The organism is Exiguobacterium sp. s16, assembly GCF_018618115.1.
In the GTDB taxonomy this organism is placed as follows: domain Bacteria; phylum Bacillota; class Bacilli; order Exiguobacteriales; family Exiguobacteriaceae; genus Exiguobacterium; species Exiguobacterium mexicanum_A.
Window position 1 is genome coordinate 56,983 of the sequence record NZ_JACSLM010000001.1, and the last position, 115,343, is coordinate 172,325.

The following is a 115,343-nucleotide window of genomic DNA, read 5'->3' on the forward strand; positions in this document are numbered from 1 at the left end:
CGACCCGATGCGGCTCGTGGGCGCACCGTGCGTGGCGTCAAACGTGTCCGTCGCCCGTACACCGATGAACACGGTGTTCGTCGTTATACGACGGGACGTGTCGTCATTACCGATGCGGCTCGTCAGGCGCGTGCGCACGGTCACGGCGAGTCGGCGGTTCAACTCGAGCTGTCGGTGCCGACACCGTATGAACGGGTGAAAGAGATGATTCCGACGAAAAAAGTGCTCGTGCCGGTCATGGCCGGGATTGCTGTCGCCGGAGGACTTGCGGGTGCGATTTACGCGCTTCGTAAGAAAAAACAAAACAAAAACAAGCACAAATAAAAAAATCGCCCGCGGGCGATTTTTTTATTTGAGGCGATCCGCGAGAATCCGTTCGAGCTGTTGCTCACCGAGTTCACGCATCTCTGCTTCGTTCTCTTGGTCATACGACTCGTCTGTGAAACGGCCGACGAATTCGACTTTCCCGTTCCCGAGTTCACGGAACACGAGGTTTTTGCGATCGTTATAGAAGACGACGCGGTACTCTCGTCCATTCTCATGTGGATAGTTGAACACGCCTTTAATATGGTCCATGTTCTTTTCTTCGGGTTGGTCTTCTTCCTCTTCATCCTCTGCGAGGGCGTCGGCGAGGACTGCCGTCGGTTCTACTTCTTCCGTTTCTTCTTCAGAGGAAACGGCCTCTTTTTTTTCTTCTTCTGTCATGAAAAACGACCTCCTTTACTTACTTTCTTATCATACCCGCTTTTCGAAAGGCTGACTACTCAAAATGGTGGGAGCAGACGCGGACGACGTTCGAGGATGACATGATCAAACGATGGAACAGTTGTTGCTTGACCGATTCGGGGGCATCGACTGTTTTGAGCGCTTGCTCCATGCAGCCGAGCCAGTGGCCGGCGTGCGTTTCCGAGATCGGGTGGTCGCGATGGATCATCGCCAAGTTGCCGCCACCGCGACGTTCCGTATACAGTTTCGGTCCCCCGAGCAGTTGTGTTAAAAACTCAAACTGATGCGCTTTGACCCGGTCTTTGTCGTCCGGGAACAACGGCAATAAGATCGGATCGGCGTAGACGAGGTCGTAAAAAGCGTCCACGAGTTGCTGAACGCCACGTTCGCCTCCAAATTGTTCATATGCACTCATCTTCTTTCCCCCTCATACGTTCAGTCTAATCGATTTTTGCGGAAAAGGGGACTGAAGCGGGCTGGTCAATTTTCTTCCTGGGCTATTAAAGGATTTCCCTCTACAAACGAGGTCGAATGGGTCATAATAAAGAAAAAAGGGAAGGGGTGTTCGCCTAAATGACGGTCACTTTTCATGTCGGGCGTTCCGGGAGCGGAAAAAGCGAATGGATGACGAAACATGTCATCGAAGAGCTGAAGCGTGACCCGAGCGGACCGACCATCTATATGCTCGTCCCAGACCAAATGTCGTTCGAGATGGAACGGAAGATGGCGATGACGGACGGCTTGAACGGGTCGACCCGGATTCAAGTCTTATCGATGCGTCGACTCGCCTTTTTGATGATGCGCGACCGGGGCGTCGCGACCGAACAGTTTTTAGATCAGACAGGGACGCACTTGCTGTTGCGCCGCGTCGTCGAGATGAACGAGGAACGATTGACGTTGTTCCGCCGGACGATGAACCAGTTCGGCTTTTACGAGGAACTGAACCAGTTGATCACGCTCCTCAAGCGCGGCCTCGTCGATCCTGAGCAGTTGCTCCGCTTAAGCGAGCAAGACCAACATCGGTCCCTCAAACTCCAAGATTTGTCGATTCTTTACGAGGGTTTCTTGATGATGACGGAAGGGAAATCGCTCCACGCGGAAGACTATTTCAACGTGTTGCTACAACTGTTGCCGGACATCGATTTGACCGGGACGCAGTTTTATGTCGATGGGTTCAATGAATTTTCGGAACAGGAGCTAGCCGTGCTCGTCGCTTTAGCGGAGAAGGCGCCGCTCGACGTGCTGTTGACGATTGACCCGGATTCGCTCTATCGGCCTCATCCGTCGTTCGGACCGACGCAACGGACACTCATGCGTTTCAAAGAGCTGTTGGCTGAGCGCGGTCTCTCGTCAAACGACCACCCTCATACAGGATCTCCGCGCTTCCAACATCCGAGCCTGGCCTATCTCGAGGCGACGTTCGGGCAAGTGACGGCAGCCCCATACACGCGTCCTGATTCGAATGTGGTGTTGAGCGCGGCCGTCGACCGGTCGGTAGAAGTCGAGGCGGCCGTCCGTGAGGTCGTTCGGCTCGTCCGCGAGGAAGGATTCCGCTATCGCGATATCGCTTTCGTGTCACGCTCGCTTGAGGAGTACGGCGACTTGGCGACACAAGCGCTCCAAAAAATGCGGTTGCCGTTCTTCCTCGATGAGCGTCAACCGATGCTCGATCATCCCGTCGTCGAATTATTGAAGGCGACGATTGAGGTCGCGATTCGCGGCTACCGGGAAGAACCGGTGTTTCGGGCGCTCAAAACCGAACTGATTTTGCTCGATGCGGAGCATCGACGCACGTCGGTCGACCGGCTCGAGGCGTTCGTCATCGAGCGCGGGATCAAACATTATCACTGGCACGAGGATTGGTATTTGCGACGCCGAGCCGAAGAAGAGGCACGGCTGACCGGGGAAGAACTGGACTTGGAGACGGCACTCAATCGTTACCGCCAAACCGTCGTTGACACGTTCGACCCGCTGTTGGCCGATTTAAAAGCGGCGAAGACGATGCAAGCTTACACGCACGCCATCTATGCCTTTTTAGAACGGATTGATGTGGCGTCTTGTCTCGCCTATTGGCGCGAGGAGGCGCTCGAGGAATCGAGATTGCTCGAAGCGAGAGAACATACCCAAGTGTGGGATGCCGTGTTGCACTTGCTCGAACAGTTGGAAGCGGCGGCGCCAGATGAGACGCTCTCGACCGAACTGTTCCTGCAGATGATGGATACCGGGCTCGACAGTTTGCGTTACGCGCTCGTCCCGCCATCTCTGGACCAATTGACGGTCACTGATTACGTCCGGGGCCGCTTGATTGATAAAAAGGTCGTCTTCTTACTCGGGGCAAACGAAGATCAAATCCCGCTCGTAGCGACCCAGTCGAAACTGTTGACCGACCAGGACCTTGATTTCATGCATGACAACGGCGTTCGGGCCGGGAAAGCGACCGAGCATTTATTTGATGACGAGACGTACTATTTATACAAGGCGCTCACGGCACCGAGCCATCGTGTGTTCGTCAGCTATGCCCTCGTCGACCGGGCTGGCAAGGCGATTCAACCGGCGAGTTTTATCGCTGACCTGAAAGCCCGCCTCAGTGGCGGGAAAGTCGTGACGACCCATTTCGCGGAAGCCGGGGAACATCGCCCGAGCGACCAGCTGTCTTTTATCACGAACGTGAATCAGACGGCAGCGGTGACAGCGCTCGAACTGCAACGACTCAGCCGGCATTATCCGATTCAAGATACGTGGTTCACGGTGTACAACGAACTGTTGAAACATCCGGAAGGCCGCGAACGGATTCGCTTATTGACGAGTGCACTCTTCTATCAAAACGTGCCACAACCGTTGCCGGAAGATGTCGCCAAGTCACTTTATACAAACTCGATTCGAGCGAGCGTCTCGCGGCTCGAGACGTTCCAGGCTTGTCCGTTCCGTCACTTTGCGAGCTATGGGCTCCGTTTAAAAGAACGTCGCCTGTATCGGTTAGAAGCGCCGGATATCGGAAACTTGTACCATCGCACGATTGAGCATATGTCCCAGACCGTGAAAATGGACGGGAAAGAATGGCGGGATGTGAGCCGCGACGAGTGTTCGTCACTCGCCGAGGCGGCCGTCGAACTCGTCACGCCGGAAATTCAAAATGCGATTTTGATGAGTTCGAACCGGTATGGCTATTTGAAGAAGAAATTGACCGATGTCGTCAGCAAGACGGCGGAAGTATTGATCGAGCAATCGAAACGGGACGGATTCGACCCCGTCGCTTTCGAACTCGCCTTCGGTAGCGGCAATTTCCCGCCCGTGTCGTTCACGCTCAGTAACGGGGCGACGTGTGAACTTGTCGGTCGCATCGACCGCGTCGACACGGCCTCGGTCCATGATCAGCTTTACGTCCGGATTGTCGACTATAAGTCGAGCAAACGAGAAATCGACTTCGCCGAAATCTATTACGGGCTCGCCATGCAGATGCTCATCTACTTGAAAGTGCTGATCGAGCAGGCGAACGCGTGGACGCAAGAGAATGTCGCCCCAGCAGCGGCGCTTTATTTCCACGTCCACCGGCCGCTCGTCGCACCGGGCGAGACGGACACGGACACCGAGCGGAAGGTGCTCGAGTCGTATCAGATGCAAGGGTTGCTCGTCGACGATCCGGCCATTTTAGAGGCGATGGACCGGACGGCGAAACTCGATCAGAAAAAATCAATCGTCATCCCGGTCAAGTACAAGAAAGACGGGACGATCGATGCGAATACGACGAAAAAAGTCGTCTCCCCGCCGCAGCTCGAGCAATTGATGGACCATGCCCTTAATTTGGCGGAGGCGAGCGCCGAGGCGATGTATGACGGTGAAATCGGAGTCGAGCCATATGAATATAAAGAACGACGGCCCTGCCAGACGTGCCCGTTCCAAAGTGTCTGTCACTTTGATGAGGCGCTGTCTAATGAGCCACGGCAATTGAAGAAATTAGAAAAAGATGACGTCTTGTCAAGATTAGGAGGTGACGTCGATGAAGTGGACGAATGACCAACAAGCGGCCATCGATGCCAGAGGATCGCACGTGCTCGTCTCGGCGGCAGCCGGTTCCGGCAAGACGGCCGTCCTCGTGGAACGGCTCGCGAGCCGTCTCTTGGATGAGACGGACGAATTGACGGCGGACCGCATGCTCGTGGTCACATTCACGAATGCGGCGGCGGCCGAGATGAAACGTCGAATCGCCAAAGCACTCGACGGGGCACTCCGTGATGATCCCGAGAACGCATATATTCGAAAACAACGCCAAATGCTCAACCGGGCACTCATCACGACGATTCACTCGTTCTGTCTCGAAGTGATTCGGGAGAATTATTATTTGCTCGACCTCGACCCGGCGTTCAAAATCGCCGAGGAACGGGACTTGGTGCTTTTGCAGGACGATGTGCTCGAAGATGTGCTCGAGGAGGCGTACGGTCAACAAGACCAAGCTTTCTTCGCTTTGATTGACGCTTATACGTCGGACCGGGGCGACAGTGAGATCGAGGAATTGATTCTCGGCCTCTATCACTATGCACGGACGCTACCAGACCCGGAAGCGTACTTGGACGAACTTGTGTCGTTGTATCAGTTCGATGGGGATCCTGACGAGGAACAACTGTTGATTGAATTCGGGCGCCTGCTTTGGGTAGACATCGAAAAAGCATTGCGTCAGCTCCGTCGCGTCGCCATCGAACTTCGCCTCGCCGGTTATGAGGCGCAATCTGAGAACGTGCAACAGGCGATTTTACCATTTGCGAATCTCGATCCGGACTCGTTCAAGTGGAGCGAGCTCGAGACGGCTTCCCGCGCCGTCAAGTTCGGGACGATGAAATCCGTTCAAAAGAAAGAAGAACATCACGTCTATCACACGGTATTGAAGCCGGCGTACGATCAGGCGAAAAAGAAGTTAAGTGAAGCCATCGCCCAAGCGAGCACGAGTGGGGCCGATTATTTGGACGTGTTGATGACACAACGTCCGCTCGTCGAGACGCTCGTTAAGACCGTTCGGACGTTCGGTGCCGCCTATGAACAGGCGAAGCGGGACCGTGCTTTTGTCGACTTCAGCGACCTCGAGCATTATGCGCTCGCCATTTTACGAGACGAGGGAGGACCATCTTCGGTCGCTTCGCTTTACAAGCAACGTTTCGCCGAAGTATTGATCGATGAGTATCAGGACACGAACGAGATTCAAGAGACGATCATCGGGCTTGTCAGCAATGAAGTCGAGCATGTCGGAAATCTGTTCATGGTCGGCGATATCAAGCAGTCGATTTACCGGTTCCGCCATGCCGAACCACGCTTGTTCATCGAGAAGGCGACGCGCTTCAAACAGCATGGGTCGGGACAACGGATCGACTTGTCCCAAAACTTCAGAAGCCGAGCCGAAGTACTCCACGGCATTAACGACTTGTTCGTCCGGTTGATGGACGAGGAAGTGAGCGAAATCGAATACGATGAGGCGGCACGTCTCGTCCCGGGGCGTGACTATGAGGCGCTCGAGGCGAGTCCTGAACTCATTCTCGTCAACGGGGAGAGCCGCGACTTGTCGAAACAAGAACTCGAAGGCCGGGCCATCGCGACCCGGATTTTAGAGCTCGTCTCGGGCGAGGAACCGTTCAAAGTGACCGATGAAGCGACAGGTTTGCTCCGGTCGTGTGAATATCGTGACATCGTCATCTTGGTCCGTTCAAAGAAAGAGCGGGTCGAACAGTTGATGGATATTTTGACACAGTACAACATTCCGGCCTACACCGATTCGGACGGGGGATACTTCCAAGCGACGGAGATTCGGATGATGCTCGCGGTGTTGAAACTGATCGACAACCCGCTCCAAGACATCCCGCTTGCCGGGGCGCTTCGCTCGCCGATGTTCGGGTTCAGCGACCAAGAGTTGGCGAAAATCCGCCTTGAGTCGGAAGAGTCGTTTTTTGAGGCACTCAAAGCGAAAGCAGATGATGAGGACGATCTCGGTCTGAAGTGTGGCGATGTTCTTGACGCGTTATCAGCGTGGCGCACGTTCGCTCGCAACCACAGCTTGTCAGAATTGATTCAACAAGTGTTCAACGACACAGGATTTTATGATTTTGCCGGCGGACTGCCGGGCGGGAAAGGGCGCCAAGAAAACTTGAAGGCGCTCTATGACCGGGCGTTGTCGTATGAGCGGAGTGGTTACCGCGGCTTGTATCGTTTCCTCCGTGTGATGGATCGGCTTCAGGATAACGGTGAGGACTTGTCCGAGGCGCGCTCACTCGGTGAAGAAGAAAACGTCGTCCGGATCATGACTGTCCATAAGTCGAAAGGACTCGAGTTTCCGGTCACAATCGTCGCTCAGCTAGGGAAGCAGTTCAACAAGCGCGATCAAATGCAGCGCGTCATCTTCCATAAACGTTACGGAATCTCCCTCGACGCGATTGACGTCGTCACGCGCACGAAAACGGAGACGTTCGTCAAAGAGATGATTCGCCGCGATCTCGATGCGACGATGAAAGCCGAAGAGATGCGCGTCTTGTATGTCGCGCTCACGCGCGCGAAAGAAAAACTGATTTTGGTCGGGACGGTCAAAGAGCCTGGAAAACAGATCGGGCAATGGTTGCACGTCGAGCAAACCGGGACGACTTTATCGGCCGATGCGCGTCGTGAGGCGAAGACGTATCTCGATTGGGTCGCTCCGGCGCTCTTAAAACTCGAAGGGGCGGCCCCATTTTTAGAAGAGCAAGGGTTGCCGATCGTCGCACCCCAATCGGAAGCGACCCCGTGGACGTACCGTATCATCGGCGAAGAGGACTTGGCGGAAGTCGCCACGCTCCAAGAGATGATGGCGCAGCTCCATCACGTCAAACAGTTCGAAGCGATCGACTTTCCGGTCAAAGACGAGGCGAACGTCACAGATTTTGTCCGCCGGGCGTTCACTTATGAATATCCGGCCCAAGCCGCGACCGAGACGGCTGCCAAGCAAACGGTCACGGAACTGAAACGCGCTCTCCAACTCGAGCAGGCGGCGTTTGAAGAGACGTACCGGGCGAGTGACACCCCGTACCGAGAGCCGAAGTGGAAACAATCGAAACAGACGGGAGCCGAGCGGGGTACGACGTTACACCTTGTCTTTCAATTGATCGACCCGTCTGAACCGCTCGCCTTACAAATCGATCGCTGGGAAGCCGACGGCATGCTTAGCCCGGTCGAGGTCGAGACGGCAAGGCTTGCCATCCCTGAAATCGAGGCGTTCTTTGCTTCAGACACGGGGCGCGCATTAACGGTAGCGCTTCAAACCGGGACTGGCTGGCGCGAGTTGCCGTTTACGTACACGGTTCCGGCCGAACGGGTCAATCCGAGCGGGACGTTCACTGACGAACATGTGCTGATTCAAGGGATTATCGATTGTCTGTTCCATGACGGCGAGACATACGTGCTTCTCGACTATAAATCGGATTCTGTGCTCTTTTCGAGCGAATCCCGTGACGCGGCGAAACAAATGTTGCGCGACCGTTATCATGTCCAATTATCGCTCTATCGCGAGGCCATCGAGGCGATTTGGGGGATCACGGTCGGGCAGATGCTCATTTATTCGCTCGAATTACAGGAAATTGTTGTATTATAATGTAGACGTTGTGAAGAAAAAGGGGTACGGTTATACACCGTACACCCTTATTTTTTGTGATTACGAACTGAATCCGTTAAAATAATGGAATGGGATAAAAAATGGAGGAATCGTCATGGTAAAAATTTTACTAGCAGAAGATGAAGAAGTATTACGGATGCTTGTTTTAGATACATTAGAAGATGAAGGATATGACATTGATGAAGCGCCAGACGGCCTTGAAGCCTACCGGCTAATCGAACAGAACGAGTATGACCTCGTGATTGTCGACCATATGATGCCAGGCATGACCGGTCTTGAGGTCATCGAGAAAGTTCGGAAACTACCGGGACGTCAACATACAAAAGTGATGATGCTCACGGCGAAGAGCCAACAATCTGATCGTGATTGCGCGAACGAGATTGGCGTCGACTACTTTATATCTAAGCCGTTCAGTCCACTTGAGTTGGTGAAGATTATAGGAGGAATCGTGAATTGAACAGATGGTTTAAACAAAAACTCGGTCGCGACCTTATGGTCGTTCTCTATTCCTTCCTCGCGCTCGCGCTGGTCGGATCGATGATCATGTACACGTACATGCAAGAGCGAGTTGCTGAAAACGAACAACGGCTTGAAGACGTTGATGAACGGATTGAGCGGTTGAACACGCTGTGGGATGAGTGGCAAGGCGTCCAGTATGATTCGCGCGGTTATCTCTTGTTCGGAGACACCGAGTCGCTTGAACGGGCTCAGTCGAAAGAGAACGAGTTCCAGCAAGAAATCAACTGGTTCAAGAGCGTCGTCCAAACGAAGCAAGGTGAAATTTTCGCAGACGACTTGCAAGAATTCCACGACTTCTATTTTGGCGTCATCCTTCCGGTGACGACAGAATACGGACAATTGCGCGCCGAAGGTGAAATTACCGAAGATACGATTGATCCGGAGACGGTATTGGCATTGCCGACTGCCGAACGTTTGATTGAACAAGGCGTCGTTCCCTATAGCCCGGAACGCGGCATCGATACACTCGGCCCAATCCAACAGATCGAGACGGCGTTAGAAGATTATAAATCATTGATGGATAGCGAGAAGCAGAAAGTATATGACGCTTGGAAGTTAAACAATGATATTCTTCAATTCTTGTGGATCGCGAGCATCTTGTCGTTCGCGGCATTGATCTTGTTGTTCATCCAACCATTCTTGCGCCGTCAAACGCGTTTGATTTCACGTCTCTCGATCGCATCGGACCGTCTGCTTAAAGGCGAGATCGTCGATTTGAGCGACCAGATGGAGCGTGAAGATGAGATTGGGACGATGTCACGATCGTTCAACAAGATGGCCGAGACGCTTCGTGACAATGAACGTCACTTGATTGAAAAGAACCACGAATTACAGGCGCAACAAGAAGAGTTGATTGCGCAACAAGAAGAACTTCAAGCGCAACAGCAAGAACTCGAAGAAATCTTGGAGCAGACACAACAGAACGAGCAACACTTGGCTTACCGCAACGAGTTGACCGAGACGCTCGCGGCCCGCGATTCGTTGACGGCTTACCCAGAGATTATCGAGAAACTGGTCGCCATCACCGACTCCGAAGTCGGCGCCCTCGTATTTGTCGATGCGACAGGCTCGTTCTCAATCACAAGCCACGGATTGAACGAGACGCTCACGCGTCAGTTGCTCGACAGCGAGAACTCAGTCTTGACGCGGGCGATGACGCTTCGGACGACAGTCCATTCGTCGAAACAAGTCGCAAGCGACCACCCGCTCCCGTACCCATACTATATGTATGAGACGGCTGTACCGGTCCATGACCCGACAGATGACTCGATCATCGCGTTCATCTATCTCGTCCGCTATAAAGATCGCTTTACGCAGACACAGATGGGTGACATCATGTCGTTCGCTCGTCAGTTGTCGCTCTCGCTTCTCCGGATGCGTCTGTTTGAAGAGATGACCCGTGAGAAAGGGAAGACGGAACGGATCCTCGATTCAATTCGCGAGGCGGTCATTTACGTCGAACATTCGACCGATGACGTCTTCGTCAACCGTCCGCTCTATGAGATGTTCCCTGAGCTTGACGACATCACGTCGAGAGAACTCGCGGAACTGTCGTGGAACGAATGGCGAGAGACGATTTCGACGACAGTCGACCAAGAAGATGATTTCTTGAAGTATACCGATCGCCTCTTCACCGACGACTTCCCGCATGACAGCGTCAGCTTCTCGATCCGTAAAGGCGAGATGAACTTGCAGATGTATGCGGAACGCATCGTCGTCGGCGGGTTGTCGAAAGGGACGTTGCTCGTCTTCCGTGACATCACGAGCGAGACCGAGGCGGAACGCTTGAAGAGCGAATTCATCTCGACGATCTCCCACGAGTTGCGGACACCGCTCTCGTCGATCTACGGGTTCACCGAACTCATGGTCAAGAAGCAGTTGCCGAACGAGAAGCAAGCGAAGTACTTGCAGACGATTCACGCCGAGACGGAGCGCCTGACGCATCTCGTCAACGATTTCCTCGACGTGCAACGGATGGAAGCCGGCAGTCAGATGTACGACCGCGAACAGCTCGATATCGAGCCGATCATCCGCGACATGATGACGTTCTATGAGGCTTCTTCGCTGAAGCATAAGTTTGAACTCATCACGGCCGATGACCGTCCGTATGAACTGTTCGCCGACTGTCAAAAGTTCAAGCAGTTGATGAGCAACTTGCTCTCGAACGCCGTGAAGTATTCACCGCGCGGCGGAAAAATCACCGTCGAATTGGCCCACCACGATCAATCGGTGTCGATTAAAGTGAAGGACCAAGGTATCGGTATTCCGAGCGACGCGCTCGACCGTCTCTTCGACAAGTTCTATCGGGTCGATAATTCCGACAGCCGAGAAATCGGCGGAACCGGACTCGGTCTTCCGATCTGTCAAGAGATCGTGCGCGGTCACGCCGGACAGATTCATGTCGAGTCGGTCCAACATCAAGGGTCGACGTTCACGGTCGTGATTCCGAGCTTCGAATACGCGGTTCGCGAACAAGAGTCAACGACAGCTTAATAAATGAAATACGACAAGGCGCCTGATCATTCCTCGATCAGGCGTCTTTTTGATAGGCAATCAGATTTTTCAGTGGCCTGCTTGACCGCAATCAGAGCGACTCGTGTACAATAGAGGTTGTACATAATGGAAAGGGGGACTTAGAATGCCATTGATTGCATTCCTACACACGCACGTCACGAGCTGGGTCTTGTTACTCGTCTTGTTCGCTGTCGCCTATATCGGCTACAAAAATGCCAACAAGAGCGGGAAGATCGCCCACATGGCGTTTCGACTCATGTTGCTCGTCGCGTTCGGCACGGGACTTTATTTGTATCTTCAATTACTCGAAGGCGGCATGTTCTACCACGTGAAGATCACGGTCGGACTCTTGACACTCATCTTTGGTGAGATGACGCTCATCCGTGTGAAGAAGAACAAACCTGCGGGCACGATGTTCGGCGGTTTTGCGATTCTCGCGCTTGTGACAATCTTCATCGGCTATGCGTTGCCGTATGGACAGTCGTTCTTCAGCAACTTCATTTAAGTTTGATTCCCACTTCGCACATCGGAGTGGGATTTTTTTGTTTGTCCGTAAATTATTAGGGGAAAATAAAAAAATCAGTGATAACGATGATGAGGTGAAACGATGGAACAACAGATGAATGAATGGTCACGCGTCTTGCACGCACGCAGATGGATGAAACAAACCGAATCGTTCCTGCCGCTCTGGCACGGATATATCGGCTATAAATATGGGTTGTTCGATGCGCTCCAAGGCGGGGCGAGCTTTGCGGAGATGACGCTTCGCTTGAAGCAACCGTTGACGAAACTCGCGCTCGAGCGTTGGCTCGACGTCGGAGTCGCCGTGCGCCATTTGAAGAAGAAAGGTTGGCGCTATTTCCCGACCCGTAGTTTGAAATATCAGTTGTCGCACGAAGATGAGCGCAGCATCGGCTTTATGCTCCAAGAGATGATGGAACTTCATATTCCGGCACTCATCGCATATCCTGACTTTTTAGAGTCGGGCAAACAGAAAACGTTCGATGGGGCGACACATGGCCAGGTCGTCGCACAGACGTCGACGCTCGTCGAGACGGTCGCGTTCCCGGTCGTGCAGCAGCTGTTGCGGCAAGCCGACGTCAAGACGATGCTCGATATCGGGTGCGGCCACGGGGGTTACTTACGCAAACTGCACGGACTCGAACCCGATTGGCAGTTGACCGGCATCGATCTCGAGGAAGACGTGATCGCAGAGGCGCGGGAACAAGATGAGTCCGGTGAGATTCGCTATGAAGTAGCCGATTTTATGGAGTGGGATCACGACGAACGATTTGATGCCGTCATGATGAATAATATGTTGTATTATTTCTCTCCGGAACAACGAATCGAACTGCTCGGACGGATGCTCGAAAACTTAGACGAAGCTGGTGTCGCGGTACTCGTCACTCCGCTCGCCGAGACGCCGCTCGGTGCTCGATTTGCCTCAGCGTTCAATGCGTTCATGACGTTGCATGATAACCTCTATCCGCTCCCAACGATTCGTGAGTTACGTCGTCAAATGCACAAGGTCGGTTTCGACAACGTCCGTTTCATCCCGTTCATCCCAGAAGGGTCATGGTACATTGTCATCGCGAAACGCGACAATTGACACATCGCGGACACACGACGAGCCGATTCAGATTTGAACTTGTCTCCAGTCATTTCTATAATGGGATAGAAGCATAAGAGACTTTTCACATAGGGAGTTGTTCAACGTGTCGGAAAAAAGAGTCGCCGTAATCGGTGCCGGACCAGGAGGACTTGCGGCCGCTATGCTGCTCGCAAGCCGTGGTGTGAAGGTAACAGTGTTTGAGAAGCAGGCGTTCGTCGGTGGACGGACGTCGCGTCTGCAAGTCGGAGAATTCGCGTTCGATCGTGGCCCGACTTTTTTAAATATGCCATACATTTTAGAAGAAATTTTCGAAGAGACAGGTCGAGATTTACATGACTATGTCGAGATGAAACGACTCGAGCCGATGTATGATCTTTATTTTGATAAAGGAAATCGGGTCCTATCGATGACGACCGATCGCGATCAAATGCATCAGGCGATTGAAGAGCAGTTCCCAGGCAACGGGGAAGGGTACGAACGCTTCATGGCCGAACAAGCCATCAAGCTGTCGAAACTGATGCCGGTGCTCCAGACGGCACATGACAAACTGACCGATTACGTGGCGACGCGCGTCTTGAAGGCGCTCCCGTTCTTATCGATCGGCAAGTCGTTATACGACGTCTTGTCGGAGTATTTCACGAGCGAAGAGCTGAAGTACGCGTTCACGTTCCAAGCGAAATACCTCGGCATGTCGGCGTGGGATTGCCCGGGTGGCTTCTCAATCTTGTCATATATGGAACATGCTTACGGCGTCCATCATCCGATCGGCGGCGTGAATCAACTCTGCACAGCGATGGCCCGTGTCATCGAAGAAGAGGGTGGGGAGATTCGTCTCAAAGAAGGCGTCGACCGGCTCTTGCTCGACGGGAAACGCGTCAACGGACTCGTAGCGAACAATGTCCACTATGCCTTTGACGAAGTGATTGTCGGTGCCGACTTCGCACATGCGATGACGACACTCGTCCCAAGCGACGCACTCACACGTTGGAGTCCAAAACAGCTGAAGAAGAAACGCTACTCGTGTTCGACGTTCATGCTTTATCTTGGACTCGACCGTGTCTATGATGATGTCGCGCACCATTCGATCCATTTCGCCGACGACTACGAGCGTAATGTGAAAGAGATGACGCAAGACCTGAAGCTGAGCGAAGACTTCTCGTTCTATGTCCAAAATGCTTCACGGATTGATCCAACACTCGCACCGTCAGGGAAATCCTCGCTTTATGTGCTCGTCCCGGTGCCGAACAACCTGTCGAATTTACCGTGGGAGACGCTCGAGACGACGATGACCGAGCGCGTCCTCGATGCACTTGAGACTCGTTCGCCGTATCGTGAGATCCGGAACCATATCGAGGTGATGCAGCCGCTCACGCCAAACGATTGGGAAGCGTTCGGTGTCTATGAAGGGGCGACGTTCAACTTAGGACATAACTTGTCACAGATGATGTATTTCCGTCCTCATAACCAGTTCGAGGAGCTCGACCACGTCTGGCTCGTCGGCGGTGGGACACATCCAGGCAGCGGACTGCCGACGATTTTTGAATCGGCGCGCATCACCGCCAACCTGTTGCGTGACCGGGCAGGTGTCGGCCAATGAACATCAGTTTCGTCGGTGCCGGAATTGGGTCGCTTTACGCGGCCTTGCTCCTGACCCACAAATATCCGTCGCTAGACGTGACCGTCTATGAAAAAGAAGCTCGTGTCGGCGGCCGGCTCAATTATGTCGAGTTCGAGAACGGTGCCCGCGTCGATGAAGGGCCGACCATCGTCTTATTGCCCGGAAAATTGAAAAGTCAGCTCCTCGAGGCCGGTTTCCCGGAGCGAGAGCTCGAGTTGATCGAGGTCGACCCGCTTTATCGCCTCCGTTACGAGGATGGCACGACGTTCTACAAATACCGTGACATCGAACGTCAGGCGGCCGAAATTGACCGTCTGTTCAACGAGGGCGACGGCTTTAGAAAGTATATGACTCAAAAACGAGAAGAGTACCGCCTCGGGTTCGATGCATTCTTAGACCGGGGCTATAAAGGCAAGACCGATTTGTTCGAACCGAAACTATTGATGCTCCTCATGCGCTTGAAGGCGTATGAGACGGCACACGAGAACATGAAACGCTTCTTTAAAGACGAGCGTCTGCGCGTCGCCTACAGCCTCCAAACGCTCTATATTGGTGGGAACCCATATGATACCCCATCCCTCTATGGTTTGATCCCGTACCGCGAACAAGAAGAAGGAATCTGGTACGTCAAGGGAGGATATTTCTCACTTGCGACGAAAGTAGAACAAGAGTTGAGACGACGCGGCGTCAAGTTCGAGTTGAACGCGAACGTCGAACGGGTGCAGGTGGAACAAAGCCGAGCGAACGCGGTCATCGTGGATGGTGTCGTTCATCCGTATGATGCGGTCGTCGTCAACGGTGATTTCCCCCTCATGGAACGGTTGATTGATGGCGTTAAGCCGAAATCATACGAACCGTCGAGCGGGACGCTCCTGCTTTACTTCACCGTGACCGGGGACATCGATTTACCGATCCACCAATTCGACTTGCCGAATGATTTTGCCGGGTCGATGCGGACCATCTTCGAAGATGGTAAACTAAGCAAGTATCCGGCGATGTATACGTTCAATCCGTCTTTGATGGACGACACGCTGGCACCGGACGGGACGAGCGTTCTCTATGTCCTCGTGCCGGTCCCACGTAAATTGGAGCGTGAGGACTTTGAAACGAGCGGTGCGATCGAGCATTTGATTGGTCGGATTGAACAGATGGTCCCCGACTTCAGGGATCGTGTCATTGAGATGAAAGTTCGGACGCCGATGGATGCGGAACGATTTGGGTTATTTGAAGGCGGGAGCTTCGGCATCGCCCCGAAATTGGCCCAATCGGCCGCGTTCAAACCACAGGCTCGCCCGTACGCGCACATCGACCGACTTTACGCCGTCGGAGCATCGGTGCATCCGTGCGGAGGCGTCCCGATCGTCATGATCGGCTCGCAGCTGTTAGTGAAGAGAATGGAAGAAGAAATGGGGGCATTGTACCATGACGACACAAGAAGCGTATCGTCACTGTGAAGACGTAATGAAAAAAGGCTCGCTCACGTTTTATCGGGCCTTTTCTTTGCTCTCCAAACCAGACCGTCAGGCCGTGGCCGCGGTCTATGCGTTTTGTCGGACGCTCGATGACGCGGTCGATGAATCCGACCGTCCTGAAGAGAGCTTGACGGACTTTTTGGCCGAGTTCGATCGTTTCTTGGCCGGTGAACATCTGACCGATGCGCTCTGGGTGGCGTTGCGTGACGTTTGGGGACGGTACGACATGGACGTCGAACCGTTCTTTGAATTGGCTGAAGGCATGAAGTGGGACTTACATAAAACGCGCTACGCGACGCTCGAGGAGACGGAGCAATATAGTTACTATGCGGCCAGCACCGTCGGTTTGATGCTGTTGCCGATCCTCGCGCCGGACGTGGATGCGACGGGACGGCACCAGTTGAAACAAGGTGCGATCGACTTAGGCATCGCGATGCAGTTGACGAATATTTTGCGTGACGTCGGGGAAGACCTCGACCGAGATCGGATTTATGTCCCACAATCGTTGCTCGCCGAGTTCGGTGTCGCGGAAGCCGATTTGTTCGCGCGCCAAGTGACCCCGGCGTTCATCGACGTCTGGGAGACGATGGCGCGCCGGGCCGAACACCTATACGTCCGGGCCCGAGAGACCCATCACTTATATCCTGCGACGAGCCGAAAGCCGGTCAGCGCGGCGGGATTGCTCTATGAAGGCATCTTGGACGCGGCCCGGCAGAATGGGCACGACGTCTTCACGAAACGGGCGTTTGTCTCGACGATTCAAAAAGGGAAACTGTTGGCCAAGTTATAAAATCAGGCAGCCGTCGCAAAACGGCTGCCTTTTTTGTGCACAAAAAAACCACTTTTGGCGGGGGACCAAAAGTGGTGTAAGCGTTGTGTGATTCGTTCATCGGGGAAACGAACGAATCGGACGTGATGTACCCTAAAGATGTGCCTCGTCTCATGGGGAATGAAACGATGGGGCATCTTCGCTGAAGCAGGATGCTTGATGGACTAAGGGGGAACATCATAATGCATGCTGTTCCAGCCGCGGGATACGAGTGGGGAAACTCGCTCATCACTTTTTTCTCGGGTGTGACAAGTTCAAAACGCGATAGGCTCGGGGAAGCCATTCGATCGCTACAGGTGTAACAAACGTTACAAAACTGCTTGAACTCGAATATGATGTTATCACGTCTATCCCGTGTCGACAAGTGTCGAATCTTCTGTTCACAAAATGTTCAAATTGTCAGAGGTATGTCCTCTAACATCGACCGGGCCGCAAATTGTCCTGAAAGCGTCACCATCGGGCTGCCGCCGCCAGGATGGGTCGAGCCGCCCGCGAACCAAATGTTGGACACATCTTCCGAGCGAGCGGAAGGTCGGAAAAACGCTCCTTTTTTCGAGTTGGCCGATGTCCCATAGAGTGCCCCGTAATATGCGTAAAAATCACGCGTCAAGTCGAGCGGGGTGACACGGCGATGGAAGACGACATCGCGATCTTCCCATTCAACGCCGAATTTCCGGAGGCGTCGGCGAATCAAATGTTCATACGTCTCGGCATCGATGTCGGTCATATGGGCCGGCGCATTGACGAGGATGAACAAGTTGTCGCCAGCTTCTCCCATCGAAGGGTCCGTATGGGCCGAGTTCGAGATGTAAATCGTCGGTTCGTCCGCATACCGTTCCTCGTCGAACAGCGCCCGGAATTCCGCTTCGTAGTCGTCTGAGAAGTAGACGTTATGATGCGCCAAGTTCAACCGCTTGTTCAAGCCGACCATGATGACGAAAGCGGACACCGATGGTTCAATCGTGTCACGCGTCGGTACCGGGAACGACGGACGGTCAGAAGCATCGACGAGTCGCGGATACTGCGTGAGCAGTTCTCCGTTCAATAAGACGGCGTCACAAGACATGACTTCTTCATGGTCGATGACGACCGCGTGCGCTTTTCCGTTCGTCACTTCAATTTTTGTGACTTCATGACCGAGCCGGAACTCGACGCCAAGCTCGCTCGCCCGTTTGGCGAAGCCTTTCGCAATCGTCCAGTTCCCACCTTTGGCGAAATAGACGCCATCATTCAGCTCCAGGTGCGAGATGAGCGCGAACGTGCCGGGTGTGACGTACGGACTGCTGCCGATATACGTCGCATAGCGGTCGAGCGCCTGGATGATGCGCGGGTCTTTAAAATACTTCTTATGGAGCGCATGAAGGCTCTTGAGCGGATGTACTTTCATCATGTCAGCCCAAAGGCCGGTATCGATTTTTGAATCCATCCGTGTGAAGAACCGGTTATTGGCGATTTCAAACAACTTCTCCGCCTCGTCTAAGTAGTCGGTCAATTGATTCTTGTCGGCCTTATCGCCGGTCAGACGGCGTACCTCGGCTTCCATTTTCTCGCGGTCTGAATGAAACGTGAACGTCGAACCGTCAGAGAAATGATTGACCGTGTGCGACTCAAGTTTGACGAGCTCAAAATAGTCATCCGGGTTGGCCCCGCTGTTGCGAATGACGGAGCGGAACACGTCCGGCATCGTAATCGTATTCGGCCCGAAGTCGAACCGGTGTCCATCGGTGATGATCGGCATGAGTTTTCCGCCGACATGTTCATTCTTTTCAATGACGGTCACGTCGTAACCGCGGGCGGCCAAGGTGACGGCGGCGCTCAAGCCGCCGAGCCCGGCCCCGATAATAGCGATATGTTTCATGTTGTGCCTCCTAGCGAGATTATTGATACGTCCGGCCTTTCCATGAAATCGGCTTTCGTCGCCATTTGCGCACGACCGCGCTCGCGAGGAGCAACAAGTAGGCGATGAGGCTGAACGGATGGAGCCAAAAGTGGCGTCCTCCCGATTTGACGTCGATCGCCAGTCGAGCGAGCAAGACGAACACGCACGCCAAGAACGAGATCCAGTCCATGCGGACGAGGAGTGCGATGAAAGCAGACAGCTGGGTGCCGTAGTATAAGAAGAAATAAAGGGCGATGCCCACTGCTTCATTCATTCCCTTGAATACGTTCTTTGAAAACCCGTTCCACACTTCTTCGTTCGTCGCATACATGTCACATGTGATGTAAGGCGAGACGTTGACGAGCGACGTGACTTTTTTGCGTCGCTTGAACTCACGGCACAGATCGATATCATCGATCAATGAATTGTGGATCGAGGCGTGTCCACCGACGTCGTCATAACTTTTCCGTTCGACGAGCACGTTCATTCCGTTGGCGGCGGCGAAGGCGGGATGACGCACCTTTCGCCAAAACAACGGCAAATGTTGGGCGATCAAGACGTGTTGCATCGGAATCAACAGTTTCCCGAGCCACGTTGGTGTCGGGAAACGAGGAAAACCTGACAAGAAGACCGCCCCTTCACGGGCGAGTGTGCCGTGCAGTCGCCCGATGAACGTCGGGTCGATCGTCACGTCGGCATCGAGGAACAACACGTACGGTTCGGTCGTCCGGGTCGCCAGCTGGTGACACGCGTGGACTTTGCCGGCCCAACCTTCCGGGAGCGGCACACCACGGAAAATGGTGAAGCGGGCATCGTCCGCGATTTCCCGGACGAGTGCCTCGTATGTAGCATCCTCGGACCGGTCCTCGTATAAATAGACGTGGCTTTCATCCGTCAAGGCGGCCTTCAAACTCGTGATCAGTTTTGGCACGTTCCGTTCCTCGTTCCGCAGTGGGATGCACACCGCGGTCGGAGGAGCTGGGATGGGTGCGGTGAGCGGACGGAGGAATAGCAAGTTGACCAACGTGAACAGTAGCATCAAAAATGTGAGCGACAAAATCACCATCAGCGGCCTCTTCCGATTTGGAGCAAGTGCTCCGTCCAATCTGCCAAACTGCGCTTCGGCGGGAACAAGGCGATATAGCGGTCGGACTGCTTGATTACGTCGTCGCGCGTATCGTCATATAGGCGTTCGAGTGCTTCGGCGAGCTCTTGTTTTTGGTCACGTCGCGTCTTAGAGACGACCGTATGGTTGCGGAAGCGCACATAGACGAGCGGAGCGGCGTGCGACGCGAACGTATAATAGATGGCACATAGCCGGACTTCCGGCTGGTGGAGCAGCATCGTCACACCTGATCCAATCTCGAGCGGACGATGCTCTTGTGGATACTCGCGTCCTTGTGGGAACACCCAGACGGACTTGCCTGCAAGTAAGAGCCGATTGGCGTAGTCGAGCGAGGCGCGCACATCCGACAGTTTGCCTTTTTTGATGGAGAACGCGCCCAAGTGACGGAAGAACGGGAAGCGGCGCAACCCGTCCTCATCCATCAAGACGTGAACGTCATGACGCAAATAGTATTCATTCAACATGAGCAAAATCATCCCGTCCCACCACGAGCTATGTGTGCTCAAAAACAATCCTGGTGTCGGCACGTCATCGGCCCGGACGTGGATCGTATGGAAAAACGGACGGATTTGACGTTCTTTGACGAACGTCGAGAACAGATTATTGAACCATTTCTTTTTGCTCGCTTCGATCATGTCGGCTCCTCCGTTCTATCAAGATGAGGCCTGCGGCTGTGACAACGCTGAGTACGCCGATGCCGTAAAGACCGGCGTTGACGGCCGTGACACCGAACAGGGCGTGCAGCATGACGAACAAATAACGTCCGTGTCCGAGTAACATCGGCTCGGCTTCGACTTCAAACCGGTCGAGCAACCAAGAGAAAATGAGTGACAGTCCGAACCAACCGACGAAATTCTGCGTCGGGATATCATAATACAGACCGTCATTGGCCCATTCCCAGTAGCCTTTCACGTTCGCTGCGACCGGGTCAATCGCCATATCGAGCCAAACGGCGAGGAACGGGACGAGCCAGAGCGTCCGGTTCTTGAACGAGAACAAGCGGGCGACGGCAAAACTCGAGCCGATGACGGCGAGCCAAGCCGCCCCGATCGTGACCGGTACACCGAACACGGTCGGACCAAACGCCTCCGCGTAGATGTACTCACTGAACGGGAACCCGGTTTTGACACCGAGCGTCTCGACAGCGATTGAACCGAAGAAGATGAACGGGACGATCAGGCGGGCGTGGCGGACGCCGTCCGCAATCACCCAACCGCCGATGAGACCGGCGAGCCATAAGAAGACCGGGTTCGCCCATTCGAGCCAACTCGGCAACAAATCAAAGCCGACGAGGACGACCCCGACGACATACCAAACCAAAAACCATTTCCAAATCCATGGATACACTTTCATTTCATCACCTCTATTCTCATTCTAGAGAGGTTTGCGGCTTGCGTCTAATAAATGCATGCAAAAAAAAGAGTCCCTCGAGAGGGACCCGTCAATTCGCCATCCGCTTTCGTTTTTTGACGAACGAGAAAGCGATGAATAAGACATAGAACGTGACGGCGATGAACCAGAACGATGGCCATTCTTTCCACCGGGCAAAAATCATGTACGTCAAGTAGATGAGGCTGACCGTGATGATGAACGAGTGGCGCGGGAGCGGCACGTCTTTAAAGCTCGGGATGCGGACACGGCTGACCATGAGCAGAGCGAGACCCGTGAAGAAAATCGGAGTGAGCAACTCGTTGATCTGGTCCCCGAACGTCGTCACGACGGCGAGCAAGCCACCGGCCGCGGTAATCGGGACGCCCGAGAAGTAACTGGCCGTGACGTTCGTCGCCGACAAGTTGAAGCGGGCCAAGCGGTAAGCACCGAACAACGGGAACAAGGCGGCGAAGAAGAGACCGTAGTTGCCGTAATCGATGAAAAACGTATAGTAGGCGAGAAGCGCCGGGGCGACCCCGAACGTGACGACATCGGCGAGCGAGTCGAGTTCTTTTCCAAAGTCACCGGCCACGCCGAGCATACGGGCCAGCCGTCCATCCAAACTGTCGAGCATCATGGCGATGATGATGAGCAGCGTCGCGTTCGAGAAGTCACCGCGCGCCGCATAAACGATCGCCAAGACGCCGCAGAACAAGTTGCCGAACGTAAACGAGTTAGGAATCCATGAGCGGATTCGTTCTTTCCACATAGGTATTGCCTCCATCTTTCTTTGTCATTGAGTGAACCAGTGACCGTCCGTGAACCGGAGCAGGTCGGTCGGTGTGAGTTCGAGTTGGTAGCCGCGCTTGCCGGCCGAGATGATGATCGTATCTTTTTGTCTGGCACTATCATGCAAGAAGACAGGAAACCGTTTTTTCGCCCCGATTGGCGAGACACCGCCGCGGATGTAGCCGGTCAGCGTTTCGAGCTCCTTCATCGGGACAGGGGAGGCTTTTTTGGCGCCCCAGGCTTTCGCGGCCGCTTTCAAATCGATATCTAAATCTCCTGAGATGAGGAAGAAGGCGTAGCGCCGTTGCTCATTCTCGAGACAAATCGTTTTATAGAGCTGGTCGAGCGGTTTACCGAGTGACGCGGCGACATGTTTGGCGGAGACGTCGGACGCGTCCACTTCGTAGGAGTGGTACGTGAACGGGATGTTCCGTTGTTTCAATTGTCTTGCGGCATTCGTCAGTTGCATCAGCCCCACCCTTTCGTTGAACGACTCTTTTAAGAATAGCAAATAGTGGTAGCGTCGGGCAATCGAACTCGGAAAGTTTCTATGACAAGAAGGAAACAGAATGAACGACATAGAAATGAATAGTGATTCATTTTAGTGAAGGGGGAAATGGGATGGAAACGATTCAACTGGAACAGCGGAACGGGGTCGGCTGGCTGAAATGGGACCGGCCGGAAAAATTGAACGCATTAAATGAGACGTTGCTTCGCGAGGCGAGGGAAGCGATGGAGCAGCTCGTGGCGGATGAGGCCGTCCACGTCATCGTGCTCGTCGGGCAAGGGCGTGCCTTCTCATCGGGACAGGACTTGACGATTGAGAGTGACGCCGACTATGGGGTGTATTTGGAAGAGGTGTACCATCCGCTCGTGCGGGCGCTTGCCGACTGTCCGAAACCAATCATTGCCGGCATTCACGGGGTCGTCGCGGGGGCGGGTCTCAGTCTGGCGCTCGCGGCGGACGTCCGTCTCGTCGCCCGGTCGACGAAGTTCAGTTCCGCCTTCATCAAAATCGGCCTCGTCGCCGATGCCGGGGGACCGTACCATTTACGACGCTTGATGCGGCCCGATCTCGCGCTCGCTTGGATGTGGAGCGGCAGCACGATTGATGCCGAACAGGCCGAAACGTTCGGTCTCGTCACCGAGCTCGTCGAGGATGAGGCGTACTTGGAGCGGTTGACGGCCTATGCCGAGACGCTCGCAGCCAAGTCACCGACGGCGGTGCAAGGCATGAAGGCGTTGTTCCGGGCCGACTCGTTCGAGGACGGTCTCGAGCAAGAGATCATCTGGCAACGGAAATGTGGTCAGACGGACGTTCATCGGCAGGCGATGCAGGCGTTCCTAAATCGATGAAAAAAGAAGCGGTCACAGCGACCGCTTCTTTTTGGTTGATTATGAAGTTGGCTTCGGTTCGAACTGGAAGCCTTTTTGTTGCCACGTGCCGTATTTCCAACGACGGAAGGCGAAGAAACCGCGGAACCACTCGTCGAGCGAGAAGGCGAGCCAAATGCCGAGGACGCCGAGCCCCATTTGGAGTCCGAACAAATAACTGAAGACGACGGCAACGCCCCACATCGAGGCGATCCCGATCATGACCGGGAAGCGAACGTCGCCGACCGACTTGAGCGATCCCATCAACACGATGTTCATGGCGCGACCTGGCTCAAGGATGAGCGTCGCCCATAAAATCGGCACCCCGACGGCGATGATATCCGGGTTCGATGTGAACAAGCCCAGCAGCGACTTGCCGAAGACAGCGAGCCCGAGCGACGCCACGAGTGAAGCGAACATGGCAATCTTCAATGTCTTAACGGCGCGGGTATACGCTTCTTTAAACCGTTTCCCGCCGATGTCACGGGCAATCAATAATTGCGTCCCTTGCGCGACGGCGACCGTGAACAAGAAGGCGAGCATCGACAAGTTCATGACGTATACCCGTGCGGCGAGGGAAGCCTCGCCCATCGTGGCGATGAAACCGGTGATGATGATTTGCGAGAACTGATATGACAAGTTCTCTCCGGCTGATGGTACGCCGATTTGGAGCAAGGCGCGAATGTCGTCGCGTTTCGGACGAATCAATTCCTTGAGCGGGAAGCGGAGCATGAGCCGCTTCTTGACGATCCAGAACAATAGCACCATCGCCGAGAAACGGGCGATGACGATGGCCCATGCGACGCCGGCGACACCCGTGACCGGGAGACCGAACCAGCCCATGACGGCGAGCATCGCCCCGGCAGCTGTGATGATATCGATGAGAAGTGTCGCGAGCATCGCGTGCTTCGTCATCCCGTGGCTCCGGAGGACGGAACTGAGCGCCATGATGAGCGCTTCGGTGAACAGCGACAACCCGACAATCTGCAAGAATAACAGGCCATGGTCGAACAGCTCATCCGATAAGCCGAACAAACGGAGGAACGTCTCACCGAACAAGAAGACGACCGCGACCATGAGCACGCCGAGCCACATGTTCAAGCTGACGGCGGAACGGGCGAAGTCACGGCTCTTCTTCATCCGATTGGCGCCGATCGCTTGACCGATCAAGATGGTCGCACCGACCGAGGTCACGCTGAAGACGATTAAGAAGACGTTCAAGATTTGGTTGGCGACGCCGACCGCGGAAGCGGCAGCATCGGAGTAATGGGCGAGCATGAGCGTGGCGATAATCCCGGTCCCCATATGGAGTGCGAGTTCGATGAAAATCGGCCACGAAATTTTAAATAAACTGAGCTGTTCGGTGTCTTTTGTCGGCATGTTGTATTCTCCCTTGTTTCTACAATTCTCTATATGAAATATTTACGTTGTCAAAATCACAAGGGTCATGTTACTCCTTTTGAAATGAAAAAGAAAGGGATTTGGCAAATTATTTTCAACAAAAAAAACACCCGCCGAAACGGGTGCAAAACGGAATTTATTTCATTTTTAAAATCGTGGCACTGTACGGTGCGAGCTCGACTTCGAGCGAGTCTACATCCCGGTCGCGCAGCAAGTCGTAAGCGCTTCCGGTATGGCCGAGCGGGTTAAGTTTCGATACGGAATCAGAGTTATTGAAGTATATCAAATACGTCTCATCTTTCGTACAACGCTCGATGATGAGGGCGTTATCCTCATCGTCGACGAGATTGAAACGATACGAGCCGCCGTTCGCGAGCACCGGATGCTCTTTGCGGAGTCGAATCAATTTCTGCACATAGCGGAACAATTCGCGATCTTCTTCGGCTTCGTCCCACGGCATACAACGGCGGCAGCCCGGGTCTTGTTCACCTTCGAGGCCGATCTCGTCCCCGTAATAGATACATGGGCTGCCCGTGTACGTGAGCATCGACGTCATGAGCAACTTGAACTTTCCTTTATGCCCTTTCGCTCGTGTAAGGGCACGCGGCGTGTCGTGCGAATCGATCAAGTTGAACGTCACTTCGTTCACGTTCGTCGTGTTCATCATCTCGACGCGTGTCAACTCATTGCGAAACTCGGAAGCAGACGTCCGGTCGAGCGCGAAATAGTTGAGGCTCGCGTTCGTAAACGGATAGTTCATGACCGCATCGAACTGGTCACCTTTAAGCCATGGCTGGGCATCGTGCCAAATCTCACCGAGGATGTACGCATCCGGATTCGCTTGTTTGACCGTTTTACGGAAATCGCGCCAGAACGCGTGATCAACCTCGTTAGCCACGTCTAACCGCCACCCGTCGATGCCGAATTCTTCGACCCAGTAGCGGGCCACTTCTAATAGATAAGCTTTCAACGCCGGGTGCTCCGTATTGATCTTCGGCATGTTCTTCTCGAACGCGAACGTGTCGTAGTTCGGCTTCGGCGTCGTCTCGATCGGGAAGTCACGAAGATAGAACCAGTCACGGTACTCTGACTGTGGTCCTTTTTCGACGACGTCTAAGAACCAAGGGTGGTTGTAGCCGACATGGTTGAAGACGGCGTCGAGCATGACTTTGATACCGTTCTCGTGGAGAAGATCGACGAGTTGTTTGAACTGCTCTTTCGTTCCGAACTGCGGATCGATTTCCATATAATCGAGCGTGTCGTATTTATGGTTCGTCGTCGCTTTGAAGATCGGGCAGAAGTAAATCCCGGTGATCCCTAGATCGACGATATGGTCAATATGGTCGATGATCCCTTGGAAGTCGCCGCCGAAGAAGTTCGTGATCGTCGGTTCGGTACTATTCCATGGGAGCGTGCCTTCGGGATCGTTAGAAGGGTCACCGTTCGCGAACCGGTCCGGGAAGATTTGATACCAGACTGTGTCCTTCACCCACGATGGGGCGTGGAAGATGTCGACCGGGTTGATGAACGGGATGCAGAAATAGTAGCCCGTGTCGTCGAGCGGTTTATCTTCGAACCAACCTTTTTCCGTATAGACGGCCGTCTCATTGCCGTCATGGAGCCGGAAGCCGTAACGGAGGCGGCGGAATGGCGGTTTGATGGCGATGAACCAATAGTCGTATTGATCATCATGGCCGATTTTTTCCATCGGCGTCTCGAACGTACGCCAAAAGCTCGGCTTGTCCGGGTCGAAATTCCACATGGCCGGATCTTCCGAGTGCCAGTCGTACGGGTCGTTCCAAATTAAGTCAACAGATTGGATATCATTTCTTTTCGTATGGAAGCGAATATGTATCGTTTCTCGGTCATACTTGTACACGAAAGGGGACATGGCGCGGTGATAGATGGCTTCTTTGATCATGGGTTTGAGTTCCTTTCTCTATTAAGGGTTATAACCATTTTACACTGTCTGTTCAGAAAAGAAACAACAGTTGTGAAAACGTTTGCTCAAGCAAAGGGTAATAAAGCGTTTACATTTTGTCAATCGCCCGATTCATCATTTTTTGCGAAATAGGGTCATAAATAATTCAAAAAGAGATAAATGGGACAACCACAATAAAAAAAGCGAAAAAAAAGACTTGTAAAACGCTTACACAACTGTATAATAAAAATTGAGGTGAGGATGCAAACGTTTTCACTAACCTACTGATTCTGTAGCGGAGTTGATTAAAATCAGTAGGCCAGTGCGATTGCGCAAATCTGACCATACTATTTCCTTGGGGAGGTTTTTCATCATGAAGATGAAAAAAATGGTAGCAGGACTTTCAACGGCAGTATTCGCTTTCGGTGCACTTGCTGCATGTGGTGGCGGTACGGACAATGGTTCTACTAACGAAGGCGGTTCTTCTAGCGAGAACAAGCCAGAAAAAATCGTAATTTGGGAAGATATTGAAAAGTCGGAAACGACGAAAGAAGTTGCGAAGGCGTTTGAAGAAGAACACGGCGTCGCAGTTGAAGTCGTTGAAGTCCAGATGACGGATCAAAAGGACAAGTTGGCGCTTGACGGCCCGGCTGGTAAAGGTCCTGATATCGTTCTCGTACCGCACGACCAAATCGGAACGATCGCTGACCAAGGTCACTTGGCTCCACTTACTGACGAAGGCGCACTTGACGCGTTCACAGACGCTTCGAAATCGGCTGTCATGTTCGACGGACAAGCTTACGGCTACCCGAAATCAGTTGAAACGCCAGTCCTCATGTACAACAAGGATTTGGTATCAGAAGCTCCTGCTTCAATGGACGACTTGTACAAGTTGTCTACAGATCTTAAAGATAAAGGCGAGTACGGATTCCTCGGTCTTTGGGATAACTTCTACTTCGCTCACGGTGTCGTGGCTGGCTTCGGCGGTTACGTCTTCAAAGAAGACGGCGGCGCGCTCGATCCAACTGACATCGGCTTGAACAACGAAGGCGCAGTCGAAGGCTTCGAGTACATCGGCAAATGGTACCAAGAAGGCCTCTTCCCTAAAGGGTTGATCGGCGAGTCTGGCGGCCAAGCGATGGACCAACTCTTCACTGAGAAGAAAGCACACACAGTCATGAACGGACCATGGGCCGTAGCTGGTTACACAGATGCCGGCATCAACCTTGGAGCGTCTGCATTGCCGACACTTCCAAACGGTGAGCCAATCAAGACGTTCATGGGCGTGAAGACATATGCACTTTCGGCTTACACAGAAAACCAAGAGTGGGCTGAAATGTTCCTCGCAGAACTCACGAACGAAGAGAACGCATTGAAGATGTTTGAAGCTTACAACGAGATCCCACCAGTAGCAGCACTCGAGTCGAACGAGACAATCACGTCGAACGAAGTTGCGAAAGCGGTATTCGATCAAGCAACGAACGCGATCCCAATGCCTAACATTCCTGAAATGGGACAAGTTTGGGAGCCAATGGCACAAGCGCTTCAGCTCGTAGCAACTGGCAAGCAAGATGCAAAAAAATCAGCTGACGATGCTGTTAAAGTCATCGAGCAACAAATCCAAGCAAACAACCAATAAGGATATGAAATGATGGGGTACGCCGACTGGCGTTCCCCCTCATTTTCTAGAATTGAGCAAACGCTTGCTCGATTGATTTGCTCAAATTGAAAGGAGAAATTGAGGATGGCTTCAATCGCGAACCCTAAAACGCCGGAACAACGTCCGGAAAAACCGACCAATCATGCTCGGAACGCCGCATTACTTTCGATCATTCCGGGAGCCGGTCAATTCTATAACAATCAAAAAGCGAAAGCGATCGCTTTCTTTATCGTTATCATGTCTTATTTTGCAGTAAACTACGATCTCTTTTTCAAAGGAGCGGGCGCAGGACCTGGCGACCGTGGTGGCCTTTGGGGATTGATCACGCTTGGCGAAGTGGCAGGACCTCGTAACGACCACTCCATCTTCTTGATGGTAGAAGGGATTGTCGCATTAATCTTACTTTTCTTCGGAATTGCGTTCTACATCTGGAACATTCGTGACGCCTACCGAGTCGGTCGCATTCGTGATCAGCACCTAAACGTCCCAACGTTCCAAGTGCAACTCCGCAACTTGCGCGACCATGGATTCCCATACTTGATGTTGATCCCGTCGCTCATCTTGCTCGTCTTCACAGTCGTATTACCACTCATTTTCACATTCTTGATCGCGTTCACGAACTATCGTTACAACAACGCACCACCGGCAAAACTTGTCGAGTGGATCGGGTTTGAGAACTTCACACGAATTTTTGAAATCGACATTTGGCGCGACACATTCGTCGGCGTTCTCGGCTGGACACTCGTCTGGACGGTCGCTTCGACGGTCGGTGTCATCGCGATCGGGATTTTCCTCGCGGTCCTCTTGAACCAAGAAGGCCTTCGCTTCCGCCGCTTGTTCCGCTCGATTTTGATTTTGTCATGGGCCGTTCCAGCGTTCATCACAATCTTGATTTTCCGTTCGATGTTCAACGAATCGTTCGGTGTGTTCAACACGACGATCCTTCCAGCGTTCGGACTTGATCCGATCAACTGGATGACCGATCCGACGGCGACACGCAGCGCGCTCATCTTGATTCAATGGTGGCTCGGCTTCCCGTTCATCATGACGCTCATGACTGGGGTATTGCAATCGATCCCTGGCGACTTATATGAAGCGGCGACGATTGACGGTGCGACCATCTTTGACAAGTTCCGCTTGATTACGTTACCGATGCTCTTGTTCGCAACAGCACCGATTCTCATCACGCAGTTCACGTTCAACTTCAACAACTTCAACATCATCTATCTCTTTAACGGCGGTGGACCGGCTGTACCGGGACAAACTGCTGGTGGTACCGATATCTTGATTTCATGGATTTACAAATTGTCTCTCGGAGCCAACCCGCAATACGGACTTGCGGCTGCGATCACGCTCATTCTGTCATTCTTCATCATGACACTTGCCGTCATCCAGTTCCGTCGGACAAAATCTTTCAAAGACGAGGATATGATCTGATATGAAAAAACAAAAACGAATCAATTTGGCGTTCTCTTATGTCATCTTGACGCTTGCGTCGATCATCATTCTCTATCCAATGCTTTGGGTGGTAGGGACGTCATTCAACCCGGGTCGTACCATCACGTCAAAAATCATTCCAGAAAATCCGACGTTCATTCACTATAAAAACTTGTTTGATCTAACGATTTCGGATTATAGTTTATGGTATGTGAACACGTTGAAAATCGCTTTCATTACGATGGCGCTCGCTGTCATCTTGGTGACGATCACTGGTTATGTGTTCTCGCGCTATCGTTTCGTCGGACGGAAGAACTCGCTCGTCTTGTTCCTCGTCTTGCAAATGGTGCCGCAATTCGTCGCCATCATCGCCATCTACGTATTGCTCAACATGCTCGGTCTTCTCGACACGCACACAGCGCTCATTCTGCTGTATGCCGGTGGCGCGATTCCGATGAATACGTACTTGGCAAAAGGTTATTTCGATACGATTCCGAAAGAGCTCGATGAAGCCGCTCGGATGGATGGTGCCGGTCACCTTCGTATCTTCTGGCAAATCATTTTGCCGCTCGCGAAGCCAATCGTCGCAACGATCGCCCTCTTCAACTTCATGGGCCCGTTCAACGACTTCATCTTGGCATCGCTCGTCCTTCGGACACCAGAGAAACAGACGCTCGCGGTTGGTCTTTACAACATGATTTCTCGACAGTTCGACAACAACTTCACGTTGTTCGCGGCAGGCGCCGTCCTTTCGGCCCTCCCAATCGTTCTCTTGTTCTTCATGTTCCAACGCTACTTCGTCTCGGGTCTCACTGCCGGTGGTACGAAAGGATAATACTCACTTAAGGGGGAAGCGATATGAGGCGAGGCGTCGTGCTCGTTCTTCTGTCGCTTCTTTTGTTTCCAACAGTCGTCGGAGCGAAAGAAGCAGCATCGTGGGAACAGGAACGCATGTACTTTATCATGGTCGATCGGTTTGTTGACGGGAATCCCGATAACAATGACCAGGTCGATCAGAATGACCCGAAAGCCTTTCATGGGGGCGACATCCGAGGCGTGATTGAAAAACTTGATTACATCGAGTCGCTCGGATTCACGTCCATCTGGTTGACGCCGGTGTTTGAAAACATGCCGGGCGGTTACCATGGCTATTGGATTAAAGATTTTTATGACATCGATCCCCAATTCGGGACGAAAGAAGATTTGCAGGAGCTCGTCGATGAGGCGCATAAGCGGGATATGAAAGTCATCCTCGACTTTGTCGTCAACCACGTCGGGCCGAACCATCCGTGGGTCGAAGAAAAACCAGACTGGTTCCATGACGAGCTACCAATCGTGCTGTGGAACGATCAAGAACAAGTCGAGACGCACTGGCTGTTCGATTTGCCCGACTTTAAGACCGAAGACCCGGAAGTGAAAGACTACTTGCTCGAGGCGGCCACGTATTGGATTGAAGAGACCGGCATTGACGGCTATCGTCTCGATACGGTACGTCACGTCGACAAACCGTTTTGGGAAGATTTCGTCAAAGCGGTCCGTGAAGTCGATCCAGATTTTTATCTCTTGGCCGAAGTGTTCGATCCGGACCCGCAGTATGTCGCCGAGTATGATGGCTTAGGCTTCAACAGCATCACCAATTTCACGTTTTATGACCGCGTCTCGAAGACGATGACGCAAAAGACGGCGAACGTCGACGAAATCGACGTGGCCGCAAGTTACGCCGAGACGTTCTTTAATGATCCGAACCAAATGGCGACCTTCCTCGATAACCATGACGTCGAACGTTTCATGCACGTCGCGGAACTAGGTGGTGCCGAGTCGGCCGAACGCAGGCTCCGCCTCGGATTGTTCGCCCTTTACGCGTCACCGGGGATGCCAATCGTCTTCCAAGGCACGGAGAATGCACAAAAGGGCGGGGCTGACCCCGCGAACCGGGTCATGACCGATTTCCCTGGAAATGAAGAGCTCCATGAATACGTTGCGACGATGAACCGGATGCGGGCCGATTACCCGGTGTTTGCGACCGGCGAACAACGGATGATCGCTTCGAAAGACGGCATGGCCGTGTTCGAACGTCGTGACGGCGACGATGTCGCACTGTACGCCATCAATATGAACGCCGAGGACAGAGAGATTGAATTCGAGGTAAGCGAGGTCGGAGAAGATACACGGCTTCGTGGTCTCTTGTTCTCACAACTTGTCACGGACAGCCGTGGCACGTTCACCATCAAACTCGCAGGAGAAAGTGCAAACGCCTACATCGTCGAAGAATCGGAAGTGAACATGTGGACGATTGGTCTACTCGTCGTCGCCATCCCGATTTTCTTGACTGGATTGGTCATGTGGAAGCGTCGCAAGAGTGCGAGCTGACGATACCCTGTGATAGGGAACTTTGAACTAACGGAAGCAAGGGGGAGCATCATGCAAATCACGATTAAAGATGTCGCCAAACACGCCAATGTCGCACCGTCGACCGTGTCACGCGTCATCGCCAACAGTCCGCGTATCAGTCAAAAAACAAAAGAGCGTGTACGCAGTTCGATGGAAGAACTCGGGTACCATCCGAACATTCACGCGCGAAGCCTCGCCAACCGCTCGACGCAGTCGATTGGTCTCGTCATGCCGAGCGCAGCGACGAAGACGCTACAAAACCCATTTTTCCCTGAAGTGTTGCGTGGGATCAGTACGAAAGCCCATCAAAACGGCTACTCGCTCTATATGACGACGGGTGTCACCGAAGAAGAAGTATTGTCCGGGGTCATCGAGATGGTGCAAGGACGTCGCGTCGACGGGGTCATCGTCTTGTATTCACGAGAAGACGACAAAGTCGTTCAATACTTACGTCAGACGAAATTCCCGTTCGTCGTCGTCGGGAAGCCGTTCGGGGATGCTTCATCAATCACATACGTCGACACGGACAACTATTTGGCCGGACGAGAAGTGACGAAACATCTATACAATCTCGGCCATCGCTGTATCGCCTTCATCGGAGGCTCGGATAAACTAGCGGTCACGCAAGACCGGCGCAACGGGTATGCGACGGCGCTCATGGAAGCAGGAATCCCGGTTCGCGAAGACTATATCGCCCGGGCCGAGTTTATGACGAAAGGCGGCGCCAAAGCCGTGCGCGAGTTGCTTCAACTAGAGGAACCACCGACAGCCGTCGTCGTCAGTGACGATATGATGGCGCTCGGTGTCATCAGCACGCTCAGTGAGATGGGACTCAGAATCCCTGAGGATGTCGCCGTCGTCAGTTTCAACAACGTCTACATCGCGGAACACTCGAACCCGCCGCTCACATCGGTCGAAATCAACATTTTCGGCCTTGGTTTCGAGGCGACGAACTGTTTGATTGAACAGATCGGTGATAGCGCGCCACCTTACGGGAAACGCGTCATCGTGCCGCACTATTTGGTCGTCCGCCAGTCGTGCGGTCAGAAAAAGAAGACTGAAATCGTTGAATGAGTGTAAACCTTCCGTATCATGCGGAAGGTTTTTTTGTGCTCAATTCGGATGCATATAATAGAAAGAGAATCAATCGGTCAAAAGTCATGACGTTACAAACAGATTACAATCATGAAAGAAATGCATGAAACGGAGTTGCAAGGGAACATCTACATTACCGGCCGAATGGCAGATCATTACGAATCCGCCCAGCCAATAACCAAAAAATACAGAATGTGAAAGGGAGATACAATCATGGATAACAAACGTTATGTAGGCACTTACTATCAGGAGTCAGAGCTCGTGTCAAAAATTGATCAACTTCGTGCCGAGGGGCATCGCGAAGACGATTTGTACGTCGTTGTGAAAGATAAATCGAACCTTTCGATGGTTCGCGGCGAAACGGATGCAGAAGTAAAAGAAACGAAAGCGTCATGGCTTGATCGCTTCTTTGGAGTCGCGGACGGAGAAGACGAAGTTCGTCATACGTTCGATAAACTCGGTTTCTCAGAAGAAGAGACAGCACGTCACCGTCAAGACATCGAGAACGGTGGATTCGTCCTCTTGTTGGACTCGAACGACGGCATCTTAGATGACGGTCGTAACTCGACGTTCGAAGGTGGCCGCACATCAGCTGGCTACGGTTCAGAAGGCAACGAAGCAGGCAACATGACCGCACGTGACGTTGGGATGACAGGAGCTTCAAACACTGGTATTCCATCGGAACGATTCAACGATATGGATGAAGATATTCGTAACCGCACGGATTTGACGGATGAGCAAAAGCTCGAATTGCATGAAGAGCGTCTCCAAGTGAACAAAGAGCGTGTTCAAACAGGAGAGGTTCGCGTCGAGAAAGATGTCGTCGAACACGAAGAACGTGTCGATGTCGAAGTCGAGCGCGACGAAGTCTACGTCGAACGCCGTCGCGTTGATGGGGACCGTGAAGCGACAGGACATTCATTCGATGCGACAACGGACCGCGATGAGATTCGCGTGCCGGTCACGGAAGAGCGCGTCGACGTGACGAAGAAAGATGTCGTCGCCGAAGAAATCGTCGTCGGCAAAGAGAAAGTGAAAGATACAGAAACGGTACGTGAGACGTTACGTAAAGAAGAGGCGCACGTCGAAGGGGAAGATGACCTTCGCCATCGTGATCATGACCGCGACCATACACGTCGTGATGAGCGCGACCGCTTCTAATCTGATTGACTAAGTACCTCGACAAGGATGGCTCTCTCTGAGGGACCATCCTTTTTTTCGCCAATTGACTAGAGGAGGAACGAACGCCATGAAACATGCAATCATCTCAGAAGTTTTTGATCATCCCGAAGCGTTGCTTAATCGAACGGTCGATTTAAAACGAGAAGGGTATGAAGAAGAAGACATGTACGTCCTTGTCAAGCGGGCCGATGTGGCGGACGCTGTCCGCCGTCACTCGAACCTCTATGTTCTCGTCACCGATGAACCGGGAACGGTCGCCTCGCTCGTCACGTCGAGTGAGCGGCCAATCGAACGCTGGCTCAAAAGCATGCGCTTGACGTCAGAGCAACAAGACCGCTTTGCGAAAGAAGTTGAACAAGGTAGACTCTTCCTCTATGTCGACGCGGACCGGAGTGAACAACAGTTTAATGCTACGAGTTCGAAGACCGAAACCGCGCCGAAGACGGAGGAACAGACGCTCGCCTTACACGAGGAACGGCTGACGATCGAGAAGCAAGCGGTCCAAGCAGGAGAAGTCGTCATTAATCGTCACGTAGCGGAGACCGAACAAGAGATTGAAGTGCCCGTTCGGAGGGAACAGGTCCATGTGGAGCGGACGACCGGATCAGAAGCTGTGGTCGAAGATTATGATTTCGATCAACCCGGTATCCGCACGATTGACGAAGGGGACCACTTACGAATCCAAGTCATCGAGGAACGGGCTTTCATCGTGAAGCGTCCTGTCGTCGTCGAAGAAATCATCGTTCGAAAACAAGTGACCGAAGACGTCAAGACGATGACGGAAACGCTCCGCAAAGAAGAAATCGAAGTGACCGAAGTCGGACAAGCCGATGTCACGGTCGAAGACCATACAACGCGAAAGGATGAGACACAATGAGTAAACGTCGTTTTGTAGATACGTATCAAGAGGAGGCGGCCCTCGTCGCCAAAATCGATCAACTGACCGAAGAGGGTTACGACGAAAGTGATGTGTTCGTCGTTGCGAAAGATCAAGACGATGTCTCGCTCGTCAAACGGAATACCGATGCGAAAGTGGAAGAAGCGAGCGCGAACTGGATGCAGAAATTCACTGGCGTCGCGGAAGGCGAGGAGGAAGTGAAGCGGGCCTTGCTTGACCTTGGTCTCACTGACGATGACGTCAACCGGGCGTACGGAGACATTTTAAACGGAGGGTATGCCCTCATCCTCGACGAACCGGATACGGGATTCAATGACGGGAACAACCCGGCATTCGAGGGTCACGAAGCGAACGCCGCGTTTGGACGCGACCAAGACAAGTGACTAGAGCACCTACTGCCTTCTTGAAAAGGTGGTAGGTTTTTTGTTTGCTCCAAAAAGTAAGAAAAAAATTTATGCAAACGATTGCATTCTTGTGTGAGTCGTGTAAAATGAGAGGTGAGATTGAAATACAGCGCTTTCATAGACAAACGGTTGCATGATTCGATTGTCTGATGACGAGTAGCCTTGTAGAGAAAAAGGAGTGGCAGACAGATGAAACGATTGTTTGCAGTCGATGAATGGAAAGTAACGGAAGAGAACTTGCATCCGAAAGAAAACCGCCTCGCAGAATCGATTACCTCGCTCGGTAACGGTCATATGGGGATGCGCGGTAACTTTGAAGAAGATTATTCAAACGATACACACCAAGGCTTCTATGTGGCCGGCGTCTATTATCCAGATAAGACGCGTGTCGGTTGGTGGAAAAATGGATATCCAGAGTACTTCGCAAAAGTATTGAACGCGACGAACGTCGTCGGTCTTCGTGTCGCCATCAACGGGACACCGGTTGATTTGGCGAAGTGGGAAGTGAAAGACTTCACGCGTGAGCTCGATATGCAACGCGGCGTCCTCACACGGACGTTCACGCTCGTGAACGGAACGGAAGAGACGAACGTCGAAGTCGTCCGTTTCTTCTCAATCGTCGATAAAGAGATTTTGGCAATCCGTTACAACGTCACTCCGGTGAACTACGAAGCGAAAGTTGAATTCACACCTTACTTGGACGGCGATGTCGTCAATGAGGATTCGAACTATGATGAGAAGTTCTGGTTACCGGTCGAGCATGGTGTTGAAGAACGTTTCGGATTCGTGACAACGAAAACGAAGAAACTCGATTGGCACATCACGGCCTCGATGATCGCAGACGTCGAAGGAGCCCGTTGTGAAGTGCTCGAAGCGACTGATCTTTACGTCGCCAACAAATTCACGGTCACGGCGGCAGCTGGCGAGACGGCGACAGCGTACAAATACGTCTCGGTCGTAACGAACCGTGACTACGAAGTCGAGGAATTGCAGTCGACGGGAATGCAACGCGTTGAGATGGCGTTTGAGAAAGGCTTTGAAACGCTTCTCGCCGAGCAGACAGAAGCATGGCTCGCTCGCTGGGAAGATGCCGACGTCCGCATCGATGGGGACGCTGAAGCGCAACAAGGCATCCGCTTCAACATCTTCAATATGTATCAGACGTACACGGGCGAAGACTCGCGCCTCAACATCGGACCGAAAGGGTTCACTGGTGAGAAATACGGCGGTGCCACATACTGGGATACGGAAGCATATTGCCTCCACTTCTACTTGGCAACGACGAAACCGGAAGTCTCATGGAACTTGCTCAAATATCGTCACAACCAATTGCCGCAAGCAAAAGAGAACTCGGTCAAGAACGTCGGCATGGAAGGTGCCCTCTATCCGATGGTGACGATGAACGGGGAAGAGTGCCACAACGAGTGGGAAATCACGCATGAAGAGATTCACCGGAACGGTGCGATCGCCCACGCCATCTTCAACTATACGAACTTCACGGGCGACAAGTCATACCTAGGTCAATACGGACTTGAAGTATTGGTCGAGATCTCGCGTTACTGGGCGAGCCGCGTCAACTTTGTCCCGCACAAAGACGTGTATATGATCCTAGGCGTCACAGGTCCGAACGAATACGACAACAACGTCAACAACAACTGGTATACGAACTTGATTGCCGCTTGGACGCTCGAGTACACGCAAGAAGTGTACAACTATTTGAAAGAAGCAGAGCCGGCGCGCCTTGAAGAACTTATCGCGACGCTTGGTCTCTCAGATGAAGAACTCGCGAAGTGGAACGATATCCAAACGAAGATGTACTATCCGAAAGATGACCTCGTCCCAGACGTGTTCATGCAACAGGACGGCTTCATGGATAAAGAACAGATCTTGGTGAAAGACCTTGACCCGAAACACTTGCCGCTCAACCAAAACTGGTCGTGGGACCGCATCCTCCGCTCGAACTTCATCAAACAAGCGGACGTGCTCCAAGGGCTGTATACGTTCAGCGACCGCTTCACGGTCGAACAGAAGCGGGCCAACTTCGATTTTTATGAGCCGCGTACGGTTCACGAGTCGAGCTTGTCACCTTGTGTTTACTCAATCATTGCGGCCGAAGTCGGTTACGAAGATAAAGCGGTCGAGTTGTATCAGCGTTCGGCGCGCCTCGACCTCGACAACTATAACAACGACACAGAAGACGGGCTTCACATCACATCGATGGTCGGCTCATGGATGTCGATCGTTCACGGTTTCGCAGGCATGCGCGCCCTCGAGACGGAACTCACGTTCAGCCCGATGATTCCTAAGGGCTGGAACGGGTACTCGTTCAACATGCTCTGGCGCGGTCATCACTTGACGGTCACGTCGACGCGTGAACAAGTGACGATCAAACAGACGGGCGGTACGGACGTGTCGATCCGCGTCTACGGAAACGTCGTCACGGTCCCGGCAAACGATGCGGTGACCATCGAGACAGTGAAAGCGTGACCAAACGCATCAGCTCAACAAGTCGGCTCCGGCCGGCTTGTTTTTTTATGAGAAGCGCGGACACATCCCATTATTTTTATGGTAGGCAGCACTAGAAAACTATGTTATCTTGATTCTTAGCCATTTTTGAAAGGGGAGACAGAACTTGACGGAAGCCGTTAAAGAACACGCACGCATCGGGATCGTTTCGATTATCGGGGGAGTGTTCGTTGCATTATCCATGACATTATTCTTAATCCCGGCGGGGGTATACTCGACCGGATTTACAGGGCTCGCCCAAATCTTTACGAAACTGTTTGCGGGGACACCGTTTGAGCTCGGAGAAGGGATTTGGTTCTTCGTCTTGAACGTGCCGCTCTTGATCGTCAGCTACTTCATGCTCGGCAAGAACATGATGATTCATACGTTGATCAGTGTTGCGGCAGTTACCGTGTTTATTCGCGTGCTTCCGCAGTCGTCAATCATTTCGGACGACCCGCTTTTGAACGCTGTGTTCGGCGGGGTTTTGCTCGCCATCGGTTCGGGGATCACGATTCGCTTCGGTGCCTCGACCGGTGGATTTGATATCGTCGCCCTCATCTTGGCGAAGTTCACGAACAATTCGGTCGGCGTCTATCTGTTCCTCATGAACATGATGATCGCGCTTTGGGCCGGTGCTTTGTTCGGGTGGCCGACCGCGCTTTATACGATCGTCTTCTTATACGTCACGTCGAAAGTCATCGACGAGATCTATACGAACACGCAGCGGCAGACGCTCTTCATCGTCACGAGTCATCCGGACGAAGTGACGAAAGAACTGCATCAGCACGTCTTCCGCGGCATTACGCTCATGCCGGCAATCGGTACGTATTCGAAAGTCGAGAAAGCGACGCTCATGATGGTCGCCCAGCGCCACGAAGTGCGTGAGATCACGCGAATCTGTAAAGACGCCGATCCAAGCGTCTTCATCAACATGGTTCCGACTGAAAATGTCGAAGGTGCGTTCCGACGCTGAAATGAACCCCCGCTGAACGCTCAGCGGGGGTTATTCTATAGATAGGAATAAAAAGAGATGGGGTGGATGTGTGATGATTGGAGTCAGTATTGCGACGAAGTGGGAATACGAAGCGACATTGGAGCATTATGACGTCAAAGTGGATGAGCGGTTCAGCTACCCGTATGGCGAGTACTTCATGAGGACGGTTGATGACGTCGAACTCGTATTCTACAGCACCGGTGTGCGGAAAGCGAACGGGGCCGGCGCCAATCAATATATGATGTCTCGGTTCAACTTAGTAAAAGTAATTGTGGCTGGAACGTGTGCCGGAATCGACGATACGTTCAACCCGTTGGATATCCTCGTCCCTCATCGCGCCGTTCAATATGATTGCACGGTGAAAGAAGTGGAACCGCTGATCAAGCAATCGTTCATCGTCGACATTGAACTAGCGAACTACGGGAACGATTTTTTGACCGGTACCATCGCGACGGCCGATCGAGCGGTCGTGATGTAGAACGATTATCTAGAACTCAAAGAGCATAACATCACCATCGCGGATACGGAGGCAGGCGCCATCGCCTATATCTGTAAGAAAAATGACGTCGAGTGTATCATCATCAAAGGCATCTCTGACTTCCCGACGGATGAACGCGACGCGAATCCAGTCGAATCGAACGCGGAACAAATCAATGTGTACATCGCGAACACCCCGAAAGTCATGACCAAGATTTTTGACGACTATTTGATGCGCTTTCTGTAGGCAAATCGCAAAAAACACCGACTGCAGGAACAGTCGGTGTGTGGATTATGCTTTGATGCCAAGCTGTTCTTCGAGGTAGATGGCGATGCCGTCTTCCATGTTCGACGCGGTCACTTCATCCGCGACGGCTTTCAACTGGCTGATGGCGTTGCCCATCGCGACGCCGGTGCCGACGTAGTCGAGCATCTCGAGGTCGTTTTCCTCGTCGCCGAACGCGATGATGTTTTTGCGGTTGATGCCGAGATGTTTCGACACTTCGCGCAACCCGAGCGCTTTCGACGTGTTCTGACTCATGACCTCAATCATGTGCTCCGGCATGCGCCATTGGCGGTTCAAGACGGCCTCGGCGTGGACTTTATTCAAACGAGCGCGGACGTTATCGACGTGCTCTTTCGTCGCGTGGATGAGGAGCGAGGTCGGTTCTTCCTGCAAGTGCTTGAGCAAGTTGCCCGACGTGACGCTGAGCGCGCGCTCGGCGTACGGGCTATAAAACTCTTGCGGGTCTTTATGGAAGTAGACGTGGTCGGTCACTTCGACGACGATGTTGTGCGCTTTCGTGTCCGAGACTTCTTCGATGATCTCGTGCGCCGTCTTGAGCGGGATCGGCCGGTGCGTCACTTCGTATGACGGATCTTTCGGGTGATGGACGAGCGCTCCGTTAAAGTTGATGAGCGGCGTCGTCAAGCCGAGTTCTTCGTAATACATGATCGAATGGCGTTGTGGGCGTCCGGTCGCGATCATGACTTCATGACCGGCCTCACGGGCCGCTTGAAGCGCGCGCACGTTGCGCTCACTGATCGTTTTGTCGTCGCGCAACAACGTTCCATCTAAATCGACTGCGATTAAATAACGTGACATAAAGGGTTCCTCTTTTCTACGAGATGCTTATTTCTCAAACCGTACCATATTTCCCGTTTCGACGGAAAGAATATACAATCGAGGTCGCACATTTTACGGTAACAATGCTATACTAAGGTCGTATGAATTTTTCATGAATCATCTGTGAGATGGAGGGGACTATCGATGCGTTACTTAGTCACATTGTTCTGGGCGATCTTGCTTTCGAATACAGCAATCTTTATCATTTCTGCTGTCGATGGCGTGTCGTTCAACGCGATGCTCGCGACATTCTTTGGCGTCGTCATCACGATCTTTATTGTACTCTTGGACACGCTTAACCAAGATATGGGGATTAGCGACGTCGCACAAGAGAAGTAAGACGTCTACAACCAAGCTGGCTCATATCCGAGTCAGTTCTTTTTATATTATTTAGGAGGAATCGAATATGAAAAACAGTGCCAAACGGGCGAACTTCATCACGTTCGCCATCATCGGTGTCATCATCATCGTCGGGATCGCTCTCTTGTTCTTCTTGAACAATGCGAACGAGGAGACGGGCGTCAACGCTGTCACACCGGACGAGCTTGAAACGAAGATTTCAGAAGAAGAGGAAGTCGTCGTCTACTTCTGGCAGACTGGTTGCGAATACTGTGAGCAAGTCAAACCGTACGTCGAACCACTCATCGAAGAATATGACGCCGTGTCGATCAACTTGGCCGACCACAACGTCTGGACGACTTACGGCATCAACGGAACACCGACAATGATTCGTTTCCAAGATGGAAAAGAAGTCGGTCGTGTGGAAGGTGCCGTCTCTGAACAACAATACGAGACGTTCTTTAAAAACGAGGAGGGCGCACAGTGATCAAAAGCCGCTTGTATCAGACTTTGTTTGAGTTGAACGCGACCCCGGTCATTGCCAAACGACTCCGTGCCTTCGCTGAATCGTCAGCGAGCCGGTCCTTCATCCCTTCGTTTGCGAAAACGTATCAAATCAATCTTGATGAAGCGGCGGAGCCGATCGAGGCTTATCCGAGCTTGCACGCCTTTTTCACACGGCACTTGAAAGAAGGGGTCCGGCCAATCGATGCAAGTCCGGACTCGGTCGTCTCGCCATGTGACGGGAAACTATCCATCGTGGCCGATATCACGGACGATAGCCGCTTCGAAGTGAAGGGACAATCGTACACGCTCGCCGAACTGCTCGGCTCGCAACAAGAAGCGAGACGTTACGCCGGCGGCACGGTCTGTGTCCTCTACTTGAGCCCACGCGACTATCATCGCGTTCACGTCCCGCTCGCCGGGCGGGTGCTCAGCCACTACGAGCTCGGTGACCGTTCGGCCCCGGTCAATGACATCGGCTTGACGGAGACGGTTCGTCCGCTCTCACGAAACTATCGCCGCGTCACACGCTTTGAAACGGCGTCCGGGTTGTACGAACATATCATGGTCGGCGCCTTAAACGTCAACACGATCGAATGGACGCTCGACGGCGACCGCGCTGCCAAAGGAGAAGAGGTCGGATACTTCTCGTTCGGTTCGACCGTCATCCTATGTTTTGAGAAAGACCGCGTCACGATTGACCCAGCAAAAATCGGTCCGGTGCGACTCGGAGAAGTCATCGGTACGATGCAAAACGATTGATTTTAAAAACTTTTTCAGGCCGACCGAACGATACACTAGTCGTTTGGTCGGTTTTCGTTTACCATAGAAGGGATATCACTACATGTATAGTAGTTGAATCGCTTTAGCTAATTGGAGGAATTTAAACGTGTTTAATCGACTTTATCCGAAACAGTTCGTCGCGTCAGTTTTTGACATCGACCTTGAAGAATTGAAAGACCGTGGGGTCCGCGTCATTTTGACGGACCTTGATAATACACTCGTGGCCTGGGACGTCCCGCACGCACCGGAGCTTCTTTTGCTATGGCTTGAAAAAGTGAAATCACACGGACTCGATGTCATCGTCGTCTCGAATAACAACGAGAACCGCGTACGTACGTTCACGGAACCGCTCGGCCTTCACTATGTGGCGCGTGCGAAAAAGCCGTTGCCGTCTGGATTCAAACAGGCGCTCGCAAAATATGGATACTCGACGAAAGAAGCCATCTTCTTAGGCGATCAATTGTTCACGGACGTGCTCGGCGCCAATATGGCCGGGATTCACGTCATCCACGTGCAACCGGTCGTCAAGACGGACGGACTCGTCACCAAGTTCAATCGCATGCTTGAAAAAGTCGTGTTCGCCCATATGAAACGTCGCGGGAAGTACGTGTTGATCACGAAAAAAGTTGAGGAAATCGCTGTCGATGCGAAGCGCGCCAAAGTGGCGGTCGCTGAGAAAATCGGTGAAGCGATGCACTCTCGTTCCGAAGATTCACATAAAAAAGATGAATAAGGACCTCGAACGCACAGGAAGAAGGAGGCTGTCCATGTACGGCGCGTAAGGCGTCGGAATTAACGCTTCAGGAGTAGCGGCGAGGCGCTACGGTGAATGAAGAAGAGGCAACTCAAATGACAGCAGACAACATTATGGAAGAAACAAAACGTTATTGCGCCGGTTGCGGCGTCGCCATTCAAACGGAAGACCCGACCGGTGTCGGTTATGCACCAAAATCGGCACTCGATCGCGAGATCGTCATTTGCCAACGCTGCTTCAAATTGAAGCACTATAATCAAATTCAAGACGTCGAACTGACAGATGACGACTTCTTGCGTATCTTAAACGGCATCAGCGCGAAAGAAGCGCTCGTTATCAAAATCGTCGACATCTTCGACTTCAACGGTAGCTGGTTGCCGGGGCTCCAACGCTCGGTCGGCACGAACCCCGTCCTCTTGGTCGGGAACAAGGTCGACTTGTTGCCGAAATCGGTTAACCCGAACCGGATGTCTAACTGGATGAAGGCCGAAGCGAAAGAGCTCGGTTTGGAACCGATTGACGTCCATTTGATCAGTGCGAAAAAAGGTCACGGGATCGACGAGCTCGCCGAAAAGATCGAATATTATCGGAAAGGCAAGGACGTCTATGTCGTCGGTTGTACGAACGTCGGGAAGTCGACGCTCATCAACCAAGTCATCAAACGTTTCGGGGCAGAGGACGAGGCCATCATCACGGTCAGTCATTTCCCGGGAACGACGCTCGACTTGATCGATATCCCGCTCGATGATGATGCGAACCTTTATGACACGCCAGGGATTATCAATCGTCACCAAATGGCGCATTACGTCGATGCGAAAGATTTGAAAACGATCACCCCGAAAAAAGAGATCAAGCCGCACGTGTTCCAGTTGAACCCGCAGCAGACGCTCTTCTTCGGTGGACTCGCCCGTCTCGACTACATGGAAGGCAACAAGCGCTCATTCGTTGTCTACATGTCAAACGAGTTGAAGACACACCGGACGAAGCTCGACAAAGCAGATGAACTATACGAAAACCATATCGGTAAGATGCTCAACCCGCCGAACGAGAAGACATTACAAATGTTGCCTCCGCTCGTGCGTCACGAGTTCAGTCTCCGTGACGGCGTCAAGACCGACATCGTCTTCAGTGGACTCGGTTGGGTTGCGATTCACGGAAAAGGTGGACGCATCGCCGCATGGGCACCAAAAGGAGTGGCCGTCACATTGCGTGAGGCGCTCGTATGAGACTGGCCGTCCTCGGTCACCCGATTGCTCATTCGCTCTCTCCCGTCCTGCACGAGCAGTGGCTGAGCGCGTCTGGGCTTTTCGGGCGCTATGAGGCACTCGACGTCGCCCCGGACGAGCTCGGGGACTTGTTTCAAGCGATGCGGGACGGCGTCTGGGACGGCTTTAACGTCACGATTCCGTACAAAGAGGCGGTCATCCCGTATCTCGACGAACTTGATCAGGCGGCTGAAGCCGCCGGTGCCGTCAACACCGTCTATAAACGGGACGGAAAGCTGATTGGGACGAATACGGACGGTGTGGGTCTAGTCACCGCACTCGACCGTCATACCGATTGGACGGGACGTGTGCTCGTTATCGGGGCAGGCGGGGCAGCGCGCGGGATCATCAGCGCCTTGCCGACCCGAGCCGTCACGATCACGAACCGAACGATGGAACGAGCGGAGCGTCTCGCGGAGGCGTTCGGCATTGAAGCGCAGGCGCTCACCGACGTTGATCCCTCACGCTATGACGTGATCATCCAGACGACTTCGGTGGGGATGGATGGTATCCATTCGCCTCGATCATTAAAAGGTTTACGACAAAACACCGTCGTTTGTGATATCATATATCGTCCACTCGTCACACCGTTTTTAAAGGAAGCCGCCAAAAGTGACGCGAAAATCGTCAACGGAACTGCCATGTTCGTCGGACAAGGTGCTTTGGCGTTTGAATATTGGACAGGTGTGAGACCGGATCAACTTGTCGGAATGAAGTTAATTGAAAGCTTATTGGAGGAATAAATAGTATGTTATCAGGTAAACAAAAACGCTTTTTACGTGCTGAAGCACACCACCTTTCACCGATTTACCAGGTCGGGAAAAATGGAGTCAGCGAAGCGATGTGCAAAGACATCAGCGACGCGCTCGAAAAACGTGAGCTCTTGAAAGTTCAAGTGCTCCAAAACTGTGCCGATACGCCGAAAGATGTAGCCGGTGAATTGGCTGAGGGCACGAAAGCCGAAGTCGTTCAAGTCATCGGAAAAGTCATCGTCTTGTACAAACAGGCGACTGAGAAAGAAAATCGCCAAATCAAACTCCCATGAGCCGCATCGGCCTGATGGGAGGCACGTTCGACCCGCCGCATCTCGGTCATTTGTTGATTGCCGAGCAGGCACGTGAACAGCTCGCCCTCGACGAGGTCTGGTTTCTACCGGCGGCAATCCCGCCTCACAAGGCGGGGTTCAGTCCGGCCGAGGATCGGATCGAGATGACACGACGGGCGATCGCGGACCAAGCCGATTTCAAGCTGAGCTTGATCGAGTTTGAACGCGACGAACCGTCTTACACGGTCGAGACGATGAGACGGTTGCGGGACATGTACCCAGACGACACGTTTTTCTTCTTGATCGGGGCGGACTCGCTCGAGTCGCTCGAGAAGTGGTTCGATTACGACACGCTCGTGACCCTCGTCACGTTCGGGGCCGTTGCGCGTCCGGGTAGCCGGTATCGCATCCCGAGACAGGCAGATGTGCGCACAATCGATATGCCGCAACTCGAGATCTCATCGACCGATATCCGGGAACGGGCGAAACGGGACAAGTCAATCAAATATCTCGTCCCACGCGATGTCGAAACTTATATCAAGGAGCGCAACTTGTATGACGTATGAGGAAGCACAATCATTGATTGAGGCGACATTGCCGGAGAAACGCTATATCCACACGCTCGGTGTCGTTGAGACGGCAGATCGGTTGGCCCGTTTATACGGTGCCGATGTGGAACAAGCACGTCTCGCGGCGATGTTGCATGACTATGCGAAATATTTTGATAGCGATATGATGCGCCAAGTCGTGGTCGAGGAAAACCTTGACCCGAGCTTGCTTGCGTTCGATGACGAACTGCTGCATGCACCGGTCGGCGCGATTCTATTAGACCGGGCGTATGACCTTGACCCGGCCGTTGTATCGGCCATTAAGAACCATACGACCGGAGAGCCTGGCATGTCACGCCTCGACCAGATTTTATTCGTCGCGGACGCGATTGAACCGAACCGGTCGTATCCGGGCGTCGACACGTTGCGTGACCTCGCGGACCGTTCGCTCGAAGCGGCCGTCGTCGCGACGTTGCGTCAGACAATCGATTATTTATTGAAGAAGTCGGTGCGAATCTTTCCACTGACGATTGAGGCGTATAACCATTTTGTGAAAACACCCTAGGAGGTACAGTATGACTGTAAAAGAAGAATTAGAATTGATCGTGAAGGCCGCTGACGATAAGCGTGCCGAAGATATCGTCGTCCTCGACATGGAAGGCATCTCACCGGTCGCAGATTATTTCGTCATCTGCCACGGTAACTCAGAGAAGCAAGTCCAAGCGATCGCACGCGAAATCAAAGACGTGGCCGGCGAGCATGAGCTTCCGCTCCACAAATTCGAAGGCATGGACTCGGCACGTTGGGTGCTCGCTGACCTCGAAAACGTCGTCGTCCACATCTTCCATCGCGATGACCGCGACTACTACAACCTTGAAAAATTGTGGGCAGATGCGCCACACGTTGAAGTGGAAGTCGGCTAATGGCGTACGAAGGGTTCGCCTACGTCTACGATGAGTTAATGAAAGATGCCCCGTACGAGGATTGGGTCGCCTTCGTGCGTCGCCACGTCCAAGACGGTGCATCGCTTGCTGACGTCGGATGCGGGACGGGCTCGGCGACGATTCGCTTGGCGGAACATTACGAGACGATCGGACTCGATTTATCCGAGTCGATGCTCGAAGTCGCCCAAGAGAAGGCGCTCGAGGCAGGCATCACGCTCCCGCTCTGGCAACAGGACATGCGGGAGCTTGAATTGCCACACCCGGTTGACGCCGTGACGATCCTTTGTGACTCGCTCTGCTACCTCGAGGATGAGGCCGACGTCATCGACACGTTCGAGGCGGTGTACGAACAATTGAAACCGGGCGGCATGTTCATCTTCGATGTGCATTCGCCGAACAAGATGCAGACGCTCTTCAATCAGAAGACGTATGCCTCGAACGGAGAAGATTGCTCGTATATCTGGTTCGCCGACCCAGGCGAAGCACCGCTCTCGGTCGTGCACGATTTGACGTTCTTCGTCGCCCTCGAAGATGGCACGTATGAGCGTGTTGAAGAGACACACGAGCAACGGACGTACGAGCCGGGGCAATATATGCAGTGGCTCATCGGAGCCGGCTTCCATGTGAAATCGGTCACCGCTGACTTCACGGACCAAGCCCCGGGCCCGAACGCAGAACGAATCTTTTTTGTCGCCCAGAAATAAACGAGACCCCATCGCGGATTAAACTGCGATGGGGTCTTTGTCATAGTCACGCCTCGTGACTGAACTGCCATTGGACACCGAAACGGTCTTCGACCATGCCGTACGCCTTGCTCCAAAACGTCTCTTGGAGCGGCATGAGGACATGGCCCTCGTCTGACAAGGCCTCGAATTCGCGACGAATCGCCTCGAGGTCGTCGGTCACGACGGCGAGAGTAATGTTTTGCCCGAACGTCACCGGACCGTCCGGCATCGCGTCTGAAAACATGAGCGATGTACCATGGACGTTCAGACGAGCGTGGAGGACGAGGTCGGCCATCTCGTCTGGGACCGGTTCGCCGTCCGGTCCAGGCTGGGCTGCGAACGTCATAATCTCTGGTGCGGGCTCGCCGAACACGTCCGCATAAAATAGCACGGCGTCGCGGCAGTCACCGTTGAAGTTGAGATAAGGATTGATCGGCATGAGAGTTCCTCCTTGAATCGTTTTTTTCAGTATGGAACATATGGATGCGTGAAGAATCCGACAAAAGCACGAATTTTCGAACTGGGTTGTTGAAATGTTCGCTGAAACGGGAATGAACAAGATGAGACATTCTAACGAAAGAAGGCGCGTTACATTGAAACTGACACGAGGACGTCTATTGGAATTCGGGTTCGTGTTGTTCATGGCAATTATTCTCGTCACGTCGATCATCGAAGGGGAATGGTTTGACGCGAGCGTCGCTGGGGCGGGGATCGTGTCGGGATTGATTCCGTTCATTCTCGAGAAGACGTTCAAGACCGAGTTCGACGCCAAGATGAAAGTCGCCTATATCTTGTTCTTGTTCGCATCGCAATATTTGGGCTCGATCGTCGGTTTATATTCGAATGGATGGTGGGACACGTTTCTGCACGTGTTGAGCGGCGTGTTCTTGGCGTTTCTCGGCTTCGATTTCTTAAGTCGACTTGATGAGGACATCCGGCTCGAGATGCCGAAGCGGTTCGTCTTCGTCTATATCGTTGTTTTCGCAATGGCCGGGGCAGCGCTTTGGGAAATGTATGAATTCACATCGGACTTGGTGTTGAACACGACGATGCAAGGGAACGGGAATGATGACACGATGGTCGACATCGTCGCGGGATCACTCGGAGGTATCATTGCGGCTCTCCTTGTGACCGAAATCCATCGGAAAGAACAGCGTAACAAACGTAAAAATTGAAAGCGATTTCAAAAACGCTCGAGTCCATCGAGCGTTTTATTTGTAATAATTATTATCTTTTAATATTATTAATCTTGTAATAATGATTATTAAGAGGAGGCAATATTAATGGATCAACACCGTCATCTAACTACTAACCAAGGCGTCCCAATCGGGGATAACGCCAACTCCATCACAGCGGGTCGTCGCGGCCCGACACTTCTCGAAGATTATCAGCTAATTGAGAAACTCGCCCACTTTGACCGTGAGCGCGTACCGGAACGGGTCGTTCATGCCCGTGGCGCCGGAGCCCACGGTGTCTTCAAAGTTAAAAATAGCATGAAACGATATACAAAAGCCAAATTTTTGCAGGAAGAGGGACAAGAGACACCAATCTTTGCTCGCTTCTCGACGGTCATTCACGGTCTCGGCTCACCAGAGACGCTTCGTGACCCGCGTGGATTCTCGGTCAAATTTTACACGGAAGAAGGGAACTACGACTTCGTTGGAAACAACTTGCCGGTCTTCTTTATCCGTGACGCCATCAAATTCCCGGATGTAATCCACTCACTCAAACCGGACCCGCGGACGAACCTGCAAGACCCAGACCGTTTCTTCGACTTCATGTCGCTCACGCCGGAATCGACGAGCATGCTCATCCATTTGTTCAGTGACGAGGGGATCCCAGCGTCCTACCGTCACATGCGCGGCTCATCGGTCCACTCCTTCAAATGGGTCAACGAATATGGAAACACGGTGTACATAAAACTCCGCTGGGTCCCGAAACAAGGTATTAAAAACTTGTCGATGGAAGAAGCGGCGAAAGTGCAGGCCGAAGACTTCAACCATGCGACACGCGACTTGTTCAACGCCATCGAGGAAGGCGACTTCCCAGAATGGGATCTCTACGTCCAAATCCTCGACCCGGCCGATATGGACAACTTTGACTTCGATCCGCTCGACGCGACGAAAGATTGGTTCGAAGACGTCATCCCGTATCAGCTCGTCGGTACGATGACACTCAACAAAAACGTCGACAACTATTTTGCTGAGACGGAATCGGTCGGTTTCAACCCGGGCGTGCTCGTACCTGGGATTCAACCGTCTGAAGACAAGATGCTCCAAGGCCGCTTGTTCTCGTATTCGGACACGCAGCGTTACCGAATCGGGGCGAACTACTTGCAGCTCCCAATCAACTGCCCATTCGCACAAGTGTCGAACAATCAGCGTGATGGGGCGATGCCGTTCAAACAACAGACGAGCCCGGTCAACTATGAACCAAACCGCTATGAGGACGCACCGAAACCGGACGCGACTTATATCGAGACGGAACAACCGCTCACAGGCGTAGCCGGACGTCAAAAAATCGAGAAGACGAACGACTTCGGTCAAGCGGGTGAAGTGTACCGTCGCTACTCGGAAGAAGAGAAAACGGCGCTCGTGAACAACTTGGTGGCGCACATTAAAGAAGTCCGCCACGAGAACACGGTGCTGCTCTTGATTTGCAACTTCTACCGGGCCGACCGCGACCTCGGCGCGCGTCTCTCGGAAGCACTCAACGTCGATATCACGCCGTTCTTGAGTCAAGTGACGGAATAACTTGTCCGCAACAGAGATGCGTAGCTGCATCTCTGTTTTTGTTTTTTTACCTTAGGAGGATAAGTGGTTCGAATCTCAAAAATTGTCCCGAGCCCGTCCATATGCCAAGATAAGAAAAAAGGGGGATGTTACATGAACCAAGTCATTGACACACTACTGAACCACCGCTCCGTCCGCTCGTTCACGGACGAGACGTTGACCGACGAACAAATCCGGCTCATCGTCGAGAGCGCCCAGCGCGCCTCGACGTCGAGCTTCATCCAAGCCTATTCCATCATCGGGATGACCGACCCGGAGAAGAAAGCAAGGCTGGCCGAGATCGCCGGTAACCAGCAGTACGTGATCGACAACGGTCACTTCTTCGTCTTCTGCGCCGATTTGTATCGACATGAGTTAATCGGTGAACTACGGGAGGCCGAAGTGAATGCGACGCTCGAGACGGACGAGAAGCTGCTCGTCGCGGTCATTGATGCCGCGCTCGCTTCGCAAAATGCCGTCGTGGCCGCGGAATCGATGGGCCTCGGCATTTGTTACATCGGTGGGATTCGCAACGATATGTTCGCTGTGAAGGAACTGCTCGGTTTGCCGGAGCGGGTATTGCCTCTCTTCGGACTTGCCGTCGGTGTACCGGAGCACGTCGAAGGCCAGAAACCGCGTCTCCCGTTCGAACATATTTATCACGAGAACACGTACGTCGCAGACGCAGAACAACTGAAACAAGAACTCGATGCGTATGATGCGACGATTCACGACTACTATGCGGTCCGCGGGTCGAACCAACGAAGTGACACATGGACCGGACAGATGGGTCGGATGCTGTCGAAACCGACCCGGCTCGACGTGAAAGATTTCCTAAAGACGCAAGGCTATTTGAAGCAATGAAAAAACCGCCGGGAGGCGGTTTTTAGTTTGTCTGGGCATCGAGCCAGGCGTGGTCGATCGCCCCGAATTGCTTGGCGATGATGACCCCATTTTCATCAAGGACGTATGTTGTGGGCATCGCTTGAATCCGGTAGGCGTTACTGACGATTCCTTCCTCGTCATAGACGACCTTGAACGCATCTTCATACGGGGCGACGAACGTCCGCGCATCCTCGATGTCCCGTTCACTCGTCGTCGTATTGACGGCGACGATGGTCACATCGTCTTGTTCTCGGGCAAACTTGGCCATGTCCGGCATCTCGGCCCGGCACGGAGGGCACCACGATGCCCAGAAGTTGACGACGACCCGCTCACCGCGTAAATCTTCCAAGTTGAACGGCGTCCCATCGGTTCGCTTCAACTCAAAATTCGGTGGGACTTGGCCGATGTTCAATCCGGTCTGGGACGAGTCGGCCTCGAGCCGTGGCGTCTCGTCCGGTAAGCTCGCATTGATGACGGCGAGCACGACGATGAGACCGAGTCCATATTGAACTGCCTTTTGAGATGGCCGTGCTACATATGTGGCGACGGCGATGAGAAGAAAGAGCGGAATGAGCCACCACACCTCGAATGTATCGGTCACAAGCGACCCGACCGACCAAATCGCGAACGCACCGACCACGGTCCAAAGGAACAATCCGAGCGTAGGACTCTGCATCCAGCGCCATGTCGTGACGAGCAGTAAGGCGATCAGGACGGCCATATAGATGTGGAGCGGTTGCGGAGATGAGAGCAATGGGAGCATCCCGTATTTGGGAACGACGAGCGTCACCGCAAACCAAAAGACCAAGGCCGAGAACAACCAATAGCCACGAAGGCTAGGTGTGAGCCGGAATACAAAAATAGCAATCACAGCAGCGGCAATGAGAAGCGACCACGTGCCGCCGGTCGCATAAAGGGATAAGGCCAAACTTCCCGTCGACGCGAGACCGAGGACGATCGCGCTTCCTTTCCAAGCGAGAAAGCCGGCGAACCATGTGCCGAGGACGGCGTCGCGCTCTTTTTCCGACAAGCCGATTTTTTTAAAGCCGATGTAGAGAATAAGTAGGCTGGCCATCATAGCCAGCAAATCGAGTCGAACGTTCAATGGACCGATGGCAATCACAGAATCCCTCCTAGAGAAAAAGCGCCCAAACGAGTGGGCGCTTTCTTTGTTTGTAGTATAGCATTAGCCGATTTGTTCTGCATTGAGGACAGTCTTCATCGCGCCATAGCCACCGAGGATGTTTTGGATATCCTTGTAGCCGAGTGATTGAAGCACACTCGCGGCCATCCGTGAACGGACGCCAGATGCACAGTGAACGGCGATCGTTTGATCTGTCGGGAGACCTTCGTGGTCGCGTGCCAGTTTACCGAGTAGGATGCGCTCGGCTTTCTCGTAGTGGCTCGCGTTCCATTCCGTCGCATTCCGGACATCGAGGACGAAGACGTCACCTTTTTCTGCCGACTCGATCGCTTGTTCCGCTGTCACGTCTGTGTACGTTTCCGTCAACAGTTCTTGACCGAGTTCTTCGACTGGGACGACGAAGCGGAGACGGTCGAGACCGATCGATTGGAGGTCCGTCTGTACTTGATCGACATCTTCCGCGCTCGCGATGAGCGTGATGTCTTTGTCGAAGTTGACGAGCCAGCCGGCCCATGAGACGAACTTCGTGTTGTAAGGGATGTTGATTGTGCCCGGGACGTGCCCTTTGGCGAACTCTTCCCCTTTACGCGTATCGACGACTTGTGTTTCCTCGACGAGCGTATCGAGGCGGTCCGAACCGACGACTTCTGGACGAGCGATCTCGTTCGTGACTTGGATGCCTTCTTTGTTCACTTTTTTCATCATCGCGAAGTAGTTCGGCGGTTCTGGTTGGTCCGTCGTCAACTCTTTGATGAACGCGTCTTTGTCTGTCATTTGAAGCGCCCAGTTCGTCGCTTTCTCGTAACCGACCGTCGATGTCGGGATGGCGCCGAGCGCTTTCCCGCAGGCACTTCCGGCACCGTGGCCCGGCCAAACTTGAACGAAGTCAGGAAGATCTTTGAACTTTTTGAGCGAGTCGAACATTTGCTCGGCACCGATCGCTGTCGTTCCTTTTACACCGGCTGCTTCTTCGAGCAAGTCAGGACGACCGATATCGCCGACGAAGACGAAGTCGCCTGTGAAGATACCCATTGGTTGTGTTTGGTTTCGGTCGTAGAGCAAGAACGAGATATGTTCTGGCGTGTGACCTGGTGTATGCATGACTTCGAGTGTGACGTTACCGACTTTAAACGTGTCGCCATCTTTGACGAGTTTTGAGTCGATGTCTTTCGCGAATGCATATTTCCATGACGCGTCGCCTTCGTCTGATAGATAAGCCGTTGAACCGGTACGTTTCGCAAGCTCGAGTGAACCTGAGACGAAGTCGGCGTGGATGTGAGTCTCAGCCGTCGCGACGATCTTCATGCCTTCTTTTTCAGCTTCTTGAAGATACGGTGTGATGTTACGGGCCGGGTCGATGACGACGGCCTCGCCGGTCATTTGGCAACCGACCATATAAGATGCTTGTGCTAATTTTTGATCATAGAAATAACGTAATAACATGTGAAATACCCCCTAAGAATAGTTGACTGTAAACGATTGTCGTTTTTGAAATATATATATAGAAGATTGTTAGACTGTTTCGCCCGTCCAGCTCATCATGCCGCCATCGACGTTGATGACATCGAAGCCGAGTGAATCGAGGTAAGCCGAAGCGTTCATGCTTCGTCCGCCTGCTGCACAGATGACGTGAATCGGTTTCGAACGATCGAGCTCATCGACTTTCGCTCCGAATTCAGAGAGTGGCACGTTTTTCGCTTGCTTGATGTGGCCACCTGCAAATTCGTCTGTCTCCCGAACATCAATCAAGTTGAGTGTTTCATCAGATTGAAGCAATGTTTCTAGTTCAGTTGTCGAAATGGTTTTCATGAGTCATTGATCTCCTTTGTGATTGTAGAATTTTTGAAGTGAGTTTCTTTCGTTGTTTTTAATATACCCCCTGAGGTATACTGAATGCAAGAAAAAGAATCGGAGGTCGAAAATTGAAGAAATTAATGCTGATTTTATCGATTTTGGTGCTGGTGACGATCGGAATCGTTCTTTTCACGTCCAAAGAGACGAGAATTACAAAAATCGACGTCGAAACACTACAAAACAGATTGGAAAACGAAGAAATAACCTTGTTAGACGTCCGAGAAGTGGACGAATACGAGGGGGGGCATATCGAAGGAGCGGTGAACGCACCACTTTCTTCATTAAATGAAACCGAATTACCTTATCCGAAAGATGAGCCGATCTATGTCATCTGCCGGAGCGGAAATCGAAGCGCCCAAGCGGCACAACTGTTGAAAGAACGTGGCTACACTGAAATTTATGATGTCTCGGGCGGTATGATTGCCTGGGAACAAAAATAAAAACTTACTTATTATATAGGGTAGGGAATTGGAGGAATTGATATGGAATTTGGATTTATCATCACCATCTTTTTGATCGGCTTTATCGGGTCGTTCATTTCAGGGATGGTCGGAATTGGCGGATCGATTATTAAATATCCGATGTTGTTGTATATTCCACCTCTCCTCGGCTTCGCGGCGTTCAGCGCCCATGAAGTATCGGGGATCAGCGCGATTCAAGTCTTCTTCGCGACGATCGGCGGAATTTACGCATACCGGAAAGGCGGTTATTTGAACAAACAGCTCATCTTGTATATGGGTGTCGCCGTCTTGATCGGGAGTTTCATCGGTGGCTACGGCTCGACGCTCTTGTCTGAGAACTTGATTAACGTCGTTTATGCCGTGCTCGCGACGATTGCGACAATCATGATGTTCTTACCGAAAAAGAATGTCGAGGATGTTCCGCTCGACCAAGTCACATTCAATAAAGTGATTGCATCGAGCTCGGCGTTCATCGTCGGTGTGGCAGCAGGGATCGTCGGGGCAGCAGGAGCGTTCATCTTGATGCCGATCATGCTCGTCGTGCTCCGGATTCCGACGAAGATGGCGATTGCGAGTTCGCTTGCCATCACGTTCATCTCGTCAATCGGTTCGACAGCGGGGAAAATCATCACCGACCAAATCGTGTGGGAACCAGCCGTCATCATGATCATCGCGAGTTTAATCGCGGCACCGCTCGGCGCGAACGTCGGCAAGAACATGAAGACGAAGTCACTTCAAATGATTTTGGCGCTCCTGATTTTAGCGAGTACAGTAAAAATTTGGATGGACATCATCGGTTAATCGAATCAATGTTAAATGGCTACCGAGGCGACTTGGTAGCCTTTTTTGTGTAAAGACTGCAATGGAATTGTTAAGTTTATGTATAGTTGTAAACGTCAATTAGTTGAATCGGGTTCACAAGAACGTTAAAATAGAGGCTATACGTCTAAAAAGAAAATGAACCTTTCACTTGAATTGCATATAAGGAGTGTTTACATGAATCACACGAATCAACCGAAAGGAAGAATGGACCGATTCCGCCAAGCGGCGCTCGACTCGTTCAAAACACATCGTCTGTTCTGGGTGTTCACCATCCTGTTATGGACGAAGTCGCTGATCGCGTATCAGTTCTTCTTCAACATGCCGGCCGAGAATGCGGTCCAGGCATTTATTCTCATCATCAACCCGCTCAGCTTCACGTTGTTCTTGTTCGCCTTCAGCTTCTTCTTCGGGGGAAATAAGAGGAAGTGGGCGCTTTATAGTCTATATCTCGTCTCCTCGCTCATCTTGTTCGCGGATACGACCTATTACCGTGAGTTCACGGATTTCTTGACCGTACCAGTCCTATTCCAATCGTCGAACATGGAGACGCTCTCGTCGTCATTCCTCTCGCTTCTCGAATGGAAAGACTTGCTCTTGTTAGGTGATCTCGTCGTGCTCCCGTTCCTACTATGGAAAATGAAAGAGACGAGCCAAGCGTCACAGCGGCGCGTCTTGATCACATTTACGGCAGCCGCCGCCATGTTCGGGTTCAACCTCGTCCTTGCGGAAACGGAGCGTCCAGAGTTACTCACGCGCTCGTTCGACCGGGAACTGTTGGTCAAAAACTTAGGAACGTTCAACTTCCACGTCTACGATGCCATGCTTCAAACGAAGACATCGGCCCAAAAAGCGCTTGCAGACGGATCTGAATTGGATGAAGTCGAGAACTTCACACGTCAGAACTATGCGGCGCCGGACCCGGAGATGTTCGGGAAGTATAAAGGCAAGAACGTTGTCGTCGTCTCGTTCGAGTCGGCTCAAAACTTCACGCACAACATGAAAGCGTCGAACGGCGAGTACATCACGCCGAACTTGAACAAACTGATCGAAGAATCCCACTACTGGCCGAACTATTACCATACGACCGGCCAAGGGAAGACGTCAGATGCCGAGTTCGCACTCGATAACTCGCTCTATGGCCTCTCACGTGGAGGAGTCTACTTCACGAACGCCGATAACGAATACAACGCGTTACCAGAAGTCATCAAAGATGACAATTACTACTCGGCCGTGTTCCACGCCAACAACAAGTCGTTCTGGAACCGCGACCAGATGTATCAAAATATCGGCGTCGACAAGTTCTTTGACGAAGCCAGCTACGACCTCGGGAACCCTGAGGATATGACGGAGTGGGGTCTGCTCGATGATGAGTTCTTCCGCCAATCGGTACCGATGCTCGAAGAGCTGCCGGAACCGTTCTATGCGAAGTTCATCACGCTGACGAACCATTTCCCGTACACGATGCCGAGTGAGAAGCACGAGCTCGTCCCGAAATTTGAGACGAACTCGACGACGCTCAACAACTTCCCGCAGGCGCTCGCCTATCAGGATTATGCGCTCGGCTTGTTCATCGACGAGTTGAAGGCGAACGGCATGTGGGATGACACGATCTTCGTCGTCTACGGTGACCATTACGGCATCTCGACGAACCATAACGCCGCCATGGCGGATCTGCTCGGGAAAGACGAGTTGACGCCATACGACGTCGCCAAGCTCCAAGCGGTCCCGTTCGCGATTCATTTGCCGGGACAAGACAAAGGTGAAGTGCACGAGACAATCGGAAGTCATGTCGACATGAACCCGACGATTCAGCACTTGCTTGGAATCGATACGTCAGAACAGGTCGGATTCGGGAACGACTTGTTCTCGAAAGAGCATTATGACCGCGCCATCTTCCGTGATGGAACGGTCGTGACGCAAGACCATCTGTTCACGCAGTCGATGTGCTATGACGCCAAGACTGGCGAAGTCGCAGAAGACGGTGAGGCGTGTACACCACTTGAATCAGAAGCGAACAAAATCCTCGAGATGAACGACCAGCTCATCTATTCAGATTTACTCCGCTTCAAACAAGCTCAATAATGAAGAGAGAAAAGATTGGAAACAGTCTTTTCTCTTTTTTTGTGGTCGTCGCGCCTTAGGAAGACTAAGATGAAAGAAGTGCACATCAGAAAAGGAGAACGAGATGACATTAGATTATACGGGAGAACGGGTCATCCCAGATCGCATGGACCCGCTGAACGGCTTGTTGCTTGAACATATCGCCCGTTACCATTTCGCCCTCTTATACATGAACGGACGCGTCCTCGATTTTGCGAGCGGGAGCGGATACGGCAGTCAATTGATCGCCAAGAACTTGAAAGGGACCGTGACCGAGGTCGTCGCGCTCGACTTGTCAGAAGAGGCGACGCGCTATGCGAAAGGTCGCTATCACCATCCGAACGTGGCCTATGTGGTAGGCAACGTGTTAGACCGGACGTTGCCGGAGAAACTTGGGACGTTCGACTGCATCGTCAGCTTCGAGACGATTGAACACGTGACCGACTATGAGGCGTTCATGGCGAACGTGTGGGAACTCCTGAAACCAGGGGGCATCTTGGTGTTATCGACGCCATTCGGACAAGGTGTCGGGCAACCGACGAACGAGCCGTTCCATGCCCACCAGTTCACCGAGGTCGAATTTGAGGAGTTATTTGCGCCGTTCACGTCGACCGAATTTTATTATCAACGAGGTGTGCTCGTCGAACCGAAACGGGCGACCCGCCATTATCCGATTGGAATCGTGGTCGCGGTGAAATAGTAAAACGGGGAGGGGGAGCAAGATGGGAAAAATTAAAAAACCATCCTATTATGGATGGTACATGGTCATGATCGCAGGGCTCGGCGTCTTTTTCTCGGGTCCCGGTCAGACATATTTCATCTCAGTGTTTATCGATCAATACATAACCGACTTCGGTTGGTCGCGTTCGGAAGTGTCGAGCATCTATTCGGCGGCGACGCTCGCTTCAGCCGCCTGTCTGTTCTTCGTCGGTCGATTGATTGACCGGTTCGGGCAACGCGTCATGATGGTCCTGGCATCGATTCTCTTAGCCGTCGCCTGTCTGTTCAATAGTTATGTGACGAACTTGACGATGCTCTTCTTCGGCATTTGGATGCTTCGTTTATTTGGACAAGGCTCGATGACACTCATTCCGAACACGCTCGTTCCGCAATGGTTCATCACGAAACGGGGGCAAGCGCTCAGTTATATGGCGATTGGCGGCTTCTTGAGTTCGGCTGTCTTTCCTCCGCTCAACGTTTGGCTCGTCGGTTTGATCGGCTGGCAGACGACGTGGCAAGTGTGGGGACTCCTCGTGTTCGTCTTGTTCACGCCGCTCGCTTACCGCTTCGTCCGCAATCGACCGGAGGACATGGGGGTGTTGCCGGATGGCGGGACGAACCCACATCCGAGTCCAAAGACGGCAGGCGCACCGATTCATGTCGACATCGACTTCACGTTCAAAGAAGCGCTCAAGACACGGGCGTTTTGGCTGATTCTCTCGTGTATCGGGATCCCGGCGCTCGTTAACACGGCCATCACGTTTCATCTGATTTCGATTTTTGAAGAGCAAAGTCTGCCTCCTGTCACGGCGGCACTTGTCTTAAGTTTGATGGCGATCCTTGGGTTTCCGGTGACGTTCATCGCCGGAAGGATCATCGATGTCGTGAAAATCAATTACGTGCTCATCGGGATTTTCGTGACCGAAATCGTCTTCATGGTTATCTTGCAGTATACGACGACGTTCTCGCTCGCCATTCTCTTCGGGGTCATTTGGGGGATCAGCAACGGCTTCGAACGCATCGCCTTGAATTATGTCTGGCCGTATTACTTCGGTCGCGCCGCGCTCGGCAGTATCAGCGGGTTGGCGACGTCTGTCATGGTGCTCGGTTCTGCGGTCGGCCCGCTTCCGTTCGGGATCGCCTACGACCTGTTCGGGAATTATGAGATGATCATTTGGTATTCGCTCGTCTTCCCGCTCATTGGTATCGTAGCTGCCGCTTTGGCGGTGAAGCCGACACTCGTCCGCTCGTGATGACACAAAAAATCCCGATGAACGAAGTCATCGGGTAATGAAATAGTATAACAGACCGAGCGCCACGAATGAGATCGGGAACAGGACGATATACGTCCACGACACCATCGACCAGCTTTTCTTTTGACTGTAGTCTGATTTGTCTTTTCCGAGTCCGACCATGATCGTAAAAATGAGGGCAATCAAGCAAACGAGTAGCGATAATCCGATTGTGAGATACATGTTGTCACATCCTTCATTGTTTCTTCATATATCAAGCATAGCTGAAAACAAAACGAAAAAGCCTCTGAAATGTTGGGATTCTGTGTCCAACAATCAGAGGCTTTTATCACACCTGGGTATCTTTTATATACGTGTCGGCATCATCGATTGGAATGCCAAGCGCCTCGTGGATGACGGTCAAGGCGCTGTCGTTGCGCTTGTCCGTCTCGGCGGCGACACAGTCGCGCGGGACATGAAGCTCATACTCACGCATATAGCCGTCATTCGCCGAGAACAGGATACAGATATCTGAGGCGACACCGGTCAGGACGAGTGAGGTGACGTCAAGTTGACGCAACAAGATGTCGAGCTGTGTCCCGTAAAACGTCGAGTGTCGCGGCTTGATGATGAAGTATTCTTTTTCTTCCGGCGCAATCCGCTTGGCGATGGCGCTGCCTTTTGAAGACTCGACGTGCCGGATGATATCCTCGGTGCTGTCTTTCCACTGCCCAAAGTTATCGTTGCAGTAGATGACCGGCAAGTCGTTCTCTTTAAAGTGACGTTTCAGTTTCAAAATCGGGTCGACAATCGGTTCCGTATGTCGAAACAGGTCGTCCCCACCGACGAAATCGAAGTCGTTAAACAGATCGATGATGAGTAACGCCGTCTTTGGCATCGTGGTCCCTCCATTCAAAGAAGTCTCTGTATAGGAAGTACCACACTCGTTCAGACGTTAATCGTCATTCAGCAAACGTTTTGCTGCGGAACATGAACGCCGTGATGATATAGAAGGCGACGATGTGAATCAAGACGTAGAACGCCGAGAACCAAATCGTCACGTCCATCGTCTCCATGAAACCTGGGCTTTGGTAGTAGATCGACAAGTCCGTGTGTAGGAAGACGATCCATTTGGCGATGGCCGGTTTCCACGCGATGAGAAGACCACCGATCATCGTCGAGACGAAGTTTGCGAGCACGGTGAAGCCGATCACGACCCCGACCGATTTGAAGACGACCGAGAACATGAGCGTCAAGAAGATGACGAACACGCCGCTCGAGACGCTAAGCAGGACATTGCGGAACTGCTCGAGCGTCAACTCCCCGTCGAGCGTCAACGCAAAACCGTACGTGACGGCAAGGATGAACACGAACTGGGCGAGCATGATGAGAAGGGCGGCCACAAGTTTCGACAGTAAAATTCGATCGCGCGAGTAAGGACTCATGAGTAAATGCTTCAACGTATCAAATTTCAACTCGTTCCCAATCATCTCAGCGGTGAAGACGATCGTGAAGATGCCGAGGAACGTCATCGCCGCCATCGTCGCATAGTTGACGAACGTTTCCGCGTCACCTGGATTGTTGCCGCTCCGGACGATGAAGTACGTTAAGACGATGATCCCAGTGTACATACCGAGTGCGACGAGCGGTTTAATCGTACGTCGCCATTTCATGAACTCATTGGCTAGTAATGAACGCATTGTTCGTGCCTCCTTCTTTTTTCGTCAATTTCAAGAACTGTTCTTCAAGTGTCTCGTGTTTCATCCCGATCTGATATACGGCGATGTCACGTTCGACGAGATGTTTCAACAAATGCGGGATATCGGTTTCCGGACGCGGGACGATGAACGTCTCAGCTGACTGTTGAATGATTTTCACATCATCAAAAGCGAGTGCGACGACATCGAGCGCTTCGTTCATCTGCTCGCGGCCGACTTTACAGAGGATGACACTTTCCGTCTTAGCCTCACCGTCTCCGCCTTGGACCGACTTGATTTGTCCTTGATCGATGATGGCGAACCGGTCGGTGATCAGTTCCATCTCGCTCAATAAGTGACTTGAGATGAGGATGGCGATGCCGCGGTGGTCGGCTAAATGCCGTAAGTAGTTGCGCAAATCAGCGATGCCTGCTGGGTCGAGACCGTTTGTCGGCTCGTCGAGGATCAATACTTTCGGGTTATGGAGCAGGGCACGGGCGATGCCGAGTCGCTGTTTCATCCCGAGTGAGTATTGTTTCACTTTCATATCGAGCTTTGTCTCAAGTCCGACGAGGGCACCGAGGGCGTTCAAGTCGACTTTCTTTAGACCAGGAATCAAATTCATCGCGTGAATCAGGTTCTCGCGGCCCGTCAAATACGGATAGAAGGCCGGGTTTTCGACGATGGCACCGATGCGACTGAGCGCTTGTTGGCGTTCTGTCGAGACGTCGAATCCGTCGACGGTCACTTTGCCGTGTGTTGCTGGCATGAGGCCGGTGATAATACGGATCGTCGTCGTCTTCCCGGCGCCGTTCGGTCCGAGGAAGCCAAAGATTTCTCCAGGCGTGACGTCAAAACTGACATTCGTCAGGACGTTCGTCTGGCCCATTTTCTTGTGTACATTTTGTACGGATAACATAGGGTCACCTTGCTTTCGTTGAGAGTATTTTCCAACTGGACACCCCTATATACGGACTGGATTGAAACAAGGTTTCACCTTTTTTTGAAACTGTTGAAACAAAGCGTTGATTTCACAATTAGTTGATAAGGAAAACTTATTGAAATAGTATGGACGAATTGTGAATTTGAAAGGGTCTTTCCACAGGGAAAGGTGTAGTATGAAGAGGAGAGAAAGAGGCAAGATTTGGCTCTTTTTGCAGGACGAATCAGATGGATGAACTGCTTCGTGCTTAATGTTAAAATGAAAGCGTTCACACATCGGACGCACACGAACGGATAGGGGGATTTATTCAATGGGAGAGTCGTCGAACGGTCGCGAAGAAGTGCAAGCATTTTATGGTCCAAACTTAGGCTATATCGTTGAATTATATGAGCAATACGTGGAAGACCCAGAATCGGTCGACGCGGAGACGCGTCAATACTTTGACGAACACGGGGCACCGGAAGCGAGCGCGCCTGTCGCGCCGGCTGCATCGTTTGATTTAGAGAAAGTCGTGGCAGCGACACGGTTGGTCAATGATATCCGGGCACTCGGCCATAAAGCGGCCGATATCTATCCGCTCAAAGACCACCCGCGCGAACACGGCTTGTTTGCGTTTGACCGTTACGGATTGAGTGAGGCCGACCTCGAGCAAGTACCGGCTCACTTGTTGTCGGAAGACGTGCCAAAACCGGGCGCGAACGCGCTCGAACTCGTCCGTCATTTGCTTGACGTCTATACGGGCACGGTCGCCATCGAGCTCCGCCATTTGGACGATATGGAAGAGAAGCGTTGGATTCGCCGCCGTATCGAGCAAGGCGCATTGAAAGCGAAGTACTCGAAGAACGAGAAAATCGAGTTGTTCCAACGTCTAGCCGAGACAGAGTTGTTCGAGTCGTTCCTTCATAAAACATACGTCGGACAAAAGCGCTTTTCGATCGAAGGGCTCGACGCGATGGTGCCGCTCCTTGACGCCATGGTCGGCGGCCTCATCTCGAGCGGGTCAGAACATATCAATATCGGGATGGCCCACCGCGGACGCTTGAACGTACTCGCGCACGTGCTCGGCAAACCGTACGAGATGATCTTCGCCGAGTTCCAACACGCTCCGAACAAAGAGTTGATCCCGTCGGAAGGATCGATCGGCATCAATTTCGGTTGGTCCGGCGACGTCAAATATCACCTCGGTCTCGACCGCAGAGTGTTAGAAGAGAAGAAAGAGGTCCGTTTGAACCTCGCCAATAACCCGAGTCACCTCGAGTTCGTCGGTTCGGTCGTCGAAGGATATACGCGCGCAGCGCAAGACGACCGCTCAGAAAAAGGGATGGCGGTCCAACATGACGACAAGGCCGCATCGATCTTGATTCACGGAGACGCCGCGTTCCCAGGTCAAGGGATTGTCGCCGAGACGCTCAACATGACGAACTTGCAAGGCTATCGTACAGCGGGGACGGTCCATGTCATCGCCAACAACACGATCGGCTTCACGACCGACCCGAGCGACTCGCGCTCGACACGTTATGCGAGCGATATCGCCAAAGGCTATGAGATTCCAGTGTTCCACGTTAATGCGGACGACCCGGAAGCGTGTGTCGCCGTCGCCAAACTGTGCAGCGAGTATCGTGCCAAGTTCCATAAAGACATCCTCGTCGACTTGGTCGGTTACCGCCGCTACGGTCATAACGAGATGGATGAACCGATGAACACGAACCCGGTGCTCTATAAAGCCATCAAAGAACACCAATCGGTCCGTCACGTCTACGCGGACGTGCTCGAAGCGGAAGGCGTCATGTCGAAAGAAGACAAGGCGACAATCGAACAGTCGATCGAGGATCGTCTCAAGTCGGCCCGTGACCTCGTCCCGGCCGAAGAAGAAGATGCCGACATCGTCTTGCCGGAAGCGGTCCATAAAGGATTCCCGTTCGTCGAGACGGGCGTGGAACGTGATGTGCTCCAACAATTGAACGACGAATTGCTCGTCTGGCCGGAAGGCTTCGGCGTGTTCCATAAACTTCAAAAAGTGCTTGACCGTCGCCGTGACGCGTTCGCGGACAATGGGAAAGTCGACTGGGGTCATGCTGAGACGCTCGCTTATGCCTCAATCATCTCGGACGGCACACCGATCCGCTTGAGCGGGCAAGATTCAGAGCGCGGAACGTTCGCGCAACGTAACATCATGTTGAACGATGTCGAGACTGGCAAGAAGTTCTCGCCGCTCCATCACTTGTCGACAGCGAACGCCTCGTTCTCGGTCCACAACAGCCCGCTCTCAGAAGGATCGGTACTTGGTTTCGAATACGGATACAACGTGTTCGCCCAAGATACGCTCGTCCTATGGGAAGCACAGTACGGTGACTTCGCCAACTCGGCGCAAGTCATGTTCGACCAGTTCATCTCGGCCGGTCGCGCCAAGTGGGGCCAAAAATCAGGTCTCGTCATGCTGTTGCCACACGGCTATGAAGGCCAAGGGCCAGAGCACTCGAGCGCCCGGATGGAGCGTTACTTGACGCTCGCCGGAGAGAAGAACTGGACGGTCGCGAATTTGTCGACGGCCGCGCAGTACTTCCACATCTTGCGTCGTCAGGCGAAGATGCTCGGTACAGAACAAGTTCGTCCGATGATCATCATGACACCGAAGAGCCTGCTTCGTCATCCGCTTGCAGCCTCATCGGTCGATGAACTGTCCGACAATAACTTCCGTCCGATCATCGAACAAGTTGGTCTCGGTGAGAATCCGGAGCAAGTCGAACGTCTCGTCTTCTGTTCAGGGAAGATGGCAATCGATTTGCAAGAAGCGACGATGAAGTCAGAGGAGTCACTCGACTTCCTGCACATCATCCGCGTCGAAGAAATCTATCCGTTCCCGGTCCGTGAGATCCGTGAATTGATCAGCCGCTATCCGAACGCGAAAGAAATCGTTTGGGTCCAAGAAGAGCCGAAGAACATGGGGGCTTGGACGTACATCGAGCCGCGTCTCGAAGCGGTCACGTCGAACCGATTGAACGTCCGTTACGTCGGCCGTCGCCGTCGTTCGAGCCCGGCCGAAGGAAATCCAACGGCCCATAAACAAGAACAAGCACGTATCATCCGTGAAGCCATCTCACGTGACGCCGTCTCGGCTGCTGCCGGCACGAGCACATACCAAAAAGATCGTAAATAAGTTAAGGGGGAACTCATTGTGATCGAAATCAAAGTACCGGAATTAGCAGAGTCCATTACGGAAGGAACGGTCGCGTCGTGGCTTAAACAGCCAGGCGACCACGTTGAAAAAGGGGAAGCCATCGTCGAACTTGAGACGGACAAAGTCAATATCGAAGTGCCGGCCGATGAGTCGGGCACGCTCGACGAGCAATTGGCGGCCGAAGGGGACACGGTCCAAGTCGGACAAGTGATTGCCCGCCTCAGCTCAGGATCGGGTGGCGGTACGGCTGTCGCGACGAAGACAAAAGCAGAAGCGGCGACAGAGACAGCTCCGGCACCGGCCGAGACGAAAACAGAGGAAGTTGGCGAAGCGAAGAAAGTCGAACGCCGTGAAGAGCACGTGGCGAGCCCAGGCAAAGGACCGATCGCGACACCGGCGGCCCGTAAACTGGCCCGTGAGAAAGGCATCGACTTGTCGGCCATCCAAACGAACGACCCGATCGGCCGCATCAACGTCCATGATGTGACGAACCACGAGTCGAAACCGGCACCGACACAAGCACCACAAGCGCCAAAAGCACCGGCAGCGGCACCGCAGCCGGCAGCGAGTGGCAAAGATGAAGAGCGCATCAAAATGACGCGTCGTCGTCAAACGATCGCCAACCGCCTCGTCGAAGTGCAACAGACGGCAGCGATGTTGACGACGTTCAACGAAATCGATATGTCGGCCGTCATGGCGCTCCGTAAACGTCGCCAAGAGAAGTTCGTCAAAGATAACGACGTCAAACTCGGCTTCATGTCGTTCTTCACGAAGGCGGCCGTCGCGGCACTCAAACGGATGCCTTACTTGAACGCTGAGATTCAAGGCAACGAGATCGTCTTGAAAAAATACTATGACATCGGCATCGCCGTGTCGGCTCCGGACGGCCTCGTCGTCCCGGTCGTCCGCGAAGCGGATCGCAAAAACTTCGGTGAGATCGAGAAAGACATCTTGCACCTCGCCGATAAAGCCCGCAACAACAAGCTCGGGTTGAGCGACCTCACAGGTGGCACGTTCACGATCACGAACGGTGGCGTCTTCGGCTCACTCTTGTCGACACCGATCTTGAACGGACCACAAGTCGCCATCCTCGGGATGCACTCGATTCAACTCCGTCCGATCGCCATCGACGCGGAAACGATGGAGAACCGTCCGATGATGTACGTGGCCCTCTCGTATGACCACCGTATCGTCGACGGTCGTGAGGCTGTGACGTTCCTCAAGCACATCAAAGACATGATTGAAGACCCAGAACAATTGTTGTTCGAAGCGTAATACAAGCAGGTCCATGCCGACGAGCGGCATGGACCTTTTCTTATGCGATGAGCGTCTCATCGAGCGTGATTTGATTTTTTCCGTTCGCTTTGGAGCGGTAGAGCGCCTGGTCCGCCCGTTCGATGGCGGCGTGCGGCACCGTTTCTGTCTGCCAGAGCGAGGCGCCGATACTGGCCCCGACGCTTGTCGTCCCGCTTTCAATGGTGATCGGTTTGGATAGGGACGCGATGATGTCTTCGCCGATGCGTGTGATGGAGTGTCCGTTCTGTCCGTTCCGTTCGAACAAGAGGAAGAACTCGTCACCGCTCAAACGGACCGGATAGGACCCATCGAGCGTCACTCGTTTCAATCGCTCGGCAATCTTAATCAAGACGTCATCCCCGGCGGCGTGCCCGTATGTATCGTTGATCGCTTTGAAACCGTCGAGATCGATATAGAAACAGACGTATTCGTTCTTTGTCGCCTGGGCTTCGTTCAAATAGTGACGAAGCGCCGTCCGATTGGCGAGCCCGGTCAAGACGTCGCGATGGGCGAGCGACTCGTAATGGACCCGTTCCGTCTCAGATTCGGTGAGTGACGTGACGAGCGACTCTAAGGCGAAAGCGAGCGACTCGATCTCATGAATCCCTGATTGGTGAGGGAACGTCTTCGCTTTGCCTTGTTTCATGAGGGCTGCCGTCTCGGTGATCCGTTTTAGCGGCCGGGTCACGACTGAGGCGAGGAGCCAACCGAGGATGGCCGTCACGAACGAGGCGACGAGGCCGATCGATAAGATGTTCCGCTCGAGTGAGGCGACCGGGGCGAAAGCGACTTCGGCCGGTTGGCGGACGACGACACTCCAGTCGAGGCCGGCGTAATCTTCATACCCTTCCCCGGTGGCGACGCCGGTCAAATAGGATTTCCCGTCCGCCCACGTGTCGACGTGCCATCCGTCGTCTAGTTTCGTCGGGAGCGGTTTCCCGACGAGATGGTCCGGGCCGAGCAACACGGTGTTGTCGCGTCCGCTGACGACGAATAGGTCGGTATACTCGGACTGATGGTGGAGCGTCCGGTTGAAGTGGCGGAGTACTTCCTTCCCCCATTCCCAACTTAGGTGAGTCGCGAGCACGCCTTGGAAGGCCCCGTCACGGAACAGCGGGACACTGATGTCGACGAACTGAAGGACTTCACCGGTCGGGTTCGGCAACAGCTCCGCGAGCAATACGGCCTCGTGGACATCCCCGATGAACGGCTCATCCTGGGCTTCTAGAAAGACAGGGCGTTCGCTGATTGAAGCGCCTTCTAATATTCCATTCGTCGAAGCGACGACGTTCCCCGACGCATCGGTCACGCCCATCCATGAGAAAGCGGGGATGTTCGTTTGGACCTGGTCGAGCAGGGCCCGGCTCGAGGCGGGTTCGTTCAAGGCGTCGAGTCCTTGGAGCAATTGGATTTCTTGATAGCGCGACCACATGTAAAAGTCGAGCTTATCGACGAGCTGGTGCGACGTCATCGACAACCGTTCCCCGATCTCTGCTTCGAGCGAGGCGGCGGAGCGTTGGCTGGTCATGTACGTTAGCGTGATGGTGAGCAAAAAGACGAGTGTGGCGATGCTGAGCGCCAAGATCAGGCCGAGGCGCATCGAAAATGATTTCATGAACAAATTCCTCCTACAGTGACAATCTCCACTCTGTTCATCGTCATCTTTGCCGTGACATGAAGCGAAGTTACGAAAAAACAAGGGTGATTTCGTGGAAACAGATAGCGCTTTCGTTATAATGAAAGACGAATCGATACAAATAGAGGTGAGACAAATGAAACAGAATAAACTATTGGTCATCGCGACGCTGCTCGCGGTCGCCCTCGTGGCCGTCGTGGTCGTTCTCTTGAACCGGCCGGCCGAACAAGCGGAGACGGCGGCACCGGTAAAGGCAGAGCATGTGTCGACCGAAGGACAGCCGACGCTCGGCGATGCGGACGCACCCGTCTCGGTCGTCGAGTTCGGGGATTACAAATGCCCGTCTTGTAAACAGTGGGGTGAGACGGTCTATCCGAAGTTGAAGCAAGACTATATCGACACAGGGAAAATCAGTTTCAGCTACATCAACGTCCTGTTCCACGGACAAGAGTCGATTTTGGCATCGCTCGCGTCAGAGTCGGTGTATAAACAAGACCCGGACGCGTTCTGGGATTTCCATAAGGCGCTCTACGACGCGCAACCGGCGAGTCAGCAGCACGACGAGGCATGGGTCACGGTCGAGCGGTTGACAGAGATTGCGAGCGAGACGACATCGGTCGACGTGGCGAAGCTCGAGGACGACTTGAGTGAGAACTCGACGGTGCTCGAACAGGTGAGCCTCGATGACGGGCTCGTCAAAGAGCACGGTGTCCAGTTCACCCCATCAATCATGATCAACGGGGTCATGCTCGAGGACCCGTTTGACTATGAGGCGATTGAGCGGTTGATTGAGCAAGGCACACCATGAAGCAGTCGTTCTTGACCCGTTATGGTCTCTATCTCGCTTGGCTCGTCGCTCTCGCAGCGACGCTCGGCAGTCTTTACTTCAGTGAGATTCGCGAGTTCGTGCCATGTGAGCTTTGCTGGATTCAACGCATCTTCATGTATCCGCTCGTCATCCTGCTCGGCGTTGCCGTGTTCACGGACGACAGGGCGGTGAAGAAGTATGTATTGCCGCTGTCGATGATTGGCGGTCTCGTTTCTTTGTACCACTACTTGGTCCAAAAAGTGCCCGGGTTTGCCGACATCAAACCGTGTGTCGCAGGCGTACCTTGTAACGTGCAGTACATCAATTGGTTCGGGTTCGTGACGATCCCGTTCCTTGCCTTGACGGCATTTACTTTAATCACGCTCCTCGTTTGGCGCGTGAAACGCAACTGACAACGAAGGAGATGGAACGTGTGAAGAAATGGATGCTTTTTGGGCTGATCAGCCTCATGGTGGTGCTCGCTGCATGCGGCAACGAAATCGAAGACCCGCTCAACTGGGAGATCGAGTCGTTCAATTATATGAATCAAAATGAAGAGATGGTCAGTCTCGATGATTTGAAAGGGAAGGTATGGATGGCCGACTTCGTGTTCACAAACTGTGAGACGGTCTGTCCACCGATGACGTATAACATGACGAAACTCAATGAGGCGCTCGTCGAGGAAGGTGTCGAGGACGTCCAGTTCGTCTCGTTCAGCGTCGACCCGACCGTCGATACGCCAGATAAGATCAAAGATTTCATGGCCAACTATGATTTGGCGAAGGCCGACTGGCAGTTCTTGACGGGCTACTCGCAAGAAGAAATCGAGGCGTTCGCGCAACAGAATTTCAAGGCGCTCGTTCGTAAACCGTCAGAAGGTACGCAAGTCGATCACGGGACATCGTTCTATCTCGTCGACCAGGACGGGAAGATTATCAAAGTGTATCCTGGTTTCCAAGACGTACCGCTCGAGGATATCGTGAACGATATCAAGATTTTGCAGGAATCATGAGACGGCCAAGTGCCGTCTTTTTCTGTGTTCAAAAACAGGGGAATCGGCGCAGGTGCCGTATAATGAAAAGGTAGAGGAGTGGATAGAATTGAAGAAGACGCTATTATTTTCATTGATGGGTATGGCCGCCGTGATGGGGACCGTGCTCACACAATATAAACCGCTCGGCAAAAAGCCGAAAGCGCTCCGGTCGCCGAACCTCGTGAACGGTAAGTTTCGGAATCAGATCGAGACGCCGATGCGGTTCTCATCGGACGACATGATCTCGATGTCGAAGGAATACTTGAACCCGGACTCGCTCCGGAAACCGAGCGAGCGGTTGCCGGTCGTCCCGATCGACTTCAGCGAGAAACTCGGCTCGAGCTTCACCCGCATCTATTGGCTCGGCCATTCGGCGATGCTCGTCCAAATGGACGGCAAGACGATGCTCGTCGACCCGATGTTCGGCCGGAGCCCGTCGCCGCTTCCGTTCGCGAAGAACGAGCGGTTCAGCGAGGATTTGCCGTTCGAGCTCCACGACCTACCGGACATCGATGTCGTCTTGCTCACGCACGACCATTATGATCATTTGGACTATGCGACGATTCAAGTGATCAAAGACAAGGTCGCCGTCTTCATCGTCCCGCTCGGTGTCGGCAGCCATTTGAAACGCTGGGGCGTCGGGGCGGAACGCATCGTCGAACGCGATTGGGGCGAGACGTACAACTTCGGTCCATGGACGTTCGTCTGTTCGCCGGCGCGGCACTTCTCGGGTCGCTCGCTCACCGACCGCAACGCGACGCTCTGGGCGTCATGGGTCGTGCTCGGCGAGACGGACCGCCTGTTCTTCAGCGGGGACGGCGGATATGGACCACACTTCAAGGAGATTGGTGATACATACGGACCGTTCGACTTCGCAGCGCTCGAGTGCGGACAATACGATGAGCGTTGGCCGGACGTGCACATGCAACCGCGTGAGACGGCACAGGCGTTCCGTGACGTGCGGGCCGACAAGATGCTCCCGATTCACTGGGGCGCGTTCACATTATCGTTCCATGCCTGGTTCGACCCAGCTGAGCAGATGGTGGGGCTCTTACCACGAGAGGACGTGCTCACGCCACGTATCGGTGAGCGGATCACGCTCGACGGACGGAACGACACGACCAACTGGTGGCGTGACATCGAAGACATGAACAAGCGGTGACCGAATTCGGTCACCGCTTTTGTCACGAAGAGAGGCGTTCGGCCTCGTCCGTTTCGATATGAAGTTTGTGTTTGCGCGTGTAGACGAGGAACGCACCCGTCATGAGGATCGAGCTGATCCCGAACAAGACGACCATGAGCTGTAAGCCGATCAAGTCGAGGAAGAAGCCAGTGACGAGCAACACGACTTGGAAGACGATTCGGTCGAGCATGTTCCGGAACGAGAAGAAACGTCCGTGATAGTCTTTCGGCATCCGTGTCTGGAAAATCGTCACGGCCGTCGGGAAGAAGCAGCCGACCGAGAAGCCGAACAAGACGAATGCGGCGATCGAGACGGCCGGGATGTCGGCGAAGTAAAGCATGAGCTGGGCGACCCCGATCAAAAACGAGAACGTGAACAAGATGGAGAACACGGAGAACTTCTCACCGATCCGTTTGATGAGGAACGCACCGACCATGAAGGCAATCCCTTCGGCCGTGTAAATCCATCCTTTGATCGCCGTCGAGTCTTGCAACTCGCTAATGTTGATGACGAGCAAGTTGAACCCGCCGATGAAGAGGAGCGGGATGAGCGTCATGACGAGCGTCATAAAGATGACCGGAATCGATTTGATGATCGGAAAGACGTCCTTGAACCCGCCGGACGACTTGGCGTCCACTTTCTTCGCAGACGGGACGGTCGTCTCGTCGATCTTCAAGAACCACGTCGCGACGGCGAGAAGCAGATAAGCGACAAGCGAGAGCGCGTAGACGTCACGGAGCGAGATGAGCGTGAGCAAGATGCCGGCGATGGCCGTCCCGATGACACGCGACAGCGTCGACACGTTCATATGCACCCCGTTCAAGGCGAGCAACTCCCGTTCTTTGACGATGAGCGGGATGGCCGCTTGGAGCGCCGGGAAGTAGAACGCGGCCGACCCTTGCAGGAAGACGAGGAAGACGACCATCCACAGCACGCTTCCCGTCTCGATGGCGACGAACATGAACAGGACGCTCAGCGCCCGGACAATACTTGAGATGAGCATGATTTTCTTTTTCGAGCCTTGGTCGGTGAGACGGCCGGCGAGCGGCCCGATGGCGACCCCGGCGAGCAATCCGCCAGCGAGGATGAGCGCCTTGACGAAGTCAGACGGCACTTTCTCCTGCATGAACTCCAAGTTGCCGATGATGCCGAGCCAAAGCCCGAGACCGGCGACGAACTCCCCGGTCAAGATGATCCAGACGTTGCGATTTTTCCACATATGGTTAAGTCCTCGATTCTTATTAGCTAATAATAATTATCCTTCAGAACGATTTAGAAAGCTACAAAAAAGAAGCCGGGATTCGGCTTCTTTCAAATCAGATATCGCAGTTGTCGTCCGTGCACGTCGCACCGCCTGAGAGCACTTGAAGCGTCGGTGCCGATTCGGCCCACGTCTTCTCAAGCACTTGTGTGAACGCCTCGGTCGGTTGCGCACCAGAGACGCCATATTTTCCGTCAAAGACGAAGAACGGGACGCCGGTGATGCCGAGGTCGCTTGCACGCTTCTCTTCAGCGCGAACGTCTTCCGTGTATACGTCTGAAGCGAGCACGTCTTTCACGGCGTCAGCATCGAGTCCGACACTTGTCGCGATCTCGACGAGGACGTCGTGGTCGCCGATATGTTTCGCATCAACGAAATACGCCTTGAGGAGCGCTTCTGACAATGCTTTCTCTTTTCCGACCGTCTTCGCATAGTGCGTCAACCGGTGCGAGTCGAGTGTGCCCGTGACGACCATGTTGTCGAAATCGTACTCAAGTCCGACGGTGCGGGCCTGGGCGGCGACTTGTGCCGTCGTACCTTTTGCCTGCTCGAGCGGCATGCTGTATTTCTTCGCGAGTGCTTCGTAAATCGAACGCGAGTCGGTCGTCGGGGCGTTCGGGTCGAGCTCGAAACTCTTGAACTCCACTTCGACGTTGTCCGCGTGCGGGAACTGTTCGAGCGCCTCTTCTAGACGGCGCTTGCCGATATAACAGAACGGGCAGACATAGTCTGACCAAACTTCAATTTTCATATTTAATCCCTCCTACAGTCAGTGTAGGATGTCTTGAATTTGAAGTAAATGAATGTGCTCACGAAATAAGCCCTCACGAGGAGGACTTAAAAGACGTACCAGAACACGCAAACGAAGTGGGCGAAACTGCCGAACAAGATGAACAAATGGAACACCTCGTGGAAGCCCCAACCGCGCCAGTTGACGAACTTCGGCTTGAAGCCGTAGATGAGCCCGCCAATCGTGTACATGAAACCGCCAAGCAATAGCCAAAAGATGCCGGCGTTGCCGATGACGTCATGAAGCGGTCCGATGAAGAACACCGATAACCAGCCCATGCCGATATAAAGTGCCGTCGACAAGAAGCGTGGCGCGTGGAACCAGACGAGCTTGAAGATGATGCCGAACAAGGCGAGCGCGTGGACGGTGCCGAACAACACCCAACGTGTCGGTCCCTCAAGCGCAAGCAACGTGAGCGGGGCGTATGTCCCGGCGATCAAGGCGTAAATCATCGCATGATCGATTCTCCGGAAAAAGGCGATGACTTTCGGCGAGGCGATGATGCTGTGGTACAGGCCGGACGACAAATAGAGGAAGACGAGGCTAATCCCAAACAAGATCGCAGCCATGATGGCGAGCGGCGACCCGAGCAGAGACGCTTTCACCGTCATCGCAATCAACGCGATGAACGCGAGCACGGCCCCGGCCAAATGGGTCAGTGCATTAATCGGTTCCCGAAAAATCGAATTCATGTAAAAACACTCCTTATCACGTCATGTAGTATCCATAACTACATGATAAGCTGTATACGGAAGAACAACAAGGTTTTTGTTTCGACAAATTGAGTTTGTCCGTATACTGAAGGGGAGGTGATTCGATGAAACCGCACGAGATTGTAGAGACGGAAGGGACGTTGCCGAAACAGGTGCTCCCGACGATCGACTTATATATGGACCAAGTCATCCAGCTGTTCGAGCAACATTACGGCAAGATGAAACGAAGCGACGATGAGACGATTTTGACGAAGACGATGATCAACAACTACGCCAAGGGCAAGTTGTTCCATCCTGTCAAAAACAAGAAATACACGAACGAGCACTTGATGTTGCTCAGCCTGATTTACGAGATGAAAGGATTGCTCTCGATCAATGACATCAAAGAGACGCTCCGGCCGTTGAACGAGTCGGACGAAGGTTTCTCGCTCGAGGACTTCTATGACGCGTACCAGGTTCAGAAAGAGCAGAACATGCAGGCGTTCGAGGCGCAAGCCGAGACGCTCCTCGCCAACGTGCGCACGAACGAGACGAACGGCATCCAACAGTCGCTCGCCATCGCCTCGGCCGTCCATATGAGCCACTTGTTCCAACGGCTCGCTGAACAGTTGATTGATGAAGGCAAATAAAAATGTCCCCTAGAATCCGATTGGAGTCTAGGGGACATTTCATTTCAGACGATCGCGTTCGAAGCGCTCACCTTTGTTGTACAGTTTGATGACAAGAAGTGGTGCTGCATAACTGATGGTCACGAGAACGAGTAGCGTCCAGAAGAGATTATAATCCAACATGAGACGCTCATACGCAAACGATAACAACAAGATGACAGCGATATGAATTACCGGGTGGAGGTGCCGGAACAAGGCGTTGAGCACACTACTGATGAATACAGTCAAAATTACGAGCATGAACAAGCCGAACGCAATCAACAGCCACATGTAATCCATAAGTCACCGCCTGGTTAATTATTGATGTACTTCTCGAACACGTCACCGAAGTCTTTGCGGTTCCACTCGTGATAGTGACCTTTGAGCCAGTCGAAGCTTTGTTCGTTCAATTCCTTGAACGTCGACGCCACGTTCATGTCGCCTTGGCGGAGCCCGCTCAAGATCGACACCGAGTGCGTGAGTGACGCGTTGGCATACTCCATCATCTTCCGGCCTTCACGTTGCTTCTCAGCGATGGCGAGGAGCGATTTGTACAAGTCTTTCACATGCTCGATTTGTTTCTTGTTCACGTCGATCGAGTACGGCTTGTCGCCGATGGTGAACTTGATCTCGACGTCCATGTCGACCGTACCGGCCGTCTCGAACATGACGTTATTCAATGGGAAATGGGCGTAAGGATAACGGTACAAGACGCGTTTCGAACTCATCGCACTCGTTCCGTCGAGGTGGATCATCGCCAAGTTTGTGAAGCAGTACTCGTCCGATTTCGATTTGATCAAGAAATAAATCTTCTCGTTGTCCTCATGCAGGACGTAATCATCCGAATCCGCTTTATCGAAATCTTTCGGGTCGATGACTTCGCCGATATCGCTGAAGCCCGTCAAATCAGAAGCTAGTTTTTTGAACATGTACAATCTCTCCTCAGTAGTGGATTTTGTGCATCTCGTTCGGGTCAGACCCGGTCCGCTCGTCGCGGTTGAGTCCATCGATCGCGTGCATCTCTTCTTTCGTCAACGTGAAGTCGAATACCTCTATATTCTCGCGAATCCGGCTCGGCGTGACCGATTTCGGGATGACGGCGACGCCGTTCTGCAAGTGCCAACGCAAGATGACTTGAGCCGGCGACTTCCCGTACTTATCAGCGATCTCGGTGATGACCGGGTCCTCGAGCGCCTCACGCCCTTTCATGAGCGGGCTCCACGCCTGGATTTGAATATCGTACCGCTGGCAGAAAGCGATCAATTCTTTTTGGGACAAGTATGGGTGGATCTCGACTTGGTTCACCGCCGGTACGATCGAGCATGACTGGATGATCTGTTCAAGGTGGCTGATCTCAAAGTTCGAGACCCCGATAGCCCGAACCTTGCCTTCCTCATACAACTGTTCGAGCGCTTTATACGTCTCGACGAACTTGCCGAAGCGCGGCATCGGCCAGTGAATCAAGAACAAGTCGACATATTCGAGCCCGAGCCGGTCGAGGCTATCTTGGAACGCTTGGAGTGCCTCGTCATAGCCGTGGAACTCGTTCCACAGTTTCGTCGTCACGAAGATGTCTTCCCGCGGGACGCTTGACTCGCGAATCGCTTGGCCGACGCTCTCCTCGTTTTGATAGATGGCCGCCGTGTCGATTAACCGATAGCCGGCATCAAGCGCCGCTTTGACCGTGTCGACCGTGACCGCACCGTCTTCCACTTTGTACACGCCGAGTCCGAGCATCGGCAGTTTCACATCATTGTTGAGTGTTGTCCATTCCATAAATTGATTCCCTCCCTCTCACCTCTTACGTTACCGAAATTTGGACAGAAGTGAAAGCGAAAGCTACAGCCGAATACTTTCGCCGTGCGCCTTGATCACGATTTGGTCACGTTCAAGCTTTGCCGCGGCGACGAGTCGCTCATACGGCTCTTCGACCGGTTCATACGACAAGACGAACGTGTCCCAATGCATCGGGAAGAAACGCTTCGCGCCGCTCTGTTTGAACATTGTCCATGCCTGCTCCGGGGTGCAGTGCGCTTCCTCGAACGACTCGGGTTGATAGGCGCCGATCGGGAAAAAGGCGAGGTCGATCGGCTCTTTGTTCGCGAGCCCGTTGAACGATTCGGTGTACGCCGTATCCCCGGCGAACAGCATGCGAACGCCTTTATATTTCAAGACGTAGCCGTTATAGCCCATATGTTTGTCCCATGGGAAACGATTGCCCCAGTGGGCGACAGGGATCGCTTGGACGTGGAGCCCGTTCGCGAGCGTCAATTTGTCGTGTGGGTGCATCTCGAGCGTCTGTAAGCTCGGATATTTACGTAACAGTTTGCTCGTGCCTGGAGCCGAGATGACGACCGTATCGCGGGTGATCAGCCGCTTCAGGCTCTTATGGTCGAAGTGGTCCATATGGGCGTGACTGAGCAAGATGACGTCGACGTGCCCGATCTCCTCGATCAAGAGGGCGGGGGCGGTATGGCGTTTCATCCCGAACGTGACCGGGCCGACGTGGACCCCAATCCGGTTCGAGAACACCGGATCGGTCAAAATCTTTAATCCGTACCAATGGATGAGCACGGTCGAATGGCCGACCCAGGTGGCACCGACCATCGTCTCATCGAACGAGGCGAGGTCCGGCTTGACCGTCGGGACTTTGAAGGCGGGGCGAGGCAGTCTTTGTTTGAATCGTGTATATAAGAACGTACCGACGCTCGCTAGGACAGCGCTCGGGACGAGTAGGTTTCGTAATTTCATGGCAGTCACCTCATCATCTAAGTTGGTTTAATCATACCGCTCGCGTGACGCGCTTGCATCCGCCGGAAGGTGTAGAAAAAATGGGAGATTGTGGGGCACCTCTTGCGAATCCGCTTTCAATTTGGTACGGTTGCAATAACTTAGGAAAGGAAGGTACATCGTGCCATGAAAAAGTCACACGCCCTCAACTGATGAAACGAATCATCACTGTTCGCACGAACAGTTACGGGTGAAGTGTGTCCAATTTCAGGCTACGGGGGTAACCCTTCTTTCCGCTTGACCGGAGCTCTTCACACCATCGCTTTTGAGCGGATGGTGTTTTTTTGTTTCATCGCGTATCCGAACAATTAGCGAGGTGAAACAATATGTTATCAATCCAACAAGTCCGGTTCGACCACGACCGGCAACCATTATTCGACAACGTCTCGTTCGACGTGGCGGCAGCAGAACGGGCCATCTTATTCGGACAGAACGGGTCCGGCAAGACGACGCTGTTCAAGCTGCTTATCGGCGAGCTGACCCCGCAGGCAGGCACGATCGACGTCTTAGGTTCGGTCGGTGTCGTCGAACAGACGGTGTTTGACGGAGAAGAGACTGCGCTTGACTACGTCATGCAAGGCGACCCGCAGCGCTATCCGCTCTACATGGATGTCACATCAGGTGACACGGCGCGCGTGCTTGAAGCATACGACGAGGCGCTCGCAACTGACGCCTTCGGACTCGAAACCGAAGCGAGACGAGCGCTCAAACGGCTCGGTCTCGACGCACAGGACTCAATCCGGCTCCGAGAGTTGAGCGGCGGTGAACAGACACGGGCCCAACTTGCTCGGCTCACGATGCGACATGTCGATATCGTCCTGCTCGACGAGCCGACGAACCATCTCGATGTCGACTCAATCGAGTGGCTGACGCGCTGGGTGAACGAATTTCCGGGTACGGTGCTCGCCATCTCCCACGACCGTCAGTTCATCGACGATGTCGCGACGGTCATCCTTGAGTTAGATGAAGGGAAAGTCGTCCGCTATCCTGGCAACTACACGGCCTATAAACACCAGAAGGCCGAGGAACGGGTACGCGATGAGCGAGCCCATGCCCGCTACGTAGCGCGGAAGTCGGAGCTGCTCGATATGATCGCCCAATATAAGGGCTGGCATTTGAAAGCGAAAGCGACGGCGAGCGTACGGAGTCCCGGCGCGCAAAAAGGCGCGGCGAACCTAGCCGTCAAAATGAAGGCAAGGGAACGTAAGCTCGAGCAACTCGAAGGTTCTCGGCCCGATCGCCCGAAAGACGCGGCCCACGTCTCCGTCCGTTTCCAAGCCGACCCGCTCGAGGCGAAGACGTGGATCACGGTCGACGACGTCTCGTTCGGTTACGAGGAACCCCTCTTTGAGCACCTCTCGTTCACGGTGAACCGGGGTGACCGCATCTCCATCGTCGGTCCGAACGGAAGTGGGAAGACGACGCTTTTGAAACTATTGATCGGCGAACTCGCACCGGAGGCAGGGGACATCAAACGTCACCCGAAACTGAAGGTTGGCTATTTCTCGCAGACGCTTGCGCAATTGCCGAAGGGAGGGACGTTGCTCGACGCACTCCTCGCCGAGAGTGACATCACAGAGACGGAGGCACGGACGCTTTTGGCGCACTTCTTATTCCGCCGCGATGAGGTGTATAAGCCGATCCGTGACGCGAGCATGGGGGAGAAGTGCCGCATCGCCTTCCTCATCCTCTACTTCTCGGATGCGGATTTGCTCGCGCTCGATGAGCCGACGAACTATTTGGATGTGGCGACGCGAGAACAAATCGAGGCCGCACTCGACGTGTATCGGGGCGGGTTGATCCTTATCTCGCACGACCGGACGTTCCATCGATTGACGGACCGGACGATCGAGCTCGGAAAGACGGTACGCGTCCTTGAGTCTGGTGATACAAAACCGCCGGTCGACGTCGACGCGACGCTCCGGACGCTCGAGACGTTGACGAGCGAGCCGCAAATTTTCTTCGACGAGGCAGGAAACGGGATCCCCCTTGCCGAATCGGAGAAGGGACGAAACAAATAGGGGTGGAAGAACATGAAAGAAGAAGTACGGGTATCACGGGCAGCGTCACGGAAACGGAAACGGTTTTGGCAATCAGCGACAGTGGTGTTGTTGATCGCCTCGCTCATCGGCGTCATCGCTTTCGCGGCGCTCATGGACTCGAAGAAGTCGGCGTTGCCGGAGACGGACGACATCGCGACCGAATCGGTCAACAGTGAGACGGAAGCGACAAAGGAGACCGAGGCGGAAGCAGAGGCTGACGAGACCGACGGGGTGTTCGTCTATATCGCGGCGCCGTATACGAAAGTGTTCGCCGATGACCGGGTGACGGTCATCTATGAGGCCGACCTCGGCGACCGTTTCGAACAACTCGAGGCCGTCAGTGGTTTCGTCAAGCTCCAATTGAACGAGCGGACGATCGGTTGGGTGACGGAAGCGCAAGTGACGAAAGAAGCGACGAGTGTCTCGGACGAAGATGTGACCGCGGCCTGGAAAACGGTCGTCCCTACGGCCGACCCGGCGACGCTTGAATGGCTCGGACAAGATATCTCGAGCGTCCGCGCCACGCTCGGTGCCCCGAAAGTCGTCCAGCGTGACCAAGTGAACGAATATCATTTCTATGACGGTTTCTTCTTGATGGTGCGTGACCAGCAGGTGAAGGCGATCGACTGGGACCGCCAAGCGGTCGCGACGCCTGATATGACGGCGACGAGCAGTCAAAGCGCCGGCAGTTGGTATGAGGGCGAGACGCGACAATTGAAGTTGTTCCCATATGACGGGGTCATGCGGGTCCGGCTCGAACAAAAATAATTACAATCGTCGAGAGGACATCCCTTTCGACGATTGTTTTTTATGTATTCATTCAAACGTACGTTTGAATGTTAAAGGAGAAAGGTATAGAATGAAAGGGAGAGGAGGGGATGGTATGGGTGCACATCACGATCACCACGGACATGACCACCATCATCACCATACGACGAACCAACGGGCATTATTCTGGTCGTTCGTCCTGATTGCGACGTTCATGGTCGTCGAGGTCATCGGCGGATTATGGACGAACAGTTTGGCGCTCTTGTCGGATGCGGGCCACATGCTCAGTGACGCAGCCGCGCTCGGTCTCAGTTTTCTCGCCGTTCGGTTCGGGGCACGGCAGGCGACGCCTGAGCGCACGTTCGGCTATCGACGGTTCGAGATTTTGGCGGCGTTCGTCAACGGATTGACGCTACTCGTCATATCCATCTACATCATCATCGAGGCGTATCAGCGCTTGTTCGCCCCACCTGAGATTTCGAGCGGGGGCATGCTCACGGTCGCCATCATCGGACTGCTCGTCAACCTACTCGCGGCCTGGCTGCTCATGCGGGGGGAACGTGACAACTTGAACGTCCGCAGTGCACTGTTGCACGTGTTCGGCGATTTGCTCGGCTCGGTCGGTGCCATCACGGCGGCCGTATTGATCATGGCGTTCGGTTGGACGCTTGCCGACCCGATCGCGAGTCTGTTCGTCGCTGTCCTGATTTTATTGAGCGGCTACCGCGTGACGCGGGAGGCGATCCATATTTTGATGGAAGGGACACCCGACCAAATCGACGTCGTGGCGATGCAACGTGAACTCGGTGGCGTCGATGGCGTCAAAGAAGTCCATGACTTACATGTCTGGTCAATCTCATCGAACGAATTCGCCGTCACGTGCCACGTCTTGATCGAGGTGGACACGGACGACCAGCGCGTCTTGCGTGAGGTGACGAAACGAATCCGAGAGTTCGCCACGTTCGAGCGTTCGACCGTTCAAATCGAACGGGAAGCACAATGTTGCGAAGAACGGACGATCTGGTAAATGAAGAAGCGGTCCCTGACATCTGTCGGGGACCGCTTGTTCGTTATGGTTTCAAGACGACTTTGACGCAGTCGTCGAGATGATCATTAAAGATTTTGTAGGCGTCGGCCGCTTGTTCGAGCGGCAAGCGGTGCGTGATGATGTCGGTCGGGTCGAACTTCTTGTCGACGATCATTTGGAACAGCTCGGGCATATAATGGATGACCGGGGCTTGTCCGGTCTTCAATGTGACGTTGCGTGTGAAGAAGTCGCCCATCGGGAACTGGTTGTAGTTCATCGGATAGACGCCGGTCAATTGGACGATACCGAACTTACGGACGGCTTCTTTGGCGACTTTGATGGCGCTGAGCGTGCCACCTTGGACCATGAGTTTCTGCTCGACTTTCTCGATCGGTGATTTCTTCCCGTCAATCCCGACACAGTCGACGACGATATCGGCGCCGCCACCCGTGATCTCGCGGATGTATTTGCCGGTCTCGACCGGGTCTTTCAACAGGACGGTCTCGACGTTGTTCGACAGCTTGGCCCGATTCAACCGATAGATTTCGGGATCGACGGCGATGACACGTTTCGCGCCGCGCACCCAGGCGAGCTTTTGCGTCATCAGACCGACCGGCCCCGACCCGAGGACGACGACCGTGTCGCCGGCCTTCATACCCGCGTTGTCTAGACTCCACCACGCCGTCGGGATGACGTCCGATAAGAACAGGAGCGCCTCGTCATCGAGCTCACACGACTCCGGAATGACGAGCGGCATGAAGTTTCCATATGGCACTTTTAAGTACTCGGCTTGACCGCCGGGATGGTTCCCGAACTGTTCGGTGTAACCGAACAACCCGCCGGCGTCGGTGTGCGGGGCATGGTTCGAGTTGTCGCACTGGCTCTCCATGTCGTTCTCACAATAGAAGCAATGGCCGCACGAGACGTTGAACGGCAAGACGACGCGGTCGCCTTTTTTGACTTTTGTCACGTCCGGTCCGACTTCTTCGACGATGCCCATCGGTTCGTGCCCGATGATGAATCCGTGTCGGGTCGGCATGTTGCCCTGATAGATGTGCAGGTCCGACCCGCAGATGGCCGTCGATGTGATCTTGACAATAATCTCTTCCCGATTCTCAATCTCCGGATCTTTCACATCCTTGACCTCAATGTTCTTCGTTCCTTGATAGGTAACAGCACGCATATGTCCACTTCCTCCTTTTTTCGAAAACAGGTAAGTCACAACATGGATACTGTACCCGCACACGGTGCATGCGAATCCGATTTTTGGGGAAAATAGGAAAAGGGGCTCACTGAGGAGCCCCGGTCCCAGCGACGTCGATGACGACGATCTCTGGTGGGTTGAACACGCGCGGTACGCTGACGCTGTAGTTGAAGCCGCGACCGATGACGTGGGTGAACGTCTCGTGCTCATACAGACCGCCGGCATACTTCGGGAAGAAGCCTTGGTCCGGCGCGTACAGCCCGTTCAATAAATAGGGAATTCGAACCTGTCCGCCGTGGGCATGGCCTGACAGGACGAGGTCAAACGGTAAGGCGGCGTACGTCTCGACCTGCTCGGCCCGATGTGATAAGAGCAGACTGAACGCTGTCTCCGTGTCGACATCACCGAGTGAGATCAATGCCGTCTCTTCCCAGCTGCCGTGGATGTTTTCCGTATACGTCCGCAATGGGTCCTCGAGTCCGCCGACGAGGACGTCGACGCCGTTGACATTGATCGACGCGGTCTCGTTCTCGAGCACGGTCACGCCATAGGAGCGAAATACGTCCTTGACGTCGTGGCGGACGAAATCGTCCGAGCCGTCGATCTCATGATTGCCGGTCACGAAATACATCGGCGCAATCCCTTGTAGCCCCTCGATCAATTCGAATGAGGCGTCGGGGGAGCGGAAGCGGTCGAGGATATCACCGGGCAGGGCGATCAAATCCGGTGCTTGGTCCCGTACTTTGTCGATCAAGACGCGCTGGTCGTCCCCGTACGAGTAGCCGTGTAAGTCCGACAGCAGGACGACTCGGAACGATTGTCCTGCCTCGAGCTTGTCCGACTCGACCGCATAATTGCGGACGGTCAGGCCGTTATAGAAGGCGGCGAGAAGAAACGCGACCCCGAGGCCGAACGTCACATATTTTCGTTTTCCTTTGAACATCATCCGCCTCCTCTCCTTGTCTATCGTTCCTTCATTCTACTCCGTAGAGTAGGGAGACGCAAAAAAAAGCCCGCTCGGAAGCGGGCCATCGAATTATGCTGCTTTGGCAGTCAACTTGACGTCGACGTTGCCGCGTGTCGCTTTCGAGTACGGGCAAACTTGGTGTGCCGCTTCGACGAGACGTTCCGCCGTCGCTTGATCCACACCTTTGATCTCGACTTCGAGTTCGACCGAGATGAAGAAGCCTTCATCGTCTTGGTTGAGCGTCACGTGTCCTGTGACGTTCGTGCCATCTGTTTTAATACGTTCTTTGCCGATAACGAGGTTCAAGGCGCTACCGAAACATGCCGCGTAACCCGCTGCGAAGAGTTGCTCCGGGTTCGTCGCTTCGTCCGCGTGTTTTGAGCCAGGCATTGAGACGTTCAAGTCGATGACGCCGTCCGTCGATGTAACGCGACCTTCGCGGCCACCGATTGCAGTTGCTGAAGCTGTGAATAATGGTTTCATGATTCAATTCCTCCATTTCGTTTTTAGGCAATTAAGTTGTGCACAATCTAATTATAGGGCAGTCAAACAGATAAGCAAGTGATATGCTTGTCCTAAGACTATAGCCGGAGGAAATGACATGAAAAGTTCGTTAACATTAGAGCATCAGATTTGTTTTCAGCTCTATACCGCCTCGAAAGAATTAACGCGCCTGTATCGGCCGATTCTCGCGCCGCTCAAGCTGACGTATAGCCAGTACTTGGTCATGCTCGTCTTGTGGGAAGAGGACAATATCGACATGAAACAACTCGGCGACCGACTGACGCTCGACTCGGGCACGCTGTCGCCGCTCGTGAAACGATTGATTCAGCTCGATTACGTGGAGAAAGTCCGGGCGACCGACGACGAGCGTCGCGTCCTCTTATCCCTCACGCCGTCCGGTAGCGCACTGCGTGAGCAGGCCGAAGACGTACCGGTCAAAGTGAGTGGTATGCTGAATATAGATGAAGCGACGTACGTCGCTTATATGGAGATGCTCATCGATATCAAGACACGACTGCGTGACTTCGGTGAGCGACAGGAGTAGTTTTTTCGAAAGGAGACGCGATGTTTCGTAAACTAGTGATTCTATTGCTCGCGATCGGCATGTATGCGGCCTGGAAGTATGAAGTGCCGAACGTGTCGGCGCCGACGAGCGTTCAAGTGAAGTCGACGGAAGTGGCGGAAGAACAACAGGAACGTGCGACCGATGCGCCGCGCTTCACGAGCCAATACGCCGGGCATGACTGGTACTTGCTCGAGAAGGGCGGGGACCGGAGCCTCGAGTTGATCGATGACGACGGTTCGAAGAAAGGCCATTACCAGTTCGAGACGGGGAGCGTCTATGAAGGACTCGTCGTGGGTGAGACGACACGGCAACAAGTCGAGCAAATCGGTTTCGATGAGGTCAAGTCGTATAATAAGGGACTCAAACGCTATTTGATCCCGGACGACCCGTCATTCAACGTCTATGCGATCGACGACGACTATGTGACGCTCTTCTTCGATCAGCACGATGAGAACAAGTTAAAGGCCGTGCTCACTGTCGACCGGGACGTCGAGGAGTCGAGTGACGGCTATTATGGCGACGTGTCGGAAGACAATCTCGTCGCGAACGAACAATTGATGCGGATGCTCATGAACTGGGACCGTCAGAAGTTCGGATTGTCGGCGCTCGCTGACTACGAACCGCTGCTCCCGGTCGTGCGCGCCCATAGTGAGAACATGGCCCGCAACAACTTCTTCAGCCATACCGATCCCGAGGGCCGCGACCCGTTCGAGCGGATGAATGAGGCCGGCATCGCCTACTCCCTCGCCGGAGAGAACTTGGCGATGGGGCAGATGAGCGTCTTCCACGCCCACTGGGGACTCATGAATTCGCTCGGCCACCGGGAGAACATTTTGAAAGATGGCTTCACGCACGTGTCGGTCGGCCTCGTCTATAATGAAGAATCAAGTCCGTTCTACACGATCAACTTCATCACCCCACGCTAAAAAAAGGATGGCCCGCCGGATTTCGGTGGACCATCCTTTTCCTTATAACAGACGTTTGACCGCCGTCTCGATCTCGTCCGGTGTCGTTTGCGGCGAGAACCGTTCGATGACGTTGCCGTTCCGGTCGACGAGGAACTTCGTGAAGTTCCACTTGATCGTCTTCGAGCCGAGCAGGCCCGGTGCTTCTTTTGATAAGTATTGGAAGAGCGGGTGGGCGTCTTTCCCGTTCACGTCGACTTTGGCGAACATCGGGAACGTCACACCGTAGTTCAATTGACAGAACTCGCTGATTTCCTCGTTCGAGCCCGGGTCTTGATTGCCGAACTGGTTGCACGGGAAGCCGAGGATATGGAAACCTTGCCCCTGGTAACGTTCATATAATTTCTCGAGCCCGTCGAGCTGTGGTGTGAAGCCGCACTTGCTCGCCGTGTTGACGATCAACAGGACGTCCCCCTCGTATTTGGATAGCGGTTGGAGCTTGCCGCTCATGTCGGCTGCTTCATATTGATAGATCATGTTGATTCCCCCTTTTTGTTTTCATTATACCAATCGGGATTTCAAGACACGACTTTGAACCGGTTGTTCGCAATCAAATTGTCATGAAATGATGAAGTCGTTGTTACAATGAAACATGATGGACGGCGTATAATGAGACTCGTTGTAGAAAGGAACGGTGTTATGTACATACTGAAAAATGAATTTATATGGATCAGTTTGATCCTGATTGGCTTATTCTTCTCGAGCGCGACCCCATACTCGGACCAGAGCATCGTCTCACCGCTCGAACGCATCGATTGGACGTGGGCCGAACCGGTACTCTCGACCGTCGACTTCGAGTACGCCGGAGGACCAGTATCGCTCGAGGCGAAAGGGAGCGTCGGCTTGATTGAGTTCTTGATTCGGAAAGCGGCGCACTTCACCGTCTTCTTCGCTCTCGGGGCACTTCTCGTCAAAGCCGTGTCGCGGACAAGACTCCATGCCGGTCTGACGATCTTGTTTGCCTGGACGCTCGCGAATACGGTCGCCATCTTTGATGAGTTCCATCAAAGCCTGACGCCTGAGCGGACGCCGCTCATTCAGGATATCCTGCTCGACAGTTTCGGGGCAGCCTGTGGCGTCCTTCTCGTTGGCGGTTATTATTTGTGGAAACACGGCCGAACGAACCGGTCGCGATCGGGGTATGTCTCCCCAAGGTGGTAAAAAAATCATATAGGTAGTTATTTGAAAAGCGCTTTCAAGAAGTGCTTTTCTTTTTTATTTATAACGTTTTTGTGACATGGGGAAATGAGAAATCCCTTTATACCCCCATTTTTAAACGTATAAAACCTAAAACAGGTCAATGTAATGCGAATGAAATATAAGTGTAAAATAACTTTAGGTTTAGATTGCTATAATGAGTCTCAGAGCGATACAGGAATTCGCGTTTTAACTTATAAATTATTCGATCTATTTTATATAGAAATTCACAGAACTCAGCGGAGGGAAGCACATTGGTTAACTTGAAGAAACTTGCAGCAACCGTCACTTTAGGAGCTCTTCTCATTAGCGGCACGACACCTGGCTATGCAGCGTCACTTACAGACAAACAGAAAAAGGTGCAGCAGCAACAACAAAAGAATAGCAGTGAACAGAGCAAAGCGAACGCCTCGATCCAAAAACGTGAACAGGCAATCAGCAAAGAGCAGCAAGAAATCAACAAGTTAGATGCTGAACTCCAAGACGTCATCAACGACGTCGCGCAAAAGAAAGCTGAGATTCGTGCGACACAACAAAAAATCGCAGCCCTTCAAAAGCAAATCAAACAATATGAAGCGAAGATGAAGGCGCAAGAAGAGCTCATGAAAGAGCGCATGGCCACAATGCAAAAAAATGGCGGCGGCTCGATCGACTGGGCAGAGTTCATCTTCGGTTCGAAAGACTTCGGTGACTTGCTCACACGCATGATCACAGCTGGTACGATCCAAGAGAACGACAAGCAGATTTTCGAAGAGTACCAAGCGACAAAAGAGAAATTGGCGAAAGCGCAAGCTGAATTGAAAGCCGAGCGCGACGCTCTTGTGAAACAAAAAGAAGAACTCGAACAACGTCAAAAGACGCTCAACAAGAAAATGAAAGAGCGCGCAGCGAAGATCAAGAAACTCAACGCTGAAAAAGTGAAGTTCGAATCGAAATTGGTGAGCCTCCAAGAAATGGAGTCAACACTCAAGTCACAAGAAAAAGCCATCAAAGCTGAAATGGAAGCACAACGTCGTGCGGCCGAAGAAGCCAAACGTGCGGCAGCGGCAGCAGCGGCAGCGAAGAAACAACAGAGCTCGAACTCTGCTGCGAGCGCAGTCAGCACGCCGACAGCATCGGCAGCAGCTTCAGTACCAGCAAGCGGCGGCATGTTCCAACGTCCGGCAAGCGGTCGTCTCTCACAAGGTTGGGGCGCAGCAAGCGGTGCGAACGGCTACACGTTCCACAACGGTCTTGATATCGCGGCGGCAGTCGGCACACCGATCAACGCAGCACAAACAGGTACGGTCACACGTGCTGGATGGGGCGGTGCCTACGGGAACCACGTCATCATCACACACGTCTTGAACGGTCAAGTATGGACGACTGTATACGCGCACATGAGCTCGGTATCGGTATCAGCCGGCCAACGCGTGACACAAGGTCAACACATCGGCGGCATGGGTAGCACTGGGAACTCGACTGGCTCACACTTGCACTTCGAGATTCACCGTGGCGGTTACTCGTACTCATCTTCGAGCGCGGGCAACACGGTCAACCCAGCTTCATTCTTCTAATAAGCCTATACAAAAAGTGATCGACGAACGCGTCGATCACTTTTTTGTTGCCTTGTACGTGATAAAGGTCAAGAGGGCGGCGCCAATCACGCTCAGCCAGAGCGTGTCCCAGTTCGGGTCGTCGAGCATGCTCCTCCCGCCGAGGAAGACCATATAGCCGAGCACCGCGAGCGTGGCGAGCGTCAAGACGGTCATCCGGATCCGGCGTGGGATGCGGAGCCACCAACCGAATAGTCTGTTCATCAAAAATCGCCTCCACCTACAGTATAGGGGAGGCGCATCAAATCAGCTAGGCAATCGAATCCACGCCGAAGTGAAGATTCTTTGATAGCCGACTTCTTTGTAAATCTTGTTCGATGTCGGGTTGCTCAAATCCGTATAGAGCGTACAATATTGTTTCGACGTCAAGAGCTCCCGGCTCAGCTCGGCGACGAGCGAGCGGGCATAGCCGCGCTTGCGTAACGCTTTTGGCGTGTAGACAAACGAGACGGTGACGCCGTTCGCGGTCTCGCGCGATTTTTTCGCACACGAGACGACCTTGCCGTCGACTTCCCAGACGTACACTTCTTGATTCTCGAGCATCGTCGCAATTTTTTGTGTCGCGTTTGCCTTCGACGAGACCGGTAAACCGGTCTCCTTTTCAAACGCGCTGTACGCCTTTACGAGGAACGTCTCATCGTCCTCGGTCGCCCGTCGCATCGACCCTTCCGACAGCGGGATGTCGTTGACGTGATCAAGACGATACAGACCTTGCTCCATGAAGACTTTCGGCTCTCGTGCCGTCAGGATGTACCAGAGCGTGTAGAAATTCATCGCTAGATCGGCTTGCGAGACGACCTCGGTGAATGGGATATCACCATTTAATAGTTCAGGCACGAGCAGACGAAGGACGTCATCCTCTCGCTCAGGCGTCACGAGCACATAGTTGAGCGGATGGGGCGGCGTCACTTGCAGGATCGCGAGCACATCACCGTCATCTTCGACGGTCAGTTGATGATACGACTCGTATCGGCCTTGCTTGATGGCATCGAGCACGCCAATCATCAAGCTGTTCTCGGCCTCATGTTCGAGCAGGTGGGGCATGACACGTTCTTCAAATCCGGATAGGTCGTTCCAACGAATCAGTTCCATGTAAACACCCTTTCTTCGTATGTATGAAAAACGGGCAAACCGCGTGGCCTGCCCGTTTTCCTCATTCTATCAAATTTTGGAGCGTATTATGCGATTTCTTCGCGCGCTTTCGCGTCGTCGAGGAGTTTCGTGTTGCGTTTGAAGTAATGAACGATCTTGGCGATGGCCCCGTCTCCCGTGACGTTCGTCGCCGTGCCGAAGCTATCTTGTGCCAAATAGAGAGCGATGACGAGACTTTGCATCGTCGCATCGAACCCGAGGATCGAACCGAACAAACCGAGTGAGGCCATAACGGCTCCACCTGGTACGCCTGGTGCCGCGATCATCGTGACGCCGAGGGCGAGGATGAACGGAAGCACGATCGCGTAAGACATCGGCATGCCGTTCAAGTACATGAGGGCGACACCGACCGATGTGAGCGTGATGGTCGACCCAGACAAGTGGATTGTCGCACAGAGCGGGACGACGAAGTTGGCGACGCCCTCGTCCGTGTTGTTCGCTTTCGCTTGGCGAAGTGTGACCGGGATTGTCGCTGCTGACGACTGTGTCCCGATGGCCGTGAAGTAAGCCGGCATCATCGTCTTCAAGAGGCGAAGCGGGTTCTCTTTGTTGAGACCCCCTGCGATCGAGTATTGAATCATGAGCATCGTCAAGTGTAGGACGATGATTGTGACGAAGACGAGCGAGAACACCGAGAGAATCTCAGCGACTTGTCCGGCATACGTCATGTTCATGAAAATTCCGGCGATGTGAATCGGTAATAGTGGAATGATGACTTTGCTGATGAGTAGTTCAATGATATCGCGGAAATCCATGGCTAGGTCGAGCGAGCGCTTGCTTTCGATGGCGGCAATCCCGATGCCGATGACGAATGCGAGAATGAGCGCCGTCATAACGCCGAATACCGGTGGGATTTCGAATTCCAAGAAGCCTTTTAAGAGCGCTTCTTCCGGGCTTTCAGCTGACGCGTTGTTCCGTGTCAAAATTTGTGGGAACAGGTTGCTCGTCGCGAAGTAGGCGAGCGTCCCGGCGACGATTGTCGATACGTATGCGATCAGTGCCGTCAAACCGACCAATTTCCCAGCGCCTTTTCCAAGTTCCCCGATTCCTGGAATGATGAAGGCGAGAATGATGAGTGGGATGGCGAAGCCTAGGAACTGTCCAAAGACCGTGTTGAACGTGACGAACGTCCGGACAATCCAGTTCTGGCTTTCTGGTACGATGCTACCGAGTAAAATCCCGAATGCGATAGCGATGATGATGCGACCTAGAAGGCCAATGCGTAATTTCAAATAAATCATCCTCTCTTAATGTTTGAATTGTTGCTATTTTCGCACATTTCATGCGGTGTTGCCACCCTATCTTTCATTTTTTAACGAAGATTGACGTTTGACAACTTTGAAATAGGGTATCACAAAATGTTGGAGTGGAAAAGGGAGGGACCTTCTTCTTTTCCTAATATACAAACGATGTTATGATTAATTTTGAATAGACGTAAAGGAGGGGTGACGCGTGCAGGTACAACGAACAACAATTCATATCGCGGGTCAAGACTATACGATCGTCAGCGAAGAGCCGGCCGATCATGTGAGGGAAGTGGGCTTTCTGGTCGATAGCAAAATCCGTGAGATTCGTGAACAGTCCCCTCATCTAGACGCTCGTCAGGCAGCGGTGCTCGCCGCTATCCAAATCGCGAGCGATCACGTCAAAACTAAACGAAATACGGGAGAATAAATCACTTTATGGTTACTCTACTTATACTGTTTTTCTTGTTCATCGGAATCGTTAACGGGTTCCGTCGTGGGGCGATTTTGCAGCTCGGCCATTGGGTCGCGCTCATCATCAGTTTCCTCGTCGCCAATGCATACTACCGTGATCTCGCCGAAGCGTTCAAGCTTTGGATTCCGTATCCGTCGCAACTTGACGGGTCATTACCGGAAGGCGTCATCGATTTAAACGCGCTCACGGGGCTCGAGATGACATTTTATAACGTCTTTTGGTTCGTCGTCTTGTTCGTCATCACGAAACTTGTCTTGCATCTCATCCTATCGATGCTCGACTTCTTGACGGACTTGCCGATTTTGCGCCAATTGAAAGGCATCATCGGTGCCGTCCTCGGTTTCTTCGAGGCGTATGTGATCACGTTCTTCATTTTATGGGTCATCGCCTTCGTGCCGATGGCAAGCGTCCAAAGTGCGGTCGATAACTCGTCGCTCGCGACGTACATCATTCAAGACACGCCATACCTCTCAGAATGGTTCTCGAATAAGATGTTGTAACACGACAGGCCGGAATGCAAGCTAGTGCTTGTGTCTCGGCCTTTTCTGTATGGAAAAGGGGGAATTTCAATGAATAAAGTTGAAGCGATGATGCTGTTAGAAAAGATCGCGCAATATATGGAGATTAAAGGGGAGAACCCGTTCAAAATCAACGCTTTCCGGAAAGCCGCGACGGCGCTCGAGAACACGGAACTCGAACTCGAGGACATCGAGGATTTGACGACGATCTCTGGCATCGGCAAAGGGACGGCCGCCGTCCTGCAAGAGTGGCGGGACACGGGGCGGAGCGAAGTGCTCGAGTCACTCCAAGAAGAGATCCCATACGGTCTCATGAAACTGCTCAAAATCCAAGGACTCGGCGGCAAGAAGCTCGCCAAGCTCCGTGAAGTCGGCGTCGTCGACCTCGAGACACTCATTACCGTGTTAGAGGACGGCACGGCCGCGAGCCTGCCGGGATTCGGGGCCAAGAGCGTCGAGAAGTTGCTCACGGCCGCAAGGAACCTCGAGTCACGTCCGGAACGTTTGGCGTACGCCATGATGCGTCCGGTCGTCGAAGAGATTGAGACGGTGCTCGAAGCCGAGCCGCTCGTCTTGCGCCATTCGGTCGGAGGCAGTTTCCGCCGTGCCGAGGAGACGTGTAAAGACCTCGACTTCATCATCGCGACCGAGGAACCTGTCGCGCTCCGTGACAAGTTGCTCGCCCTCCCGTTCATCAACGAGGTCATCGCGGCCGGCGAGACAAAAGTGTCGCTCGTCCTTGAGCGCGAAGAGATGGTGTCGGTCGACTTCCGCATGGTCGAACCGGGCGCCTTCGCCGCGACGCTCCATCACTTCACCGGCTCGAAAGACCACAACGTCCGCATGCGCCAGCTCGCCAAGGCGAAGGGTGAGTCGATTTCCGAGTATGGCGTCGAGACGGCGGACGGCCTCTGGCAACCGGAGACGGAAGCCGAGCTGTTCGAACGCTACGGTCTGCCGTTCATCCCGCCGGAGCTCCGGGCAGGCAACCTCGAGTTCGAGCACGACCTCTCGAAGCTCGTCACGCTCGAAGATATCAAGGCCGACGCGCATATGCACACGGTCTGGTCGGACGGGAAGCTGACGGTCGACGAGCTCGTCGCGGCGATGAAAGCGCGCGGCTACGAGTGGATCGCCATCACCGATCACGGCAAATACATGTCGTTCGTCAACGGCTTGACCGAGGAACGGCTCGAGGCGCAAGGGGAAGAAATCCTTGAGGCCGCGAAGAAACACGACATGCACGTCCTACGCGGTGTCGAGATGGACATCCGCCCGGACGGGACGCTCGACTATGAGCCCGAGTTCTTGGCGACGCTCGACTACGTCGTCGCCTCGATTCACTCAAAGATGGACCAGTCCGTCGACGAGATCATGGCCCGGCTCGAGAACGCCTGCCGCTCGCCGTACGTCAACGTCATCGCCCATCCGACCGGTCGCCTCATCGGGCGCCGTGACGGCTATCCGATCGACGAGGAGCGCTTGATCGCCCTCGCGAAAGAGACGGGGACGGCGCTCGAGTTGAACGCGAACCCGAACCGGCTCGATTTGACGGCCTCGACGCTGAAGAAAGCGAAGGCGGCCGGCGTCAAACTGATGATCAACACCGACACGCACCACCCTGATATGATGGAAGATATGGCACTCGGCGTCCTGCACGCCCGGAAAGCCTATCTCGAACCGTCAGACATCATCAACTGCCTCTCGTTCGAGGACGCCAAGGCGTTCATCGACGCGAAGCGACAGAAAGGAACATGCTAGATGGATCACGCGTTACGCGTTTTAGAATATGAAAAACTCCGCCAGCAGCTCGCCGCCCACGCCGCGAGCTCGCTCGGGAAAGAACGGGCGCTCAACATGCAGCCCGACTATACGTACGACCGGGTATTGTCGAACTTGAACGTCACCCGGGAGGCGACCGAGGTCGTCCGTCTCCGGGATCGGCTCCCGCTCGGCGGGCTGACCGACGTCCGCAGTGAAGTGAAACGGGCCGCCATCGGCTCGGTCCTCTCGACGAGCGAACTGCTCGCCGTCGCCGCCGTCATGTACAGCGGCCGCCAAGTGAAGAACTTCTTCGAGAAGCTTCATGAGGATAATGAAGACCTCCGCATCCCGCGCCTCGACGAATACGCCGAGCGTTTGACGAAGCTGATCGAGGTCGAACAGTCAATCCGTCACGCCATCGACGACCAAGGTACGGTCCAAGACTCGGCGAGCGACCGTCTCCGTGGTCTCCGGACCCAGCTCCGCAGCTTTGAAGGCAGCGTCCGCTCACGGATCGACAACATTCTCCGCAACAACGCGAAGATGCTGTCAGACGCCATCGTCACGATCCGGAACGACCGTTACGTCGTCCCGGTCAAGATGGAGTACCGCCAAGCGTTCGGCGGGATCGTCCATGACCAATCGGCATCGGGCCAGACGCTCTTCATCGAGCCCCAGGCAATCGTGTCAATCAACAACGAGATTCAAGAAGTCCGCTTGAAAGAGCGCGCCGAGATCGACCGCATCTTGAGCGAACTGTCGAACCTCGTCGGCGGTGTCGCCGATTCGGTCGTAATCAATCTCGACGTGCTCGCCACGCTCGACTTCGTGTTCGCGAAAGTCGCCTACGGCCATCAGCTCAAAGCGACGGAGCCGAAATTGAACGACGAACGCGAGATCAAGTTGAAACAGGCGCGTCACCCGTTCATCCCGCAAGATGAGGTCGTGCCGATCACGGTCGAGCTCGGTGAGGCGTTCACGTCGCTCGTCATTACCGGACCGAATACCGGTGGTAAGACGGTGACGCTCAAGACGCTCGGATTGCTCCAACTGATGGTGCAGTCAGGTCTGTACGTACCGGCCGAGTTCGGTACGGAGCTGTCCGTCTTTGACGCCATCTATGCCGATATCGGGGATGAGCAGTCGATCGAGCAGAGCTTGTCGACGTTCAGCTCGCACATGACGAACATCGTCAGCATGCTCGACAAGATCGACTTCATGTCACTCGTCCTGTTCGATGAGCTCGGTGCCGGGACCGACCCGCAAGAAGGGGCGGCCCTTGCCATCGCCATCCTCGACGAAGTGAAACGACGCGGCGCCCGCGTGGCGGCGACGACGCACTATTCGGAACTGAAAGCTTACGCTTACAACCGCGAAGGCGTCATGAACGCCTCGATGGAGTTCGATATCGAATCACTCAGCCCGACGTACCGCCTGTTGATTGGCGTACCGGGCCGTTCGAACGCGTTCGAGATCAGCCGACGTCTCGGTTTATCGGAACAAGTCATCGACAAGGCACGGAGCCACGTCGGCACCGACGCCGAATCGGTCGAATCGATGATCAACGAGCTCGAGGCGGCCAAGCAACGCGCCGAACAGCTCGAGAAAGAACTCATCGTCAAACGCCACGACCTTGAAGAAGAGCAGGCGGCGTTCGAGGCGAAGCTGACCGATTTCGAGCGCGAGCGCGACACGATGTACGGCGAAGCCGAGGCTCGTGCCGAAAAGGCTGTCGAACAGGCGAAGCGCCAGGCAAACGAAGTCATCGACCGTTTGAAGAAGCTACGCGCAGAAGGGATCGTCAAAGAGCACGAGATCATCGCCGCGAAGAAACAGCTCGAATCGGCGAAACCGACGCTCCAAGAGAAAAAGATCCAAAAAGTGAAACAAAAAGCGCAACAGAAACGTACGTTCAGTAAAGGCGAAGAAGTGAAAGTGACGACGTTCAACCAAAAGGGCTATATCGTGAAGCAATTGAACGATAACGAGTACAACGTCCAAGTCGGGATTATGAAAGTGAACGTCAAAGCGGACGACCTTCAAAAGATCGGGCCTTCGAAAGAGCAGTCGCTCCAGTCGAAAGGCAGCTCGCTCAAGCGTCAGAGCTCGACGAAATCGGAGCTCGACTTGCGCGGCGTCCGGGTCGAAGAAGGGCTTTCCCGCCTCGACAAATATATCGACGAGGCGCTCGTGTCCGGGTATGACAACGTCCGTATCATCCATGGTCTCGGGACCGGTGCGATGCGACAGGCGACGCAAGAGTACCTAAAAGGACATCGTCACGTGAAGAGTCAGCGCCCCGGTGGGATGGGTGAAGGCGGACTCGGTGTCACGGTCGTCGAACTGAAGTGAGGGTATGATGATAATGGGGAACGTAACGTTTGGTGTATTGCTTGAATCGCTCGGTCTGTATTCAATCGCCGGACTCATGATTGTCGTCGGTCTCGCCGTCTTCGAGGTGACGACACCGTACAGCAATTGGCGCGAGATTCAAAAAGGAAACATCGCCGTCGCACTCGCGACCGGCGGGAAAATCGTCGGTCTCGCCAACATCTTCCGTGTCGTCGAGAGCCATCACGACCAGACGATGGATGTGTTGGTCGGAGGGAGCTTCGGCTTCTTCCTTCTCTTGACGACGTATTGGTTATTCGAATTTTTGACGCCGTCGCTCAAAGTGAACGAGGAGATTGGGAAAGGGAATATCGCTGTCGGACTGATGGCGTTCCTGCTCTCGATTGGGGTCTCGCTCGTCGTCGGCGCGGCGTTGGTGAGGTGAAGACATGGTATATGAGAGACTAGCGAAGATTCTCTTCATCGGGGCCGGCCTGTTTTTAGTGGCAGCGGCACTGTGGTTTATCTTCTATTGAATGAGAGCGACGTCTGCGGACGTCGTTTTTTTAAAAGGGGGAATTAAATTGGATATCGATTTGAACTTTATGATGACGACCGAGGGCTATCTGCTCGACCTCGAGTCGTTTCAGGTGAAAGACGAGATGTACTATCCGCTCGAATGGACGTTTTTCGGGGCGGATGACGCGACGAGGCTATTGACGTGGGATACTGAACGTGACCGGATTCGGATTCGTTTCGAACAGTACGCTGTCTTTCTCGGAACATTGGAAGTGCATGGGATAGATGAAGCGGGACTTCACAATGCTTATCCGGTCGTGAAGTTAAATTCGTCCCGATTCACACGGTTCGCCGCAGAGAACATGGGGACAGAACGAATCAACACGGAGCGGGGGACGCTTGCGCATTACGTCATTCGTACGATCGAGCAAGAGTTCCACGTTTTAGCATACGAAGATCCGAATGTGGAAGACTTGGGAAAAGTCGGGGATACAGGCGTCGTCGTCGAAATTGTAGACGATATAATTTAAAAAGAGGGCAACGATTAACGTCATATTATGTCCTCCCATATGAATAAGAATCGTTTCCTATGTTAAAATTAGTAAATGAATAAAAAAGATAATGGATTAAAAACATGGTTAGAAAGAGAACGGAACTGTTTGGAGGCGCTTTATGATGACACAAGTAGAAGAATTAAAGATGTATGAAAGCTTTGACGAGTTAGCCAATGATGTACTCGATCTCGCAAAAGAAATATTACCTGAACAAATGTTTTATCTGTCTGCGTTTAGCGACACCCAGCAGTTCGTCTTAAAACTTTCAAATGAAAAATCCAGCATTCTTATAAAAGAAGGGATGGTTGTCGATTTAAACAATTCGGTCTGCAAACGAATTGATTTTGAAACGAATCAGCCGTTGATTTACGAAGACGTACAACAAGATTGTCCGATCGATGAAGTGAAAGGGCTCCTCGATGGAGTCAATATTCAATCCTATTTAGGGATTCCGATTTCCCTGACAAACGGGGAAAAGTTTGGCACGTTGTGTGCCGTCAATGATGAAGCGAGCTTGTTAGACCGTAAGAGTATCAACTTACTCCAGCGGATCGTCAAATTGTTCTCCTATTATTTAGAACTCGAGCATTACGTGTGGCGGGACATGTTGACGGAACTGTACAATCGACGTTATTTGACGAAGTACTTCGATGGTCAATTGAATAAAACGGGAGCGCTCTTCTTCCTCGACCTCGATGGCTTCAAAAAGGTGAACGATACACACGGTCATGATGTGGGGGACCTCGTCTTGAAGGAAGTGGCATCGCGACTGCAAAGGATTGTGAATCAACAAGAAGAGGCGTTTGCTATCCGCCTCGGTGGCGATGAGTTCGTCCTACATTTTTCCCAATCGGCAACGCAAGAGGAATGGAGCCACCTCGCGAACCAAATCATCGAGGAGTTGAGTGCATGGGAAACGGACTATCACGTTTCGACGAGTATCGGCATCGTCACCTATACGCGAGACGAACAGACGAAACTCGATACGCTTTTGAAACAAGCAGACGACGCTCTTTACCGAGCCAAATCTTCAGGGAAACGGAATTATAAGTTCGGTAACTGACCCCGTCTTATAAAGAGGTCATTCAACAAAGTGGTAAGGAGGATGAATCATTACAAAATATCTATTGCTCGTTAGTCTATTCATTGGACCTATGTTGACGTTGACCGCTTGCGGTGGAACGGACACGGTCGAAACGATAGACAATCGACCGGTCGTTCATTTCGATGCCGCTTCGATCATTTCAACAGCACGCGATCATCATATCAAGATGGTTATGTTATCGAGCATTCCGACTGATGACGTCAACGTTCCCGGGGCGATTGAAGCATTGGAGGGTATGCTAGCAAGTAACAATGCGTATATAGCCGAACTTCAAGGATTACAGCATGAAGACTCTACTGCCGATGCGTATAAGGACGGGGTCATCGAATATTTAGAAGTAGAGAACGTGTATATTGAAGAGACGATCGAAAACATGTCCGCGAGAAGTGTAAGTCTGCCGAACCGATTTTGGATGGATACGCTCTACTCGCGTACAAATGCAAAAGTGTCAGCGTTTCGATATGAACCGAATTGAGTGAATGCATACAAAGGAGCGTCATCCCAGCCTGGGATGGCGCTCCTTTCTGTTTACGGCACATCAATTTTAACGGTATACACTTTCGGCATGGCGCCGCTTGAAGCATACAAGACGAGCGTTTTCTCTGTCTCTGGAACGAGGAAGACTAAATCAATCTCGGATTTCTCGCCTGGTGTGTAGATGAATCCACCGCGAAATGCTTTCTTGTTGTGGTTGACCATGTCGACCGGACTGTATTCTGTACCATCTGGCGTGTACATGCGGAAACCGTTCGGTCGATAGTCCATCGTGCCACCATATTGATCATCCTCATTAAAAAGAGAGATGGGTAAGCTGACGAATCGTTTTCCAGCTTCCGGTTCGGTCCCGTCCGGTGAGGCGAAGACTGGCTGTCCAACTTGGAATTCACGTTTCTTCATTCGTGGATCCCCAATAAACGTTTGGAACGTACCGAGGTTCATGATTTTTTGAAGGTCATCTTCTTTTGCTGTGGTTGCTTTGGCTTCTTTCGGTTTATCTGCTTTTAAATCAGCCTGTTTCGCATCGGTCGTCTGTGCGGTCGGAGCTGGTGTCGTCTTCGCTTCTTCCGTCACCGGTCTCACTTCAGGTGACGTGAACACGAACAAACTGATAATCCCGACGACGAGCGCGGTCGCGGTCGTCCCGAGCACGAGACGGAACCGTTTCTCGACTTTCTTCTGGTTGACGACGTGTCCGCCGATGGCTTCGGCCGGTGTGATGCGGACGGCCCGCTCCGCCGGGAGGAGCGCCCCGAGAACCCCGGTCACGACCGGGATGAGGATGGTCGCGAACAGGAACGGCAACTCGGACGTCGGGAACTGTTGATACATGACGGTGACGATGATGATGGTCACTGTCACGCCAAGCAGTCCGGCGAAGAATCCGGTCAACGCGCCTTCCGTCAAAACGAGACGACGGATGGACGTGTTCTGCCAACCGAGCGCTTTCAAGACGGCGAGCTGCGGTTTTCGTTCCGAGACGTTTTGCCACATGATCTCGGTCGTTGTCAGCATCGCGATGAGCAAGGCGACACCCATGGCGACGTAATGCATCGTCCCGACTTCAAGGGCGACGAACTCGCCGATCCACGTCGTATACAAGACGCCTTGGAGGCGGAATGTCACGAATAGGAAGAAACCGAACAGACTCGTCGGTAAGGCGATGGCGAGAATCGATAACGACGTCCCTAAAGTTACTGAAATATTGGGTAATTCTTTTCTGTTCCCGTCTAAAAATTGATGGTTGACAAGGTCAATTACGTCTTTTAATAATGAACCAATAAAAACCTTAGTAAACTTTGCTATAATAGTATCAATATTAACTAATAAAGGGATTGAAATGTTTATGTCAAAAAAATATATATTATCTATCACAGAAATAGAAGATAGAGTTAAAGCAATAGTTCAAAATTTAAATCAAGATACTTTTATTGAAGAGTTTTTAATGCTTTTTGATATTCCAAAAATTAGTATCACACGTGCGAAATCAAGTGAAGGAGATTTTTTGATCCGAAATAAGGTTCGTTATCGCATAGTTGAAAACAATCCACTGGAAGCTATTGATAAAATTGAAGAGGAAATTGTATCTCAAAAACAAAAGCCACGCTATATTATCACGACTGATTTCGAAAAGTTTTATGCAAAAGATACAAAAACAAATGATTCACTTGCAATTCACTTTGAAGACTTACCAACTAATACAGAGTTTTTCCTTGCGTGGAATGGGATTGAAAAAGTAGATTATCAAAAAGAAAACCCAGCAGATATTAAAGCTGCGGAGCGTTTCACAAAACTTTATGATGAATTGGTCAAGACCAACCCAGAGCTTGTAAAGGAGGAAGCTGACGGAAAATCCTTTAATCTTTTTCTAATTCGCTCACTTTTCTTGTACTTCGCTGAGGATACAGAGATTATAGCAAAAGGTTCTTTTACTAATCTCCTTAAAGCAAGAACTGAAACCGATGGAAGCAATTTAAATTCAGTTATAAAAGAATTATTTTTAATTTTAGATGTACCTGAAAATCAAAGAGATGATACACCTGTATGGTTAAAAAGTTTTCCATATGTAAATGGTAAACTTTTTAAAGAGCCACACCATGACTTAAACTTCAATACTTTTACTAGAAAACTACTTATCGAAGCTGGCGAATTGCTTAACTGGAATGAAATCAATCCTGATATTTTAGGTGCAATGATTCAAACTGTCGCAAACAAAGAAGAACGTCAAGTCTCAGGCATGCATTATACTAGCGTACCAAATATCTTGAAAGTAATTAAACCGCTATTTTTGGACAATCTACAAGCAGAGTACCTGAGACTTTCTAAACGTGCGGATGATTACTTAGAACGTGATATTACTGATAAACAAAGACGAGAACAACAAAGGAACATTATTAAACACCTGAATCGCTTACTTGAGCGAATGAGTAAAATCAAGTTTTTAGACCCCGCATGTGGATCTGGTAACTTTTTGATTATTACTTACAAGGAACTTCGCAAACTTGAAATTCAAATCCTTGTTAAAATTCGTGAAATCCAGAACGCTTTAATGGAAAAGAATGTTTATCAGGGTGAATTTCTTAAGCAATCTAAGATTAAACTAAACCAATTTTCAGGCATTGAGCTTGAAGATTTCGCTCAAGAAGTGGCTAAACTCTCTCTATATATTGCTGAACATCAAATGAATGTAGAAATGATTGAATCTCTTGCGGACTTTCAACCTAAAATACTACCACTTCAAGAGTCAGGAAATATCGTGCAAGGTAATGCCTTACGCATGGAGTGGCGTGAGATTGTTCCGCATGAGCCGAATGAAGAAGTCTATATTATGGGTAATCCTCCATATATAGGATCTCGAAATCAGACTGAGGAAAATAAAAAGGACATGAGCTCTATTTTCCAGGGGGTTCAGTCATTTAAAAAACTTGATTATATAAGTGCTTGGTTTTTACTCGGTGTAAAATTCGTTGAAAACACAAAAAATAAATTTGCATTTGTAACAACGAACTCAATAACACAAGGTGAACAAGTTCCAATTTTATGGAAAAAACTACTTTCATACGATATAGAAATTTGCTTCGCATATAATTCTTTTAAATGGAACAATAGTGCTAGCAATAATGCTGGAGTAACTGTAGCAATTATTGGAATAGCTTCAAAAGGTGAAAGTTCCGTCAAACATCTTATTTCAGAGGGAAGTAGTATTGAAACAGAAAATATTACACCTTATTTAAGTTTCGGTAATAATATTCTTGTGGAAAATAGTACAATTCAATGCTCTGGGTTCTCTAAAATGCAAAAAGGGAATGCTGCTTACGATGATGGTTTTCTAACGTTTTCATCATCTGAATATGAGGAAGTTGTTTCTAAAATTCCAGAAACAAAACAATTCTTCAAAAAGTATGTGAGTGCGGATGATATTATAAATGGTACTTATAAGTATTGCTTGTGGATTACAGATGAAAATTTATACGACGCACAAAATATTCCATTTATTAATGAAAGAATTGAAAAAGTAAAATCATATCGTTTAGGTAGTAAAAGGACAGTTACAAAACAACAAGCTCAAACACCCTATGCATTCGGCGAGATTAGATATAAAAAGGGAGAAGGATTTATCATTCCAGTAGTTTCTTCTGAAGCTAGGGATTATCTACCTATTGCGATAATAGATTCTGAAACAATTCCATCATATGCAACATTTGTTTTATACGACGCCCCAATTTGGCTCCTCGGTATCCTAGAATCTCGAATGCATATGTCTTGGCTACGTTCAGTTGGTGGAAGGCTTAAAACAGATTATCGCTATTCTGCTGGAATGGTTTATAATACATTCCCAATTCCTAAGTTCTCAACAAATCGTAAAAGTATTCTTGAAGAAGCGGTGTTTGACATGCTTGATGTCCGTGAAGAAGAAGGGGGAACTCTTGCAGAACTTTATGGGGGTGCTAATAAACCAATGAATGCAAGATTACGAGAAGCACACGAAAAAATTGATGGTATTGTGGAACGCGCTTATAAGCAAGAACCTTTCAAGTCGGATGAGGAACGTTTGAGTGTATTGTTGAAACTATATCAAGAAATGGCAAGTGAGGAGAAAAAATGACATCAAATATTTTTGAAATTAATTATAATGGTACTGGACAAAGCCAAAGTATAAATACATTAGGTATGCGTGAGATGCAGGCTCGTGTCTATGAGAAACGTGCTTCTAAATATTTATTAGTTAAAGCTCCTCCAGCATCAGGTAAATCACGTGCTTTGATGTTCGTAGCTTTAGATAAACTATCAAATCAGAGTATAAAAAAAGTAATTATTGCAGTTCCAGAACGTACGATTGGAAAGTCATTTAAAACAACAGAACTAGTTAAATTTGGTTTCTTTTCTGATTGGGTTGTTAATCCCAAAAACAATCTTACGGATCTTGGAATAAGTGAAAGTAAAGTTTCACAGTTTGTGAATTTTATTCGTTCATCAAACTCTGAAGATAATATCATGGTTTGTACTCATGCGACTTTACGTTTTGCTTTTGAGAAATTGAATGATTCCGACTTTGACAATGTTTTACTTGCCATTGATGAGTTTCATCATGTCTCACAAGATGATAATTCTGTTCTTGGAAGTGCATTGCGTAATATTATGAGGAATTCTTCTGCTCATATAGTGGCAATGACTGGCTCTTACTTCCGTGGTGATTCTGTTCCGATTCTAGAGCCAACTGATGAACAAAAGTTTGATAAGGTAACTTATACCTACTATGAACAACTGGAAGGTTATAAACATCTAAAGAGTTTTGCGATGGGCTATAGCTTTTACAGGGGTCGCTATACTGATGCCCTTTCAGAAGTTTTAGATACTACGAAAAAGACTATCATTCATATTCCGAGTCCAAACTCAGGTGAATCAACAAAAGAGAAATATGATGAAGTCGATCGTATTCTTGATGAACTTGGGGAGGTACAATTCGATTCAGAAACTGGCCTTTATTTCATAACTGAGGCATCGGGAAATATTTTAAAAGTAGCAGACTTAGTTACTGAGGATGGTGTGGAAGGTCGGGAAAAATTTGGCCGCGGGAAAGCACAGGAATATATTCGAAATATGTCTGAAATTGATGACTTAGATATCATTATTGCGCTCGGTATGGCAAAAGAGGGATTTGACTGGCCTTTCGCAGAATATGCTTTAACAATTGGGTATCGTAATTCATTAACTGAAATTGTTCAAATTATTGGTAGAGTGACTCGTGATAGTGCAAATAAAACTCATGCACAATTTACTAATTTAATTGCTCAACCAGATGCTCAGGATGATGAGGTGATGTTTGCGGTTAATAATGTCATGAAGGCAATTACTGCAAGTCTTTTGATGGAATCGGTGTTAGCCCCAAACTTTAGATTTAAGCGTAAGGATAATAATGATCAAAAATCAAATGGAACAGATATTTTTATCAAAGGTTTAAAGAGGCCAAGTACTAATCGTTCAAACGATATTATTCAAAACGATTTGAATGATTTGAAAGCTACTGTTTTACAAGATAGTCAAATTCAGCAAGCTATTGCTGCTGGGGTAGAGGCTAACGTAATTAACAAACAACTTATACCGCGTGTGATAATGAGTACTTACCCTGATTTATCCAATGAAGAAACTGAAGAGATACGTCAGCACTTGGTCGCACAATCTGTTATTCAGTCTGCTGAGCGCGAGGAAGGAGCTAGTGGAAAACAATTCCTCAGAATGTCAAATAAATTTATCAATATCGATGAAATTTCAATTGATTTAATTGATGAAGTGAATCCTTTTCAACGTGCTTATGAAGTGATTTCAAAAGAAATTGATGCACCAACATTACGATTTATTCAAGATTACATGGATGGTATAAAATTTACTTTTTCTGAAGATGAATTAATTATGTTGTATCCTCAAATCGTTCAATTTAAAAATGAAAACGGAAGAATTCCAGATAAATCTAGCTCAGACCAATATGAGCAAAGATTAGCATATGCTTTATTACGTTTGGGGCAGTTAAGGAGAGAAAAACAAAATGAATAAGCTTAGTCTTGATGATATTTTTTCAGACCCTATTTTTGATGAACTAATAGCTGAAACTCCTAATAAAGAAGTTAAGCGAATTAATCCGGAATTTGAAAAATTTCAAGAGATTATTGATTGGATAAACAATCACGATGGAAAAGAGCCTGAAAAGACTCGTAGTATGACAGAAAGAAAATTATACTCCAGACTTAAGGGCTACCGCAATAAGCCAGAAATGATAAAAATGCTAACTGAGATTGATGAACTAAACTTGTTGGATGTTAAAAATATAGTTTTTGAAAATCGAATAAAAGACCCTAAATCTCTTGATGATATTCTTAATGATGACACAATTTTTGATAATGGAAACCAAGTTGATTCATTACTTGATTTGTCTAGATATAAAAGAACAATTAGTGCGGCTGATAAATACAGCACTCGAAAACGAGCTAGCCATTTTGAACGATATGAGCCTCTATTTAAGCTTGCTCAAAAAGAAATTGCAAGTGGTGTACGAAAAATAGTACCTGTAGACACTGAAAAAAATATTATGTCAGGTAAATTTTACATTGATAATGGTATTCTGCTTTATATTAAATCCATGAGTGATTACTATATAGACAAGAATGGTTATCGTAACGCGAAGCTACATCTTATCTATGAAAATGGAACTGAAAACAAAGGTATTTTACTTAGATCATTCGCATCTAATCTTTTTGATAAAACTCGTCATGGTAGAATGGTAACGGAAGTAATGAGTGATATTATGGGAGAAACTACTGTTGAAGAAAGAGCCGTTGAGTTTCTGACTACTGGTTATATTTATGTTGTAAAATCACTTAGCTCAAATCCAGAAATAGCCCAATATCAAAATCTTTATAAAATTGGTTTCACTAGTGATAGTGTTGAAAAGCGTATTAGAAATGCCGAGAATGAGTCTACTTATCTTTACGCACCTGTGAAAATTATTGCGAAATGGGAAGTTCAAAACGTTAGTGCTCGAAGATTGGAAACAGCCATACATCATAAGTTTTCAGAAAAGCAATTACAAATCTCTGTTCCAATAGCAAATCAGAAAATAGAATATCCTAAAGAGTGGTATATAGTTACATTGGATGAAGTTGAAGAATATATAAATAAAATTATTTTAAAACTAAATATCTGATTCAAAGGGAATGAGGGAGAGAATTTAATGACTCAATACAACAAATTAATCCGCGACCGTATCCCTGAAATCATTCACAAAGCAGGACAGATTCCTGTCGTCAAACACTTGAATCAAGCCGAGCATTTCGAACAAGCGCGCTTGAAACTCTATGAAGAAATCAAAGAGTACGAAGAGACGAATATTGATGAAGAATCACGCGAAGAACTGGCTGATATTTTGGAACTCGTCTATACGCTCGGAAAAATGCACGGCGCGAGCTTCGAAGAATTGAATCGTATCCGTGAGGAGAAACGTGAAAAGCGGGGTGGGTTTGAAGAAGGTCTCTTCTTGGAAGAAGTTCTTGATCATGAGTGAATTGCGTCTGCATACAAGTCATTTACGAATTCCATTACAACACCAAATCAACGCGGCGACTGAAATCTATATGGTCGTCGCGTTTGCGCAAGTATCGGGTGTTCAAGAACTCACCGCTTCACTTCACCAAGCAGTCAATCGCGGTGCACAAGTCCGCATTCTAATCGGGGATTACCTCTATTTGACGAACCCGGACGCGCTTGAAATGTTAATGAACATTCAAGGCGTTGAGCTAAGGCTCTATCGATCAAAAGGACAGTCATTCCACCCGAAAGCGTATTTGTTCCGAAACCAAGATGGCGGAACATTCTTTGTGGGTTCTTCCAATCTTTCGCATAGTGCCTTGAATCGAGGCGTCGAATGGAACGTTGAGATTCCAGCAAGTATCTCGGAAGACGTGTTCGAACAGTCCGTCGATGCGTTTCATGATCTCTTCTATAGTGATTATGCCCAAATCATGAATACTGTCTCATTGCAGCCTTATCGTGAAGAGTATAATGCCCGTCAAGATCGGATGAAAGAAAACGAGCAAGTTGCAGAATCGACCCCGGTCTATATTGAGGACGATACAATCACGCCGAACACCGTGCAAGATGCTGCGCTGAAGGCGTTACGCGAGACGATGGACGAAGGCAGACGTAAGGCGATGCTCGTTCTCGCTACAGGACTCGGGAAGACGTATTTGAGCGCCTTTTTTGCCCGCCAGTTCAAACGAGTGCTCTTCATTGCCCATCAAAAAGAGATTTTGCTTCAAGCAGAGAATTCTTTTAAAAGGGTCTCAAATGAATGGAAGACAGGACTACTACTTGGCGGTGACTCGAGAGATGAGCAATCGGCAGACGTCTTGTTCGCATCGATTCAAACGTTGGCTTCAAAACACCGAATGGAACAGTTCGAACCAGAACAATTCGATTTAATTATCGTCGACGAGTTCCACCATTCGGCGGCACCATCCTATCGGCGTGTCCTTGACTACTTCGAGCCGAAATTCTTGCTCGGTTTGACGGCGACGCCGGATCGGTTGGACGGGGGAGACGTCTATGCTTTATGTGATGACAACGTTGCGTATCAGATGCACTTCACCGAAGCGATTGAAGAGTCGTATTTGACACCATTCCATTACGTTGGGATTTATGATGAGATTGACTATTCGCAGATTCGACTGATCAACGGTCGTCGCTATGATCAGGACGAACTGTTGGCGGAGCAGTTGAAGGAAAGTGTCGCTCAAAAAATCTTTGATGCCTGGCGGATGCATCACCAAACGCGAGCACTCGGCTTCTGTTCATCGGTCACTCAAGCGGAATATTTGGCCGACTATTTCCGCCTGCAAGGTGTTCAAGCTGTCGCGCTACATAGCCAGGCCGAATATGACCGCGCCGATGTGATGCGTCAATTGAAGCAAGGGCATCTCGATATCATCTTCGCGGTCAACTTATTCAATGAAGGTGTCGATATCCCGGAGATTGATACGTTATTGTTCTGCCGCCCGACTGAATCGTTGACGGTGTTCACGCAACAAATCGGACGTGGATTACGTCTATTGAGCGGGAAGACGCACTGCACCATCATCGATTTGATTGGGAACTATAAGAACATCGATAAAAAGTTGGCGCTGTTGACGACGAAACGACAGCCGATTGTCAAAGAGCTCCCGACAAACGGGACCTTGCCTAATGGCTGTACCATCGAATTTGATTTACATGCCATCGATTTGTTGAAGCGAATGGTCACGCGTTCTTCGACACGCCGACAACAGCTGGAGCGGAACTACTTCATGGTGAAGGAGGAACTCGGGAGACGACCGAGTTATCTAGAGTTGGTCCAGCGAGGGGAATACTCGATGGACGCTTATCGTTCTGAATGGAAGAAAGACGGTGGTTTTTATGGATTCCTTAACCGGACGGGAGAACTGAATGACGAGGAAAAACATCTGTTTCAAGAGGCGAAGTCGCTATTGCTTGAAGTAGAATACACCGACATGACGAAGAGCTATAAGATGATTGTGTTATCCATCATGTTAAGTCGTGGAATTGATGGATGGCTTCAGCCACTACCAGCGAGCGAGGCAGCTCGTCCATTCTATGAGTTCATCAATGCTTTCCCATATCGGCAACAGATTGATGGACAGACAAAAGACTTCCAATCACCGTTCCATCAACAAAAGATTGAAAAGTTACTCTTACGGATGCCATTTGATAAAATAGCTAAAGGACCGTTCTTCGTGTCAGAGGAAGCGCTACGTATCGAGCATAATGAAGCGTTTGCTCATCCTTTGATTTACGAATGGGTCAGTCAAATCGTTGAAGTACGACTACATCATTACTTCAGTCGTAAAGCTTCAGAATGATCGGGAAAGGAGTCTTTAACTTGAAACGCGCACTACTTCGCAAAATCCAATTCGCCCTCCAGCATCATGGCGGGACGGCTTCATTGAAAGAAATCAACGCATATATCGAGCGGTCATACTATCAACTCGAGCTCGATCGGTATAAAGACTGGAAGGCTCACGTCAATAAACAGATTCGGGTCCATTCAAGTGATTCGGCCAGCTTCGCGGGGAAAGAAGACTTGTTTTATTCCACAGGAAATAAGGGCATCTGGGGCCTTCGCCAACCGAATAACTAACCGAAAGCGGAACCATTTCAGTTGGTTCCGCTTTCAATGTTTACAAAACATCACACCCCCTTGTCACAGAATGTTCAATCCTGTAAACTTCGAAACAGTGTGAAAAAAATGTATAAGGGGTTTATCCATGGAAATCGTTCAGCAATTATCGCAAGTACAATTACTCAACCAATTCTGGTTGCTCATGGCCTTCGTCATCCCGATGGTCATTTTATCGCGGATGGTCGTGGCCGGTTCACGGTTCTCACCAATCCTCGTCATCGTCATCTTCGGTCTCGGACTTGGCTTCGCCATGGTCGAGATGGGCATCGCGACACCGGGTCTCCCTGAGTTCCCGCTCGTCGACTTTATGTCACGGACGACGATCATCGCGCTCGTCGTATCGTTCTTCGTCGGTGGACAAGAACTTCGCAAGATCTTAAGCAAGCAAGAGCTCGACATGAAAGACATCGTCGTGCCATCGAAAGAAGAGATGTTCCTCGGAACAGGACGGACACAGTTCATCTTCATCCTCCGTTCATTCTTCTTGCTCGTCGGTCTCGAAGGGTTCTTCCGCATGATGATTCAACCGGGCGCGGCAGAGGGCATCATGCTCTATTACCCGATCCTCGCGTTGATCGGTCTCGCGGCATCGTTCCTCTTGATCGACCACAAGGCTCAAATCGACGATAAGAAGGTATACATGCGTAAAGGCGTCATCGAGACAGTCTTGATGCTCGTCATCTTGTTCGTCTCGTACGGCATCGCCGTGGCGGTTCAACCGATTATCGCGCTGCCGCAAATCTTCTTCGCCATGTTGCTTTCGTCAGCACTCGGTGCCATCTTCCACAACTGGACGTATGGACCGACCGTCCGTGCGCTTCTGTTCGCCGGAATCCCGGTCGTCTTGGCCGCCAACTTCATGGTCGGTGGCTCGCGAATCGGTGATGCGTTCGCCATCGAAGGCATGAACTCGATTCTCGTGTACGGTTTCTTCGGTCAGTTGTTCTGGATGTTCGGTGGGATTGCGCTCCTCATGTGGTTCGCCCGCACAGGACACATCCGCAACCTCGCACCAGGTATGGCCGGCTCGCTCTCGCACAGTGGTCTCACAGGCGCATGTACGGCTGGTGACTTCGGTCAAGTGGCCGCGAAACGTGCCCCAATCATGATCAACATCCCGTTCTTCGGTCACATCTTCGTGTTCTCGATTTTGGCAGTCAGTGCCGACAATGGGGCGCTCTGGATTTGGCCGACGGCGATCATCGTCTTGGTCGGTCTCACGTTGACTGCGCTCTCGCTTAAAAACTTGCGCGGTGCCAACGGAGAAGACTTCAAAGAAGTGAAGGCGCTCATGCAGTTCTCGTTCGGTTGGCAGATGATGGCGGTCTTTGGTGGACTCGTCCTTCTCACGTTCAGCACGATCGCGTTCGACTACACGACGATGGCTCAATCGTCAGCCATCTCGCACTTCGGTCTCTTCGCAGCCGTGCAGGGCGGTATGTTCGGGACGGAAGCGTCGCTCCTCATCCCGCTCATCTTCTCGATGCCATTCCTCGTCCATCCGATCGTGTTCTACATGTTCGGGAAGGCGCTCGATAATAACGGTGAAATGCCACGCGTACCAGTTTACGCCATGGCGCTCATCGGTGTCGTCGGAGTCTCGTTCGCGATTCTCGGCGTATAACAAACAGCCGCTTCTACAAATGCGTAGAAGCGGTTTTTTGTATGCCGAAACATCGGACCGATGAATCGATGGGACAAAAAAACGGCCGACACGATGTCGACCGCTTCAAGCTCACAACAACATGGACAACAGCGTCAAAATCGCCAATCCACCTTGCGTGAGGATAATCTTTTTGTTGCTCGTGATACTGCCGTACAACGCGACGAGCACGATATAGATAAGAAGCATCGTGACGATCTCGATCGACTGGCTGACGAACAGACCGTACAGCAAGCCGACGCCGATCAACCCGTTATAGACGCCTTGGTTCTTGAACAGCACCGATACGGAGTCGCGCGCGAGCTCTTGTTCCGTCATGTTGAAGACACGGGCCGTCGTTTTCGAACGAGTGGCGAACGTCTCTAAATACATAATGTAGAAGAACTCGAGTGCGACGAGCGTTCCGAGGACGAGGGTGAGCCCGGACACGTTAGTTGGCCGTCGCGACTTCCGTCACATGGAGCACTGGTTTCGCCGTCACGTAGTTGCCTACGTTTTGGGCGAACGCGATGAGGTCCGGGTTTTGGTTGTGTTGTTCGACGGCCGCTTGGTCGGCCCAGTTCTCGATCATGACGAAGCGGTTCTCCGAAGTCGTCGATTGGAACAGTTCATAGCTCAAGCAACCGGCTTCTTGTTTCGACGAATCGATGAGCTTGTTGATGTCCGCCAAAAAGTTTTCAAATTCCGTTTCTTTCACGTCGAAAATAGCATTGATTAAGATCATGTGGGTGTCCTCCGATTATTTGAATGATGTGATTTTTTCAGCGTCGAGACGTACCGATTGGTAGCCTTCTTCTGCAGCTTTACCGACCGAGAGGATCATGACCGGCACGTAACGGTCTTTATCTAAACCGAACGCTTCCGCGAGTTGGTCTTTCTCGAAACCGCCGATTGGGTTCGTGTCGTAACCGTGGGCACGGGCGACGAGCATGAATTGCATCGCAGCGAGGCTCGAGTCGATTTTGACGATGTCGTTCATCTCTTGTGTCGACAAGTTCTTGTAGTACGGGAGGATGGCGCCGAGCTGTTGGTCGCGTACTTCTTGCGGCATTTTGCCTTCCGCAACAGCTTGGTCGTAAATCTCTTCACCGAGCTCGTAGCATTCCATATCGCCGAAGATGAGGACCATCGCAGCCGACGTGTCGTTTTGACGGACGTTGAAGCGGATGAGCGGTTTGAGCGCCTCTTTCGCCTCTGGGCTCTCGACGACGACGAAGCGCCACGGTTGCATGTTGACTGAAGAAGGAGCCGTTGTCGCTTCCTCGATCATTTGAAGCATTTCAAGTTGTGAGATTTTGACGTTCTCGTCGTAGACGCGGATCGATTTACGACCGAGCATCACGTCAGTGAATGTGTTGTTTTCGAATGTAGTTGCCATGGATATTACCTCTTTCTCTCTTGTTATAGTTGGTTTAGCTTTTGCAGCAGACTCGACAGCTGATTGATTTCTGACTCGGACAGCACTTTCGTGATCAGATGCTTGCCGCGGTCGTGGTCTTGTTCACAGCTCGTCAAGTCATGCTTGGCTTCGTCGGTTAAATGGACGAACACTTCACGATGGTTCGCGGTGTTCCGTTCCCGGCGGACGTAGCCTTTTTCTTCAAGGATCTTCAAATGGCGGGTGATGGCCGCATTGTCGATTTTCATCGCCTGCTGAATCTCGCTTTGCGAACAGACGCCCTTGTCATGCACGATCATGAGCATCTCGTAGCGGGTCAGGCTGAAGCCCGTCTCTTTCTCGAACGAGGTCGCGACGCGTTGGTCCGCCAGTTTGATTTGGTAGAGCAGTCGGCTGATATCTCGTAATTCCATCTGTGGTGTCTCACCCCTCTCATTTGATAAGTCAATTATTGACTCGTCAAATGTAAAACATTCACGCCGTGCTGTAAAGGAGAATGCTCACAAAAAAACCATCCGCTTTTGCGAATGGTCCTCAGTCTTCATATTTTGTGCCATCGAAGTGGTAGTCGTAGATGAACGTCGTCTCGTCGAAGCCATACAGTCGATCATGGCGATTCAAGTCCTCGATTGTCTGAATTTCATGCATCGCCGGTTCGCCAGGGAACGAGTCGCGTGCGACGTTCAAATACCGCTCGGTGAAGTCGTCATCCTCATACGGTGTTCCGTCGAACGAGAAATGAATCGAGTAGACGTCATCTTCCAAAGCTCGTATCACGCCGAGCATCCGTTGTTTCTGCGCATCGGTATTGGACCACTCCTCGTGGAACATGATGGACACGTCCAAGAACTCTTTTGACTCGACGTCGAAGACGGACGTCGGGGTAGGGCGTATGGTCGTCGCAACGCCTTCATCCACACCGGTCGGTACACTCGCGCGGACCGTTTCCGCCTCCGTCAACAAGTCGAGTTGCTCGAGATGCTCCTTGAACGTGTCTTCGGCTTCTTGCTGCCAGACATGTTCAAGCACGTTGTCATGGATCGTTTGATCAGTCTGATACGTCTCAGCCCAATAGTCACCTTCGAGTATCGGATCGGTCAGGGTGAATTCGGCCGCATAGCCGCCCATCTTCCAGTCGCGCTTGAGCGTGACCTCGACGTCTTCTCCATATGTATCTTCAATATAGGACGCGTATCGTTCTTCCTCATCTTGTTTTGCATAAGTCGACCATGTCGTGCCAAGCGCGGTCACGGCGACAGCGGTTGCGACTAACCATCGTTTTCTCATTTTTGATTCACCTCTTTACCAATGTACCTGAAATGGAAGTGTACTACCTCGGTCCAAAGTCGTATTCAATTTATTCCCAAATGCCTGTAAACTGAAAGTGCCCTTTAAGAACTATTGTATTTACGTGTACTAATACATATAATACACTTATACCACGTACACAAGAGAGGGTGTGACCCATGTTATATAAAATTGATATGAAAAGCGCGGAACCTTTGTATGAACAAATCGTCAATCAGACGAAGGCGCTCGTCATCCGCGGGATTTTACGGCCGGGCGATAAAGTCATGTCGGTGCGCGAACTTGCGACCGACCTCGTCATCAATCCGAACACGGTCAGTAAGGCGTATCAGGAACTCGAGCGGCTCGGATTGCTCGAGATGCACCGCGGGCGGGGGACGTTCGTCTCCGAGGACTGGATCGACCAGGACTCACCGCGCGCCCCAATCCTAGAGGCGATCAAGAAGCTCGCCATCGATTGCCATTACGCGAACATCGCGCTCACTGAAGCGCTGACGCTATTTGAGACAGAGTATAAGAAAGTAGGGGAGAACCATGCTGACAGTCCAGCAACTGAGTAAAAAAATCGATCGACAGCAAGTCCTTGATGATATCGATTTCACCGTCGGCGCAGGGGAAATCATCGCCCTCGTCGGACGGAACGGGGCCGGCAAGACGACGCTCCTCCGGACGATGGTCGGCATCATCCGACCGGACACGGGCGACGTCCGCTACGGTCCATCGAGTATCTTTGAAAAAGCAGAGTTAAAGCGTGACGTCATCTTCGTCCCGGATTCGGCCGATGCGCTCAAACATTATACAGTCAACGAGGCGGCCGCGCTCTACGAATCGATTTATCCGACGTTCAACCGTTCAACCTTTAGAGAGACGCTCACACGATATAACATCGACAACAAGAAGATTCGCCAGCTCTCGAAAGGGCAGAAGGCGATGGTGACGCTGTCGCTCGCGTTCGCCGTCCAAGCGAAGTATTATCTGCTCGATGAACCGACGGACGGACTCGATGTCGTCGCCAAGTCGGACGTCTTGAAGCTGATGATTGCCCAAGTCGAGGCGCGCAACTGCTCGATTATCGTCTCGAGCCACCAGTTGCATGAGCTCGAACGAATCGCCGACCGCATCATCATGATCGAGAAAGGGCGCGTCAAGGCGATCATGTCGCTCGAGGAGGCGCGGGAGACGAGCGTCAAACTGCAAGTCGTCTTCAACGACCAAGTACCGGTCGAACTGCTCGAACGGAAAGATATCGAAATCATCAACGTCACAGGGCGGGTCGCCTTGTTCATGGCGAAAGAACGGACGAAAGAACTCGATACGTTCGTCGATGCGCATGACCCGATGCTCGTCGAAGAGATTCCGATGTCTCTCGAAGACATCTTCCGGGTCCAATTAGGAGGTGAGGCAAGTGTCTTTTAAAGTGTTGTTAAAGAAAGACTGGAAACAAGTGTCGTTGTTATGGATGTTGCTCGTCTTCCTTGGAATCGTCGCCTACACGCTTCCAGTGTGGACACAGATGCAATCATTCGATGAACAAGTTCGAGAAATTCAAGCGAATCCCGAGGACTATGCCGAATGGTATGGCGACAATGTAACGAATCCGTCGGTTGAAGAGTTGTTCAGCCCGCAGTACAGCTACTTTATTGGTGACTTACAGACATTGATCCCGTATGGTGGCGTCATCTTCCTCTATATCATCTTTGGCTTCTTGATGGCATCCGTCTTGATTGGAAGTGAACGTAATAGCCAAATGTCTGACTTTGCGATGTCGCTCCCGTTCAACCGCAACCAGCTATACATATCGAAGTGGTTGATTGGGACGAGCGGGATCATCGTCTCGTCTCTCCTTGGCGGACCGCTCATGCTTTGGATCATCCATTCATCACGCTATTCGTTTTTGATGGAAGGACACGCATTGCAAGTCGCAGGACTCGCTGGGTTT

At 52.0% G+C, this 115,343-nt stretch carries 113 protein-coding genes (2 of these 113 only partly in view); 73 read left to right on the top strand and 40 right to left on the bottom strand.

The features are described 5' to 3' along the window. Nucleotides 1-324, top strand: partial view of a hypothetical protein gene (locus KNP86_RS00360; protein WP_034776560.1) — the 3' portion only. 93 nt of this gene lie to the left of the window's left edge; 324 of the gene's 417 nt are visible here — the last part of the coding sequence; its start codon lies off the left edge, out of view; the stop codon is at nucleotides 322-324. Between the two features lie 24 nt (nucleotides 325-348). Here the strand turns inward: KNP86_RS00360 and KNP86_RS00365 are convergent, their stop codons facing one another. Together KNP86_RS00365 and KNP86_RS00370 are read right to left on the bottom strand one after the other, a co-directional pair. Continuing rightward, a complete protein-coding gene (locus tag KNP86_RS00365; RefSeq protein WP_034776562.1) occupies nucleotides 349-705 on the bottom strand; it encodes a hypothetical protein in 357 nt (118 codons plus the stop codon). A 55-nt stretch (nucleotides 706-760) separates the two neighbouring features. Next, complete coding sequence (locus KNP86_RS00370) at nucleotides 761-1,141, bottom strand: truncated hemoglobin (protein ID WP_138859867.1); 381 nt, start codon at nucleotides 1,139-1,141, stop codon at nucleotides 761-763. A gap of 158 nt (nucleotides 1,142-1,299) precedes the next feature. Between KNP86_RS00370 and addB the strand changes: the two genes are divergently transcribed. The 9 genes from addB to KNP86_RS00415 all read left to right on the top strand — a co-directional run bounded on the left by addB (nucleotide 1,300) and on the right by KNP86_RS00415 (nucleotide 16,872). Next, nucleotides 1,300-4,740 carry a helicase-exonuclease AddAB subunit AddB gene (gene addB / locus KNP86_RS00375; RefSeq protein WP_214752392.1) on the top strand — a complete coding sequence of 1,147 codons (3,441 nt, stop codon included), beginning with the start codon at nucleotides 1,300-1,302 and terminating at the stop codon, nucleotides 4,738-4,740. Continuing rightward, the gene (gene addA, locus KNP86_RS00380) at nucleotides 4,724-8,326 is read left to right on the top strand and encodes a helicase-exonuclease AddAB subunit AddA (RefSeq protein WP_214752394.1); all 3,603 of its coding nucleotides are present in this window, start codon (nucleotides 4,724-4,726) and stop codon (nucleotides 8,324-8,326) included. Before addB ends, addA begins: the two co-directional genes overlap by 17 nt. A 115-nt stretch (nucleotides 8,327-8,441) precedes the next feature. Next, nucleotides 8,442-8,804 (top strand): response regulator, encoded by a 363-nt coding sequence (locus KNP86_RS00385; protein ID WP_021066686.1) that lies wholly within the window; start codon nucleotides 8,442-8,444, stop codon nucleotides 8,802-8,804. After that, a complete protein-coding gene (locus tag KNP86_RS00390) occupies nucleotides 8,801-11,359 on the top strand; it encodes a sensor histidine kinase (RefSeq protein WP_214752395.1) in 2,559 nt (852 codons plus the stop codon). Before KNP86_RS00385 ends, KNP86_RS00390 begins: the two co-directional genes overlap by 4 nt. A 145-nt stretch (nucleotides 11,360-11,504) precedes the next feature. After that, a complete protein-coding gene (locus KNP86_RS00395) occupies nucleotides 11,505-11,885 on the top strand; it encodes a YisL family protein (RefSeq protein WP_034776573.1) in 381 nt (126 codons plus the stop codon). A 102-nt stretch (nucleotides 11,886-11,987) separates the two neighbouring features. Further along, nucleotides 11,988-12,989, top strand: coding sequence for a class I SAM-dependent methyltransferase (locus KNP86_RS00400; protein WP_034776575.1), 1,002 nt, complete (start codon nucleotides 11,988-11,990; stop codon nucleotides 12,987-12,989). Nucleotides 12,990-13,062: 73 nt separating this feature from the next. Next, a complete protein-coding gene (locus KNP86_RS00405; RefSeq protein WP_214752876.1) occupies nucleotides 13,063-14,589 on the top strand; it encodes a phytoene desaturase family protein in 1,527 nt (508 codons plus the stop codon). Then, on the top strand, nucleotides 14,586-16,064 hold the full coding sequence (locus KNP86_RS00410) for a phytoene desaturase family protein (RefSeq protein WP_214752397.1): 1,479 nt from the start codon (nucleotides 14,586-14,588) through the stop codon (nucleotides 16,062-16,064). The genes KNP86_RS00405 and KNP86_RS00410 overlap by 4 nt, the downstream gene beginning before the upstream one ends. Then, on the top strand, nucleotides 16,033-16,872 hold the full coding sequence (locus KNP86_RS00415; RefSeq protein ID WP_034776584.1) for a phytoene/squalene synthase family protein: 840 nt from the start codon (nucleotides 16,033-16,035) through the stop codon (nucleotides 16,870-16,872). Before KNP86_RS00410 ends, KNP86_RS00415 begins: the two co-directional genes overlap by 32 nt. A gap of 430 nt (nucleotides 16,873-17,302) precedes the next feature. Here KNP86_RS00415 and KNP86_RS00420 read toward each other — a convergent pair whose 3' ends face one another. From KNP86_RS00420 to ybaK, 6 genes are all read right to left on the bottom strand, one after another. After that, the gene (locus KNP86_RS00420) at nucleotides 17,303-18,769 is read right to left on the bottom strand and encodes a phytoene desaturase family protein (RefSeq protein WP_034776586.1); all 1,467 of its coding nucleotides are present in this window, start codon (nucleotides 18,767-18,769) and stop codon (nucleotides 17,303-17,305) included. Nucleotides 18,770-18,788: 19 nt separating this feature from the next. Beyond that, nucleotides 18,789-19,856 (bottom strand): glycosyltransferase family 2 protein, encoded by a 1,068-nt coding sequence (locus KNP86_RS00425; protein WP_138859860.1) that lies wholly within the window; start codon nucleotides 19,854-19,856, stop codon nucleotides 18,789-18,791. Further along, nucleotides 19,856-20,551, bottom strand: a complete 696-nt coding sequence (locus KNP86_RS00430; protein WP_214752399.1) for a lysophospholipid acyltransferase family protein — start codon at nucleotides 20,549-20,551, stop codon at nucleotides 19,856-19,858. The genes KNP86_RS00425 and KNP86_RS00430 overlap by 1 nt, the downstream gene beginning before the upstream one ends. Then, nucleotides 20,517-21,269 (bottom strand): carotenoid biosynthesis protein, encoded by a 753-nt coding sequence (locus KNP86_RS00435; RefSeq protein WP_034776593.1) that lies wholly within the window; start codon nucleotides 21,267-21,269, stop codon nucleotides 20,517-20,519. The genes KNP86_RS00430 and KNP86_RS00435 overlap by 35 nt, the downstream gene beginning before the upstream one ends. A gap of 88 nt (nucleotides 21,270-21,357) precedes the next feature. Continuing rightward, a complete protein-coding gene (gene pssA, locus KNP86_RS00440; RefSeq protein WP_021066674.1) occupies nucleotides 21,358-22,056 on the bottom strand; it encodes a CDP-diacylglycerol--serine O-phosphatidyltransferase in 699 nt (232 codons plus the stop codon). Between the two features lie 24 nt (nucleotides 22,057-22,080). Further along, the gene (ybaK, locus tag KNP86_RS00445) at nucleotides 22,081-22,545 is read right to left on the bottom strand and encodes a Cys-tRNA(Pro) deacylase (RefSeq protein ID WP_034776595.1); all 465 of its coding nucleotides are present in this window, start codon (nucleotides 22,543-22,545) and stop codon (nucleotides 22,081-22,083) included. 152 nt (nucleotides 22,546-22,697) lie between these two features. On the opposite strand from ybaK, the gene KNP86_RS00450 reads away from it, so the two are divergent. Continuing rightward, nucleotides 22,698-23,432: an enoyl-CoA hydratase/isomerase family protein gene (locus tag KNP86_RS00450; RefSeq protein ID WP_138859858.1), complete on the top strand. Its 735-nt coding sequence runs from the start codon at nucleotides 22,698-22,700 to the stop codon at nucleotides 23,430-23,432. Nucleotides 23,433-23,471: 39 nt separating this feature from the next. On the opposite strand, the gene KNP86_RS00455 is transcribed toward KNP86_RS00450, so the two are convergent. Both KNP86_RS00455 and KNP86_RS00460 read right to left on the bottom strand, forming a co-directional pair. After that, a complete protein-coding gene (locus KNP86_RS00455; protein WP_034776600.1) occupies nucleotides 23,472-24,830 on the bottom strand; it encodes an MATE family efflux transporter in 1,359 nt (452 codons plus the stop codon). Between the two features lie 157 nt (nucleotides 24,831-24,987). Further along, a complete protein-coding gene (locus KNP86_RS00460) occupies nucleotides 24,988-26,772 on the bottom strand; it encodes a glycoside hydrolase family 13 protein (protein ID WP_034776602.1) in 1,785 nt (594 codons plus the stop codon). Between the two features lie 373 nt (nucleotides 26,773-27,145). On the opposite strand from KNP86_RS00460, the gene KNP86_RS00465 reads away from it, so the two are divergent. From KNP86_RS00465 to KNP86_RS15640, 11 genes are all read left to right on the top strand, one after another. Then, nucleotides 27,146-28,411: an extracellular solute-binding protein gene (locus KNP86_RS00465; protein ID WP_034776603.1), complete on the top strand. Its 1,266-nt coding sequence runs from the start codon at nucleotides 27,146-27,148 to the stop codon at nucleotides 28,409-28,411. 105 nt (nucleotides 28,412-28,516) lie between these two features. Beyond that, entirely contained in the window at nucleotides 28,517-29,869 is a 1,353-nt protein-coding gene (locus tag KNP86_RS00470; protein ID WP_052090084.1) for a carbohydrate ABC transporter permease, read from the top strand. 1 nt (nucleotide 29,870) lies between these two features. Continuing rightward, on the top strand, nucleotides 29,871-30,704 hold the full coding sequence (locus tag KNP86_RS00475) for a sugar ABC transporter permease (protein ID WP_034776607.1): 834 nt from the start codon (nucleotides 29,871-29,873) through the stop codon (nucleotides 30,702-30,704). Nucleotides 30,705-30,727: 23 nt separating this feature from the next. Next, nucleotides 30,728-32,239 (top strand): alpha-amylase family glycosyl hydrolase, encoded by a 1,512-nt coding sequence (locus KNP86_RS00480; RefSeq protein ID WP_214752401.1) that lies wholly within the window; start codon nucleotides 30,728-30,730, stop codon nucleotides 32,237-32,239. A 51-nt stretch (nucleotides 32,240-32,290) separates the two neighbouring features. Then, nucleotides 32,291-33,334, top strand: coding sequence for a LacI family DNA-binding transcriptional regulator (locus KNP86_RS00485; RefSeq protein ID WP_214752403.1), 1,044 nt, complete (start codon nucleotides 32,291-32,293; stop codon nucleotides 33,332-33,334). A gap of 234 nt (nucleotides 33,335-33,568) precedes the next feature. Continuing rightward, nucleotides 33,569-34,516, top strand: a complete 948-nt coding sequence (locus tag KNP86_RS00490; protein ID WP_214752405.1) for a YsnF/AvaK domain-containing protein — start codon at nucleotides 33,569-33,571, stop codon at nucleotides 34,514-34,516. 88 nt (nucleotides 34,517-34,604) lie between these two features. Beyond that, nucleotides 34,605-35,414: a YsnF/AvaK domain-containing protein gene (locus KNP86_RS00495; protein WP_214752407.1), complete on the top strand. Its 810-nt coding sequence runs from the start codon at nucleotides 34,605-34,607 to the stop codon at nucleotides 35,412-35,414. Next, complete coding sequence (locus KNP86_RS00500; RefSeq protein WP_214752409.1) at nucleotides 35,411-35,818, top strand: general stress protein; 408 nt, start codon at nucleotides 35,411-35,413, stop codon at nucleotides 35,816-35,818. The genes KNP86_RS00495 and KNP86_RS00500 overlap by 4 nt, the downstream gene beginning before the upstream one ends. A 210-nt stretch (nucleotides 35,819-36,028) precedes the next feature. Continuing rightward, a complete protein-coding gene (locus KNP86_RS00505) occupies nucleotides 36,029-38,326 on the top strand; it encodes a glycoside hydrolase family 65 protein (RefSeq protein WP_214752411.1) in 2,298 nt (765 codons plus the stop codon). Nucleotides 38,327-38,471: 145 nt separating this feature from the next. Continuing rightward, nucleotides 38,472-39,320: a YitT family protein gene (locus KNP86_RS00510; protein ID WP_034776620.1), complete on the top strand. Its 849-nt coding sequence runs from the start codon at nucleotides 38,472-38,474 to the stop codon at nucleotides 39,318-39,320. A 73-nt stretch (nucleotides 39,321-39,393) separates the two neighbouring features. Then, nucleotides 39,394-39,819, top strand: a complete 426-nt coding sequence (locus KNP86_RS15640; protein WP_251130390.1) for a 5'-methylthioadenosine/S-adenosylhomocysteine nucleosidase family protein — start codon at nucleotides 39,394-39,396, stop codon at nucleotides 39,817-39,819. 291 nt (nucleotides 39,820-40,110) lie between these two features. On the opposite strand, the gene KNP86_RS00520 is transcribed toward KNP86_RS15640, so the two are convergent. Next, nucleotides 40,111-40,923, bottom strand: coding sequence for a Cof-type HAD-IIB family hydrolase (locus KNP86_RS00520; RefSeq protein WP_214752413.1), 813 nt, complete (start codon nucleotides 40,921-40,923; stop codon nucleotides 40,111-40,113). A 165-nt stretch (nucleotides 40,924-41,088) separates the two neighbouring features. Here KNP86_RS00520 and KNP86_RS00525 point away from each other — a divergent pair, with 165 nt between their 5' ends. From KNP86_RS00525 to KNP86_RS00575, 11 genes are all read left to right on the top strand, one after another. Further along, nucleotides 41,089-41,283 (top strand): YjzD family protein, encoded by a 195-nt coding sequence (locus KNP86_RS00525; protein ID WP_034776626.1) that lies wholly within the window; start codon nucleotides 41,089-41,091, stop codon nucleotides 41,281-41,283. A gap of 67 nt (nucleotides 41,284-41,350) precedes the next feature. Next, nucleotides 41,351-41,770, top strand: coding sequence for a thioredoxin family protein (locus KNP86_RS00530; RefSeq protein ID WP_034776627.1), 420 nt, complete (start codon nucleotides 41,351-41,353; stop codon nucleotides 41,768-41,770). Continuing rightward, nucleotides 41,767-42,549 carry a phosphatidylserine decarboxylase gene (locus KNP86_RS00535; RefSeq protein ID WP_052090086.1) on the top strand — a complete coding sequence of 261 codons (783 nt, stop codon included), beginning with the start codon at nucleotides 41,767-41,769 and terminating at the stop codon, nucleotides 42,547-42,549. The genes KNP86_RS00530 and KNP86_RS00535 overlap by 4 nt, the downstream gene beginning before the upstream one ends. A 127-nt stretch (nucleotides 42,550-42,676) precedes the next feature. Further along, nucleotides 42,677-43,303, top strand: a complete 627-nt coding sequence (locus KNP86_RS00540; protein ID WP_034776630.1) for a YqeG family HAD IIIA-type phosphatase — start codon at nucleotides 42,677-42,679, stop codon at nucleotides 43,301-43,303. Nucleotides 43,304-43,437: 134 nt separating this feature from the next. Then, nucleotides 43,438-44,550, top strand: coding sequence for a ribosome biogenesis GTPase YqeH (gene yqeH, locus KNP86_RS00545; RefSeq protein ID WP_034779781.1), 1,113 nt, complete (start codon nucleotides 43,438-43,440; stop codon nucleotides 44,548-44,550). Beyond that, nucleotides 44,547-45,332 (top strand): shikimate dehydrogenase, encoded by a 786-nt coding sequence (gene aroE, locus KNP86_RS00550; protein WP_214752415.1) that lies wholly within the window; start codon nucleotides 44,547-44,549, stop codon nucleotides 45,330-45,332. Before yqeH ends, aroE begins: the two co-directional genes overlap by 4 nt. A gap of 5 nt (nucleotides 45,333-45,337) precedes the next feature. After that, a complete protein-coding gene (gene yhbY / locus KNP86_RS00555; RefSeq protein ID WP_034776635.1) occupies nucleotides 45,338-45,634 on the top strand; it encodes a ribosome assembly RNA-binding protein YhbY in 297 nt (98 codons plus the stop codon). After that, nucleotides 45,631-46,200 (top strand): nicotinate-nucleotide adenylyltransferase, encoded by a 570-nt coding sequence (locus tag KNP86_RS00560; RefSeq protein ID WP_214752417.1) that lies wholly within the window; start codon nucleotides 45,631-45,633, stop codon nucleotides 46,198-46,200. The genes yhbY and KNP86_RS00560 overlap by 4 nt, the downstream gene beginning before the upstream one ends. After that, nucleotides 46,190-46,747 (top strand): bis(5'-nucleosyl)-tetraphosphatase (symmetrical) YqeK, encoded by a 558-nt coding sequence (gene yqeK, locus KNP86_RS00565; protein ID WP_214752419.1) that lies wholly within the window; start codon nucleotides 46,190-46,192, stop codon nucleotides 46,745-46,747. The genes KNP86_RS00560 and yqeK overlap by 11 nt, the downstream gene beginning before the upstream one ends. 10 nt (nucleotides 46,748-46,757) lie before the next feature. Further along, nucleotides 46,758-47,105 carry a ribosome silencing factor gene (gene rsfS, locus KNP86_RS00570; RefSeq protein ID WP_034776639.1) on the top strand — a complete coding sequence of 116 codons (348 nt, stop codon included), beginning with the start codon at nucleotides 46,758-46,760 and terminating at the stop codon, nucleotides 47,103-47,105. After that, nucleotides 47,105-47,830, top strand: coding sequence for a class I SAM-dependent DNA methyltransferase (locus KNP86_RS00575; protein WP_034776641.1), 726 nt, complete (start codon nucleotides 47,105-47,107; stop codon nucleotides 47,828-47,830). Before rsfS ends, KNP86_RS00575 begins: the two co-directional genes overlap by 1 nt. 46 nt (nucleotides 47,831-47,876) lie before the next feature. Here KNP86_RS00575 and KNP86_RS00580 read toward each other — a convergent pair whose 3' ends face one another. After that, complete coding sequence (locus KNP86_RS00580) at nucleotides 47,877-48,290, bottom strand: VOC family protein (RefSeq protein WP_034776645.1); 414 nt, start codon at nucleotides 48,288-48,290, stop codon at nucleotides 47,877-47,879. 154 nt (nucleotides 48,291-48,444) lie between these two features. Between KNP86_RS00580 and KNP86_RS00585 the strand changes: the two genes are divergently transcribed. From KNP86_RS00585 to nfsA, 3 genes are all read left to right on the top strand, one after another. After that, nucleotides 48,445-49,026, top strand: a complete 582-nt coding sequence (locus KNP86_RS00585; RefSeq protein WP_251128234.1) for a DUF2238 domain-containing protein — start codon at nucleotides 48,445-48,447, stop codon at nucleotides 49,024-49,026. Nucleotides 49,027-49,134: 108 nt separating this feature from the next. Continuing rightward, nucleotides 49,135-50,604 carry a catalase gene (locus tag KNP86_RS00590; protein ID WP_034776647.1) on the top strand — a complete coding sequence of 490 codons (1,470 nt, stop codon included), beginning with the start codon at nucleotides 49,135-49,137 and terminating at the stop codon, nucleotides 50,602-50,604. Nucleotides 50,605-50,736: 132 nt separating this feature from the next. Beyond that, a complete protein-coding gene (gene nfsA, locus KNP86_RS00595; protein ID WP_214752423.1) occupies nucleotides 50,737-51,486 on the top strand; it encodes an oxygen-insensitive NADPH nitroreductase in 750 nt (249 codons plus the stop codon). Nucleotides 51,487-51,508: 22 nt separating this feature from the next. On the opposite strand, the gene KNP86_RS00600 is transcribed toward nfsA, so the two are convergent. From KNP86_RS00600 to KNP86_RS00610, 3 genes are all read right to left on the bottom strand, one after another. Beyond that, on the bottom strand, nucleotides 51,509-52,630 hold the full coding sequence (locus tag KNP86_RS00600; protein ID WP_214752425.1) for a redoxin domain-containing protein: 1,122 nt from the start codon (nucleotides 52,628-52,630) through the stop codon (nucleotides 51,509-51,511). Nucleotides 52,631-52,693: 63 nt separating this feature from the next. Further along, entirely contained in the window at nucleotides 52,694-54,094 is a 1,401-nt protein-coding gene (locus tag KNP86_RS00605; RefSeq protein ID WP_034776653.1) for an MBL fold metallo-hydrolase, read from the bottom strand. A gap of 69 nt (nucleotides 54,095-54,163) precedes the next feature. Beyond that, nucleotides 54,164-54,460, bottom strand: coding sequence for a rhodanese-like domain-containing protein (locus tag KNP86_RS00610; RefSeq protein ID WP_029595926.1), 297 nt, complete (start codon nucleotides 54,458-54,460; stop codon nucleotides 54,164-54,166). Nucleotides 54,461-54,573: 113 nt separating this feature from the next. Between KNP86_RS00610 and KNP86_RS00615 the strand changes: the two genes are divergently transcribed. From KNP86_RS00615 to KNP86_RS00635, 5 genes are all read left to right on the top strand, one after another. Then, a complete protein-coding gene (locus KNP86_RS00615) occupies nucleotides 54,574-54,945 on the top strand; it encodes a rhodanese-like domain-containing protein (RefSeq protein WP_251130391.1) in 372 nt (123 codons plus the stop codon). Nucleotides 54,946-54,987: 42 nt separating this feature from the next. Beyond that, a complete protein-coding gene (locus KNP86_RS00620) occupies nucleotides 54,988-55,767 on the top strand; it encodes a sulfite exporter TauE/SafE family protein (protein ID WP_034776656.1) in 780 nt (259 codons plus the stop codon). Between the two features lie 195 nt (nucleotides 55,768-55,962). Then, a complete protein-coding gene (locus KNP86_RS00625) occupies nucleotides 55,963-57,870 on the top strand; it encodes an LTA synthase family protein (protein WP_214752427.1) in 1,908 nt (635 codons plus the stop codon). Nucleotides 57,871-57,973: 103 nt separating this feature from the next. Further along, the gene (locus tag KNP86_RS00630) at nucleotides 57,974-58,588 is read left to right on the top strand and encodes a class I SAM-dependent methyltransferase (RefSeq protein ID WP_214752429.1); all 615 of its coding nucleotides are present in this window, start codon (nucleotides 57,974-57,976) and stop codon (nucleotides 58,586-58,588) included. Nucleotides 58,589-58,610: 22 nt separating this feature from the next. After that, the gene (locus KNP86_RS00635; RefSeq protein ID WP_214752431.1) at nucleotides 58,611-59,861 is read left to right on the top strand and encodes an MFS transporter; all 1,251 of its coding nucleotides are present in this window, start codon (nucleotides 58,611-58,613) and stop codon (nucleotides 59,859-59,861) included. A 27-nt stretch (nucleotides 59,862-59,888) separates the two neighbouring features. Here KNP86_RS00635 and KNP86_RS00640 read toward each other — a convergent pair whose 3' ends face one another. From KNP86_RS00640 to KNP86_RS00655, 4 genes are all read right to left on the bottom strand, one after another. Beyond that, nucleotides 59,889-60,083, bottom strand: a complete 195-nt coding sequence (locus tag KNP86_RS00640) for a hypothetical protein (RefSeq protein WP_034776662.1) — start codon at nucleotides 60,081-60,083, stop codon at nucleotides 59,889-59,891. A gap of 106 nt (nucleotides 60,084-60,189) precedes the next feature. Next, nucleotides 60,190-60,738: a cysteine hydrolase family protein gene (locus KNP86_RS00645; RefSeq protein WP_214752433.1), complete on the bottom strand. Its 549-nt coding sequence runs from the start codon at nucleotides 60,736-60,738 to the stop codon at nucleotides 60,190-60,192. A gap of 64 nt (nucleotides 60,739-60,802) precedes the next feature. Further along, nucleotides 60,803-61,540, bottom strand: a complete 738-nt coding sequence (locus KNP86_RS00650) for an ABC transporter permease (protein WP_034776666.1) — start codon at nucleotides 61,538-61,540, stop codon at nucleotides 60,803-60,805. Beyond that, entirely contained in the window at nucleotides 61,518-62,456 is a 939-nt protein-coding gene (locus KNP86_RS00655; protein WP_034776668.1) for an ABC transporter ATP-binding protein, read from the bottom strand. Before KNP86_RS00655 ends, KNP86_RS00650 begins: the two co-directional genes overlap by 23 nt. Before the next feature lie 334 nt (nucleotides 62,457-62,790). On the opposite strand from KNP86_RS00655, the gene KNP86_RS00660 reads away from it, so the two are divergent. Both KNP86_RS00660 and odhB read left to right on the top strand, forming a co-directional pair. Continuing rightward, entirely contained in the window at nucleotides 62,791-65,637 is a 2,847-nt protein-coding gene (locus KNP86_RS00660; protein ID WP_034776671.1) for a 2-oxoglutarate dehydrogenase E1 component, read from the top strand. Nucleotides 65,638-65,655: 18 nt separating this feature from the next. Further along, the gene (odhB, locus tag KNP86_RS00665) at nucleotides 65,656-66,933 is read left to right on the top strand and encodes a 2-oxoglutarate dehydrogenase complex dihydrolipoyllysine-residue succinyltransferase (protein ID WP_214752435.1); all 1,278 of its coding nucleotides are present in this window, start codon (nucleotides 65,656-65,658) and stop codon (nucleotides 66,931-66,933) included. A 40-nt stretch (nucleotides 66,934-66,973) separates the two neighbouring features. On the opposite strand, the gene KNP86_RS00670 is transcribed toward odhB, so the two are convergent. Then, nucleotides 66,974-68,569, bottom strand: a complete 1,596-nt coding sequence (locus KNP86_RS00670; protein WP_214752437.1) for a diguanylate cyclase domain-containing protein — start codon at nucleotides 68,567-68,569, stop codon at nucleotides 66,974-66,976. Nucleotides 68,570-68,726: 157 nt separating this feature from the next. On the opposite strand from KNP86_RS00670, the gene KNP86_RS00675 reads away from it, so the two are divergent. From KNP86_RS00675 to KNP86_RS00690, 4 genes are all read left to right on the top strand, one after another. Further along, complete coding sequence (locus KNP86_RS00675; protein ID WP_214752439.1) at nucleotides 68,727-69,398, top strand: DsbA family protein; 672 nt, start codon at nucleotides 68,727-68,729, stop codon at nucleotides 69,396-69,398. Then, nucleotides 69,395-69,811 (top strand): disulfide oxidoreductase, encoded by a 417-nt coding sequence (locus tag KNP86_RS00680; protein WP_214752441.1) that lies wholly within the window; start codon nucleotides 69,395-69,397, stop codon nucleotides 69,809-69,811. The genes KNP86_RS00675 and KNP86_RS00680 overlap by 4 nt, the downstream gene beginning before the upstream one ends. An 11-nt stretch (nucleotides 69,812-69,822) precedes the next feature. Further along, complete coding sequence (locus tag KNP86_RS00685) at nucleotides 69,823-70,410, top strand: SCO family protein (RefSeq protein WP_214752443.1); 588 nt, start codon at nucleotides 69,823-69,825, stop codon at nucleotides 70,408-70,410. 88 nt (nucleotides 70,411-70,498) lie between these two features. Beyond that, nucleotides 70,499-71,593, top strand: a complete 1,095-nt coding sequence (locus tag KNP86_RS00690) for an MBL fold metallo-hydrolase (RefSeq protein ID WP_251130392.1) — start codon at nucleotides 70,499-70,501, stop codon at nucleotides 71,591-71,593. A gap of 22 nt (nucleotides 71,594-71,615) precedes the next feature. Here KNP86_RS00690 and KNP86_RS00695 read toward each other — a convergent pair whose 3' ends face one another. The 3 genes from KNP86_RS00695 to trhA form a co-directional block, all read right to left on the bottom strand. Beyond that, a complete protein-coding gene (locus KNP86_RS00695; RefSeq protein ID WP_034776679.1) occupies nucleotides 71,616-72,833 on the bottom strand; it encodes an MFS transporter in 1,218 nt (405 codons plus the stop codon). A gap of 97 nt (nucleotides 72,834-72,930) precedes the next feature. Continuing rightward, a complete protein-coding gene (locus KNP86_RS00700) occupies nucleotides 72,931-73,626 on the bottom strand; it encodes a DsbA family oxidoreductase (RefSeq protein ID WP_034776681.1) in 696 nt (231 codons plus the stop codon). Between the two features lie 86 nt (nucleotides 73,627-73,712). Beyond that, complete coding sequence (gene trhA / locus KNP86_RS00705; protein WP_214752445.1) at nucleotides 73,713-74,357, bottom strand: PAQR family membrane homeostasis protein TrhA; 645 nt, start codon at nucleotides 74,355-74,357, stop codon at nucleotides 73,713-73,715. Nucleotides 74,358-74,482: 125 nt separating this feature from the next. Between trhA and KNP86_RS00710 the strand changes: the two genes are divergently transcribed. Beyond that, nucleotides 74,483-75,007: a DUF1836 domain-containing protein gene (locus KNP86_RS00710; protein ID WP_034776685.1), complete on the top strand. Its 525-nt coding sequence runs from the start codon at nucleotides 74,483-74,485 to the stop codon at nucleotides 75,005-75,007. Nucleotides 75,008-75,046: 39 nt separating this feature from the next. On the opposite strand, the gene KNP86_RS00715 is transcribed toward KNP86_RS00710, so the two are convergent. From KNP86_RS00715 to KNP86_RS00730, 4 genes are all read right to left on the bottom strand, one after another. After that, nucleotides 75,047-75,325 (bottom strand): hypothetical protein, encoded by a 279-nt coding sequence (locus KNP86_RS00715; RefSeq protein WP_034776686.1) that lies wholly within the window; start codon nucleotides 75,323-75,325, stop codon nucleotides 75,047-75,049. A gap of 14 nt (nucleotides 75,326-75,339) precedes the next feature. Beyond that, nucleotides 75,340-75,954 carry a PH domain-containing protein gene (locus KNP86_RS00720; protein ID WP_021066768.1) on the bottom strand — a complete coding sequence of 205 codons (615 nt, stop codon included), beginning with the start codon at nucleotides 75,952-75,954 and terminating at the stop codon, nucleotides 75,340-75,342. A gap of 13 nt (nucleotides 75,955-75,967) precedes the next feature. Further along, the gene (locus KNP86_RS00725; protein WP_214752447.1) at nucleotides 75,968-76,801 is read right to left on the bottom strand and encodes an aldo/keto reductase; all 834 of its coding nucleotides are present in this window, start codon (nucleotides 76,799-76,801) and stop codon (nucleotides 75,968-75,970) included. 63 nt (nucleotides 76,802-76,864) lie between these two features. After that, a complete protein-coding gene (locus KNP86_RS00730) occupies nucleotides 76,865-77,776 on the bottom strand; it encodes an MBL fold metallo-hydrolase (RefSeq protein WP_214752449.1) in 912 nt (303 codons plus the stop codon). Nucleotides 77,777-78,141: 365 nt separating this feature from the next. Between KNP86_RS00730 and abc-f the strand changes: the two genes are divergently transcribed. The 3 genes from abc-f (at nucleotide 78,142) to KNP86_RS00745 (ending at nucleotide 81,652) form a co-directional block, all read left to right on the top strand. Further along, the gene (abc-f, locus tag KNP86_RS00735) at nucleotides 78,142-79,836 is read left to right on the top strand and encodes a ribosomal protection-like ABC-F family protein (protein ID WP_214752451.1); all 1,695 of its coding nucleotides are present in this window, start codon (nucleotides 78,142-78,144) and stop codon (nucleotides 79,834-79,836) included. A gap of 12 nt (nucleotides 79,837-79,848) precedes the next feature. After that, nucleotides 79,849-80,625, top strand: coding sequence for a hypothetical protein (locus tag KNP86_RS00740; RefSeq protein ID WP_214752453.1), 777 nt, complete (start codon nucleotides 79,849-79,851; stop codon nucleotides 80,623-80,625). 115 nt (nucleotides 80,626-80,740) lie between these two features. Further along, nucleotides 80,741-81,652 (top strand): cation diffusion facilitator family transporter, encoded by a 912-nt coding sequence (locus KNP86_RS00745; RefSeq protein ID WP_214752455.1) that lies wholly within the window; start codon nucleotides 80,741-80,743, stop codon nucleotides 81,650-81,652. Between the two features lie 43 nt (nucleotides 81,653-81,695). On the opposite strand, the gene KNP86_RS00750 is transcribed toward KNP86_RS00745, so the two are convergent. The 3 genes from KNP86_RS00750 to KNP86_RS00760 all read right to left on the bottom strand — a co-directional run bounded on the left by KNP86_RS00750 (nucleotide 81,696) and on the right by KNP86_RS00760 (nucleotide 84,306). Next, complete coding sequence (locus tag KNP86_RS00750) at nucleotides 81,696-82,835, bottom strand: zinc-dependent alcohol dehydrogenase (RefSeq protein WP_034776693.1); 1,140 nt, start codon at nucleotides 82,833-82,835, stop codon at nucleotides 81,696-81,698. Between the two features lie 106 nt (nucleotides 82,836-82,941). Next, the gene (locus tag KNP86_RS00755) at nucleotides 82,942-83,802 is read right to left on the bottom strand and encodes a metallophosphoesterase (RefSeq protein ID WP_251130393.1); all 861 of its coding nucleotides are present in this window, start codon (nucleotides 83,800-83,802) and stop codon (nucleotides 82,942-82,944) included. Nucleotides 83,803-83,892: 90 nt separating this feature from the next. Continuing rightward, nucleotides 83,893-84,306, bottom strand: a complete 414-nt coding sequence (locus KNP86_RS00760) for an organic hydroperoxide resistance protein (protein ID WP_021066776.1) — start codon at nucleotides 84,304-84,306, stop codon at nucleotides 83,893-83,895. Between the two features lie 118 nt (nucleotides 84,307-84,424). On the opposite strand from KNP86_RS00760, the gene KNP86_RS00765 reads away from it, so the two are divergent. Both KNP86_RS00765 and KNP86_RS00770 read left to right on the top strand, forming a co-directional pair. Then, nucleotides 84,425-84,871, top strand: a complete 447-nt coding sequence (locus KNP86_RS00765; RefSeq protein WP_214752457.1) for a MarR family winged helix-turn-helix transcriptional regulator — start codon at nucleotides 84,425-84,427, stop codon at nucleotides 84,869-84,871. 20 nt (nucleotides 84,872-84,891) lie between these two features. Continuing rightward, a complete protein-coding gene (locus KNP86_RS00770) occupies nucleotides 84,892-85,818 on the top strand; it encodes a CAP domain-containing protein (RefSeq protein ID WP_214752459.1) in 927 nt (308 codons plus the stop codon). Between the two features lie 42 nt (nucleotides 85,819-85,860). On the opposite strand, the gene KNP86_RS00775 is transcribed toward KNP86_RS00770, so the two are convergent. Continuing rightward, entirely contained in the window at nucleotides 85,861-86,334 is a 474-nt protein-coding gene (locus KNP86_RS00775; protein WP_029595900.1) for a glutathione peroxidase, read from the bottom strand. Between the two features lie 162 nt (nucleotides 86,335-86,496). Between KNP86_RS00775 and KNP86_RS00780 the strand changes: the two genes are divergently transcribed. Further along, nucleotides 86,497-87,018 (top strand): VanZ family protein, encoded by a 522-nt coding sequence (locus KNP86_RS00780; protein ID WP_214752461.1) that lies wholly within the window; start codon nucleotides 86,497-86,499, stop codon nucleotides 87,016-87,018. A gap of 290 nt (nucleotides 87,019-87,308) precedes the next feature. Continuing rightward, complete coding sequence (locus KNP86_RS00785; protein WP_034776701.1) at nucleotides 87,309-88,610, top strand: murein hydrolase activator EnvC family protein; 1,302 nt, start codon at nucleotides 87,309-87,311, stop codon at nucleotides 88,608-88,610. Nucleotides 88,611-88,646: 36 nt separating this feature from the next. Here the strand turns inward: KNP86_RS00785 and KNP86_RS00790 are convergent, their stop codons facing one another. From KNP86_RS00790 to KNP86_RS00800, 3 genes are all read right to left on the bottom strand, one after another. Beyond that, nucleotides 88,647-88,853, bottom strand: a complete 207-nt coding sequence (locus KNP86_RS00790; RefSeq protein WP_138859809.1) for a hypothetical protein — start codon at nucleotides 88,851-88,853, stop codon at nucleotides 88,647-88,649. A gap of 42 nt (nucleotides 88,854-88,895) precedes the next feature. After that, a complete protein-coding gene (locus tag KNP86_RS00795; protein WP_214752462.1) occupies nucleotides 88,896-89,741 on the bottom strand; it encodes a GNAT family N-acetyltransferase in 846 nt (281 codons plus the stop codon). A gap of 86 nt (nucleotides 89,742-89,827) precedes the next feature. Continuing rightward, nucleotides 89,828-91,042 carry a dicarboxylate/amino acid:cation symporter gene (locus KNP86_RS00800; RefSeq protein WP_214752463.1) on the bottom strand — a complete coding sequence of 405 codons (1,215 nt, stop codon included), beginning with the start codon at nucleotides 91,040-91,042 and terminating at the stop codon, nucleotides 89,828-89,830. Between the two features lie 211 nt (nucleotides 91,043-91,253). Here KNP86_RS00800 and zapA point away from each other — a divergent pair, with 211 nt between their 5' ends. The 8 genes from zapA to KNP86_RS00840 all read left to right on the top strand — a co-directional run bounded on the left by zapA (nucleotide 91,254) and on the right by KNP86_RS00840 (nucleotide 98,786). Beyond that, the gene (gene zapA / locus KNP86_RS15645; RefSeq protein ID WP_021066785.1) at nucleotides 91,254-91,475 is read left to right on the top strand and encodes a cell division protein ZapA; all 222 of its coding nucleotides are present in this window, start codon (nucleotides 91,254-91,256) and stop codon (nucleotides 91,473-91,475) included. A gap of 8 nt (nucleotides 91,476-91,483) precedes the next feature. Next, on the top strand, nucleotides 91,484-92,020 hold the full coding sequence (locus KNP86_RS00810; RefSeq protein ID WP_214752464.1) for a CvpA family protein: 537 nt from the start codon (nucleotides 91,484-91,486) through the stop codon (nucleotides 92,018-92,020). Between the two features lie 63 nt (nucleotides 92,021-92,083). Next, a complete protein-coding gene (gene polX, locus KNP86_RS00815; RefSeq protein WP_214752882.1) occupies nucleotides 92,084-93,799 on the top strand; it encodes a DNA polymerase/3'-5' exonuclease PolX in 1,716 nt (571 codons plus the stop codon). Then, complete coding sequence (locus KNP86_RS00820; RefSeq protein WP_034776714.1) at nucleotides 93,800-96,154, top strand: endonuclease MutS2; 2,355 nt, start codon at nucleotides 93,800-93,802, stop codon at nucleotides 96,152-96,154. 13 nt (nucleotides 96,155-96,167) lie between these two features. Continuing rightward, complete coding sequence (locus KNP86_RS00825; RefSeq protein ID WP_240731249.1) at nucleotides 96,168-96,578, top strand: DUF350 domain-containing protein; 411 nt, start codon at nucleotides 96,168-96,170, stop codon at nucleotides 96,576-96,578. A 139-nt stretch (nucleotides 96,579-96,717) separates the two neighbouring features. After that, nucleotides 96,718-97,182 carry a hypothetical protein gene (locus KNP86_RS00830; protein ID WP_214752465.1) on the top strand — a complete coding sequence of 155 codons (465 nt, stop codon included), beginning with the start codon at nucleotides 96,718-96,720 and terminating at the stop codon, nucleotides 97,180-97,182. Between the two features lie 142 nt (nucleotides 97,183-97,324). After that, nucleotides 97,325-98,269, top strand: a complete 945-nt coding sequence (locus KNP86_RS00835; RefSeq protein WP_214752466.1) for a sensor domain-containing diguanylate cyclase — start codon at nucleotides 97,325-97,327, stop codon at nucleotides 98,267-98,269. A gap of 91 nt (nucleotides 98,270-98,360) precedes the next feature. Continuing rightward, nucleotides 98,361-98,786, top strand: coding sequence for a hypothetical protein (locus tag KNP86_RS00840; RefSeq protein WP_214752467.1), 426 nt, complete (start codon nucleotides 98,361-98,363; stop codon nucleotides 98,784-98,786). A gap of 53 nt (nucleotides 98,787-98,839) precedes the next feature. Here the strand turns inward: KNP86_RS00840 and KNP86_RS00845 are convergent, their stop codons facing one another. Then, nucleotides 98,840-99,934 (bottom strand): FtsX-like permease family protein, encoded by a 1,095-nt coding sequence (locus tag KNP86_RS00845; protein WP_353048137.1) that lies wholly within the window; start codon nucleotides 99,932-99,934, stop codon nucleotides 98,840-98,842. Between the two features lie 220 nt (nucleotides 99,935-100,154). Here KNP86_RS00845 and KNP86_RS00850 point away from each other — a divergent pair, with 220 nt between their 5' ends. The 7 genes from KNP86_RS00850 (at nucleotide 100,155) to KNP86_RS00880 (ending at nucleotide 110,658) form a co-directional block, all read left to right on the top strand. Further along, on the top strand, nucleotides 100,155-102,914 hold the full coding sequence (locus KNP86_RS00850) for a class I SAM-dependent DNA methyltransferase (protein ID WP_214752468.1): 2,760 nt from the start codon (nucleotides 100,155-100,157) through the stop codon (nucleotides 102,912-102,914). After that, the gene (locus KNP86_RS00855; RefSeq protein ID WP_214752469.1) at nucleotides 102,911-104,860 is read left to right on the top strand and encodes a DEAD/DEAH box helicase; all 1,950 of its coding nucleotides are present in this window, start codon (nucleotides 102,911-102,913) and stop codon (nucleotides 104,858-104,860) included. Before KNP86_RS00850 ends, KNP86_RS00855 begins: the two co-directional genes overlap by 4 nt. Further along, nucleotides 104,853-106,007, top strand: coding sequence for a GIY-YIG nuclease family protein (locus KNP86_RS00860; protein ID WP_214752470.1), 1,155 nt, complete (start codon nucleotides 104,853-104,855; stop codon nucleotides 106,005-106,007). The genes KNP86_RS00855 and KNP86_RS00860 overlap by 8 nt, the downstream gene beginning before the upstream one ends. A gap of 27 nt (nucleotides 106,008-106,034) precedes the next feature. Continuing rightward, nucleotides 106,035-106,364, top strand: coding sequence for a nucleoside triphosphate pyrophosphohydrolase (locus tag KNP86_RS00865; RefSeq protein ID WP_214752472.1), 330 nt, complete (start codon nucleotides 106,035-106,037; stop codon nucleotides 106,362-106,364). Next, nucleotides 106,357-108,714 carry a DEAD/DEAH box helicase family protein gene (locus tag KNP86_RS00870; RefSeq protein WP_214752474.1) on the top strand — a complete coding sequence of 786 codons (2,358 nt, stop codon included), beginning with the start codon at nucleotides 106,357-106,359 and terminating at the stop codon, nucleotides 108,712-108,714. The genes KNP86_RS00865 and KNP86_RS00870 overlap by 8 nt, the downstream gene beginning before the upstream one ends. Nucleotides 108,715-108,734: 20 nt before the next feature. Beyond that, entirely contained in the window at nucleotides 108,735-108,992 is a 258-nt protein-coding gene (locus KNP86_RS00875; protein ID WP_214752476.1) for a hypothetical protein, read from the top strand. A gap of 127 nt (nucleotides 108,993-109,119) precedes the next feature. Beyond that, nucleotides 109,120-110,658: a hypothetical protein gene (locus KNP86_RS00880; protein WP_214752478.1), complete on the top strand. Its 1,539-nt coding sequence runs from the start codon at nucleotides 109,120-109,122 to the stop codon at nucleotides 110,656-110,658. A gap of 111 nt (nucleotides 110,659-110,769) precedes the next feature. Here the strand turns inward: KNP86_RS00880 and KNP86_RS00885 are convergent, their stop codons facing one another. From KNP86_RS00885 to KNP86_RS00905, 5 genes are all read right to left on the bottom strand, one after another. Beyond that, nucleotides 110,770-111,126, bottom strand: coding sequence for a DUF1304 domain-containing protein (locus KNP86_RS00885; protein ID WP_214752479.1), 357 nt, complete (start codon nucleotides 111,124-111,126; stop codon nucleotides 110,770-110,772). Nucleotide 111,127: 1 nt separating this feature from the next. Further along, nucleotides 111,128-111,421, bottom strand: coding sequence for a putative quinol monooxygenase (locus tag KNP86_RS00890; protein ID WP_214752481.1), 294 nt, complete (start codon nucleotides 111,419-111,421; stop codon nucleotides 111,128-111,130). A 15-nt stretch (nucleotides 111,422-111,436) separates the two neighbouring features. Then, nucleotides 111,437-112,075 (bottom strand): nitroreductase family protein, encoded by a 639-nt coding sequence (locus KNP86_RS00895; protein WP_034776748.1) that lies wholly within the window; start codon nucleotides 112,073-112,075, stop codon nucleotides 111,437-111,439. A 23-nt stretch (nucleotides 112,076-112,098) separates the two neighbouring features. Continuing rightward, nucleotides 112,099-112,509, bottom strand: coding sequence for a MarR family winged helix-turn-helix transcriptional regulator (locus KNP86_RS00900; protein WP_034776750.1), 411 nt, complete (start codon nucleotides 112,507-112,509; stop codon nucleotides 112,099-112,101). A gap of 121 nt (nucleotides 112,510-112,630) precedes the next feature. Continuing rightward, nucleotides 112,631-113,383, bottom strand: coding sequence for a hypothetical protein (locus KNP86_RS00905; protein WP_214752483.1), 753 nt, complete (start codon nucleotides 113,381-113,383; stop codon nucleotides 112,631-112,633). Nucleotides 113,384-113,562: 179 nt separating this feature from the next. On the opposite strand from KNP86_RS00905, the gene KNP86_RS00910 reads away from it, so the two are divergent. The 3 genes in view from KNP86_RS00910 to KNP86_RS00920 are tightly spaced (each overlapping or abutting the next) and all read left to right on the top strand, a layout consistent with a single transcriptional unit that may run on beyond the window. After that, nucleotides 113,563-113,964, top strand: a complete 402-nt coding sequence (locus tag KNP86_RS00910; RefSeq protein WP_034776753.1) for a GntR family transcriptional regulator — start codon at nucleotides 113,563-113,565, stop codon at nucleotides 113,962-113,964. Then, on the top strand, nucleotides 113,939-114,820 hold the full coding sequence (locus KNP86_RS00915) for an ABC transporter ATP-binding protein (protein ID WP_214752485.1): 882 nt from the start codon (nucleotides 113,939-113,941) through the stop codon (nucleotides 114,818-114,820). The genes KNP86_RS00910 and KNP86_RS00915 overlap by 26 nt, the downstream gene beginning before the upstream one ends. Then, nucleotides 114,810-115,343, top strand: partial view of an ABC-2 transporter permease gene (locus tag KNP86_RS00920; RefSeq protein WP_214752487.1) — the start only. 594 nt of this gene lie beyond the right edge of the window; 534 of the gene's 1,128 nt are visible here — the first part of the coding sequence; its start codon is at nucleotides 114,810-114,812; its stop codon lies beyond the right edge, outside the window. The genes KNP86_RS00915 and KNP86_RS00920 overlap by 11 nt, the downstream gene beginning before the upstream one ends.

Bases quoted from the DNA above. Each gene is read 5' to 3' on its own strand.
- KNP86_RS00365 (WP_034776562.1), bottom strand. From the start codon at position 705: ATGACAGAAGAAGAAAAAAAAGAGGCCGTTTCCTCTGAAGAAGAAACG.
- KNP86_RS00370 (WP_138859867.1), bottom strand. From the start codon at position 1,141: ATGAGTGCATATGAACAATTTGGAGGCGAACGTGGCGTTCAGCAACTC.
- addB (WP_214752392.1), top strand. From the start codon at position 1,300: ATGACGGTCACTTTTCATGTCGGGCGTTCCGGGAGCGGAAAAAGCGAA.
- addA (WP_214752394.1), top strand. From the start codon at position 4,724: ATGAAGTGGACGAATGACCAACAAGCGGCCATCGATGCCAGAGGATCG.
- KNP86_RS00385 (WP_021066686.1), top strand. From the start codon at position 8,442: ATGGTAAAAATTTTACTAGCAGAAGATGAAGAAGTATTACGGATGCTT.
- KNP86_RS00395 (WP_034776573.1), top strand. From the start codon at position 11,505: ATGCCATTGATTGCATTCCTACACACGCACGTCACGAGCTGGGTCTTG.
- KNP86_RS00400 (WP_034776575.1), top strand. From the start codon at position 11,988: ATGGAACAACAGATGAATGAATGGTCACGCGTCTTGCACGCACGCAGA.
- KNP86_RS00410 (WP_214752397.1), top strand. From the start codon at position 14,586: ATGAACATCAGTTTCGTCGGTGCCGGAATTGGGTCGCTTTACGCGGCC.
- KNP86_RS00415 (WP_034776584.1), top strand. From the start codon at position 16,033: ATGACGACACAAGAAGCGTATCGTCACTGTGAAGACGTAATGAAAAAA.
- KNP86_RS00420 (WP_034776586.1), bottom strand. From the start codon at position 18,769: ATGAAACATATCGCTATTATCGGGGCCGGGCTCGGCGGCTTGAGCGCC.
- KNP86_RS00425 (WP_138859860.1), bottom strand. From the start codon at position 19,856: ATGGTGATTTTGTCGCTCACATTTTTGATGCTACTGTTCACGTTGGTC.
- KNP86_RS00430 (WP_214752399.1), bottom strand. From the start codon at position 20,551: ATGATCGAAGCGAGCAAAAAGAAATGGTTCAATAATCTGTTCTCGACG.
- KNP86_RS00435 (WP_034776593.1), bottom strand. From the start codon at position 21,269: ATGAAAGTGTATCCATGGATTTGGAAATGGTTTTTGGTTTGGTATGTC.
- pssA (WP_021066674.1), bottom strand. From the start codon at position 22,056: ATGTGGAAAGAACGAATCCGCTCATGGATTCCTAACTCGTTTACGTTC.
- ybaK (WP_034776595.1), bottom strand. From the start codon at position 22,545: ATGCAACTGACGAATGCCGCAAGACAATTGAAACAACGGAACATCCCG.
- KNP86_RS00450 (WP_138859858.1), top strand. From the start codon at position 22,698: ATGGAAACGATTCAACTGGAACAGCGGAACGGGGTCGGCTGGCTGAAA.
- KNP86_RS00455 (WP_034776600.1), bottom strand. From the start codon at position 24,830: ATGCCGACAAAAGACACCGAACAGCTCAGTTTATTTAAAATTTCGTGG.
- KNP86_RS00460 (WP_034776602.1), bottom strand. From the start codon at position 26,772: ATGATCAAAGAAGCCATCTATCACCGCGCCATGTCCCCTTTCGTGTAC.
- KNP86_RS00465 (WP_034776603.1), top strand. From the start codon at position 27,146: ATGAAGATGAAAAAAATGGTAGCAGGACTTTCAACGGCAGTATTCGCT.
- KNP86_RS00470 (WP_052090084.1), top strand. From the start codon at position 28,517: ATGGCTTCAATCGCGAACCCTAAAACGCCGGAACAACGTCCGGAAAAA.
- KNP86_RS00475 (WP_034776607.1), top strand. From the start codon at position 29,871: ATGAAAAAACAAAAACGAATCAATTTGGCGTTCTCTTATGTCATCTTG.
- KNP86_RS00480 (WP_214752401.1), top strand. From the start codon at position 30,728: ATGAGGCGAGGCGTCGTGCTCGTTCTTCTGTCGCTTCTTTTGTTTCCA.
- KNP86_RS00485 (WP_214752403.1), top strand. From the start codon at position 32,291: ATGCAAATCACGATTAAAGATGTCGCCAAACACGCCAATGTCGCACCG.
- KNP86_RS00490 (WP_214752405.1), top strand. From the start codon at position 33,569: ATGGATAACAAACGTTATGTAGGCACTTACTATCAGGAGTCAGAGCTC.
- KNP86_RS00495 (WP_214752407.1), top strand. From the start codon at position 34,605: ATGAAACATGCAATCATCTCAGAAGTTTTTGATCATCCCGAAGCGTTG.
- KNP86_RS00500 (WP_214752409.1), top strand. From the start codon at position 35,411: ATGAGTAAACGTCGTTTTGTAGATACGTATCAAGAGGAGGCGGCCCTC.
- KNP86_RS00505 (WP_214752411.1), top strand. From the start codon at position 36,029: ATGAAACGATTGTTTGCAGTCGATGAATGGAAAGTAACGGAAGAGAAC.
- KNP86_RS15640 (WP_251130390.1), top strand. From the start codon at position 39,394: ATGATTGGAGTCAGTATTGCGACGAAGTGGGAATACGAAGCGACATTG.
- KNP86_RS00520 (WP_214752413.1), bottom strand. From the start codon at position 40,923: ATGTCACGTTATTTAATCGCAGTCGATTTAGATGGAACGTTGTTGCGC.
- KNP86_RS00525 (WP_034776626.1), top strand. From the start codon at position 41,089: ATGCGTTACTTAGTCACATTGTTCTGGGCGATCTTGCTTTCGAATACA.
- KNP86_RS00530 (WP_034776627.1), top strand. From the start codon at position 41,351: ATGAAAAACAGTGCCAAACGGGCGAACTTCATCACGTTCGCCATCATC.
- yqeH (WP_034779781.1), top strand. From the start codon at position 43,438: ATGGAAGAAACAAAACGTTATTGCGCCGGTTGCGGCGTCGCCATTCAA.
- aroE (WP_214752415.1), top strand. From the start codon at position 44,547: ATGAGACTGGCCGTCCTCGGTCACCCGATTGCTCATTCGCTCTCTCCC.
- yhbY (WP_034776635.1), top strand. From the start codon at position 45,338: ATGTTATCAGGTAAACAAAAACGCTTTTTACGTGCTGAAGCACACCAC.
- KNP86_RS00560 (WP_214752417.1), top strand. From the start codon at position 45,631: ATGAGCCGCATCGGCCTGATGGGAGGCACGTTCGACCCGCCGCATCTC.
- yqeK (WP_214752419.1), top strand. From the start codon at position 46,190: ATGACGTATGAGGAAGCACAATCATTGATTGAGGCGACATTGCCGGAG.
- rsfS (WP_034776639.1), top strand. From the start codon at position 46,758: ATGACTGTAAAAGAAGAATTAGAATTGATCGTGAAGGCCGCTGACGAT.
- KNP86_RS00575 (WP_034776641.1), top strand. From the start codon at position 47,105: ATGGCGTACGAAGGGTTCGCCTACGTCTACGATGAGTTAATGAAAGAT.
- KNP86_RS00580 (WP_034776645.1), bottom strand. From the start codon at position 48,290: ATGCCGATCAATCCTTATCTCAACTTCAACGGTGACTGCCGCGACGCC.
- KNP86_RS00590 (WP_034776647.1), top strand. From the start codon at position 49,135: ATGGATCAACACCGTCATCTAACTACTAACCAAGGCGTCCCAATCGGG.
- nfsA (WP_214752423.1), top strand. From the start codon at position 50,737: ATGAACCAAGTCATTGACACACTACTGAACCACCGCTCCGTCCGCTCG.
- KNP86_RS00605 (WP_034776653.1), bottom strand. From the start codon at position 54,094: ATGTTATTACGTTATTTCTATGATCAAAAATTAGCACAAGCATCTTAT.
- KNP86_RS00610 (WP_029595926.1), bottom strand. From the start codon at position 54,460: ATGAAAACCATTTCGACAACTGAACTAGAAACATTGCTTCAATCTGAT.
- KNP86_RS00620 (WP_034776656.1), top strand. From the start codon at position 54,988: ATGGAATTTGGATTTATCATCACCATCTTTTTGATCGGCTTTATCGGG.
- KNP86_RS00625 (WP_214752427.1), top strand. From the start codon at position 55,963: ATGAATCACACGAATCAACCGAAAGGAAGAATGGACCGATTCCGCCAA.
- KNP86_RS00630 (WP_214752429.1), top strand. From the start codon at position 57,974: ATGACATTAGATTATACGGGAGAACGGGTCATCCCAGATCGCATGGAC.
- KNP86_RS00635 (WP_214752431.1), top strand. From the start codon at position 58,611: ATGGGAAAAATTAAAAAACCATCCTATTATGGATGGTACATGGTCATG.
- KNP86_RS00640 (WP_034776662.1), bottom strand. From the start codon at position 60,083: ATGTATCTCACAATCGGATTATCGCTACTCGTTTGCTTGATTGCCCTC.
- KNP86_RS00645 (WP_214752433.1), bottom strand. From the start codon at position 60,738: ATGCCAAAGACGGCGTTACTCATCATCGATCTGTTTAACGACTTCGAT.
- KNP86_RS00650 (WP_034776666.1), bottom strand. From the start codon at position 61,540: ATGCGTTCATTACTAGCCAATGAGTTCATGAAATGGCGACGTACGATT.
- KNP86_RS00655 (WP_034776668.1), bottom strand. From the start codon at position 62,456: ATGTTATCCGTACAAAATGTACACAAGAAAATGGGCCAGACGAACGTC.
- KNP86_RS00660 (WP_034776671.1), top strand. From the start codon at position 62,791: ATGGGAGAGTCGTCGAACGGTCGCGAAGAAGTGCAAGCATTTTATGGT.
- KNP86_RS00670 (WP_214752437.1), bottom strand. From the start codon at position 68,569: ATGAAATCATTTTCGATGCGCCTCGGCCTGATCTTGGCGCTCAGCATC.
- KNP86_RS00675 (WP_214752439.1), top strand. From the start codon at position 68,727: ATGAAACAGAATAAACTATTGGTCATCGCGACGCTGCTCGCGGTCGCC.
- KNP86_RS00680 (WP_214752441.1), top strand. From the start codon at position 69,395: ATGAAGCAGTCGTTCTTGACCCGTTATGGTCTCTATCTCGCTTGGCTC.
- KNP86_RS00685 (WP_214752443.1), top strand. From the start codon at position 69,823: ATGGAACGTGTGAAGAAATGGATGCTTTTTGGGCTGATCAGCCTCATG.
- KNP86_RS00695 (WP_034776679.1), bottom strand. From the start codon at position 72,833: ATGTGGAAAAATCGCAACGTCTGGATCATCTTGACCGGGGAGTTCGTC.
- KNP86_RS00700 (WP_034776681.1), bottom strand. From the start codon at position 73,626: ATGAAAATTGAAGTTTGGTCAGACTATGTCTGCCCGTTCTGTTATATC.
- trhA (WP_214752445.1), bottom strand. From the start codon at position 74,357: ATGAATTCGATTTTTCGGGAACCGATTAATGCACTGACCCATTTGGCC.
- KNP86_RS00710 (WP_034776685.1), top strand. From the start codon at position 74,483: ATGAAACCGCACGAGATTGTAGAGACGGAAGGGACGTTGCCGAAACAG.
- KNP86_RS00715 (WP_034776686.1), bottom strand. From the start codon at position 75,325: ATGGATTACATGTGGCTGTTGATTGCGTTCGGCTTGTTCATGCTCGTA.
- KNP86_RS00720 (WP_021066768.1), bottom strand. From the start codon at position 75,954: ATGTTCAAAAAACTAGCTTCTGATTTGACGGGCTTCAGCGATATCGGC.
- KNP86_RS00725 (WP_214752447.1), bottom strand. From the start codon at position 76,801: ATGGAATGGACAACACTCAACAATGATGTGAAACTGCCGATGCTCGGA.
- KNP86_RS00730 (WP_214752449.1), bottom strand. From the start codon at position 77,776: ATGAAATTACGAAACCTACTCGTCCCGAGCGCTGTCCTAGCGAGCGTC.
- abc-f (WP_214752451.1), top strand. From the start codon at position 78,142: ATGTTATCAATCCAACAAGTCCGGTTCGACCACGACCGGCAACCATTA.
- KNP86_RS00740 (WP_214752453.1), top strand. From the start codon at position 79,849: ATGAAAGAAGAAGTACGGGTATCACGGGCAGCGTCACGGAAACGGAAA.
- KNP86_RS00745 (WP_214752455.1), top strand. From the start codon at position 80,741: ATGGGTGCACATCACGATCACCACGGACATGACCACCATCATCACCAT.
- KNP86_RS00750 (WP_034776693.1), bottom strand. From the start codon at position 82,835: ATGCGTGCTGTTACCTATCAAGGAACGAAGAACATTGAGGTCAAGGAT.
- KNP86_RS00755 (WP_251130393.1), bottom strand. From the start codon at position 83,802: ATGATGTTCAAAGGAAAACGAAAATATGTGACGTTCGGCCTCGGGGTC.
- KNP86_RS00760 (WP_021066776.1), bottom strand. From the start codon at position 84,306: ATGAAACCATTATTCACAGCTTCAGCAACTGCAATCGGTGGCCGCGAA.
- KNP86_RS00765 (WP_214752457.1), top strand. From the start codon at position 84,425: ATGAAAAGTTCGTTAACATTAGAGCATCAGATTTGTTTTCAGCTCTAT.
- KNP86_RS00770 (WP_214752459.1), top strand. From the start codon at position 84,892: ATGTTTCGTAAACTAGTGATTCTATTGCTCGCGATCGGCATGTATGCG.
- KNP86_RS00775 (WP_029595900.1), bottom strand. From the start codon at position 86,334: ATGATCTATCAATATGAAGCAGCCGACATGAGCGGCAAGCTCCAACCG.
- KNP86_RS00780 (WP_214752461.1), top strand. From the start codon at position 86,497: ATGTACATACTGAAAAATGAATTTATATGGATCAGTTTGATCCTGATT.
- KNP86_RS00790 (WP_138859809.1), bottom strand. From the start codon at position 88,853: ATGAACAGACTATTCGGTTGGTGGCTCCGCATCCCACGCCGGATCCGG.
- KNP86_RS00795 (WP_214752462.1), bottom strand. From the start codon at position 89,741: ATGGAACTGATTCGTTGGAACGACCTATCCGGATTTGAAGAACGTGTC.
- KNP86_RS00800 (WP_214752463.1), bottom strand. From the start codon at position 91,042: ATGATTTATTTGAAATTACGCATTGGCCTTCTAGGTCGCATCATCATC.
- KNP86_RS00810 (WP_214752464.1), top strand. From the start codon at position 91,484: ATGGTTACTCTACTTATACTGTTTTTCTTGTTCATCGGAATCGTTAAC.
- KNP86_RS00820 (WP_034776714.1), top strand. From the start codon at position 93,800: ATGGATCACGCGTTACGCGTTTTAGAATATGAAAAACTCCGCCAGCAG.
- KNP86_RS00825 (WP_240731249.1), top strand. From the start codon at position 96,168: ATGGGGAACGTAACGTTTGGTGTATTGCTTGAATCGCTCGGTCTGTAT.
- KNP86_RS00835 (WP_214752466.1), top strand. From the start codon at position 97,325: ATGATGACACAAGTAGAAGAATTAAAGATGTATGAAAGCTTTGACGAG.
- KNP86_RS00840 (WP_214752467.1), top strand. From the start codon at position 98,361: ATGTTGACGTTGACCGCTTGCGGTGGAACGGACACGGTCGAAACGATA.
- KNP86_RS00850 (WP_214752468.1), top strand. From the start codon at position 100,155: ATGTCAAAAAAATATATATTATCTATCACAGAAATAGAAGATAGAGTT.
- KNP86_RS00855 (WP_214752469.1), top strand. From the start codon at position 102,911: ATGACATCAAATATTTTTGAAATTAATTATAATGGTACTGGACAAAGC.
- KNP86_RS00860 (WP_214752470.1), top strand. From the start codon at position 104,853: ATGAATAAGCTTAGTCTTGATGATATTTTTTCAGACCCTATTTTTGAT.
- KNP86_RS00865 (WP_214752472.1), top strand. From the start codon at position 106,035: ATGACTCAATACAACAAATTAATCCGCGACCGTATCCCTGAAATCATT.
- KNP86_RS00870 (WP_214752474.1), top strand. From the start codon at position 106,357: ATGAGTGAATTGCGTCTGCATACAAGTCATTTACGAATTCCATTACAA.
- KNP86_RS00880 (WP_214752478.1), top strand. From the start codon at position 109,120: ATGGAAATCGTTCAGCAATTATCGCAAGTACAATTACTCAACCAATTC.
- KNP86_RS00890 (WP_214752481.1), bottom strand. From the start codon at position 111,421: ATGATCTTAATCAATGCTATTTTCGACGTGAAAGAAACGGAATTTGAA.
- KNP86_RS00895 (WP_034776748.1), bottom strand. From the start codon at position 112,075: ATGGCAACTACATTCGAAAACAACACATTCACTGACGTGATGCTCGGT.
- KNP86_RS00900 (WP_034776750.1), bottom strand. From the start codon at position 112,509: ATGGAATTACGAGATATCAGCCGACTGCTCTACCAAATCAAACTGGCG.
- KNP86_RS00905 (WP_214752483.1), bottom strand. From the start codon at position 113,383: ATGAGAAAACGATGGTTAGTCGCAACCGCTGTCGCCGTGACCGCGCTT.
- KNP86_RS00910 (WP_034776753.1), top strand. From the start codon at position 113,563: ATGTTATATAAAATTGATATGAAAAGCGCGGAACCTTTGTATGAACAA.
- KNP86_RS00915 (WP_214752485.1), top strand. From the start codon at position 113,939: ATGCTGACAGTCCAGCAACTGAGTAAAAAAATCGATCGACAGCAAGTC.